Raw genomic sequence first — 90,195 nt, forward strand, 5'->3', positions numbered from 1 at the left:
CCAGTTATCAGGTTGATTTAAATGATGAGCTGACCCAGAGAATAACCGGAGTTGAGCTTGCTTTTGATAATCTGGCAACTTTCAGTGCTTCCTATAAACTATTGGATCCGTCGGATCTGGAGTCAAAACTAAAAGCACAGACTGCCTGGGATTTAGGACTGGGAGTTAATATAAATGAGAACTATGGTTTGAATCTTGGATATGAACTGATCCAGAATAAAGGTGAGGAAGAGGTTAGCGAAAGAAATATTAGCGCTTCTTTCGAAATAAATTTCTAAGGATGGTGTAGTTAATTTGTCATTAAAAATAAGAAACATTACAGTCTTGGTTATAGTATTTTCAATAATTTTAACACCGTTAATGCCCTTTTATCAGCTGCAGGCTGCCGGGATTATTCCCCTGGATGGACTGGCAGAAGCTGAAAAGCTTCTCTATGGCTCAGTCTCCAATGAACCTATCCTGGATCGGGTTGCTGCTGTGGAACAGAGTCTTTACCAGGCTAAACAGTCGGGTTCAATTGTTCAGAGAACAGAGAAAATAATTGCTGATCTTTTTGAAACAACTGAAAAATCTCCTTCTTTAGTTTTTCTTTTTAATACAGTCGAATGGGCTGTGAGTGGAGAAATTGGCAGTTCAAATCTGCTGCAGAGAATTAGCAACCTGGAGAAGATGGTCAGTGGGGAAGTAAATAAAGGTCCACTTAAAGAGCGGATCAAAAAAATTCACCAGTTAACAATTAGTGGTAAAGAGATGCCGGTTAAGCTGGTAGAAAGCAGGACTGATCAGCTAATTCGGATTGAATTACAGCAGGAAATTAATTCTGATACTGCCAGCAGAGGCGAAAAAATTTCTTATCAGGTAGTACAGGATGTAAAAATTGACAATGTTTTAATTATCCCTGCTGGAACTACTGGCGAACTTGAGGTTACGGAAATTAAGGAAGCCGGGAAAATGGGTCAGGATGGCGATATAAAAATTGGTTTTCCTGAATTGACAACGATTGATGGAACTTCGCTGGGAGTTGCCATTGAACAGGAGGCTCAGGAAGAAAATGAGTCACAGAAACTGGCTATTGGAGCCAGTGTTCTGGGAACTGCATTATTAGGTTTACCTGGAGTTGTTGTTGGCTATTTTGTTGAAGGTGAAGAAGAAACAATTCCTGCAGGTTCAGAACTGTATATTCAGGTTACTGAACGAAAAAAAGTCAGGGGTTTAGTTTTAGAATAAATTAGATCTAACCTGCCAGAAGGCGGGTTTTTTCGTATTTCAATAAATTATACTGGCAGAGATAAACTTTGAAGGAGTTAGTATTTTGCAGACTATCAAGAACAGCTTATTTCAGCTAAATAAATATGCAGTATTTATTCTGCTCTCTTTCTGCCTTCTTTTTGTTTTTAGTTTTAATGTAAAAGCAGCAGAATATACAGTTCGGGGAGAAGAAATAACCTTTATGCAGCAGTCCGGCCTGGTGATTTTTGAGGGTTCTCCTGTTTTTAAGACTGCTGATTTCACTCTGAGAGCTGATAAATTTGAGCTTGATACTCAAAAAAATGAGCTGAAGGCTTTTAATAAAGTAGTGATCGAGTCAGAAAAAGATGACCTGCGGGGAGAAAGACTGGTTTATAATTATGAGACAGAAACGGGAACTCTTTATGGGGCAGAGGGTAGTGTCGGGGAAATTAATTTTTCTGCTGCCAGACTTAATATTTTGTCAACCTCTCCCGCTGCAGGAACTATGCAGTCAGCGGTTATTACTCCCTGTATTCGCAGAGAGCCGCATTATCATCTTGAGGCAAAAGAAGTTCGAATCAATCCCGATAATACAATAACCTTTCACCATATTGTTCCTCATATAGCGGGGATTCCTGTTTTTTATCTTCCCTATTATTCAGTCACCTATGACCCAGATGGGGAAGATGGCGAAAAACTCCAGGATGCTTTTCCTGTCCCCCAGTTTGGCTATGATGAGCGGGGAATGACAGTTGAGTTTTCCTATCCCTATCAGATTGGCAGCAAAAACAGCGGCAAAATTTATTACTGGAAAGCAGGTTCCGGGGTAGAACGGGATGAAACCCGGGAATTTGTTAATAATCACCAAATTACTGCTGATTTGAGCTTCAAAAATCGTTATTATTACCTTTATGATTATGATTTTGAGGATGAGGAGTTAGATGATGAGGAGGAAGAGTTTAGTACTTCTCTGCTTTATACTCCCGGTAATTTGAGTCTGGAAACAGGACTGCTCAGGGATCTTTTGCCTGAGGAAGCTGTGGATAGATATTTTGTAGATGCAGATTACCGTTTTGATAATGGTTTAAAGACGGGAGTCCGGAAGGAATATGATCCTGAACTGAGGGATATTGTTAAAACAGTTTATACAGCTGGTTATACTTTTGAGACTGGAGTTAGAGCTTCTTTAAGACAGGAATATGATAGGGAAGAATTAATCAAAGAAAAATATAATTTAAGCCACAGTCAGACAGCGGTCAACTGGAATCTTAAATATGTAGATGGAGAAGATTACAATTACTATCCCTATCTTGATCTTTCTTTTCCGGCAGTTTATTCTTTTAAGGCCTCAGTTGGAACCGGTCGGGTAGAAAATGGTGGAGTAGAATTAAATAAACATAGATTCAATTTAAACTATAATAACAGCTGGCAGCTGCCGGCAGGATTTTCCTATCATTTGAGCTATAATTATCGTCTGGATCACTACCGCAGCGGCTATGATCAGAACTATCACTTCTCTGTTTTAAATACTGGATTTCGCTATCACAGGAATTTAAGTGATAAATTACTGCTGCAGTCCGGTCTTTTTTATAAAAAGGACACTGTTCGCGGTCAGTCACCATTACCCGATGATCGAGAAGAGGAAGAGCGGCTGCTCAATCCATCTCTCTCACTTTCTATTGCTGGGGATTATCCACAGTCGGTCTGGTCCATTGAAAGTGATGGCAGTTATGATTTAGAAAACGAAGAATGGGATGAGATTAATCTACGCCTGCGCAAAAAAGAGGACTGTTTTGATTTTTTTATAGGCTATGAGTTTGTAGATCAGAGTATCAATTTTGGTTTTTCAATTTAAACTGACTGTATTAATTCTGCTCAGGCAAAGGTTAATAGGATTGGATGAATTTTCATAAAATCGCAGAACTTTTTCCTTTTGTCATGATAAGATAAAAGAAAAAGGATGATTTTTGTGAAAAAGAGTACATCATTTATTTTAACTGTCTCTATTAATTTGACTCTGATCTATTTGATTATCCTCTTAATTATCTTCAGTCTTTTTTCGACTCCAGCTGCAGCTAAAAACTACCAGCCGGAAATCAGCGGCAGTTTTGAAAGCGGAGATAAGCTGTATACTGACCCCGGGATTTTGGAAGGCGATGAGGATCAAGTAGTGGACTATTACCGCTATGATAAGCAGTGGCTGCGCTATAGACAGCAGCTTGCGGTGGGCGAATATTATTATCTTAAAGTTCAGCGGCAGCAGAGGATTTATGAGCAGAGTGAAACCTATGACAATTTAAATTTAGAAACAGAAGCCAATTATACCTTTTATCTGAATGATAAACTGCGCAGCAGGTTTAAGCTGCTGCTGCGGGATAAGGACTATCTGGAAGCAGAAAGCAAGGATTATCAGCTGGCCAGACTGCAGTATACCTTACAGTATGAGTTAAACGAAAAACATGATTATGAGCTTATACTCCAGCGGCAGTGGACTGAATATGAGATTACACCCGAAGATGATTACCGTTTAAATCGCATTTCATTAAAATGGGGCTGGGATTTAAGTGAGAGACTTGACCTGGATACTAAAATCCAGTTTGACCAGCAGCTTAACGATCAGAACTCTGGCAGAACAGATAAGAGCGGCCGTAAAATTTCATTTAAATTTAGATATAAACTCTAATTTTTCTTAATTCTTTAAAAACTTTATAATAAAAATTATTTGTGATATAATATTTTCAATGAGTATAACAAATAATTTAGATCGTTTATCAACAAAGGAGTTGATCAATTTTGAGTTATATGTCCAGATATCGCGATTGGCTTGTAAGTGATTATTTTGATGAAGAAACTAAACAGGAACTGGAAGCCATTCAGGATGATGAAGCAGAAATTGAAGATCGTTTTTATAAAAATATGGATTTTGGTACAGGTGGTATGAGAGGTAAAATGGGTGCTGGAACCAATAGAATCAATAAATATGTGATTCGGAAAGCAACCCAGGGGCTGGCAAATTATATTATTAACTACAGTGATGATGGTCAGGAAAAAGGGGTAGTAATTGCCTATGATTCCAGACATAACTCACCAGAATTTTCACTGGAGGCAGCACTTGTACTGGCAGCAAATGGAATCAAGACTTATTTGTTTACCGGAATGAGAGCCACTCCGGAACTTTCGTATGCAGTTAGAGAACTAAATGCAATTGGGGGAATTGTTGTAACTGCAAGCCATAATCCACCGGAATATAATGGGTATAAAGTCTACTGGGAAGATGGTGGACAGGTAGTTCCCGGGCAGGCCAGAGATATTATTGCCGAAATTGAGGAAATCGATGATTTTTCCATTGTTAAAACAATGGATGAGATGGAGGCCGTAAATGAAGGACTGCTTAATTATATTGGGGCTGAGATTGACGAAAGTTATCAAAAAACTTTAATTGATATTTTACCAGATACAGAATTAGCATTAGAGAAGGGCAGCAATTTAGCAGTAGTTTATACTCCACTACATGGAACTGGAAGTACAATTGTCCCCCAGCTTTTAAGTGAACTGGGTTTTTCTAATTTACATGTTGTGCCGGAACAGGCAGATGGAGATCCTGATTTTTCTACTGTGGAGAGTCCTAATCCTGAAGACAGAGAAGCCTTTGAACTTGCTTTAAAACTGGCCGAAAAAAAAGACGCTGATTTAATTATCGCAACTGATCCTGATTGTGATCGGATGGCACCTGCAGTTAAAGATGCTGAGGGTAATTATCAGTTTTTAAATGGAAATGAAACTGGCGTCTTATTTGCTGATTTCCTTTTACGAGAGGCTAAAGCAGCAGGTAATCTACCGGATAATGGGGTAATTATAAAATCAATTGTGTCTACAGATATGGTTTTAGATATTGCAGCTGATTATGGGGTAGAGGTGCTTGATGTTTTAACAGGGTTTAAATTTATCGGAGAAAAAATTACTGAATTTGAAAAAACAGGTGAAAAAGAATTTATTCTGGGCTTTGAAGAAAGTCTTGGTTATTTAATTGGTAAACATGCTCGTGATAAAGATGCAGCTGCTGCAGCCGGACTTGCTGCGGTTATGGCCTTAAAATATAAGGAAGAAGGAGTAAATCTGCTTCAGCGTCTGGCAGAATTACGAGAAAAATATGGCTACTTCCTCGAAGATTTAGAATCAATTCGGCTGGAAGGTAAAGAGGGACAGGAAGTCATTACTAAAACCATTGCCAGCCTCAGGGAAGAAAGCCCCGAGAAAATTGCTGGTCGTCAGGTTAAGGTAGCTAAAGACTTCAAACTGGCTAAAACCACTTATTTAGAAGAAGATAGAGAGGAAGAAATTAAACTTCCCAAATCCAATGTCCTGCAGTATTTACTCGAAGGTGATGCTAAACTGACAATTAGACCTTCAGGTACTGAGCCAAAACTTAAATTTTATTTTGCGGTACGCGAAAAAGATCAGGCAGCTGCAGAATCTGAATTAGCAGAATTTAAAGAAAAACTGATGGCAGAAGTGGAAGAGATAATGGATGATTTTTAATTTAGTTATAGAACAATAGATTTAAGCTGGCTAATAAAATAACTGGCAGAATCGCAAAAAACAAAAGGGAGGCGCTGCCTCCCTTTACTGCATTATTGGTCTTTCCTGTAAAAATGAGGTGTTATTATGAAAAAACATTTTTTGATTTTAACATTATTTATTATTTTCACCACTGTTTTTGGCTGCAGCAGTTCTCTGGCGGCTGAAGTGACTCCACCTGCCGGAGCTGATGCTGTGAATTTAACAAATATTGCCTTTGATGGTGAGAGTTATCTGGTAGAAAACTATCAGGAATTCAAAAATAGAATAGAAAGTCAAAAACAGCCCACTGTAGCTCTTGCTTTATCTGGAGGAGGAGCCAGAGCAATTGCCAATCTGGGAGTAATTAAAGCTCTGGTAGAAAATGATATTCCAATTGATCTGATGACCGGAACCAGTATGGGAGCAATCATTGCTACACTTTACGGCAGTGGACTTTCTGTTTCTCAAATGGAAGAAATTGTGACAGATACTCCTTTTGCCAGTCTTTTTAATTTTGGTGGAGGGGCTTTACTCAACAGTGAAAAAGTAAATATTTTTCTGGAGGCGGTTGCACCTCGAAAACGTCTGGAGAATTTTCTGATTCCTACAGCTCAGCTTAGTTTTGATCTGGCTTCAGGGAAAAAATATCTGGCAACACAGGGAGAAATTTCAGAAGTGCTGCAGGCATCTTATTCTATTCCGGGATATTTTCCTATTCACTCTCGAGAGGGGCATTATTTTATGGATGCGGGTGTGCTGGAGTCGACTCCTGCTAAATCAGCAGCTTTACTGGGAGCAGATTTTGTGATTGCAACTCACACTCCAGAAGGCAGCAGTAATTATGATTATGGTAGTGCTTTTCAGTCAGCCAATCGGTTTTTAGAAATTATTCAGAGTAGATATTCCGGCCAGATTCTGGAAAGATACGCCGACTTTATTATTACCGCCGATGTAAAAAATTATTCTTTTATGGACTTTAATTATGCCACCAGACTTGTAGAAATCGGTTATCAGGAAACTATAAGCAGGATCCCCGAATTAAAAAGGGCACTGAAAAAAGAAAACATTTCTCTTCGTGACCCGGAAGCAAGAAAAAAATACAATCTTGATGATGAATTACGGGATCTGGAATATAACCGCTTAATTGTCAAGGAAAGTGAGATCAGTCCTTTGATTTATTATGGTCGTGATTTTTCGCCTTTTAATCAGGATTTATTCAGGACACCCCTCAATAAATTTCAATTTGGAGTAGAATTTCATCACAATAAACTGAGATTATCTTTTCTGGGGGCTGACAGCTGGTCAGAGGGTTATACAGCTGCTCTCAGAGTCAAAAAGCTGACAGATAGTATTGATTTTTATTTAAAATATAAAAATGACTATGATTCTGCTGCAGATGATGATTATGAGGCTGAACTCAAATATTTTGGCAGACGTTTTAACTTCTCTGGAGGTTACGGCAGCCGCAGCGGTAAAGAATATTATCTTTTAGGAAATGATTTTCGCTATTTAGGTGAAAATTTTCAGTGGCAGTCAGAAAATGATCTTTTCTTAACTAGAGAGGAAGGAAATCTGAATCTTTTGAGTTCCCAGCTAATCAATTATGATTTTACAAAAGCGTGGAGCATCGGAACTGAAGTGGTCTACAACAGCAGTGATTTTGTGGAATCTCCACTTATCTATCGCGGCCAGGAACTTGCAGAAAATACTGACCTACAGGCTTCGTTAAATTTTAATTATAATTATAATCTGCAGCTTCCTGTCCAGCTTTTAAACTTTCTGCAGCTGACTGATATCGGTGGTTATTTATTTGTTGATTACTATAATGATCAGGAGCAAAATCAGGAAGGGTTGGCTGTTGGTCCGGCTTTTAATTCCCGACTTTACCTGCTGGGACTTAAACCCGTAGAACTTGAGCTGTTTGCGGCCCATGATTTTGAGATTGAAGATCAGCGTTATGGACTGCAGTTTTCCTATAGTTTTTAACATTTATAAAATTTAATGTTATAATGTTAGTGAGGATAAATTTTTGCTTGATCAAAGGATATTATATGAGGAGTGATAATATGAAAATTAAAAAAGCGGTAATTCCAGCAGCCGGCTGGGGGACCAGGTTATTACCTGCAACCAAAGCTCAGCCCAAGGAAATGCTGCCCATTGTAGATAAGCCAGCTATTCAGTATATCGTTGAGGAAGCTGTTGCAGCAGGAATTGAAGATATTTTAATTATTACCTCCAAAGATAAACAGAGTATTGAAGATCACTTTGATATATCTCAGGCTCTGGAGGATGCTCTGGAAAAACAGGGTAAAACTGAGCTTTTAGAAATGGTACAGGATATCTCGGAGATGATTACCATTCACTCAGTCAGACAGAAAGAACAAAAAGGACTGGGTCATGCGATCTATTGTGCTAAAACTTTTGTCGGGGATGATCCATTTGCAGTTTTGCTGGGTGATGATATAATTCATTCCGAAAAACCTGTTATCCAGCAGATGATAGAGATCTATGAGGAAAAAGAAGCACCAATTTTGGGCTGTAAAACCGTACCCGAAAAGGATGTCAGTAAATATGGAATTGTTAATTACAGCCGCCGGGATGGAGATGTTTATAAAGTTGAAGATATGGTCGAGAAACCTTCTGCTGCAGAAGCCCCCTCCAACCTTGGGATTTTAGGCCGTTACATTATCACCCCGGAAATTTTTGATATTTTAGAAAACACCCCTCCGGGAAAAGGAGGAGAAATCCAGCTGACTGATGCCTTAAAAACTATGCTCGATCAAAGGGAAGTTTTTGGATATGATTTTGAGGGTAAGCGTTATGATGTTGGCAACAAAATGGGCTTTTTAAAGACTACAGTCGAGCTGGCTCTGGCCAGGGAAGACCTGGGACCTGAATTTAAACAGTACTTAAAAGATTTAACTGAAGATTTTTAGATAAGTTTAGAATTTGAAAAATTGAGCAAGAGTTTCCTGATCAAAATCTGGAGTCAGAAGGGTTTTCAATTCTTCTATATTTTCAGGTTTTTCCAGAATAAGTCGGGAGGCTCTTTTGCTTCCTATACCCGGTATGGCTTCCAGCTCTTTTTTGCTTAAATCGCTAAATTTCTGGGGCCATTTTAAGGCGGTGATGGAGCGGTAACCGTGATCCACAACTTTTGCTTTTTTAAAAAAGTCAGCTGGCTGGTCGATTACTGCAGTTAAAATAGGATAGGTTCCCAGCTGGCGGCAGTAGTTGAGACTTCCTTTTTTCTTTTCCGAATAAAGATCAGTTAAAATAACACCCCGGGGAAATACTTTTTTCAGCATCTGATGGTTGATTCTTTTATTTATTTTTTCTTTATATTTTTTAAATTCTCCCTGAGAGTATTTTACTTCGGGATAGCTGCCCAGGCGGACAACCTGACGGATATTGATCCTTCTGAGCAGCAGATCATCAGTAAGTAATTTTTTGAGAAATTGATAGTTGTGCTTTAGAGTTTTCTTGCTTTCCCCGATCAGTCCGTGCAGAAAGTTGAGGCCGGGCAGTAATTTGGGGATTCCATTTTCCCTTCTGCCCCCAATTTCGTTCATTAATTTGATGGCAAAATAATTTTCCTGGCTGCTGCTGTCTATATTGTTTTTCTTTAGAACCTCAGGGTCAGCAGATTCGAGGCCAAAGGCTGCAGTATCACCGGCAGTATTATATTTGCTAATTATTTCTATAATCTCAGCTGCTTTTTCGGGATGGCGGGCAATTTCGGCCGGATTCATATTATCCATATGCAGCACCTTTAGCCCGGGATCAGCCTGACGGATCCCCTGATAAAGTTCTCTAACTTGAGCCGGATTTAAGCTGAAGCTGCCATTGTCCTCTACAGCTCCATAGAGCAGGAGGTCAGTCTGACTGCCCAGGCGGAAGTGGTGGATTCCGGCTGCTGCCAGTGCTTTAACCTCAGCTGCTACTGCTTCCGGACTGCGGCTGTAGCTTAGTTTCTTTAATCGTTCACTGCAGAAAGCACAGTGACTTAAGCGGGGACAGCCTCTAAATGTTTCTAACTCAGCCACTATTTTTGGATAATTGGGATGTCTTGTGAGCAGAGATGCACCGCTTAAGGCAAATTGATTGATATATTTTTCGATTTGTGGGGGCGAAATTTCTATTTCATTTAGACGTTCAAAGATATCAACTGCAGCAATTTCTGCTGTCAGAATATCATAATCATCCTTAAATTTAGCTTTCATTTTTTCTATTAAAGTTATCGGACCCCCCAGAACCTTGGTTGGATAAAATACTTTTTGGCCGATTTCCTTAATTTCTGCGGCTGTGGCAGGCTGACCGCCGAGATAGTGACCGGGGACTGTGGTACCGGCTATCAAAATTACTATATCTTCAGCTTCCATTTTTTTGAGTTCATTTTCTTTATTGGCTCTAAAATTATCAATGCTTAAGTAACTAAGATTATCCGGGTTAATTCCTGATTCAAGTAAGGCTCCCCAGAGATAACGAATATGGGGTGAAACATAGGGAGGAACCCCCAGGCAGGAAGGTTCATCTAAATAGCCATCGATCACAGTAATTTTTAACTGGGTATTTTTCATGACAAATTCCTTTCTAAGATATTGATTTGCTGTTTTAAGTTCTCAAAAAGAATTTAAAAGAGCAGATTATTGTTCGATAATTGTTCTATAATTGGAGTTAAATAAGTATTTATTGTGATTTATAACTTTATTATAACATAAAGCTCAATTTTACGAAAAATACGGGGATAAATCAGAATTTAAAGCAGGATTTGGGAGATTGAGATAAAATATATATAAGTAGAGAAAAAAGTGGTGGTTAATGGATTTGAAAATACTGCTGGAGTAATTATTATTTGATTATTTATAACTATTTAAATGGAGATGAAAATTGTGCCTAAACTGAAAATGTTCATTCCAAAAATTTTATCTTTTGTTTTAGCTATTTTAATTTTGACTGCCCTACCGGTTTCAGCAGAATTTTATAAGCTGGGACTTGTTGATTTTGTCCAGGGAGAACATCAGATAACAGTGCCTATTTTTTCTCCAGCCAGAGAAATTCCTATCACAGCTGAGGCGGATACTATTTTAATGGCTGCCGGGGCTGAGGATTTTAAACTGGAAGCAGGTAAAGAATATTATATCACTCAGGGAGCTTTTAAAAAACAGCCGGAGCTAAAAAATTCTCAAGTTGAGGCAAAAAGCGGCTGGGGAGTTCAGATTATGGCCAGCTCTTCTGAGGAAAATGCCCTGGAGTATAAAAAGCAGGCAGCAGCAGATTTTAAGGAACAGATAGTTGTTAAAAAAGAGGCAGGGCTGTTTAAGGTTCTGGTCGGTGCTTTTAAAAAGCACAAAGAAGCCGGGAAACTGCAGCAGCGGCTGCAGGAAGCAGGTTATAAGGGCTGGGTGCGAGAATTTGAATTTCTGAGTGAAAAAACAGAGCTGGCTCCGGAGAAGGCTGAGGCGCCAGCTGCTTTCAGCCCCGAAAGTCAGGTAATTGGAGAAGGTCTTAACTTTTATAATTCTGAAGGTGAAAAATTAAGAGAGGCCCATGTTTTTAAAATAAAGGGGCAATTTGAAGCTGCCGGCAAAAAAATGCAGGGAGAATATCAGTTTGGACCGATCGGCAACTCGGTTTTATTTAGTTATAAAACTGATCTGGAGGACTTAACTGCTCATTTGCTGCAGAGTTCCTTTAATCCAGGTGCTCCCACAGCTGCTTTAAAAGCTCAGGCTGTGCTTTATAGAACCGAGCTTCTTTATCAACTGGAAACCCAGGGCGCCCGTCTGGAAAATATGAATGGTTTAAATTTTGGTAGATTGAGTCCTGTTTTTAAAGAAGCTGCAGCGGCAACAGAAGCTCAGGTCTTAATTAGAGATGATGAGTTTTATTATAATAATGATTTTTCTTTTAAGGAGATCAGCAGACCCCGGGTCGGGATTGTGCCTCTGGCTCAGGCAGATTATGATTACCGGGAAATTATTAGTTATTATTATGAGCGAGCAGAGCTGGCAGAACTGACTGAATTGGTGGATAGTGAGCTTAAATTTACTGCCAGAATTGAGAGAGGGCTGCAATTTAAAGAGATCAGGCAGATGAGCTGGTCAGGTCCCCGGGTAATAACCGTTATTGACTATGACCTTTCAGCTGACAAATTAAAACTGAAGCCGGTACTTGCCCGGGGTGTTGTGCCAGGGCGAGAAGATCTGGCAGAGATTATTCGAAATAATTCCGCTCTGGCTGGAGTTAACGGTGGTTATTTTCATTACAGTGGTAGGCCGCTGGGTTTACTCTACCTGAATGGTATGCTGGTCAGTGAGCCGCTCTATAATAGAACTTCACTTCTGATCCACCAGAACCAGAAAATCTCTTTTGCTCAGGTAGACTGGAAAGGTGAGTTTAAGGTTGCTGAGCTTGCGCGTTCTTTTAATATAAACGGAGTTAACAGACCAGTTGGAGCTGAGGAAACAGTAGTTTTTAACAGTTATTTTGGAGCCCGCATGCCTGCTCTCAAAAAAGGTTATTATGATATTGTGGTCCGCTCAGGCGAAATTCTGGGTGTAGAAACAGAAGCCGGAGTAAAAACTCCTATCCCACCTGATGGCTATCTTATTCGGGTTGGTTCTAAAGAAAGTGAATTGATTAATGTGATTCCGGAGTTGAAGGGAAAGACCGCTGAGCTAAAACATAATTTTTCACCGGATTTAGAGGCGAAAAATATTGTCCATGCAGTCGGTGGAGGTCCCAGGCTCCTGGCTGATGGAGAAATTAAGATTACAGGAAAAGAAGAGAAATTTCAGCCTGATATTCTAAACGGGAGAGCCCCAAGAACTGCCCTGGGTTTAACAGCAGATAATCATCTGCTGATGCTGACTATTGACGGCAGACAGGCAGATTTTAGTATTGGAATGACTCTCCAGGAAACTGCTGAGCTATTAAAAAATCTGGGTGCAGTGGAGGCCATGAATCTTGATGGTGGGGCTTCTGCCAGGATGGTAATCAGGGGTTTTACAATGAACAGCCCCAGCGCTGAGAGGCTTATTTCCAATGGAGTGATAGTCAATAATAGTGATATTGAATAAGAAAGAATAAAAAATTTAAGTTGCAATTTATTAAATAAGATACTAGATGAGGAGAGATAAAATGTATAAAAAAACAATTACACTGATGATCACAGCCGCAATTATTTTCGCATCCTTTTCGGCAGCCAGCGCAGTTGAGCTGCAGTCGGTTAATTATTTAATTTCTGGAGATTCGATGGAAATTGATACTCTGCAGTTGGAACCAAAATTTAGATTTAAGGGAGGACAGCAGGGTAAATTGAATTTAGCTTTTGATGGTGATCAATTCCATATTGGGGGCGATATAGGTTTAAATATGGTGGCCCAGAACGAGTTTAGAATGGATCTTCATTTAATGCTGACCGATGAAGTTGACAGCCAGAATTTCGGAAAAAGTGTGGGAATTTCAGCCGTAACTTTAAATTCTGATTTGAATTTTTTCTGGCAGACCTATTATTTTGTTGATGATAATCTGGATGATCATGCTTATTATCGTGGTGGAGCAAGATACAAGATTGGTCCCCGCAGTGATTTTGAACTAAGTATTGGTAATCAGTACTGGGATTTAAGCAATAAAGTAATAAATCTCGGAATCAGCTATCAGATGTAGGGGGAAGTCATGGAAAACTATCAGGCAGAGGAATTAGTAAAATATATTAAAAAATTTGCAGAAAAAAGAATAATGGTTCTGGGAGATTTAATTGCTGATAAATTTATTATCGCTGATCCGGAAAGACTGTCCCGGGAAGCTCCGGTTTTAATTTTAAAACATCAGCAGGAAAAAACTCTTCCCGGTGGGGGAGCAAATGCGGCGGCCAATATTGCCAGCCTGGGAGCTGAGGTAGATTTATTGGGTGTTGTCGGTGATGATCTGGCTGCAGAAGCTTTAAAAGAAGAGCTTAATCAGCGTCAGATTATTACTGCCGGGATTTTTAAAGATGCCAGCCGCCCTACTGCCGAAAAAACCAGAATTCTGGCCGGTGGAGATCAGATAGTCCGCCAGCAGGTAGTCAGGGTAGATAAGGTTAAAAGTTTTGACATCAGCAGCAGTCTGAGAGAAAAATTACTTTCCTATTTAAAAGAAAATATTGCTCAGAGTGATGCTGTTCTCTTTTCGGATTATGGGAATGGGATCTTTAATCAAAATACTACTACAGATTTTGTTCAGACTGCAGCTGCCGCTGACAAAAATTCGGCTGTGGACAGCCGCTATCAGCTGGGTCAGTTTAAGGGTGCTGTAATTGCAACTCCCAACCTGGAGGAAGCTTCTGCAATTTATGGAGAAGAATTAAGAAGCCAGGCTGAGGTAGAAAAAGCAGGACTGAAAATGAGAAAAGACCTGGAATTACAATATCTGCTGATAACTCAGGGTGGAGACGGGATGAGCCTTTTTGCTCCGGGAGATAAGATTGACCATATACCTGCTGCTAATTTTACAGAAGTTTTTGATGTGACAGGTGCCGGAGATACGGTTGTGGGTACGCTAATCCTGGCTCTGGCAGCAGGAGCACCGGTAGAGATTGCAATTAGAATTGCCAATTATGCGGCCGGAATTGTTGTCCGCAAAAGTGGTGTGGCTTCAGTTACAGCAGCAGAACTAATCAGGGAAGTGAATAAAAATGACAGCTAAGATAATGGATTTAGAAGCTTTGAAAAAAGAAATTGAAACTAAAAAAGAGGCAGGAGAGCTGATAGTTTTTACCAATGGCTGTTTTGATCTCCTGCATGTAGGACATATTCGCTATTTAAAAAAAGCCGCTTCTCTGGGGGACAGGCTGGTGCTGGCTGTAAACAGTGACAGTTCTGTTAAAGAACTGAAGGGAAAAGCGCGGCCCTTTGTGCCCGAAAATGAAAGGCTGGAGATGCTTGCTGCTTTAGAGATGGTTGATTATTTAATTCTATTTTCAGAAATTGACGCCAGACAGCTGCTGGAAGAAATCGAACCGCAGATTTATGTTAAGGGTGGAGATTACAGAATTGAAGACCTGCCTGAAGCAGAAACAGTTTACAACTACGGTGGGAAAATAGTATTGGTAACAGAAGTTAAAGGAAAATCAACAACAAATATAATCAAAAAGATAAGGCAGAGTAAAGATGAAAAATAGTCAGCTGCAAATTCTTATTCTGCTGACCCTCTTACTTTTAGGTGTGACAATGCTGGAATTAGGAATTTCATTTCAGGATTTGATGAGTTTTTGAGGGAAAACTGAGACCAGGATGGGGGGATATTCTTGTTTAAAGAGAAGGAAGAAGAAGAGATTATAGAGATGGCCCAGGCTGGAAATGACTTTGCAATAGAATATCTAATAGATCAAAATATGGACATAGTCTATGCCAAGGCCCGATTCTTTTTTATCAAAGGTCTGGACCGGGATGATGTGATTCAGGAAGGAAGAGTTGGTTTATATAAGGCAATCAGAGATTTCAAGGAAGATAAAGGAGCCTCATTTAGAGGTTTTTCTCAACTCTGTGTGCACAGACAGCTGGTATCGGCAATTAAAAAGGCAAATAGACAGAAGCATATGCCTTTAAATACCTCTGCTTCTCTGGATAAGAGTCTGGACTATGGAAATGAAACAGGAAGAACTTTTAATGAAATTTTACCTGATGAAGGAGAAAACCTGGAGAAAAAATTTATCTGTCAGGAAACTTTAACAACAATTATGGATGAGCTTTCGGAAGAATTAACAGATCTTGAGTGGAATGTGTTTATGCTTTATCTGGACAGCAAATCCTATCAGGAAATATCTGATGATCTCGATATTAATGTTAAAACTGTTGATAATGCTCTACAGCGGGCAAGAAAGAAGATTGATGATCTTAAAGAGCACTACAACCTCAAAGGAGTTGTTAATTAAAGTTGAAAGTACTGGATATTTTAAAAGATTTAGTTTATCCCGAAAAACCTGTCTGTCTTGCCTGTGGAAGAAGACATGATCATTCGGAAATTGAAGGGATTTGTGAACGCTGTCTGGCCCGGTTTTCTTTTATTACCGATGCCTGTCCTGTCTGTGGGAGAGAGGTCATTCCAGCAGCTCTGATTGAGGGTCAGCCCTGTCCGGAATGTCAGGAGGAGAGGCCTCCCTATAATTTTGCCCGCAGTGTATTTACCTATTCCGGCTATGCAAGAGAAGTGCTCTTAGAATACAAATATGGGCACCGGCCAGATCTGGCAGAACCATTTTCGCAGATGTTATTTCTCTACTATGATGAATATTTTAAAGATCAGGAGATTGATTATCTGATTCCGGTCCCGATGCACGGGGATCGAAAAACTTACCGCGGCTACAATCAGGCTGCAAGACTGGCTCAGGCACTTTCTAAAAAAATAAATATCGAATATAAAGATGTTCTTTTGAGAGTCAAAAATTCACTTCCCCTTTATACCTTAACTAAAAAGGCCAGAAAACTGGAGCTGGAGGGAGCTTTTGAGTTAAAAGAGGATGTTGATTCTTCTATTTTTACGGATAAGAATATTTTAATCATTGATGATATAATTACAACCGGTACAACTTCTTCCGAAATTTCTCATTTTGTTTTAAAGGAAATGGGAGCTGCTGGTGTTTATGTACTGACAACTGCCTCGGTGCCGGTGAAAACTGACTAACTTTTTTAACCCCGGCGAGAAAAATGACTCCGGCCTGGGAGAGGGTGTTCATCAGATTAAAAACAAATTAAGTTTTCTAATAATTAAATTTTTAAGCAGGAATTAATCTCACTTTGTAGAATAATATAATATACAGAGAAACATATAATAATAGATGTAAGAGAGGAGTGAGCTTCATGAAAATTATGACTTATGGTAAAAACATTGATATTACCCCAGCTTTAAAGGAGCACGCAGAGGAGAAGGTGCAGAAGAAGCTAGACAAGTATTTTGATGGAGAGCCGCTGGAAGTTCAGATCTCAATGGAAGTAGAAAAGGAAAGACATATTGTTGAAGTTACCGCTTTTATTAAAGGTTTAATTTTAAGAGGAGAAGAAGTTTCCGATGATATGTATACTTCTATCGATGGTGTGATGGATAAACTCGAGCATCAGATGAGAAAGTACAAATCTAAACTTCATAATAGATATATTGAGAGAAAACAGGAATACAAAGAAGAATATAAGAAAAAAAGGAAGGAACAGGTTTTAAATCATCAGCTGGGAAATGACGAAGAAAATGTGGAGACAGATGAGTTTGAGCCCCAGGTGGTTAGAACTAAAAGTTTCCCGATGAAACCAATGAAGGTAGAAGAAGCCTGTATGCAGATGGATCTTATCGGACACAGCTTCTTTGTTTTTTTAAATGCTGATACAGAAAAAACCAATGTAGTTTACAAACGGAATGATGGGAACTACGGTTTGATAGAACCAACCTTTGGTTAATAGCTGAGAAGTAATTTTAAGTTTGATCTTTTAAATATAATTTAGTTGAATAAGTTTGAATTCAGAGGGGTGCTCTTAACGGAGTGTCCCTTTTTTATTTATATTATGTTATATATTTCACTAGTATCAGATACAAAACGGCCGTTTGTATCTGATACCTAAGGTTTTTAATCTGCCTTTAATTGAGTTTTAAACCTTAAGATGATATAATTACTTTGATTGAGATAGTGAAAATGAAATAAATTAATAAAATGGCTGAAACTATTAAAATAAGATTAAAAATTATTAGGTCTTAAACCTTAGGGAGGAAGATAAATGTTTGAGTTCCTCAAGAACTTATTTAAAGATGCAAATGAAAAAGAACTGGAAAAATTAGAACCAATTGTAGAGCAAATTAATTCGCTGGAGCCTGAGATGCAGCTTTTAAGTGATCAGGAATTAAAGGCAAAAACAGAAGAATTTAAAAATAGACATCAAAATGGTGAGAGTCTGGACGATCTTTTAGTGGAGGCTTTTGCTGTCGTGCGGGAGGCTTCGCAGAGGGCAACAGAAGCTGGATTTCGGCATTATGATGTTCAGCTGATTGGGGGTATTGTACTTCATCAGGGCAAAATAGCAGAGATGAAAACCGGTGAAGGTAAAACTCTGGCCGCAACTCTGCCTGTTTATTTAAATGCCCTGACAGGTAAAGGTGTCCATGTAGTAACTGTTAACGACTATCTGGCCGAAAGAGATAGTGAATGGATGGGCCAGATTTATCGTTTTTTGGGAATGTCAGTCGGTGTAATTTTAAGCGGCATGACTCCTGCTGAGAGACGGGAGGCCTATAACTGTGATATTACCTATGGTACCAATAATGAGTTTGGATTTGATTATCTGCGGGATAACATGGCCTATAAGGAAGAAGATCTGGTGCAGCGGGAACACCACTACGCAATTTTAGATGAGGTTGACAGTATTTTAATTGATGAGGCCCGGACCCCCCTTATTATTTCGGGACCGGTCCAGGAAAAAAGTTCAGATTACCGCAAGTTTAATCGAGTAATTCCTGCTTTAAAACGGGAAGAAGATTATGAGATTGATGAGAAAAATAAGCTGGTAACTTTAACTGAAGCTGGAGTAGAAAAAGCAGAGAAAAAATTGAAGGTAGATAATCTGTATTCAGAAGAAAACTTTAAGCTCAATCATCAGTTAAATCAGGCCTTAAAAGCTCATACCTTAATGAAAAAAGACAGAGATTATATTGTTAAAGACGGAGCGGTAAAAATTGTGGATGAATTTACCGGCCGGGTAATGGAAGGCCGCCGCTACAGTGAGGGTCTGCATCAGGCTATTGAGGCTAAAGAAGGGGTAGAGGTCCAGAAAGGAAGTCAGACCTTTGCCAAAATCACCCTGCAGAACTTTTTTAGAATGTATGATAAACTGTCCGGAATGACTGGTACTGCCGAAACTGAAGAAGAAGAATTTATTAAAATTTACGATATGCCGGTTGTGGTTGTTCCGACAAATGAGCCGATGATTAGAGATGATCTGCCTGATCTGGTATTTACCAATAAAGAGGCTAAATATAAAAATGTGATTGGAGAAATTAAAAGATTATACGAAAAAGGTCAGCCGGTACTGGTCGGTACAGCTGATATAGAAAATTCCGAAATGCTGAGTCGGGAACTGAAAAGAGTAAGTGTACCACACGAAGTTCTAAATGCGAAAAACCATGAACGAGAAGCGGAAATCATAAAAGATGCCGGACAGAAAAAAAGTGTAACCATTGCGACCAACATGGCCGGTCGGGGTACCGACATTGTTTTAGGTGAAGGTGTTGTAGAACTCGGTGGTCTCCATGTTTTAGGTACTGAGCGGCACGAAAGTCGTCGGATTGACAATCAGCTGCGTGGTCGTGCTGGTCGTCAGGGAGATCCAGGGTCTTCACAGTTTTATGTATCACTAGAAGATGATCTTTTAAGGCTCTTTGGTTCCGATAAAATCAATGGTATTCTGGATAAACTGGGTGTGGATGAAGACCAGCCGGTTGAGCACAAGATGATATCTAATTCAATTGAGCGGGCCCAGCAGAAAGTCGAAAGCCGCAACTTTGATATCAGAAAAGCAATTTTAGAATATGATGATGTCTTAAATAAACAGCGGGAAGTTATTTATGGACAGCGTAAAACCCTGCTGACCACAGAAGAACTGGAAGAAAAGATTGCCGGGATGCTCGAACAGCTCCTGGGAGATGTAATGGAGATGTTTATTTCCGAAGATTTACACCCTGATGAATGGGATTTAGAGGGAATGCTCGAGTATTTACATGGAATTGGACTGGCCCGAGATGTCGAAACTGCTGAGATTAAAGGTCAGGAGCGGTCTGAGATCAAAGAAAAAATTACTCTCAGTTCTCTTGCTTCCTATCAATCCAAGCGGGAAAAGATTGATTCTGAGCGCTTTAATAAAATAATCAAATTCCTGGCACTAAGGGTAATTGACCGTAAGTGGATGACTCACCTTGATAATATGGATGAGCTGAGACAGGGAATTGGACTGAGAGCTGTTGGTCAAAAAGATCCGCTGACAGAGTATAAATTCGAATCTTTTGATATGTTTAACGAACTGACATCTTCCATCAGAGAAGATATTGTAGAAACCGCCTTTAAGGTTGAAGTTGAAGAAAGAGAAAATATGCCCAGCCAGCAGATTAATCAGCGTCAGCTGAATTATTCTTCGCCGGAGGCTGCTTTAGAAGGTCAGGCAAAAGGTAATGATAAAAGTAATGCTGGTGACGGCAGTATTGGTCAGGCAACTGTTGTTAAGGAAGAAGAACCCGGACGTAATGATCCCTGTCCCTGCGGCAGTGGTAAAAAATATAAAAAGTGTTGTGGGAGATGATTGTAGTGAATAATAATTTTAAAGAACATTTTTCAGAGTTAAAAGATAGATTTCAGGATTTGAGTGATTTACTTTGACCGGGAAAGACTGCTGCAGAACAAAAAAGAGATAGAAGCAGAGATGGCAGCGGGTGGATTCTGGGATGATAAGGAAAATGCACGTCATAAATCACAGAAGCTGGATCGGATCAAAAAACGCATGCAGGTTATCAATCAGCTGGAAGAAAAATTTGAAGAAGCTGAAGTTTATTTTGAGCTGGCAGCAGAGGAAGATGAAAGCTTAGCCAGTGAACTTAGAGTGACTTTAACTGAGCTGGAAAAAGAGCTCGAAAAACTTGAGCTTAAGCTGCGCCTGAATGAACCCTATGATGATCATAATGCAATTCTTTCTATTCATCCCGGGGCCGGAGGTACTGAATCTCAGGACTGGGCTCAGATGCTGCTTCGAATGTACAGCCGCTGGGCAGAGTCAAATGGATATCAACTGCAGACTCTAGATTTTAATCCGGGAGAAGAAGCCGGAATTAAAAGTGTGACCCTGATGATCAGTGGGGATTATGCCTATGGTTATTTAAAAGGAGAAAAAGGGGTGCACCGTCTGGTTAGAATCTCTCCTTTTGATTCCTCAGGCCGGAGACATACTTCTTTTGCTTCGGTTGATGTCATGCCGGAGATTGATGATGATATAGAGGTTGATATTGATGAAAGCGACTTAAAAATAGATACCTATCGGGCAAGTGGGGCCGGAGGTCAGCATGTAAATAAAACTGATTCCGCAGTCCGGATTACCCACCAACCGACCGGGGTTGTGGTTCAGTGTCAGAATGAACGTTCACAGCATAAAAACAAGGCAACTGCAATGAAAATCTTAACTTCCAAACTGCTGGAGCTGAAAGAAGAAGCTCAGGCCGAAAAGATTGATGAATTAGGTGGAGAGCACAAAGAAATTGCCTGGGGAAGCCAGATTCGCTCCTATGTTTTTCATCCTTATAATCTGATTAAAGATCACCGGACTGATTTTGAAGAGGGTAATATTGATAAGGTGATGGATGGTTATCTGGATGAATTTATAGAAGCCTATTTAAAATATAAAAGTTCAAGGCAATAATTATTATATAGAGGAAAAGGTGAATTGGTTGAAGAAAATACTAATCGGAATTATTTTAATAACCTTTATTGCTGCCGCCTGGACTCTGACTGCAAGAATAGATCAGGTTGATCAGAGCTCAGGGGTAGAAATAGTAATTGATGGAGAAGCTTATTTAGAGCTGAAATCTCTTGCTCCAGAGATTAATCTGCAGAAATTAAAGAAAAACGGAGTTACTGCACTGGCAGTTTATCAGCAGAGCTTAGAAGATTTTCTGGATAGTGGGGCTCTAAAAAGAGTTGAAGCTCTGGATCTAATTTTAGCAGGAAATGAACTGCAGACAGAGCTTGAAAATAATGAGATAAATATTGGTCAGCTCGAAAATTCAGCGTTATTTGCAGTTTTCAGTGATTCTTTAAGAAAACAGCTTAATAATTTAGCATCTGGACTGGCTGCCGAATACTCAGCTAAATTTTTTGAGACAGCTGAGTATGATTTTATTTATTTTCCCAAATGGCATGAGCAGCTTAAAGATTTAAACCTGGGTTTTAATGCCGATCAGGTGCGGGAAGCCAGGGAGTTGGGTCTAAAGGTTGTCTATCGCAGTAATAATAAGTTAAATGCTCTTTCTGCCCTGAAAAATAACCTGGAATTATTAAGTCCGGAGTATTTGATTTTTGATGGGGAGGAAATAACTGGTTATCCAGGTAGAATTGAAGAAACTGCAGCCTTAATGCAGGAGCATAATTTGATTTTTGGAAAGATAGAAGCCTTTATTGCTGCTCAGGCTGGAGCAGATAAATTAGCTAAATTGAATGATTACCAGCTGCTGCGAACTCACAGCATGCAGCAGGAAGAAGTAGAACAGGCTGACAGCCAGGAAATTATTAATCGTTATTTACTTTCTGTTAGAGAAAGAAGTGTCAGAGTTCTTTATCATAAACCCTATCTTGAGGGCAATCAGCTGGCAGAGAGGAATCTGGAGCTGCTTGCTGCTTTAAGTTCCCGCCTGGAAGCTGAAGGTTATCAGCCCGGAAGTGCAGAACCAGTATCATATTTTAGTAATTCCAGCTGGCATCTGCTGGCGATTCTGTTGGGAGTAACAGCTGCCGGTATTTTACTTCTAAATTATTTTACAGCTTTTAAATATTCTGGAATAATGAATTTCTTCTTTCTGGCTGCAGCTGTAGCGGGAATTTTTCTTCTGCAGTCCGGTAGAGAAATTTTATTAAGGCAGATCACTGCACTTGGTTCAGCGGTTATTTTTCCTTCCCTGGCAGTAATTATTTTTCTGCTGGAAAAAGATAGAGGAGGAGAAAAACTGGAGGGTGGATTCAGTCTGGCTTTTGTTTTCTTCAATTTCACTGCCGCTGTTATCACAGCTCTGATTGGTGGAGTTTTTGTAAGTGCTGCTTTAAACAGCAGTGAATTTATTTTTAAAATTAATTCTTTTAGAGGAGTAAAACTTGCCTTTCTGCTGCCCCTGATTATAATTTCTCTTTATTATTTATTTCAGCCCGGAAGCAAAAATTTGAGGCAGGAGATTCCACGCCTGCTGGAAAAAGTTATTAAAGTAAAGCATATTATTCTGGCCGGTGTACTGGCCCTGATTGCAGTTATCTATATCGGGAGGACCGGGAACTTTCCGCTGCTGCCGGTTCCAGCCTGGGAATTAACTATTCGCAGTCTGCTGGAAAAAGTCCTGTATGTCAGGCCGCGTTTTAAAGAATTTTTAATTGGACATCCACTTTTTATCTTTGCCCTTTATCTGGGTGCGAAAAAGAGAAAAGAATTATACTTTTATCCCCTGCTGATGCTTGCTTCAGTAGGAGTGATTACAACTGTTAATACCTTTTCTCATCTCCATACACCGGTGATGATTTCACTGCTCAGGACTTTTCATGCTTACTGGTTGAGTTTTGGAGTGGCTCTAGTTTTAATTGGTTTTTATAAATTATTTAATTATCTTTATCAAAAATATTATTTTACCGGGGTTAAATAATGAAAAAAATTGTAATTTCAGGTTATTATGGTTTTAACAATCTTGGGGACGAGGCTGTTTTAGCGGGGATAAGCTCACTTTTAAAAAACAATAAAGAAGAACTTAAAATAACTGTTCTTTCAGCCAGTCCGCAAAACACAGCTGAACTCTACAATCTTAATGCTGTCAGTCGGACTTCTCTGATTCAGATTGCGGCTGCTCTGGCTGAGGCCGATCTTTTTATCAGTGGAGGGGGCAGCCTGCTGCAGGACGTTACCGGCAGTTTTTCTGTTCCCTATTATCTGGGGCTTGCCTGGCTGGCAAAAATTCAGGGTACTAAAATAGTTTTTTATGCTCAGGGTGTCGGTCCGCTCAATAAATGGTGGAGCCAGAAATTAACTGCTCTGACACTAAATAGATTTGAACTGCTGGGAGTGAGAGATCAAAGTTCAAAGAAGCTTCTGGAGGAGATTGGTGTCAAAAAAGAAATTGAGCTGACAGTTGATCCTGTTTTTGCTCTTTATGATCCTCTAAATAATATGAGGCAGCAGATTAAGGGGAAAATAGAAGTTGGAATTTCGGTCAGACCCTGGCCAGTTGATTATATCTCAGAGCTTGCTGCAGGTTTAAATCATTTTGCCAGGGACAAAAATGTTAAATTTATTTTGTTTCCGATGCACCAGGGCTCAGATGAAAAAATTTCGAGACAGTTAAAAAACAGCTTGAAGGCTGAAGCTGAGATTTGTGAGCTTCCATCAGGTCCGGAAGAAGCGTTAGAAGAATTTTCTCAGCTTGATCTATTTGTTGGAGTACGGCTGCACAGCCTGATTTTTGCTCTGCTAAATCAAATTCCACTGCTGGCCTTAAGCTATGATCCTAAAATTGAAGGATTGATGGCCGGGCTTGATTATCTGCCCCTGATCAGACTGGAAGACTTAGAGGCAGAAAAAGCAGCAGCTGAGCTGGAAGCTGTTTTTGCAGAAAGGTACAGTCTGCGCAAAAAAATAAAAGAATTTTTAGAGCAGAAAAAGGAAGAAGCTGAAAACTTTGCGGAACTGGTTTTAGAGGAGGTTGACTCTTGCGAAAGCTGATAAAAATACTGGATGTAGATATTGACAGGGTCAACCTTGAGCAGGCAGTAGAGAGAGTTAGAGAGTTAATTGTTGATCACAATCGCCCTTCGTTAGTGGTAACTCCAAATTCGGAAATGCTGGCCCTGGCTGCTGAGGACAGGGAGCTGGCACGGATTTTGAATTCGGCTGATCTGGCAACTGCAGATGGAATTGGAGTGGTTATTGCTTCTAAAATTATGAGAGAACCGCTGCAGGAAAGAGTTGCTGGATTTGACTTGATCAGTCTGCTGTTTCAGGAAATGGCGGAAGCTGATATTAATTTTTATTTTCTGGGTGGAAAGCCCGGGATTGTTGATCAGGCAGCTGCAAATTTGAAAGAAAAGTATCCTGCTTTAAATATTTCAGGTTATCACCATGGTTATTTAGATCAGGAAAAGCAGGAAAAGGTGATTTCCGAAATAAATGAGAAGAATATTGATCTGCTGCTGGTGGGAATGGGAGTCCCCCTGCAGGAAAAATTTCTGGATAATAATTTAGAGAAATTAAATGTGGGAGCTGCAGTTACAGTTGGCGGCAGTTTTGATGTGCTGGCCGGAGAGGTAAAGCGAGCACCACTCTGGATGCAAAAAGCTGCTCTAGAATGGTTTTACAGACTGCTGCAGGAACCATCTCGTTTTGGCAGAATATTATCTCTGCCTAAATTTATATTTTTAGTAATCAAATCGGAATATTTTAGTTAAGATTATTTTTGAACAGGGAGAGAAGTTTATAAGGGGGAAGATAATTTGAAAAAAAGAACAATTATCGATTATCTGGGAATCACAGTTGGTTCTTTTTTGATTGCCCTGGCTTTAACTGTGTTTCTGGTTCCAAATAAAATTGCTGCTGGTGGAGTCAGCGGTCTGGCAACTGTTATTTATTATATAACATCATTTCCCATCGGGATTACAATGCTGATTATCAATATACCGCTTTTTTTGGCCGGGCTTAAAATCATGGGAACCAGCTTTGGAATGCGGACAATTTATGGTATAATCACTCTTTCAGTATTTACGGATCTGCTGCAGCCGCATATGTCAGCTCTGACTGATGATCTGCTTCTGGCTTCAATCTATGGGGGAGTAGTCGGTGGAATTGGACTGGGAATAGTTTTTCGTTCCCGGGGAACTACCGGTGGCACAGATATGATTGCCTCACTGATTAATTATTTTACCGGGATTACTGTGGGGGAGGGACTTTTAATTGCTGATGGAGTTGTGGTAACCCTTGCCGGAGTCTTTTTCAATCTGGAAGTGGCACTTTATGCGGCAGTTACTATTTTTATCACTTCTCAAACTATAGATGTTGTCCAGGAAGGCTTGAATTTCAAAAAAGGAGTGCTGATTATCTCTGATCAGGCGGATCAGATTAGACAGATGGTAGTTAATGATTTAAACCGCGGGATCACCGAATTTGAGGCAAAAGGTGGTTATACAGGTAACAGAAAACAGGTGCTGCTCTGTATTATTTCTCGTTCAGAAGTATCAGAACTAAAAAAAGCAGTTTCGAAAATAGATAAGGATGCCTTTGTAATTATCAGTGATGTTCACGAAGTACTTGGAGAAGGATTTACGGAAATAGCACATTAATTGACTTTTTGAATTGGAGACAGTGCAGGAGATTTTTAGGTTCAGGATTTATCAATTTTATTATTAGAAATTAAGAAAGCAGGTGGCGTAGTTAATGAAAAAAATAAGACAAAAATTAAACAATAAATTTTGGTTAATAGCTCTAGCGTTTTTACTTCTATTTACATTTGCAGTTTCTGCTCAGGATGATGGTGCAGCAGAGCAGCTGCCGCAAAAGCAGCAGCAGGAAGAAAATTATACTAAGGCAGATGCATTTCAGGATGTTATGTTTTTGCTGCAGAATTATTATGTTGAAGATGTAAAATTTGAAACTCTGATTGAAGGTGCCATAGATGGAATGTTAAATAAAGTGGACCGTTATTCTTATTTTATGTCTGCTTCTGAATATCAAGAAATGCAGCAGGAATATGAAGGTCATTACGGTGGAATTGGAATTGTAATTACTATGAGAGATAATAAGCTGACAATTGTATCTCCAATTAAAAATACTCCTGGCGAAAGAGCTGGATTGAGAGCAGGAGATATAATTACTGCAATTAACGGCAAGAAAACTGCTGAGATGTCACAGATGAAAGCAGTAGATCTGATGCGCGGGAAAGAAGGTACAGATGTAACACTGACCATTTCCCGGGGAGATGAAGAACCATTTGATGTTAAAATTACTCGCGAAGATATAGAGGTTCCTTATGTAGAAAAAGAAATGAAAACTGAGAAAATTGGTTATATCAGTCTGGCTCAGTTTATTGAAAATGTGGGAACAAAGGTTGAAACTGCAGTTTCTGATTTGAAAGAGCAGGGTGCCCAGGGTATTATTCTTGACTTAAGAAACAATCCAGGCGGTCTCTTAAATGAAGCAGTTAATGTTGCTTCAGTATTTTTAGAGGAAGGGGTTGTAGTTTCGGTCAGGCAAAAGGATAAGACTGAAAGAATTTTAAAAGTTAATCAGGAGATTGAGTCACATCCAGAAATCCCATTAATTATTTTGATTAATAAAGGTTCTGCCAGTGCTTCGGAAATTGTGGCAGGTGCTGTAAAAGATTATGATCGAGGTAAGTTAATTGGGACCACTACTTTTGGTAAAGGAGTTGTACAATCTGTAATCCCACTTAAGGACGGTTCTGCAGTTAGTTTAACTACTGCCCGTTATTATACTCCTGATGGAAATTATATTCATGAAAAGGGAATTAAGCCCGATACAAAAGTGGAATTAGATATGGAAGCTGTACAAAAAGACGGCAGTGATAATCAGCTGCAGAAGGCCATAGACGAAATGGAGAACATGATTTTTGTACGTGAGTTTCAGGATAAAAAGGCAGCAGGTCAATAAAGATCTGGAAAGACCATTAATATTTAGGAGCTGAATAAAATGAGTATTTTTGAGATAATGGGACCGGCCATGATCGGTCCTTCCAGTTCTCATACTGCTGGTGCTGCCAGAATTGGGAGAATGGCCAGACTCTTATTTGCGGATAAAATTGATCGAGCAGTTGTTAAACTGCATGGATCCTTTGCAGATACTGCGGTTGGACATGGAACTGATAGAGCAATTATTGGTGGTTTGCTGGGATTTTTACCTGATGATCAGCGGCTGCGCAGTTCTTTTGAGCTGGCAAAAAATAAAGGGATGGAATTCTCTTTAGAAGAGGTAAAATTAAGAGAGGTCCACCCCAATACAGCTCAGATTATACTGTATAATAAGGAAAAAGCTAAAAACTTAGAACTTGTTGCTTCTTCAATTGGCGGTGGGAGAATTAAAGTTACAGAAATAAACGGCAGTACTGTCGAATTAACAGGTAGAATGCCCACTCTCTGGATTCTACACCAGGATCGTCCGGGCGAGGTTGGAATTATAACTTCTATTCTGGGCAGTTATAAAATCAATATTGCTTTTATGCAGGTTTATAGAAATCGAAAAGGTGATATTGGATCCTGTATTATAGAGATGGATGATCAGCCCAATCAAGATGTGATTAAAGACCTGGAGAAATCTGAAGATATTTTTCAGGTTCGGTATTTACCCCGGATTTGAGGTGGAATATATGGAATATGCTACAATAAAGGAGCTCGTCTCACTGGCTGCAGCTGCTGAGACTTCTATCTGGCAAATTGTACTTCAGGTTGAAGCTGAAGAGGAAGAAGTGACTGAGTCAGATGTAAGAAAATCAATGCTTACAAATTTAGAAGTGATGAAAGAGGCAGTTGATTATGGGCGCCAGAATAATATTCAGACCGGTGGTGGTCTGGTTGGAGATGAAGCTCTTAAGCTTGAAAAATACTTTGCTTCTACATCAGAAGCGGAACAGAATAATATTTACAACAAAATAATAACTTATGCTCTGGCCACTGCAGAGGTTAATGCTGGCATGGGTAAGATTGTTGCCGGTCCGACTGCCGGGGCCAGCGGAATAGTCCCTGCTGTAGTCCTCTCAATTGGTGAATACAATAATTTGAGTGATCAGAAGCTGGTAGAGGCGCTGTTTACTGCCGCTGGACTGGGTTATGTTGTTTCCAAAAAAGCAACTCTGGCTGGTGCAGCCGGGGGGTGTCAGGCTGAATGTGGAGTCGGAGCTGCAATGGCTGCTGGAGCGGCTGTAGAACTCAGGGGCGGCAGCCCCCAGATGGCAGCTGATGCTTTTGCCATGGCTTTAAAAAACCTGCTGGGTTTAGTTTGTGACCCGGTGGCTGGACTGGTAGAAGTACCCTGTGTAAAACGAAATGCCTTTGCTGCTGCTCATGCCTATACAGCTTCGACAATGGCCCTGGCTGGAATTGAAAGTGTGATTCCGGCAGATGAGGTCATTATGGCAATGACAGAAATCGGGGATCAGATGCCGACCTGTCTTAAGGAAACCTCCCGTGGGGGACTGGCAGTAACTCCTACTGCCTTAAAGATTAAGGCAGATCTGCAGTAGAGGTGGAACAGACGGAAACATTTTAAAAAGTTGAATTATAAAGATTGAGTTAAAATAATTATAGTAACTAAATTTAACTTATAAATTATTAAGGGACAGCATTAAATAATGCTGTCCCTTAAATAGTTAGTTTAGTTTTTGACTTATAACTCCTCTTTCAATTCAGCCACACTTTCAAAAACATAATCATAATACTTTTGATCAGCATTCAGATCTTTTAAATCATCTCTTTTACTTTCACCACTCAAAACTAAAATCCCTGTAATTCCTGCCTCATGAGCCATTCTCATATCAGTATATAAGCGATCTCCTACCATAGCCAGCTCCGATTTTTTTAAATTAAATCTTTTTAAAATATATTCAACAGTAAGATTGGATGGTTTGCCCACAATTAAAGGTCTTTTACCTGTGGTGGCTGCCAGCAGTTCGATCATTGCACCTGTATCTGGTTGAGTTTTACCCCCACTTAAGGGACAGACCAGATCCGGATGAGTGGCTACATAATCAACACCGGAGAGTATCAGCTCATGAGCATCCCAGAGTTTTTGATAGGTTAAGGTTTTATCAAAACCCAGGACTACATAGTCTACACTTTCTGCTTTTTCTTTAATCTTTTCTTCTCCATTGACGATTTGATGGCCAAAACGTTCCATTTCTTTCCTTAAAGACTCTGTTCCTAAAAGATAAATTCTTTTCCCTTTCTTATCTCCCTCTTCTGCCAGATAAGAGGCAGTAATCTCACCGGAGTTAATAATTTTTTCAGCAGCAGCATCAATCTGCATTTGAGCCAGTTTTTGTTGATAATCAGCTCTATTTTTAGAAGAATTATTGGTTAAAAATATGTAATCCCTGTTTGTCTTTTCAAGTTTTTTTAGAAAATCAAGACTTCCCTCCAGTCTATCATTTTCCAGATAAATTGTCCCATCCATATCCAGCATAAAAAATTTAATTTTTTTTAGATCAATTAAATCACTCATTTGGATCCCCTTTCAAAATTTAATTTTATATTAATTGTCTCAAAAAATAAATATTTACCTTCTAAATTCTAGTATTAATTGATGTTAGTATTAATTTATCAGTACTTTTAAATAAATTCAAGTATTAAAGCAAAACCCGCCTGCAAAATGCAGCCGGGTTTTATTAAAAAGTCTATTTGCTTTGCTTGAACTTAATTATCAAATAACTCAGTATAGTCCTGAAGCACTTTATCAGCCTGACTGTCAGCCTTGTTTAGAGCTTCTTCGGCGGAAGAAACGCCAGTAAACGCTTCTTCTACAGCTGTATCAACAATATCTCTAATTTCAACAAAATTACCCAGGAGTACACCATTAGCTGCTGGGGACTGAACTCCACTTAATACCTGCAGGAAGGCGGTCAGGTAGTTGGGATTATCACTAAACCAGCGGTTATCCATTAGAGTTTTAACGGCTGCATTTGTAGCCGGGAAATATCCTGTATCTTTGTGCCACTGGATTGTTACATCAGTTGAGCTCAGATAGTCAAAGAATTCTACTACTGCAGCATATTCCTGATCACTGTGACCCTGCATTACCCAGAGGGATGCACCACCGATAACTGAATTACCAATTCCATAACCTTCAAAACGAGGAAGGAAGGTAGTTCCAACTTCAAAATCAGCAGTTTCCATAATTGAGCTTAGAGAAGAAGTTGACTGAATTAACATGGCAACTTCACCTGCCAGAAAATCCTGGTTGGCAGAGTATTCACGGCCGCCATAGGCGATAACACCTTTTTCTACCATGTCTGTCCAGCTGCTTAAAACCATTTTTGCAAAATCTCGATTGAGATAAACTTCAGTTGCTCTACCGCTGCGTCCATTATTATTGTTTGCATAAGGCTGATTATGATAAGCATGCATCTGTTCTAAAATCCAGGCAGGCCAGCCAAAAGAGAGACCATGGTTAGCTGCACCACTGTCGATTATCTGCATTCCCATTTTTTCGATATCGGCCCAGGTATCCGGAGCTTCCTTAATTCCGGCTGCTTCAAAAGCATCTTTGTTATAGTAGAGCATAGCTGTTGAGGAGTTAAAGGGCATAGAATAAAGCTTACCATCAATACTATAGTAGTTTAAAATAGGTTGAATAACACTGCCAAAATCAATTTTACCTTCTGCGATTTCATAAACGGGCACAATGGCTTCACTATCTAACATTGTCTGGGTACCTACTTCGTAAACCTGAATAATGTGGGGAGGATTACCCGAACGGACAGCAGAGATTCCCTGAGTTAGAGTTTCGGCATAACTGCCGGTAAATTGTGCTGTTACATTGATATTTGGGTGTTCTGCGTTAAATCCATCAACAATTTTCTGGACCGCTGCAGTCCGGCCGCCGCTCATCGCATGCCAGAATTCGAGTTCAATTGTTTGGGCAGAGACCATTCCTGCACTGAGAGCAAAGAGAGTAACTAAAATTAAAATAGTAATTGTTTTTTTTAACATAAGTTTTCTTCACTTATTTGAATAAGTGAAGATTACACCTCCTTATTTTGATGAAAAATGAAGCTAAGTTAGATAACTAATTTTGTAATTGTTATTCAGCTTCCTGATTTAATTATTCTAGTCTCACCTCCAGCTATAAAGTGTTTTTTAAGTTCACCTTATTGATCCCTCCTTTGATAGAAAGCAATTTTAACTCTAGTTATTTATCCTGCTGCATGGCAAAACCTTCGACCAGACTTTTCTGCAGAGTTAAATAAACTAATAATGGTGGGATAACCCCCATTATTAGTGCTGCCATAATTACATTCCACTCCGGTTGGGCATCAGATGGGATCAGCATTTTAAGTCCAATCTGGACCACCCGCACCCGGGCACTGTTGGTAGTTACCAGCGGCCAGAGATATTGATTCCAGACCCAGATGAATTCGATAGTAAACAGGGCAACTATGTTACTTTTAGAAAGAGGAATTAAAATTGACCAGAGAAATCTTAGTGGAGTAATACCATCCATCAGGCTGGCTTCCAGCAGTGATTCGGGAACTGTCATATAGAACTGTTTAAATAGCAAAACTCCAGTTGCACTGGCGAAAAATGGAATAGTCAGCGCATAATAGGTATCCAGCCAGCCTAAATTGTCCATTAATTGATAGGTGGGAACAATTCTGATCGGCAGCGGCAGCATGTGCGTAATCAAGATCATGATAAAAAGAATATTTTTGCCCGGGAAATTTCCGAAATAGACAAAGGCAAAGGCTGCCGAAAGTGAAAGTATAATTTTCCCAACTGCTGTGGTAATTGAAATAAAAGCACTGTTAAAAAGTAATTTGCCCATATTGGAACGCTGCCAGGCCTCCCGATAATTATTGAGCATATTGTCTCCAAACTGTAATTTTGGCGGAGAAGAATAAACTTCATCTATATTTAAGGTACTGACCATTAAGGCATAAATTATTGGAAATGAAACTAAAAATACAGAAATTATTAAAAATAGATGGATAAAAAGTGTTGTCGACTTTTTGCGCTTCATTCTGAATTCTCTCCTTTACTGATAGAATACTTTTTCGCCTGCATATTTAAACTGAATTACGGTGATTACTGCCACAAAAACAAAAAGAATAATTGACTGAGCCGAGGCATAACCGGTCCTCATACTTAAAAAAGCATCCCTAAATAATTTATAAGTGACTATATCTGTGGCCCGGGCCGGTCCCCCCTGAGTCAGCACATCTACAACTCCAAAAGTTAAAAAGAAGACCTGCAGAGTATTCATAATTAGCAGAAAAAATGTGATCGGCGAAATCAAAGGAAAAGTAATTCGCCAGAATTTTGTAAAAGGACTGGCTCCATCAATATCGGCAGCTTCCAGTAAGGTTGGAGAAACATTCTGCAGAGCAGCAATAAAAAAGATAAAATTGTAGCCGAGCATCCGCCAGCTGGAAGCAATAATAATCAGGGTGAAAGCTGCTGTCCCATTATTAATCCAGTTAAACTCAAGGGTGGTTATTAATTGTATATAATAGGACATAAGACCTACATTGGGATGCATTAAAACTCCCCAGATGATTCCGGAGAAGGCAAAAGAAAAAGCAAAAGGCCAGATCAATAAACTCTTATAAATCTTTGCTCCTCTAATTTTTTTGTTGGTCACTACAGCCAAAATCAGGGCAGAAGCAATAGAAATAAAGACAGTGACTGCTGTAAAAACAATTGAGCGGATTAAACTGTTCCAGTAGGCAGGTGAGGTTAAAAGCCGCTGGAAGTTTTCAAAACCAACATACATTTGTCTGTTGCCAAAGGGTGTGGAGCGAAAAAAGCTTAAGTAAAGTGACTCCAGGGAAGGATAGATCAAAAAGAGTGTAACTATTGTTATTGATGGTGCAATTAAAAGGTAGGCTAGATATCGATATTTTTTAGCGAACTTACTGTTCAATCTGATTACCCCCTAAAAGTAATAATATTATGAATTTTTAAAACAGAAAAAATAAATAGCAAACTCTAACTTTATATTTCTCTGTTAAAATTAAAAACCCTGCTTTCAAATAATAAGATTTAAATAAAATTTAATTTTTAAAGTGGAGTTAAAGCAGTTGGAAAAGAATTTTTTAAAATAATCAAACTATTTTCAAAATAACTCTTGCAAAAAGATTAACAATCAGGTATAATAAAAACAACAATCAAATGAAGATAAAAACAAATAAACCAAAAGTAAAGCATTTGGTTTTATTTTTTAAACTTGATTAAGCGCTTTAGCAAGATTCATATATTTTTTTAAATTTGCTTAAGCGCTTAATCGGATGTGATCCAGCTGGATTGGGGAATAAAGAGAGTTATTTGAGTTATTTTTTAAAACCCGGCTGACTGGAGTTATTTTTAAGGAGGTGACAGATGAAGAAAGGAAAAGTTTATAATTCAAAATTAAACAAAAGCAGAGACAAAGATACAGATGTTGAAGTTATTCGTTTAAATCATAAAGAGGGTAATACTGTGCGTCCCTATTTTACTCAACCTTTATTTTCGAATGATGGAGCATATCTTCTCACAGCTTCTGATCGAACTGGATCCTGGCAGCTCTATAATCTTGAAATAAAAACAGGTAAAATGACTCAGTTAACTGAGGAGAGTGATCTAAGTCCACTCACTGCCTGTCTGGATGGCCAAAAAATGAAAGCTTATTACTGGCAGGATAGAAGCCTAAAATCGGTTGATCTTTCTAATCTGAAGATAGAAGAAATATATCAGGTCCCTCAGGGTTTTCAGCCTTCCATACTTTCTTTGAGTTCTGATGGTAAATATCTTGATTTTTCTTATTCGGAAAAATTAAATCTGAGTACCGTTTCTGGTAGAATTTATTCTGGGATGGAGGAGACATTTTATCAGCATCCAACCAGTGTAGTGATGAGAGTTGATACAGAAGAAAAATCAGCCCGGGCCATCTGGGGAGAGAGGAACTGGATTTCGCATGTGATTACCTCTCCTGTGGATAGTGATATTATAGTTTTCTGTCATGAAGGTCCCTGGCATCTGGTGCAGAGATTGTGGGTTGTAAATGCAGTTACTCATCAGGTGCATCCACTTTTAGAACAGCAGAAACATTTTGAAAGAGCAGGTCATGAAATTTTTACTGCAAAAGGTAGAGTAGTAGCTCAATATGGAAAACGATCTCAGCTGGAAGAAGACTGGAATAATGCGGATCTATTTATTAAGCCTGATGGCAGTTGTAAAGAAAAGTTTTCTTATCCCGGCCCCAAGCCAATGCATGTTCAGGTGAGTTCTGACGAAAAGTATGGGGTTGGGGATGGAGCTTATCTGAATCAGGACTTTAAAGCAGGAGATAAGTATATGTCTTTAATCAAGTATGAAGCCGGTCAGGCTAAGATGAAGCTTCTCTGTCGCCATGACAATTCCTGGGAGAGTCAGATTTCGCATCCTCATCCAGTATTTACCCCGGATGATCAAAATGTAGTTTTTAATTCAGATCGGGAAGGAAATGTTAATATTTATCTTGCTCCTGCTGATTGGTAAGCACTGGCTTAATTGCTAGTGGAGTCAGGAAACTTTTTTTGGAGTTTAAGCTCAATTAACTGAGGAGAATATAGGGAGGTGAGAATATCGGAGGTGATAATTTGTGAAGAAGATAATGAAATGTTTTCCGGATGGTAAACATAAAGTTTTAACCTTAAGTTATGATGATGGTAAAAAAGCAGATAAAAAATTAGTTAATATTTTAAATAAATTTAATATTAAGGCAACTTTTCATTTGAATTCTGGCTTAATGGACCAGGACCAGCAGCGAATACAGCCAGAAGAAATTAAAAATCTTTATCAGGGACATGAGGTAGCAGCTCATACAGCCACCCATCCAACTCTGGCCAGATGTCCGGGAGAAAAAATAGTGGCAGAAGTGATGGGAGATCGCAGACAGCTGGAAAAAATTGTGGAATACAGTGTGCGCGGCTTTTCCTATCCTAATGGTTCTTATAATCAGAAGATTAAAAAACTGCTGCCTGAACTGGGTCTTGAATATGCCCGGATAGTGGGAAACAGCAATAACTTTTCTTTACCAGAAGACTTGTATTCCTGGCAGGCTACCTGTCACCACAATCATAATTTAATGGAATTCGCAGAAAAATTTTCAGCTTTAAAAAAGGAACAGTACTTATATATGATGTATGTCTGGGGACACAGTTATGAATTTGACCGGGATCAGAACTGGGAGTTAATAGAAAAGTTCTGCCGCTATATTTCTGATAGAGATGATATCTGGTATGCAGCAAACATAGAAATTGTTGATTATTTAAAAGCTCTGGATAACCTGATTTTTGCTGCTGACTGCAGCTTTGTTTACAATCCTTCGGTACTGCCTGTCTGGCTTAATGTTGAAGGTGAGAAAATAAAAATAGATGGTGGAGCAAAGAAAAAAATTAACTAAATATTTTGCAATTAAAATAAGATTATTTGAAAGGGGGAAGATGATAAATCTTGAATAAGATTTATCAAAAAATATGGCAAGCTTTATTCTTAAAAGAATGCTTAATGTAATACCTTTGTTGATTTTGATTACAATTATCTCTTTTGCAATTATTCAGCTGCCGCCCGGGGACTTTATCAGCTCTTATATTGCAAGATTACAGCAGATGGGAGAAATGGTGGGACCTGAGCAGGCTGAACAGCTAAGAGACAGATATGGACTTGATCAACCAATTTATGTTCAATATTTTAAATGGATGAGTGGGGTTTTAAGGGGTGATTTTGGTTATTCATTTGACTGGCAGCAGCCGGTAAGTAAAGTTATTGGTGAGCGGCTGGCATTAACACTTGTTTTGACTTTAAGCACCACCCTTTTTGTCTGGATAGTTGGATTTTTGATCGGCCTTTATTCGGCCACCCATCAATATTCAATTGGAGATTACATAGTAACTTTTTTTGGTTTTATTGGCCTGGCCACACCTAATTTTATGCTGGCCCTGATTTTGATGTGGATTGCCTATGCCTATTTCGGTCAAAATGTGGGAGGCTTATTTTCGCCAGAGTTCCTCAGTGCTCCCTGGAGTATTGCCCGGGTTATTGATATGCTTAAACATCTCTGGATACCGGTTATTATAACTGGAACTGCAGGTACAGCTGGACTGATCAGAATTTTTAGAGCTAATCTGCTGGATGAGCTGGGCAAACCATATGTGGCAACTGCCAGAGCCAAGGGACTTTCGGAATTTAAATTAATCTTTAAGTATCCGGTAAGAATTGCTTTAATACCTTTTGTAGCTACTGTGGGCTGGACATTACCGAAACTGATTTCCAGCGCAACTATTACCTCTGTAGTTTTGAGTCTGCCGACAGCGGGTCCTGTGTTGTTAAAAGCTCTGCAGAATCAGGATATGTTTCTGGCGGGAAGTTTTATTCTGCTGTTAAGTGTTTTAACAGTAGTCGGTACTTTAATCTCGGATATTTTACTGGCCTGGGTTGATCCCAGAATAAGTTATAATTAAGGAGGACAGCCACATTGTTGAATAAAAATAAAAGTGATAAAAAAAATAAACAGCAAAAAGAAATTGATATTTATAGTGCCTCACATAGTGAATTAATCTGGATGAATTTTAAAAAACACCGGCTGGCCATGACTGCTCTGGGGATATTGATTGTAATTTATATAGTCTCCATTTTTTGTGGCTTCTTTTCTCCAATGGATCCCCAGGCCTACAGTCAGAGAAGAACATATCAGCCTCCACAGCGAATCAGATTTTTTGATGAAGAGGGCTTTAATTTACGGCCTTTTGTTTATGGGTATCAAGGTTCACGAGATATGGAAACTTTAAGAAGAGTTTATAAGGTTGATAAAAGTCAAAAATACCCGATTCAATTTTTTACTCATGGTTATCAATATAAGCTGCTGGGTCTTTTTGAAACTGATATTCACCTTTTTGGAACTGAAGACGGATATATTCACCTGCTGGGAACTGATTCGATGGGGAGAGATGTTTTATCTAGAATTTTATATGGTGGTCGGATTTCAACTTCCATTGGGTTTATTGGAGTTATTATCAGTTTTGTCCTGGGCATAACTATTGGTGGGATTGCCGGACTTTATGGAGGAATAATTGATAATATAATTCAGAGAATAATTGAGTTGATTAGAAGTATACCCAAAATACCGTTATGGATGGGCTTGAGTGCAGCTTTACCATCGACCTGGTCTCCTCTTAAGGTGTATGCAGGTATAGTTGCTATTCTGGCTCTTATTGCCTGGACAGGGCTGGCCCGTATAGTACGCAGTAAATTTTTATCATTAAAAAATGAAGATTTTGTTGTTCTGGCAAGATTATCAGGAGCTTCAGAAAGTAGAATTATTATTAAACATATGGTACCAGCATTTTTAAGTCATATAATTGCATCTTTAACTCTTAACATTCCACAGATGATTATTTCTGAGACTTCTTTAAGTTTTCTTGGCATCGGTCTCCGACCTCCTGTGGTAAGCTGGGGAGTTTTACTGCAATCAGCTCAGAGTATTAACACAGTAGCTCTTGCACCCTGGTTATTATTTCCAGGAGTTGCAGTTATTATTACAGTTTTAGCCTTTAATTTTGTTGGTGATGGTTTGAGAGATGCTGCTGATCTATATGGTGGGAGGTAATGAAGATGAAAGATAATTTGCTGGAAGTTAAGAACTTAAAAACATATTTCAGCTCAGATTTTGGACCCGTAAAAGCGGTTAATGGAATAGATTTAAATATTGAAAGAGGAAAAATCCACGGTATTGTAGGAGAAAGCGGCTGTGGAAAAAGTGTAACTGCCAGATCGATTTTGCGCATACTGGCTCCAGCCGGACAGATTATGGATGGAGAAATTCTCTTTTATAAAGATGGTTCGGACAGGGATCCGATAGATCTTGCCGACTATGAACAAAAATCAAAAACGCTTAGGAAAATACGAGGTAAGGATATTTCTATGATTTTTCAGGAGCCGATGACGGCCTTTAGTCCTGTTTATACGGTCGGTAATCAGATTATGGAAGCTATACTGCTTCATCAGGAAACTACCAAAGATGAGGCAAGAGCAGAGGCGATTAATCTGCTGCGGAAGGTGGGAATTTCAAAACCGGAACAACGGGTAGACGAATATCCTCATCAGTTAAGTGGTGGTATGCGTCAGCGAGCCATGATAGCAATGGCTTTATCCTGTAATCCGAAACTTTTGATTGCTGATGAGCCAACAACCGCTCTGGATGTAACAATTCAGGCCCAGATTTTAAAATTAATGCTGGATTTACAGCAGGAATTCAATATGTCAATTATGATTATTACCCATGACCTGGGGATTATTGCTGAGATGGCGGATTTTGTTTCTGTAATGTATCTGGGAAAAATAGTAGAACAGGCTCCAGTAAAAAAGCTTTTTCAGAATCCTTCTCATCCCTATACCCGCTCATTACTGAAATCGATACCTAAAATTGAAGATAAAAAGAAAAGCAAACTGGCTACAATTGAGGGTTCTGTACCTGATCTTTATAATGTGCCTCCAGGCTGCAGTTTTCATCCCCGCTGTCCGAAGTTTGTGGAGGGTAAATGTGATGTTGAAGAACCAGAATTAAAAGAAATAAGGGCAGAACACAAAGCTAGCTGTTTTTTTGCTGAAGAGGTGATTGCAGATGAATAAAGATGCATTATTAGAAGTTAAAAATTTAAAAAAATATTTTCCGATTACTGGTGGATTCTTTAATAAAGTTGAAGGTTATGTCAAAGCAGTTGACGATCTATCTTTTGAGATTATCAAAGGAGAGGTATTTGGGTTGGTAGGAGAAAGCGGCTGTGGGAAAAGTACAACAGCCCGCTCAATCTTAAGAGCTCTTGATCCTACTTCCGGTGAGGTTAACTTTTATAATTCTAAAACTGAAGAGGTATATAATCTGGCCTCAATGGATAAGGCCCAGTTAAGAGGTGTAAGACAGTATATTCAGACTGTTTTTCAGGATCCCTATTCTTCTTTAAATCCGCGGATGACAATTAAAGAAATAGTTGCCGAGCCAGTTCTGATCAATAAATTGGCTCCCAAAAGTGAATTTGATGAGATTGTGGCTGACCGGCTGGAAAGAGTAGGACTAAAAGCCAATTATATGAGCCGCTATCCCCATGCTTTTAGTGGGGGACAGCGTCAGCGGGTAGCAATTGCCAGAGCTTTAAGTATTAATCCTCAGTTTCTGGTCTGTGATGAAATTGTTTCCGCCCTGGATGTTTCTGTTCAGGCTCAAATTTTAAACCTGCTGGAAGAACTAAAACAGGAATTTGAACTGACCCTGCTTTTTATAGCCCATGATTTAAGTGTTATTAAACATATCTGTGACCGGGTAGCGGTAATGTATGTTGGCAAAATTGTAGAGATAGCAAAAACTGAAGATCTCTTTGCCAATCCAGCTCATCCTTATACAGAATCACTGCTGGCAGCAGTACCAAAAACTGATCCCGAAAGTGGCAGGGAAATCTTAAGTCTGGAAGGTGAGGTGCCTGACCCATCCAATCCACCCTCAGGCTGTTATTTCCATACCCGCTGTAAATATGCAGAAGAAATTTGTAAAAAAGAATTTCCCGAGCTAAGAGAGGTAAAGGGAAATAAGGTTGCCTGTCATTTTGCAAAAGAGCTTGAATTAAATGGAATTGCTGAAATTTAAATAAATTTTTCGTTTTAAAACTAATGAGTATAAGTAATTTAAGACAGGAGGAGTTCCTTAATAATAGCTCTAAACCAGGTGGTGATATTTAAACAGATAATTACTTACCTTTGTTTAACTACCAGATATTTGAGTTAAAAAATCAAGTTATTAGGAGGAGAAAAATTTTGAAGAAAAAACTATTAGTTAGCTTATTTGTTTTATCAATGATGGTGGCTCTCTTTTCTCTGAGTGCGGCAGCGGCCGATGGAATGTGGAAACTTTATAATACATCTACCGACTTTGAAGAAGAAACAGGAAAGACACTACCGGAATTTAAGCAGGCACCACAGCTAAGTGAACAGGTTAGTAACGGTGAACTTCCAGCTGTAGGGGAAAGACTTCCGGAAGAGCCAGTAGTTGTGGAACCAGCTAATAAAATTGGTCAGTATGGAGGTACCTGGGTTAGAGCCTGGAAAGGTCTTTCTGATCAATGGGCAATTAACAAACCGGTCGGAGAAAGATTTTTAACCTTTGATGAAGAAGGAAAAGTAGTACCTAACATTGCTAAAAGCTGGGAAATAGTTGATGAGGGGAAGGGTATAATTTTCCATCTGCGAAAAGGTATGAAGTGGTCAGATGGCCATCCCTTAACAGCAGATGATGTTCTTTTCTGGTTTAATGATATTAAATTATATGAAAAATTAGCTACTGTTGAGCCTGGCCCCTGGGATACTTTAAAATATGGGGACAAAGAAGCAGAAATCAAAAAGATTGATGACTATACATTTAAAGTTTCTTTTGCGGTTGATGTAGCAGAAAAATTTCTGGATGAAAGAGCTGGCTGGGGACCAACTACCATGATTGCTCCCAGGCATTATCTCAAACAGTTCCACGATAAATACGTAGCGGAAGAAAAATTAAATGCAAAAGCTGTAGAAGCAGGTTATGACAGCTGGATTGAATATTTTGGGGAAAAAGTTGATTATCTCAGAAACCCTGATCTTCCTGTTATTTTTGCCTGGCAGGTAGTTAATGATTACAGCAGTTCCGAGTTGAAGCTGAAAAGAAACCCTTATTATTGGAAAGTCGATACTGCAGGTAATCAGCTTCCCTATATGGATGATATCAGTGCCCTGAGAATTGATGATAATCAGGTCATGGTTATGCAGGCAATTAGTGGAAATATCAATCTTCAGAATAGACATATAACTATTGACAATTATCCCCTGCTGAGAGAACAGGAAGATAAAGGAAACTATACTGTTTACCTTTATCCCCGTGCTGATGGTGCTAATAATGCACTTTATTTTAATCATACACTCGAAGATCCAGTTAAGAGAAAGCTCTATAATAATCCTACCTTTAAAAAGGCTGTATCTCTGGCTCTCAACAGATCAGAGATTAATGAAATGTTCTATCTGGGAATTGGTAAACCAAGACAGGCAAGTTTTGTAACTAATTCTCCCTTCTTTGATAAAGAATGGACTAATGCCTATACAGAATATAATCCAGAAAAAGCCAATCAGATGCTGGATGAACTGGGTATGGAACGCGGTGAGGATGGTTATCGACTTTCACCTGATGGTAAACCATTTGAAATTGAAATCACTATTCAGAGTATGAGTGGTGGTGGAGGCGGATCTGCTTCTCAGATGGCTGAGGTTTATAAACATTATTTTGACGAAATCGGCCTCAAAAGCAGTATTGAAACTCTGGAACGTTCTCTAATGGAAGAAAGAATGGCAACCAATCAGGTTGATACCCGTTTATCAAATCTTGGTGATATGTTAAGACCTGATAAACATCTATTTAATCGACTGGTTCCTATGGTTCCCTCTCATGCTTACTGGGCACCAGCCTGGGCTAAATATTATCAATCTGAGGGCGAGTCGGGACAGGTACCGCCAGCTGATGTTAAAAGATTGCAGGAAATAGCGGAAGCAATTGAAACAGGTCCAAGCTGGGAAAAGCGAAAAGAGTTAATGGCTGAATTGGCAGATATTTTCAAAGAACATTTATATATCATTGGGACAGTTGGAGAAGTTCCAACCCCTTATGTGGCTGCTGACTATATGAAAAATATGCCTGAGGAAATCCTGGATACCGGAAGTTACAGAAATATAGCCCGGGTGCTTCCAATTCAGATTTATATTGATAAGTCAGCTGAATAAATAATTTAAGGCTGATAAGTAAATAACAAATCCCCTATTCTGGTAAGTACCGGGATAGGGGTTTAATTAAAATTTAAAAGGCGAAAACTTATCTTTTACAATAAGAAGCTGAAGTAATTTTGATTTGGAGGCGATAAAAGTGTCAATTCCTACAGGGTTTTATCCCTTCTGGTTCTGGAATGATGAACTGGATAAAGAAGAAATAAAGTGGCAGATTAAAGAGATGGCTGCTCAGGGAATCAAAGGGTTTTATATTCATTCACGTCAGGGCCTTAAACAACCATACATGTCAGAATCATTTTTAGAAATGGTGGATCTGGCAGTAGAAGAAGCAGAAAAACAGGGGCTGGCAGCAAATTTATATGATGAGTATCCTTATCCCAGTGGAATTGCTGGGGGAGAGGTGGTGCTGGGTAAGCCGGAGTATTATGCCACTGAATTAATTAATGATCAGCAGATAGTAGACGGAGGTCAGCTGAGAATAGAATATCCTGCCGGTGCAGTAATTTCTGCTAAAGCATATCCCTATCAGGAGGGAAAAGTTAACTGGAAGCAGGAAATAGATTTGAAGAAGTACATAGGACTGGTCCTGGTGGAAGATTCTTATATTGAAACCGGACTGACCAATTACAATCAGAAACGTTATTTTGGAAGTGATCCCCGGCCGGTGCTGGATCTAAAGTTACCGGATGGTAAATATAAAATTTTTGTCAGCCTTCAGCGGGAAGTAAAAAAGTATAAATACTGGGATAAATATATTGATGTTTTAAATGAAGATGTAATTGATCGCTTTCTTGAGCTAACTCATAAAAAATATGCTGAACGTTACAACAGTAAATTTGGGGAGAAAGTATATTCGATTTTTACTGATGAAATTCATCCTACCTGGTCAGATAAAATTCCGACTGAGTTTGAGCAGGAATATGGCTATAATCTGGAGGATTATTTGCCTGCCCTAATGGATGAAACTCATCCCGAACATTCAAATGTTATTTTTGATCTCCATCAGTTGAAATATAAACTTTTCTGTCAGAGTTATGAAAAGAAGATAAGCAGCTGGTGTCAGGAAAATAAGATACTTTATGCGGGAGAAAAACCATCTTTAAGACTGGAGCAACTGCAGTATATGGACATCCCTGGCTGTGATGCCGGGCATAAAAAAGTGGGTTCTGAGCAGCCGGCCTTTGCTGGTGATATCAGAGCTAATGCTCGAGCCACTGCTTCTGCTGCCTATTTTTATGATAAAGAACATGCCCTCTGTGAGTGTTATCACAGTCTGGGCTGGAGCGGGACTCTGCAGGATGCTAAGTTCAATGCAGAAGAGCTGCTGGCCCTGGGAATAGATTTTCTGGTACCCCACGGATTTTTCTACAGCACCCATGGGCTGAAAAAACATGATGCACCACCATCTTTTTTCTTTCAGATGCCTTTCTGGCCTTTGTTCGGTAAATTTTCAGCCAGAATTGATGCAGTCCAGAAAGAAATCGAAGGAGGTTATCTGGATGCAGATCTGCTGGTAGTGGATCCGGGATCAGGTGCTCCAACAGAAGCCAATCTAAAAGAGTATGAGAAACTTCTTTCCTTTTTGCTGGCAGAACATCTTGATTATTTAATTACAGATACAAATATCCTGCAGGCAGCTAAAATTAAGGAGGGACTGCTGCAGATTAAAGAGATTACTGTTGATCGAATTGTAGTGCCTCCAATGCGTAAAATAGAAAGTGAACTTAAAGAATGTCTGAATAAATTTAAAAAAGCGGGCATTAAAGTTATTTATCAGCAGAATAAGCTGGCAGAAGTCAGTTCAGAAATAACCGAAGGGCTGCCTGTCCAGTTAAGTTTGAAGGCAGAAAACCAGGAAATAGAAGAGCTGCTGGTCAGCAGGAGGATTATAGAGGGAAAAAAAGTCTGGTTTGTAGTCAATAGTTCTCAAAAAAAATTCCGGGCAGAAATCAGGACAGCTGCTGGTCATGAACTGAGAGAAGCCGAAATGGACAAAAAATATACTCTTTTACAGCAAAAAAATGAAGATCTGTATGAGAGAGAAATTTTTCCCTTCGAGTCTTTTGTTTTAAAAGAAGTAAGTCTGAAGGATGAACCTGGAGAGTTAAGAACAGAAAAGCAGAAAAATATTCTGGCAGCTGCTAAAGACCAGAAAAAGATAGAAGTTAAAGTTCAGGTAGATCAAGTTGATAAAATAAAAGTCCAGAATAAAAATTTATTGCGGATGCATAACTGGCAGCTTTCTCTGCGAAATGAAAAAAATAACTGTCTGCAGACAGCAGAAGTAGAGGCAGTACCGCTGAGTAATCAGCTGAACAAATCCGCTCTGGCCTTTAGCCCTGATTTTAGAGAATATTTTGGCCACCGTCCGGAAATTGATTTTCCGGAACTACAGTTAAATTATCAGTATCAGTTTAAGAACGATTATCAGGGTCGGGTTGAACTGCTGATGGAACCGGAAACTATAAGAGGGGATTATCTAATAAATATAAATGGAAAAGGAAAAATAAAGGAAGAAGATTTTAGCCCGACTCAGGCTCATGTCCGGGGCAGTAAATCTATTGATATCAGTGACTTTCTCAGAGAGGGAGATAATCTAATTGAAATCAAGTTAAAAGCAGCTCAGCCCAGCCAGGGTTTAATTAATCCTCTTTATCTGGCCGGAGATTTTGGAGTTGATCTGGCAGCAGATAGACTGACCGAACAGCCCAAAAATGGTCTTTTTGAAGACTATTTATCCAATAAACTTCCTTATTATGCCGGTGTAATTGAGTATCAAAATGAGTTTAGACTGGAGGAAGTCCCCGAAACCGGGTCAGTATTATTAAAAATTGACTATCAGGATTATTTTCACGAAGCTGCAGAAGTAGCTATTAATGATAGTGATTACTATGATCTTTTATGGGAACCCCGCTGTATTGTGGTTGACAGTTCTGAGCTTAAAAAAGGTAAAAACATTATCCAGACAAAAGTCTATACTACTCTAATTCGCTCTTTTGAAGGTAAAGAATTTGACTATGAGGACCATAAATATAAGTCATTAAAAAATTTATTGTCATAAAAATATAACTTAAAAAGTGAGGTACAGATAATGAAGGGACTAGATAAAAAACCAAATATTTTATTCATTCTTGCTGATGATCTGGGCTGGGGAGATGTAAGCTATCATGGTTCTGAAATAGAAACTCCGACTATTGATCGTTTAACAGCAAGAGGAGTAGAACTGGATCAGCATTATGTCTGCCCCCTCTGCACTCCCAGCAGAACCTCTCTTTTAACCGGGGAATATCCCGGACGCTTTGGTCGTCATGCTACAGTGCCCAGCAGCCAGCCTGTGCTGCCGGATAATTATCCTACCCTGGCTTCAATTTTAAAGGAAAATGGATATAGTACTGCATTATTTGGTAAATGGCATCTGGGCTCTGATCCAGAATTTTTTCCGGGGAAATATGGTTTTGATTACAGTTATGGCAGTCTGGCTGGAGGGGTAGATCCCTATACACACAGATATAAAAGTGGTCCTTATTCTCATACCTGGCACCGGAATGGTGAACTAATCGAAGAAAAAGGACATGCCACTGATTTAATTACCGCTGAAGTAATTAGCTGGATAAAAAGTAGAGACGAGGATCAGCCCTGGTTCTGTTATCTGCCCTATACTGCAGTTCACACCCCGATTCGGGCACCCGAAAAATGGCAGAATAAGTACTGGCTGAGGAACTATGATATCGATCCAGCCAGAGATAGTTCTTTTAAAAGCTATGCTGCCTATGTCAGTCACCTGGATTCTGCAGTAGGAAAAATAGTTGAATCTTTAAAACATCTTTCTCTGCTGGAAAATACAATTATTGTTTTTACTTCAGATAATGGAGCTGTTACCTATAATCCCTCTCAGGATACGATAAAATATCCAGGCAAATATTATGATACTCCAAGGTTGGGCAGCAATTATCCTCTGCGGGGACATAAAGCCCAGCTTTATGAAGGAGGAATCAGAACACCGGCTGCAATTTTCTGGCAGCATCAGCTTCAGCCGACTAAAATTGAAACTCCACTTTATATTGCTGACTGGCTGCCGACATTTGTTTCTCTGCTTGATTTAGATTATAATGAAGAGGAGAAGTGGGATGGAATAGATATTTCTTCTCTGCTCTTTGCTTCCCAAATGAAATTAGAGGAGCGCAGTATTTACTGGAATTTGAAAGAAGAAGAATATGCCTATCGGCAGGGAAAATGGAAGTTAATCCTGGATCAGAATAAAAATAGGGAGCTCTATAATTTAGATGCTGATCCTGAAGAAGAGCAGAACCTGGCCTCCAATCATCCCGAGATCGTTGATAACTTATTTCAAAAAATACTGTCAGAACAAAAACAGGATAATCGTTCTGTGCGTTCAGATATTGATAAAATATAAAGAGAAAAATATTCTAGAGAAATAGAGAGAAGAGAGGGAGGTTCTTTAATTATGGGGAATGTTACCATGAAGACAATCGCCGATAAAGCCGGGGTTTCAGTCAGCACTGTTTCCTTCTGTCTCAATAATTCGGGGAGAGTTGGAGAAGATACCAAAAAAGAGGTTTTAAGAATTGCAGAAGAATTAAATTATACTCCTAATCTTTCCGCCCGGGAATTAGCAGGCAAAAAATCGACAACTATCGGAGTTATAATTCCTGACTGTGCTGATTTAAAAAATGCACCTCTGTTAAAAGGGATAGATAATTCTCTGGAAGCAAATAATTATTTTAATCTGGTCTGTTTTACCCATAATAAAGTAGAAAGAGAGCGGGCTTATATTAATCTACTCAGAGGTAAAAATGTTGATGGTCTAATAATTTTTCCGTATGTAGATAGAAAAAGAACACAGAATTCAGCTCAGCTCAATGATCTGGTTAAGCAGGGGGTCCCGGTAGTTTTTGTTGATACATACTTAAATCAAGTTGATGCTTCCTGGGTGATTACTGATAATTATCAGGCTGCCTACGAAGGAACAAAGTTTTTGCTGGATCACGGTCATCGAAAAATTGCTTATATTGGAGGTCTGTATCATATTGTAGGCCAGGAAAGGCTGCGCGGTTATACAGAAGCTATGCAGGAAGCCGATCTCTATGATAAAAACTGGATTTATTCTGAGTGTCAGTTCGGGGATTCAGTGGAGGATATTTCCGACTCAGTTAAAACAATTCTGGCAGCAGAAAGACCAGAGGCTATAATGGCTTTTAATTATAACTCAACTCTGGCTGTGATTAATACGGTCAAAGAAAATCCATATCTTAAAAAAGAAGATCCAGAGATAATAGGTTTTGATTACTTAATGCCAGTACAGGAATATGATCTTGCAATTTATACCTATAATCAGCCGCATTTTGAGATGGGGAAAAAGGCGGTTGAAATTTTAATGGAAGATATAAAAAATAATAAAAGAGATAAAGCAAGAAATCAAATAAAATTAACTGCTTCTTTAGAAGCAGTTTCGGTCAAAGCGGCAGCAAGAATAAAAGATAACAAGAATAAAAGATAACAAGAATAAAAGATAATTAGAATAAAGATAATTAGCTGTGAATTTAACTTTCTTAAAATATTAAAAAAACTCCCTTCTGATAAAGCCAGCCAGCTTTATAGAGAAGGGAATTTTTTATTTATGATATTCAATTCTGTGCAGCAGATAAAAATAACTGAGTCCGGCGATAAAAGAAACTGCACTTCCTACAGCATACATTGCAGCACCACCAGCTCCATCATAAATCATTCCTCCAATCAGACTGCTGGCAACAGTACTGACGCTGATAATTGAAGCATAGAGATTCTGCCCGGTAGAGCGAAATTTTTCTCCAACCAGTTTCGAAATATAGCCAACCGCTGTGACATGGAATAAAGCATAGGTTAAGCCATGGAAAATTTGAGTTAAAAGTAAAAGCACCGGTGAGGACCAGATAGCAATTAAAAACCAGCGCAGCCCAAAAGTCATGGCTGCTAATAATAAAACTTTTTTGAGTTTAAATTTTTTCAAAAAAATATCAGCCTTCTGAAAAATAACCAGCTCACTGCCGGCAGCAATAAACATACCCAGTCCCAGCAGTGTTTCTCCACCTCCAATTGATTTGAAATAGATGGGAAAATAAACAAAATTAGCAGTTAAAGGTGCCTGAATGAAAAAGGTAAAGATCAAAAAATATAATAGATCTTTATTTTTAAAGAGAAGTTTAAAACTGCTTAAACTTGTAACTTTGATAGTTCTGTCACTCTTTGGTAACTTATAAGCAAAAAATAAAGATAAAAAGAGGCCGGAAGCAGCTAATATAAAAGTGCTTTCTGATTGAGTCTGTTCAATGACCCAGCCAAAAGGCATAATTCCGAGCATATAACCAAGTGAGCCCCAGACTCTAAATTGTCCGTACTGTTCAGCTCTGTCTCCCAGATAATTGAGCAGTAAAGAATCAGAAAGAGGTACAATTGAGCTGCTGAAAATTACGAAAAAACTGTAGAGTATAAAAATTATAAAAAAACTTTCACTCAATAAAAAACTGAGGGAGAAAATAAGAGTCCCCGAGATTGTAAAGAGAAGTATTTTCTTATTAGCCTCAAAATAATCAGACATCATTCCCCAGATTGGCAGAGCCATAATGGCAGCCGTTTTGGCAGCAGAAGTCATCATTCCTATTTGAGTTGCCGAAAGGCCGATTTCTTCCATGTGAATATTAATATAGGTGGTAGCTGCTATGTAGATATAGTAAATAAAATAGTATGATTTAAATAAAATTGGGTATTCATCCTTTCTAAATATGTATTTATCCTAGTATAATCATTCTGACTTTCTTTTGCAAGGGTTTTCAGAAATAAATTTAACTATTAAATTAAGTTAATTTACAAAAGTTTAACTTTTTAGAAATCTAGCTTTAACTTATCTTCTGTATAGTAATAAACAAGGTGACAATTTTAAAATTTTTGCCATAAATTTTCAAAAAATAAAGAATAAGAATTAATATTCTGAATTGACAAACAAATCAATTAAATATATAATTAACTTGCAGAAGAATCAAAATTTGTAAATTTTTTATAGAACAAGGTTGTAAGGAGTTCTAAAATATTTTTCAAAGGGGGGGCAAGATAAAAGGTTGTTTAAACTATTAATTAAAAGGGGAGTGAATTATTCAATGAGAAAATTTAGTTTCTTAATGGTAATTGTATTTGTTTTTTTGCTGACTTTCTCTGCTGTTGCTCAGGAACCAGTTACTATTGAATTCTGGCATGCTATGGGAGGCTTTAATGGGGAGATTGTAAACACACTTGTTGAGAGATTTAATGAAAGTCATGATAATATTCAAGTTGAGGCTCAAAATACAGGCAGTTATAACGATACTTTAACTAAAACTCAGGCAGCAGTTCAAAGTGGTTCAGCCCCTCATATTGTTCAAATATATGAGATTGGGACACAGGTAATGCTTGATAGCGGGATTATCATACCTGTAGAGGAATTAGGTAGAGAAGTCGCGCAAGATAATAATTTTGATTGGGGTAAATTTTTAATACCAGTTTCTAATTATTACAATGTAAATGGCCAATTGAATTCTATGCCCTTTAATTCATCTACACCTATTCTATATTACAATAAAGATGCCTTTAGAGAAGCGGGTCTTGATCCAAACAGGCCACCGCAAACTTTTGAAGAATTAAAAGAATATGCACGTAAACTAACAATTCGTGGAGAAGATGGAAATGTAGAACGATATGGTTTTACTCTTGGAATAGTAGGCTGGTTTGTTGAGCAGATGGTTGCCAATCAGGATGCTTTACTTGTAAATAATGAGAATGGCCGCAGTGCTAGAGCTACTGAATCTTATTTAGATCAGGAGCCAGCCGTAAGATTTATTAGATTGTGGAAAGAAATGGTTGATGAAGGTATCATGCTAAATCCTGGTCGCGGCTGGGATGGAGCTAAACAGGCTTTTCTTTCTGGGAGAGCTGCAATGATGATTGAGTCAACTGCACAGGTTACTAACTTTACAGAAAATGCTAAAAATGATGGCTATGAATTAGGTACCGCTTTCTTGCCTCGTCCAGAAGGCGTAGATCGTGGCGGAGTTGTAATTGGTGGTGCAAGTCTCTGGGCAGTAAGAGATCACCCGGAAGAAGAACTTAAAGCTGCCTGGGAATTTCTAAGCTTTCTCACGGAGATGGAACAGCAAGTATATTGGTTTGAAAACACAGGCTATTTCCCAGTAACAAAAGCAGCTGTAGAGCATGAAATGAACGGGCAATTTTTCGCTAAAAATCCAAATCATTTAACTGCTTTCCTACAGTTATTATTAAGTAAGAGATCCCCTGCAACTCAAGGTGCATTAATTGGTACCTTCCCTGAAGTCAGACAGATAGTTGAAGAAGCAGTTGAAAAAACATTACAGGGAGATCTGACTCCTCAGGAAGCAATGGATGAAGCAGCTGCCAGAGTTGACAGATCATTAGAACAATATAATTCACTATATGAGTAAAAGCTGCAAGAAATTTTTATAGTTCTGAAAGTATTGTTTCCCCTTCCTCATTTACTGGGGAGGGGGTTATTTTTCTAATAAGCATCAATTCAGTTAATATTTTGGAGGGGGTTGAAATAAATTGAAAGAACAGGATTATGATTCTCATTTCTCTGTCCCATATTTATTAATTTTACCTTCAATGATTATTTTGACATTTTTCTTATACTGGCCTACAGTTCAATCTGTGATCTTAAGCCTTTACCGTACGGCACCTTTTGGATCTCGCAAGATTTATTCTGGTTTTGATAATTATATTAATTTATTTACTGATCCAACATACAGGGCAAGTTTAGTTAGGACTTCTGTTTTTGTACTGGTAACAATTTTTGGTGGGTTAGCAATATCATTAATTCTTTCGGTACTTGTCAACCAGAAATTAAAGGGAATTAAAATTTATCGGACCATATTTTTTATACCGTATGCTATTTCTCCTACAGTGTCCGGTTCTCTCTGGGTATTTCTTTTAAATCCAGTGGCCGGACATATTAATTATTTTTTAGATCTTTTATTTAATATACAAATTCCCTGGCTGACTAATGGTTTTTTTGCTTTTATTGCTATTATAATAGCAACTATCTGGAAAAACATGGGCTTTAATATTATTTTTTTTCTGGCCGGGCTGCAGTCTATACCAGATAGTGTTTATGAGTCTGCCAGGATTGATGGAGCTAATTCATTTCAGATTTTCAGGAAGATTACGGTTCCCTTATTGTCTCCTACCACTTTTTATTTGATAATAATGAATATTATTTTTACAGTTTTTCAGTCTTTTGGTATTGTAGATATTATGACTCAGGGGGGGCCTGCAGATGCAACCAATATTTTGATATATCAGTTGTACAGAGATATGTTCGTTAATTTTCGGCTGGGATTGGCTGCTGCACAATCTGTAATTTTACTTATCTTAGTTCTAATTGTTACCTTTTTTCACTTTAAATTTGTAAGTAAAGGGGTCCATTACCAGTAAACTTTTAATTTGGAATGATTGAAAGTATTTATTAAATCTGGTTTATATAAATTTCTTAAAGGAGTGGCTTAAGATGCGGAAATCTCGAAAAGATTTTTTAAATAAATTATTTATCCATTTACTTTTAATTGTAATTAGCTTTATAGTATTGATGCCCATTTTACTTGCTCTGAGTGTGAGCTTCCAACCTAGAGATCAGATTTTCTCCTACCCACCGTCATTAATACCAGAGAGACTTTATTTTGATAATTATATAAACGCCTGGAACTTAGTCAATCTGGATAGGCTTTTGTTAAATAGTCTTTTTGCTTCTATAATTGTAATGTTTGGGAAATTAGCTCTTGGAGTTTTAAGTGGATATGCTTTTTCTCACTTTGAATTTAAATACAAAAAAACACTGTTTTTTGCTATTTTATTTACTTTAATGCTGCCCATGCAGGTAAGGGTGGTTCCATTATTTGTATTTGTAAGCAATCTCGGCTTAGCCAATACTTATTCGGGTTTAGTTCTTCCCTTTTTAGCAAGTGCTACAACCACATTTTTAATGAGACAGCATTTTTTAACTATTCCAAAATCCCTTATGGAATCTGCTCAACTTGACGGCTGTGGTCCTTTTCGGTTTTTATTTCAAATCTTGATTCCCTTATCTGGGCCAGCGCTGGCTGGTCTGGCAACTGTAAATTTTTTAGTGATGTGGAATGCTTACCTCTGGCCTTTAATTATCTTAAACTCTGATGAAATGAAGGTTGCTCAGCAGGGAGTAAAAATGTTATTTACGAGTGCATCGGAGCGTGACTGGGGATTAATAATGGCCGGGACAATAATAGTAGTTATACCAACAATAATAGTATTCTTATTGGCTCAGAAATTTTTTGTCAAAGGAATTGCAACTCAGGGGATAAAAGAATAAGTAGGGTAAAAATCATGATAAAATAGTATTTAATTGAACTATAATTATTAAGATTATTCAATCTGATTTGCAGCTTTTTATAAAAAGTTATATTATTAAACTATCAAAACAAAATGTTTTTAAAGATAGATAAAGGGAAGTGAGTTTAATGAAGACAAAAATTATTGGACACCGGGGTGGAGCAGCGGGTTATCCGGAAAACACTCTGATAGCCTTCCAAAAAGCAGTAGAACTGGGAGCTGATGGGGTAGAATTTGATGTACAGCTTACAAAAGATGGAGAGGTTGTAGTGATTCATGATGAATTAATTGATAGAACAATGACCGGTAGTGGTCTGGTTGGAGATCATACTCTGCAGGAATTAAAAGAGATGAGTGCGGGAGAGTTTTATAGTGCAGATTTTAAGAAAGAAAAAATCCCCACCTTAAGGGAGGTACTGGAAGTTGTAAAAGAGTTAGAAATTATTAATATTGAGCTAAAAAATTATTTACCTTACCCTAAATTGGAAGAAAGGGTACTGGAGCTGGTGGATGAATTTGAAATTAGAGAGAAAGTTATTATTTCTTCTTTCAATCACTATAGTCTGCAGAAAGTTAAAAGGATGCAGCCGGAAATTAAAACTGGAGCTTTACTGATGGCAAAAATGATAAACCCATCTGATTATGCATTTAAAAGAGGTTTTGATGCTTTACACCTTCATTTTTTGACCGCTGACCAGGAAATAGTTGATAAGACACATTTTATGGGGCTGCAGGTTAATGTTTATACTGTTAATTTTCCGGAATCAGTGGTAGAATTATTAGCAAAAAAAGTGGATATGATTATTACTGATGAGCTTGAGATGGCTCTGGACTTAAGAGATGAATAAATTGGATTCAAGTTTCTTGATTTATATTAGTTAAGAAATTTACTTCAATCAAGGTTTTATTATATCAGAAAGTTGATTTTCAAAAATTTGTATATTATAATTATGATATAAGAATACAAATTTAGTATAAATTGACCAATCTTATATTTGGACAAAAATTTAAGAGAGGTGAGAATTTATGTTAAGAAAAATGAAAGATCTTAAAGGGTATACTCTTCATGGTAAAGAAGAAGATCTTGGAGAAGTAGAAGATTTTTATTTTGATCAGGAGCGCTTTGTAATGAGGTATGTAGTTATTGATACTGGTAACTGGCTCAAGCACGAGCAAACTTTGATTTCTCCAGAGGCATTTGAAGAAATAAATTATAAAACTGAAGAAATTTTTGTTAATCTAAATTCTGAAGAATTAAAAGAGGGTCCAAGTATCAAAAAAAATAAGCCTGTTTCCAGAGAAATTGAGGAAAAACTTGTCAATCATTTTGAATGGCCAATTTACTGGACAAGCCCCTATCCTTCCAGCGGTCCTGCAGTTCAGCCGGGTAGTATGATTAGAGATAAGATATTCAATTATGCAGAATCTACAGCAGAGCAAAAACAGACTGGAAAAGAGGATCTAGAATCAAACCTGCGCAGTTTTAATGAGGTTACTGGATACCACATTCAGGCAGAGGACGAAGAATTTGGTCATGTAGAAGATTTATTTGTTGATGAGGAAAATTGGGTAATTCGTTACCTTTTAGTAGACACCCGAAATATTTTACCTGGTAAGGATGTTTTAATTGCACCTGAGTGGCTAGAGAATATAAGCTGGAATGATGAAAAAATATTTGTAAATAAAACCAAAGAAGAGATAAAGAGTGCCCCCGAATATCAAGAAGAAAAGTCCGATTATTTAGTGGACCGGGATTATGAAGAAAAACTTTATGATCACTATGATGAATTGAAATACTGGCAGCAGTAAAGTTGGTTATCAATTTAGGATTATGGAAGCTATTAAGAGACAGGTGGTGAATTTAATTGGAGCAGGATTTTCTTGATAGTATGAGGCAGATTATAAAAGAAGAAATTTCTCCCCTGGAAGAGAAACTGGACAAAAACACAGAGGCGATATCCTCTATAGAAGTCAAGCTGGATGAGAACACGGAGGCAATAGCTTCTATAGAAACCAAGGTAGATAAGAACACGGAGGCAATAGCCTCTATAGGAACTAAGGTAGATGAGAACACAGAGGCAATAGCTTCTATAGAAACCAAGGTAGATGAAAATACCGGTGGATTAAATTCTGTGAGTCGACAGCTTGAAGAAAATACTCTTATTTTAAAAGCATTAGAAGAAAATAAGGACTATAGGAATAATCAAATGGACAAATTGATTAATGATGTGGCTGAAATTCAGGGAAGTATTAAACATCTTGAAGAATCATTTAATAATCACAGCCATGAAGTAAAAACTGAAATTGGCAAAGTTAAAGTAAGTTAAAACACATGAGCCCTTAGTTGGGCTCTTTTTTTTATACGTATATCTCCTAAGACAAAATAATGCTAATTGATTTTAAATTTAACTTTAATTCAGTAATGATTATTGCTATAATAGAAGAACAACACCTAAACATATATTCACTTTTTTGAAAAATGTCATAAATTTTACTGAAATTATTTTTAAATAAGAGTATAATAAATGTAATTATGAAAATAAAGAATAGTAAAGATTTTTAGGATTCGGCTTAATTCTCAATTAATAAATTTGGAGGGGATAGTTAGTGAAGGATGGACAGTTTAAATTAAAGGCCCCTTTTGAACCAAAAGGTGATCAGCCTGAGGCAATAGAAAAATTGGCTGAAGGAATAAGAAAAGGCCACCGACACCAGACATTACTTGGTGCGACGGGGACAGGAAAGACTTTTACTATGGCTAAACTGGTAGAAGAGGTTAACAAACCCACTCTGGTTATTGCCCATAATAAAACTCTGGCAGCTCAGCTGACCAGTGAATTTAAGGAGTTTTTTCCGGATAATGCAGTAGAATATTTTGTCAGTTATTATGATTATTATCAGCCTGAAGCCTATGTACCTCAGACTGATACCTATATAGAGAAAGATTCATCTGTTAATGATGAAATTGAAAAATTAAGACTTTCGGCAACAACTTCACTTTTTGAAAGGAGAGATGTGCTGATTGTAGCCAGTGTATCCTGTATTTACGGTCTGGGTTCTCCGGATGACTATTTGAATTTATCTCTGGATTTAAAAGTTGGTAAGATTATGGACCGCAAGGAGATTACCAGAAGTCTGATCTTTATGCAGTACAGCCGTAATGATATGGATACATCCCGCGGCCATTTTAGAGTTAAGGGAGATGTAATAGATATTTTTCCTGCTTATAGAGATATTGCAATCAGGGTCGAACTTTTTGGAGATGAGATTGATAGAGTTACCCGGATCAATACTGTAACCGGTGAGGTTGAAGCTGAAATAGATGAGATGACTATTTATCCGGCCAGCCACTTTGTTACTCCAGAAGATAAAGTGGAAAGAGCAATTAAAACTATTAAGGATGAGCTGGAGGAGCGTTTAAAAGAACTGCGGGCAGAAAACCGTCTGGTTGAAGCCCAGAGACTGGAACAGCGGACCCGTTATGACTTAGAGATGCTGGAGCAGATGGGATTTTGTTCTGGAATTGAAAACTATGCCCGTCATCTGGCAGGACGTGAACCGGGTTCCAGACCAATGGCTCTTTTAGATTATTTTCCAGATGATTTTATGGTGATTATAGATGAGTCACATATGACAGTTCCCCAGATTGGTGGAATGTTTGCCGGGGACCGTTCTCGCAAGGAAAAGCTGGTGGAGTATGGTTTTCGACTTCCCTCTGCCCTGGATAACAGGCCGCTGAATTTTGAAGAATTTGAACAGGTCGTACCTCAGGCAGTTTATGTTTCTGCAACTCCTGGTCCTTATGAGCGGGAGCACAGTCAGCAGATAGTTGAGCAGATTATCCGTCCGACCGGACTTGTTGATCCGGAAATTGATGTCCGGCCGACAAAGAGTCAGATTGATGATCTGCTGGAAGAAATTAGGCAGGTTGTAGGAGATGATGAGCGAGTTCTGGTTACAACTCTGACTAAAAAGATGTCAGAGGATCTGACCGAATATCTGGCTGAAGCTGGAATTAGAGTTCGCTACCTTCATTCTGATATTGATACAATTGAACGTTCAGAAATTATTCGTGATCTCCGACTGGGAGAATTTGATGTCCTGGTAGGAATTAATCTATTACGAGAGGGTCTTGATTTACCCGAGGTTTCCCGGGTCGCAATTTTAGATGCTGATAAGGAAGGCTTTCTGCGTTCACAGCGAGCATTGATTCAGACTATTGGACGTGCTGCTCGTAATGTAGGTGGCAAGGTAATTATGTATGCCGATAAAATTACTGATTCAATGAAAACTGCAATTGATGAAACTGAAAGAAGAAGGGAAATTCAGATTCAGCATAATAAGGACAACAATATTACTCCGGAGACAATTATCAAACCGGTAAGAGATGTTGTTAAACCAGTTGAGATGGTAGTTTCCGAAGATAAAAGCCGCTATTATGATAAAAGTCAGGATAATGAAGATGCTGATGATAATACTCAAAATTATGATAATATGACACGCAAAGAAATTCAGCATTTAATTATAGATTTAGAGGATGAAATGGAGTCTGCAGCTGATAACTTAGAGTTCGAAATAGCTGCTCAGATTAGAGACGAAATAGAAGAATTAGAAAAAAAATTATAATCGGTACCGGGTACTTGTCAAAATTTACCAAATATCAATAGTGAAAAAAGGAATAAAAAGGCAGATTTTGACAAGTACCCGGTACCCTAAAAGAGGTGTGATTTTAATGGGATTAGAACGTTTAATAGTAAAAGGTGCTGAAGAGCACAATCTTAAAAAAATAGATATAGATATACCGCGAGATAAACTGATTGTAATTACAGGTTTAAGTGGTTCCGGTAAGTCTTCACTGGCATTTGATACCATTTATGCAGAGGGACAGCGCCGGTATGTAGAATCACTTTCTGCTTATGCCCGCCAGTTTTTGGGGCAGATGGAAAAACCGAAAGTGGAATATATCGAAGGGCTTTCTCCTGCAATTTCAATTGATCAGAAAACAACCAGCCGTAATCCGCGTTCAACTGTAGGTACAGTAACTGAGATTCATGACTATCTGCGCCTGCTCTATGCCAGAGTAGGGATTCCGCACTGTCCTATCTGTGGTAAGGAAATTAAATCTCAGACAGTTGATGAGATTGTTGATCAGGTACTGGAGCTGCCGGAGCGGACTAAGATTCAGATACTGGCTCCGATTGTTCGCGGTCGCAAAGGTGAACACGAGCGTACTTTTCTGCAGGCTCAGAGAGATGGTTTTGTTAGAGCCCGGGTCGATGGTGAGACAATTCTTTTAGAAGAAGCGGAAAAGCTAGATAAGAATTTTAAACATGATATAGAAATTATTGTTGACCGGCTGGTAGTTAAGGATGGTATTAGAGAGCGTCTGGCTGATTCAGTAGAAACTGCTCTTGAATATGCTGAAGGTCTGGTAATGATTGACCAGATTGATGGTGAAACTACAACTTACAGTGAGAAATTTGCCTGTCCGGAGCATAATATTAGTCTGGAAGAAATGTCTCCCCGGATGTTTTCTTTTAATTCACCCTATGGAGCCTGTGATAACTGTGATGGGCTGGGAGTAAAGAAAGAGTTTGATCCGGATTTAATTCTGGATAAAGAAAAATCGATAGCTGATGGAGGAATTATTCCCTGGGCCAGCTCTTCCAGCCGCTACTATCCAGCTCTTTTAGAGGCAATGGCTGATGAGTATAATTTTAGCCTGGAGACTAAAATTGAAAAGCTGGATGATGAAATTTTAGATAAACTATTATATGGAGATAACAAAAAAATAACCTTTCCTTATACAAATCGCTATGGTAAAACAAGAGATCATACCACCAGGTTTAAGGGAATAACGGGATATCTAAAAGAGAGAATGGATAAATCTGACAGCCCGGGAACCCATAAGAGAATGGAAAGATATATGAATGAAATTCCCTGTCATGTCTGCCATGGTCAGCGTCTCAAACCAGAAGTGTTGGCAGTAACTGTTGGCGGGATTTCTATAGCAAAATTCAGCTCCTTTACAATCAAAGAAGCCCACGAATTTATAGAAGGGGTAGAACTGGATGACCGCCGGGCCAGGATTGGTAAGGAAATTTTGAAAGAAGTGAGAGAAAGACTGCGCTTTTTACTGGATGTTGGACTTGATTATTTAAGCCTGGATCGTTCTGCCGGTACACTTTCTGGTGGTGAGGCTCAGCGGATAAGACTGGCAACTCAGATTGGATCAGGTTTAATGGGAGTATTATACATCCTTGATGAACCGAGTATTGGCCTGCATCAGAGAGATAACAACCGTCTGATCAGCACCTTAGAGCATATCCGAGATTTAGGAAACACTGTAATTGTGGTTGAACATGATGAAGATACAATTAGGTCTGCTGATTATATTATTGATATGGGACCTGGAGCCGGAAAACACGGTGGTGAAATTGTTGCCGAGGGATCTCTGGATGATATTATAGAGGAAGAGCGTTCACTTACCGGCCAGTATTTGTCCGGCAAAAAGAAGATTAATGTACCTGAAGAAAGGTATCAGACTGGAGAAAAGTGGCTCAGTATCAAAGGGGCCAGACAGCATAATTTAAAAAGTATAGATGTCGATTTTCCACTGGGAACCTTTACCTGTGTGACTGGAGTTTCTGGTTCTGGTAAAAGTACTTTAATTAATAACACACTTAAGAGAAAAATGATGCGGGAGCTTCACGATTCAACTCTGCATCCGGGAGAACACGATAAAGTCGAAGGGATGGATCAGATTGATAAAGTGATTAATATTGATCAGTCACCAATTGGCAGGACCCCCCGCTCTAATGCTGTAACTTATACAAAGGTCTTTAATTATATCAGAGATGTTTTTGCCAGCACCCCGGAGGCCAAACAGCGGGGATATGAAATTGGTCGCTTCAGCTTCAATGTTAAGGGCGGCCGCTGTGAAGCCTGTAAGGGACAGGGAATCGAAGAAATAGAGATGCATTTTTTACCTGATGTTTATGTCCCCTGTGATGTTTGTAATGGTAAACGCTATAACCGCGAAACCTTAGAAATTAAATACAAAGGTAAAACAATTGCTGATGTACTTGATATGACAGTGGAAGAGGCTGTCGAGTTTTTTGAAAATATTGAACCAATTCGACGTCGGCTGCAGACACTTTATGATGTTGGCCTCGGTTATATCAGACTCGGTCAGCCGGCTACTACATTTTCTGGTGGTGAAGCACAGCGGATTAAAATTTCCAAAGAGCTTGGAAAAAGAAGTACAGGAGAAACACTCTATTTACTTGATGAGCCGACAACAGGACTCCATTTTGCTGATATCAAAAAACTGCTGGAGGTTCTGCACCGCCTGCGTGAGGACGGTAATACAGTAATTGTGATTGAGCATAATCTGGATGTAATTAAATCAGCAGATTATCTAATTGATTTAGGACCAGAAGGTGGAGAAAAAGGTGGAGAAGTTGTAGCCGTCGGTACTCCGGAAGAAGTAGCTCAAAATGAAAATTCATATACAGGTAAGTTTTTAAAAGAAGTGCTTTAAAGTACCGGGTACTTGGATATCATTTCCAATTTTAATTAAATTATTTTCTTTTTATGTAAAAATATGGTATAATTATCACATTCTAATAAAGAAAAGAGGATAATTTATGCCAAAAAAGAAAAGGATCTGGTATCCAGGTGCAATGTATCATATAATGAGTAGAGGGAACCGAAAAAAGGAATTGTTCAGAAACAAAATTGATTACCAGTATTACTTGAATATTTTAAAATCGATAAAAAGTGATTATCCTTTTAGTCTTAGCTCATACTGTTTAATGAAAAATCATGTTCATTTACAGATCAAAACAAAAGGGATTGAGATCTGGAAGATCATGAGACAAATAAATCTTTATTACGCTAAGTATTTTAATAAAAAATATGACTTAGTGGGCCATGTATTTCAAGGAAGATATAAATCTAAACTTATAGTTGATGCTGCTTATGATATTGGATTAAGCCGTTATATTCACTTAAATCCTGTTAAGGCAAAAATAGTTTCAACGCCAGAACATTACAATTGGAGCAGTTACAACATTTATTTAGGAGAAAAGAAAGATAATTTAGTTGATGTTGATAATATTTTTTCTTACTATTTCTGTAAAAATCCAGTAAGTAGATATAAAAAATATTGTGAGTCAGGTATAGTAAATGGTGATAATGATGAATTTGATAATTGGTAAAATTTTCTAAGTACCCGGTACCCAAATGGAGGTGCAGAAATTGGAGAAATCTGACAGACTCAAAGAAATATTTCAATCTAAAGCTGCTGCATTTATTCTGGCTGCAGCCATAATTTTGATTGCCTTACTGGCCAGGCTGGAAGTTATAGAACCACTTATTATTTTATTTGTAATCTACTGCAGCTTGAGTTTTGCAAAAAAAGGTGCAGTTTATTCAACTATTTTTGCAATTTCTGTACTTGCTCTTCAGGATTTATATAACTTACATATAGATCTTTCGCAGTATTTAATTGAAGTATCTGTAATTATTATTGCAGCCTTGTATATTTATAAAAGCACCTCCAGTGTCAAAACATTAAACTTTGAACTCAGAGAACGGGTTAAAGAGCTGACAGGGCTTTATAGAATTTCCGAAGCAGCTGAAAATTTAAATACTGATCTTGATCAATTGTTGAATGAAGTTGTTCAGGGAATTCCACCATCTTATCAGTTTCCCGGAGACTGTGAGGCCAGAATTATCTATCAGGGAAATGAATATCAAACTCCTAACTTTAGGCAAACAGAATGGTATCAGCAAAAGCCGCTGGAAATTAATAATAAAGAGGTAGGAAGGGTTGAGGTTGTTTATTTAAATCAGCACCCAATTCAGCATCAGGGAACAGTCTTTTTAGAAGAAGAGTTTGATTTACTTAATTCAATCACAGCTAAAATCACCAATATTCTTAAAAACTTAGAGCAGGAAAAAGAAATAAATGAACAGCGCCGCTTTCTTTCTATCACTCTTAATTCTATTGGTGATGGGTTAATCGTAACAGATAAAGAAGGTCGGGTTAAAAGATTGAACAGTATTGCTGAAGATTTAACCGGCTGGACTATAGCTGAGGCAAAAAATAGAGATATTAGAGAAATCTTTAATATTGTTAACTCAAAGACTGGAATTGAAGTCAAAAATCCGGTTGATAAAGTTTTAAAACACGGCAAGATTGTCGGGCTGGCGAACCATACAAAATTGATAGCCAGAGACGGCAGTGAATACCATATTGCAGATAGTGCTGCTCCCATTAAAACTGATGAGGGTAATATTTATGGAACTGTGATGGTTTTTAGGGATGTCAGTAAAAATTATAAAATGAGAGAAGAAATTAAACAGAGAGAAAAAATGTTCTCTACTGCGATCAGTGAGTCACCATTTCCGATTATGGTTCACGCTGAAGATGGAGAGGTTATAACTGTCAACAGCACCTGGGAAAATATCAGTGGTTATACAGAGGAAGAAATACCTGATATAAAAAGCTGGATAAATAAGGCTTATCAGGGAGAAAATGCGGAAGCTGAAAAAAATATTAAAGAGTCTTTTACTCGTCAGAAAGGAAAAGCTGGTGAGTTCGAGATTACAACTAAAAGTGGTGAAAAAAGAATCTGGGAATTCAGCACAGCTCCCCTGGGGATAGGGGAAGATGGACGTAAGTTAGTGATCAGCACTGCTGTAGATATTACCCGCCGCAAAAAAGCAGAAGCTGAGTTGAGAAAATTAAATAAAATTTATAGAACCTTAAGTATGGTTAATCAGCTGATTGTCAGAGAAAATTCGATCAGTAAACTTATAGAGGAGGCAGCAAAGATAACCTCTGAGTATGGTAAATATCAAAATATCTGGATTGGAAAAATTAATTCTAGTAATGAAAAAATTAAGATACTGACAACTATCGAAAATAACTGCAGCTATATCAAAAGTGGGGAGAGCCATGATTTAAAGCTGGAAAATCAATTTTTGAATTTCAAAGAAGAATTAATTGAGCAGGAAAAAGATAGTTTAGTTATCAACAGCTGCAAAAATTCAAATAAACTGGACACTCTGCCGGAAAATCACTGCGGCTCAAGAGCTTTTTTTCTACTCAGAGCACTTGGTAAACCCTGGGGTATTTTTTCTTTCTGTACAGCGGAAGAAAATCATTTTGATCAAATGGAAATTGAATTATTAAAGGAACTGACCGGTGATATTTCACTGGGGATTGAAAAGATTATAAGTGAGCAGAGACGGCAGGAGTCGGAAAGAAAATTAAAAATAAGTGAAAAGAGATACAGACAGCTATTTGAAAACTCTCCGGTTGGAATTTTCAAAACTACCTCTGATGGTAGAGTGCAGATGATAAATCCGCATCTTGCTAAAATTTTGGGATTTGATTCAGTTGAGGAAACTATAATGCATTTTAATCATCTGGGCCAGGAATTATATGTAAATCCAGAACGGCGCCAACAATTTATCAGCCAGATAAAAGAAACAGGAATGGTCAATAATTTTGTCTATCAGGCCTATGATAAAAACAATAATATATTGTGGCTGGAAATGAATGCCCGGGTCAGCAAGGAAAAGAAAGATGGAAGCTTTGTGATTGAAGGATTCTGCTGGGATATTACAAAACGCAGAGAAAGTGAAGAAAAAATTAAATATCTTGGATTTCATGACAAATTAACTGGATTATATAATCGAGCTTTTCTGGAAGAGGAAATAAAAAGGGTGGACACTCCCCGCCAGCAGCCAATCAGTATAATTATGGGAGATTTAAATAATTTAAAACTGATCAATGATACCTATGGACATCAGACGGGAGATCAGCTGATTAAAAGTGCGGCCGAGATGATCGATAATTCGTGCCGGGATGAAGATATAATTGCCCGCTGGGGTGGAGATGAATTTGTGGTACTGCTTCCTCAGACTAATGTAAAAGAAAGTGAAGTAATTATTAAAAGAATTAATCAGCAGATAGAGCAGGAAGAGGGAGAGCTTGCAGTTTCGATTTCCCTGGGAACAGCTTCCAAAACAGATGCAGAGCAGGATTTAATGGCTGTCTTAAGTAAGGCTGAGGATAGAATGTATAAAAATAAAATTGCCAGTCGAAAAAGTGCCCGCAGCAGTGTTCTTTCAGCCTTTTTAACTTCTTTAAAAGAGAAAAGTTCAGAAACTGAAGAACATGTGCAGCGGATGAGTAAAATGGCAAAAAGATTTGGCCAAAAAGTTGGACTATCGAATTCAGAACAGGATAGGCTCTATCTTCTGACCCAGATGCATGATATCGGTAAAATTGCAGTTTCTGAAGAAATTTTAAATAAACCTGGTAAATTAAATGAAGAAGAATGGGAAATAATTAAAAAACATACCGAAACTGGTTTTAGAATTACTTCTAATCTCGAAGATTTTGCTCATATCTCACATGAAATTTTGCATCACCATGAGCGCTGGGATGGTACTGGTTATCCAGAAAGTCTGGCTGGAGAGGAGATACCACTTCTCTCCCGGATGTTGACCATTATCGATTCCTATGATGTAATGATCAGCGGCCGCCCCTATAAAGAGGCAATGACTGAAAAGGAAGCGGAAGCAGAACTTAAAGTCTGTGCAGATAGTCAGTTTGATCCGGAGTTGGTGGATAAATTTATTGATAGTTTGTAAAATCTCTACGGCCTGGATTGAAATTAATTTAAAGCAATCATAATTAAAATGTGAGGAGGGCAGCTGGATGACAAAAAAATAATTGAGGAAGATGCTGAAGTGCTTCTTCTACCTAGACCCAGGCGTTTTGGGAAGAGTTTAAACCTTTCAATGCTGCGCTATTTCTTTGAAAAAAATGAAGATGATAACTCGAATTTATTTAGTGATTTGAAAATAGCGAATACTGGATCCAGATATCTAGAGAAAATGGGACAGTTTCCAGTGATCAATTTAGATTTCAAAGGTTCTAGAGCTAATAACTGGGAGCTTGCCCTGCAGAGGCTAAAACGAACAATTTCTGTAGAATTTCAGCGACATAGTTATCTTCTGGAAAGTGATAATCTTTTAGATTATGAAAAGGAAGAGTACAAAAATATAATGGCTTTAAAAGCTGAGCAGACTGCTTATGAGTTTGCTTTAGAAAATCTTTCGCGTTATTTAAAAGAATATTATCAGCAAAATGTTATTATTTTAATAGATGAATATGATGAAGCGGTTCAAGCTGCTTATTTGAATAATTACTATGATCAGATGCTGATGTGAAGGGTCAATTTGAAGATTTACTAAAGAATAAATCTTTTAAAACCAGAATAGATGAAAATATTGTCTTTACAGATATTAGAACTAAAAGCAGTTCTCTCTGGAGTTTTCTCTTATACAGTGGTTATTTAAAAGCAAGAAGTAAACAGCGTAGACAGGGCAGACTTTATTGTGAACTTGAGCTTCCAAACCAGGAAATTAAATATATTTATGAGGAAATAATTATTGACTGGCTGGAAGAAAGTATAAGTAGCAATAAATTGATTCAAATGCTGACAGCCCTGACTACTGGTAATATAGATGAATTTAACCTGATTTTTAAAGATTTTGTTTTAAACAGTATGAGTACTTTTGATTCAGTGGGAAACGAAGCAGAAAAAGTTTATCATGCATTCGTTCTAGGATTATTATTAAATTTAAACGATAATTATGAGATCACTTCAAATCGTGAAAGTGGATATGGCCGCTATGATATTATGATTATTCCTGATAAAAATGATAAGTTGGGGATAATAATTGAATTTAAAAAAGCTGGTAATGATGAAAATCTGGATGCAGCAGTTAAAGCTGCTCTGGAACAAATAAAGCAGAGAAAATATCAGCAGGAATTAGAAAAAAGAGGTATAACTAAGGTGCTGCAGTTAGGAATTGCTTTTTCAGGCAAAAAAGTTAAAATTAAAGCTGCTGAATAATTAGACACCAATAATTTTGGACCTGGTACAAAAGAAATAAATCACAAAATAAAAGGTGATAGAAAATGACTGAAAATGAAAATAGAAAAGAACACATCGAAGCTCAGCTGAAGGAGTTACCCCGTCAGCCCGGAGTTTATCTGATGAAAGATGAAACTGGAATGATTATTTATGTTGGTAAGGCAAAATCTCTCCGCAGTCGGGTAAGATCATATTTTCGTAAAAATGATCAGACATATAAAACCAGAATGCTGGTCCAGTATATTGATGATTTTGATTATATAATGACTGATACAGAGGTAGAAGCCTATATTTTAGAGGCTAATTTGATAAAAAAACATCAGCCAAAATTTAATATTCGGCTGAAGGATGATAAATCTTATCCTTATATTAAAGTTACAAAAAATGTTGATTTTCCCAGAGTTTTTAAAACCAGGATTGCAAAAAATGATGGAGCAAAATATTTTGGCCCTTTTGCTGATGTTGATGCGATTTATAAAACACTTGATGTAATTAAGGATATTTTTAAATTAAGAAGCTGTAAAAAAGAAATAAAGGCAGGCGAGCCTGCGGACCGCCCCTGTCTAAATTACTATATTGATAAATGTCTGGGACCATGTATTGGAGCAGTCAGCAAAGAGGATTATCACGAATTAATTGATCAGGTTTGTTTATTCCTTTCTGGACGTCAGGTAGAATTAAAAAAACAGGTAGAAGAGAGAATGAAAGAAGCTGCAGCAGAAAGAAATTTTGAAAAAGCTGCCCGTTTTCGTGATGCGCTGGAAGCTTTTGAAAAGCTTAGTGAGAGCCAGAAAGTAATGACCGATAAAAATATTGATCAGGATGTTGTTGCTTTAGTTCAGGGGGAGGAAGATACAGCCTGTGCTCAGCTGCTGCTGGTTCGTAATGGCCGCCTGATTGGACAGGAATATTTTATTCTGCAGGGAACAGAAGAAGAGAGTGCAGCAAAAACAATGGCCTCGTTCTTACAGCAGTATTATGAGCAGGCAGCTGGCATCCCGGATGAACTGCTTTTAAATACAAAAATTAATTATCAGCAGCTGCTTTCCGAAAGACTGGCTGACATGAAAGGTAAAAAAGTAAGTATCCAGTATCCCAAAAAGGGAGATAAAAAGAAGATGCTGGAGATGGCTGAGCGGAATGCAGAGCAGAATCTCAAAAAAGAAAATATCCGCAGCAAATATGAAGAACAGCGGACTTCGGGAGCAGTGGAAAAACTGGGAGAAATTCTGGAGATGGAAAATGATCCCTATCATATTGAAGGATTTGATATTTCCAATATTCAGGGTACGGATACTGTTGCTTCAATGGTGGTTTTCAAAAATGGACGTCCTTCCAAACAGGATTACCGCCGTTTTAAGATTAAAACTGTAGAGGGACCTGATGATTTTTCCAGTATGAAGGAAGTTGTTGAGCGCCGCTATGCCCGTCTGCTGCGTGAAGATAGAAAACTGCCGGATTTAATTTTGATTGATGGTGGTAAAGGACAGCTTAGCGCTGCTTATGAAATTTTAGAGCTGTTAGGAATAGAAGATCTGCCGATTATCGGTCTCGCCAAAAAAGAAGAAGAAATTTTTCGCCCGGGAGAAAGCGAGCCAATTAAACTTCCTCACCACACTCCAACTCTGCAGCTGCTGCAGCGGGTTAGAGATGAGGCTCACCGTTTTGCAGTTAGTTATCACCGTAAGCTGAGATCTCGCAGATTAACTCATTCAATGCTGGATGAGATTCCTGGAGTGGGAGAAACCCGCAGAAACGCACTGCTGCAGCACTTTGGTTCTCTGGCCAGGATTAGAGAAGCTAAAATCTGGCAGCTAAAAGAAGTTGATGGAGTCAGCGGTAAAACAGCCCGCAAGATTTATGATTATTTAAGAGAAAATATGAGGGCCTATTAACTTGTAACTGAATTGAGGTGAAGATAATGGTTTTGAATGGAAACAAAAAAACTGAGAGTGAAAAAAATAAGCTGATTAAAAAAATTAAAGCAGAAATTAAACAATTAAATTTCTTTGAAGAGCTTCAACTTGTTATTTTATTTGGTTCCCGGGCCAGAGAAGAAGAAAAAGCCGATAGTGATTTAGATTTAGCCTTTTTATTAAATTCAGGATTTTTCAAACAAATAAATGTTATTGATTTTAGAATTAATTTAATTAATTATTTTTCTGAATTAACTGGAATCGAAAGTGATATAATATTTCTGAATTCTGCTAAACCATTATTGAAATTCCAGGTTTTAAAATACGGAGAATTAATATATGTAAATGATGATTTTGATTATGCAGGCTATTTTTCTAAGAGTCTAAGGGAGTATTTTGATTTTAAATACTTTAAAGAATACCATTATCAAAAAATGAGAGAGAGATTATCAAAATCAACTTAATAACCCCTGTCTTTAACAAGTAAAGGATGGTGAAATTAATGGTAGATAGAGATGTGGTTTTAAATAGGATTAAACATCTAGAAGATAACATTAATTATCTAAAAAAAATTGAAAATTTTGATCAGAAAACTTTTAGCAGTGATCAGGATGTCTATTACCGATTTGAAAGAGCCCTTCATCTTGCAGTTGAAGCTGTTTTAGATCTGGGAAATCGCTTAATTGCTGATCAAAATCTTGGCACACCTGATTCTAATCGAGATATTTTTAGGGTTTTATTTAAAAATAAGGTTATAAATGAGGATTTAAAGGAAAGTTTAGTTAAGATGGCTGGTTTTAGAAATATACTTGTTCATGACTATTTAGAATTAGATCGGGAGCTCGAATATGAAATAATAAAAAACAATATAGATGATATTAAAGAATTTATGCAGGTTATTTTAAAATATTTGTAATTTTTTGCAGGAGATTTGCTCTTAGTCTTTAAATTATAATATAGAGCATCTGATATATCACAGAAAATTAGGAAGTGTTATGATGGTTATCAATAAAAAAAGCTTGACAGATCAGGTATATACAATGTTAAAAGAAAAAATATTAAATAGAGATGTTGAGCTTGGGGAACAGTTAAACACCCGGGAAATTGCAGAAGAACAGGGGATTAGTCTGATGCCGGTTCGGGATGCTCTTCGCCAGCTGGCGAATGAGGATTTAGTAGAAAATAAACCTAGAGTTGGTTTTTTTGTTAAGAATTTCTCTGAATCAGAAATAAATGATATTTTAGAAGTTCGTAAAATGCACGAGCTTTATTGTCTAGATAATTATTTTGCTGAAATAGATAAAGAAGTAATTTCTGATTTAAAAGATAAATTTGAAAATGAATATCAGGAATATTTTAGTAACTATGATACCAAATTACATAAAGAAATTGTATTTGCTTCTCATAATAATTATTTAATTGACAAGTATCTTAAATTAATTAATCATTATATTATGTTATTTAGCTATTTAAATTATAAACGTTCTGAAACTTCTCGCCAGGAACATATGGAATTGATTGATTGCATTTTGAAAAATAATAAGAAAAAAGCGAAAAATATTTTATATAAACATCTGGATAGAGTTGAAATTTCAAAGGATGTAGATATAGAAGAGGCGAGAATATAAGTTTTTTTAAAAATCTGAAAATTACCCTTGAAATCTAAAACAATATATCATATACTAAAATCAATCAGAAATTTTGTTTAAGAAATCTAATATATTACATATCAGAAAGATTAAATTTTGGAGTTGGAAAATACAAAAATATTTATAGTAGGAAGGGTTACTATGAAAAAAAATAACAAAAAAACTATAAATAAAAAGAGCCTTACAGAGCAAATATATTCAATTTTAAAGGAACAGATTTTAAATAAAGAAATTGAGTTTGGAGAAAAAATAAACACTAGAAAAATAGCTGATAAATATGAAGTAAGCCTGATGCCTGTAAGAGATGCGTTGAGAAGGTTAGCAAATGAAGGTATTGTTGAGAAACGCCCCCGAGTTGGTTTTTTTGCCAAAGATTTTAGTAAAAAAGAAATTAAGGAAATTAAAGAATTAAGAAGAATGTATGAATTATATTGTCTTGGTAATTATTTTCAGAATATAGACAAAGAAAAGGTAGCAAAATTAAGAGAAGAATTTGTGAAAAGTGATCAAAAGTATTTTGATAAAATTGATATAAAACTACATAAAGCTATTGTAAATGCATCAGAAAACAATTATCTAATTAAACGGTACAACCATCTTGTAAAAAACTTCATTTCACTTTTTAGTTTTACTACTTATAAACGATTTGAAGATTCAAAAAAAGAACACATTCAGTTAATAGACGCTATTTTAGATGACAACTTAAAAAAAGCAAAAGAGATTATCTTAAAACATTTAGGTTAATATTTTATTATTTTGTGATTGATATATTAGATATCAAGACCAAACATCGCATAGTAAAATTATTAGATGAATGTTTTTTTATAATTCAAAATATTCAGAAGGGTGAAATAAATGAAAATTACAAAACTGGAATTATTTAAAGTTCCACCTCGCTGGTTATTTCTTAAAATCTCTACAGATGAAGGGATTAGTGGCTGGGGTGAACCTGTAGTAGAAGGAAAAGCAGCTACTGTTGAGGCAGCAGTTAAAGAAATGGAAAGTTATTTAATTAATAAAAACCCTATGCAGATTGAGGATATCTGGCAGACACTCTATCGAGGAGCTTTTTACCGGGGAGGACCGGTTTTAATGAGTGCCATTGCTGGAATAGATCAGGCACTCTGGGATATCAAAGGTAAATATTTAAAACAGCCGGTTTATGAACTCTTAGGTGGTAAAGTCCGGAATAAAGTAAGAGTTTATTCCTGGATTGGCGGTGATCGACCAGCTAATGTTGCTGAAGAAGCAAAAAAAAGAAAAGAGGCTGGTTTTACTGCAGTTAAAATGAATGGAACATCAGAACTGCATTATATAGATAGTTATAAGAAGGTTGATCAAGCTGTAGCAAGGGTTGCAGCCATTAGAGAAAAGGTCGGAGATGATTTTGGGATAGCTGTTGATTTTCATGGTAGAGTTCATAAAGGTATGGCTAGAATCTTGTTTAAAGAGTTGTCTCCTTATCGGTTGATGTTCGTTGAAGAACCGGTGCTTTCAGAAAATTTAGAAGCTTTAGAAACATTGGATACATTTGGAATTCCAGTTGCTCTGGGGGAGAGATTATTTAGTCGCTGGGATTATAAAAAAGTTTTTGAACTTAATAAAGTAGATATTATACAGCCAGATTTATCACATGCAGGTGGAATATCTGAAGCACGAAAAATCGCTGCAATGGCTGAAGCTTATGATACTGCTGTAGCTCCACATTCACCTCTGGGGCCAATCAATTTAGCTGCCAGTATTCAGCTGGATGCGGCAACTCCCAACGTATTTATTCAGGAACAGAGTTTAGGAATACATTATAATAAAGATAATGATATTCTTGATTATTTAAAGGATAAAGATGTTTTTAAATACAAAGATGGTTATGCAGAAATTCCAACTGCTCCTGGTTTAGGAATAGAAATAGATGAAGATTTGGTTAGAGAAAAAGCTCAAGAAACTCATAATTGGAAAAATCCAGTTTGGAGGAATGAAGATGGGACCATAGCTGAGTGGTAAAGAAATATTTCTAATATTATTTAATGGGAGGAGATCAACTTGGAAAATGAGTTATCCAATAAAAAAGGTTATTTAAATCAAAAAGAAATAACTAATTATTTATTAGAAATTAGCGAAGATATAGAAAATATAGATAATCTTTTAATAATTCCTCCAGATTATACCCGCAAATTTTCTGGTTCAGGTAAAATTGTTTCAGAATTATATAAAATATTAGAAGATAAAGTAAGTCATATAGATATTCTAATTGCTTCTGGAACTCATGAGTCGATGTCTAAAAAAATGATTAAGGACATGTTTGGTCAAAATATACCTCTGGAAAATTTTAATTTCCATAATTGGCGAGAAGATATAAAGAAAATAGGCATTATACCGGCTGATTTAATTAATAAATTGTCAAAAGGCTATATGAAAGAAGAAATTCCACTAAAAATAAATAAAAGAATAGTTGAACCTAAATATGATTTGGTTCTTTCTGTGGGACAGGTCTTACCTCATGAAGTCGTTGGAATGGCAAATTATACGAAAAATATTGTTGTAGGTTGTGGGGGGCAAGAAATCATAAATAAATCTCATTATTTGGGAGCAATATCTGGGATAGAAAATGTTCTGGGAAGAGATTATTCTCCAGTTAGAAAATTATATGATTATGCTGAAAATAATTTACTGCAAAAGATACCTTTAAAATATATACTTACTGTTTGTTCAACTAATTTAGATACCGAGACTGATAATACAAAGGTAAAAGGCATTTTTTATGGGAGAGATAGAGAGATTTTTGAAAAAGCAGTAAAACTAAGTCAGCAGGAAAATATAATAGAACTTGATCATAAATATGACAAAATAATTGTTTATCTTGATCCCGAGGAATTTCAGAGTACCTGGCTGGGTAATAAGGCAGTTTATAGAAGCAGACTTGCTGTTGCCGATAAGGGAGAGATAATTATTGCTGCTCCAGGTATAAATAAATTTGGCGAGGATAAAGAAATAGATACTTTAATTAGAAAATATGGTCACTTAAAAAGCAGCAAGATTACTAGATTAGTTGAAGAAAATAAAGATTTACAAAATAATCTTTCAGCAGCTGCACATTTAATGCATGGTTCTAGTGAAGGTAGATTTAAAATAACCTTAGCTGCTCCAAATTTGAGTAAAAAGGAAATAGAGAATGTTAATTATAATTATCTGGACATGGATAAACTTAAAAGAAAGTATAAATTAGAGTCTCTTAAATCCGGTAAAAATGTGATAGAAATAAATGGTAAAAAGGAAGAAGTATATTATATTGACAACCCTGCAACAGGTCTCTGGAAAGCTTAGTTTGTTATTAATGGACTAAAATTATATAAGCTTATGAGACTATTAATTAATATTAGAAGTGGGAGGTGATAATGTTTTTGCTCCTGAGTTCTAGATCTACCAATAATTTTTTAAAAAAATTAAGGAGGAATTAATCAATGAGAAAATCAACAATAATTATTCTGGCGGTTTCTTTATTAGTATTATTTAGTGGAGCAGCAGTGGCCCAGGATTATGCAGACGAGATTACTGTTTATAATTCAGGTGACTTAGAACATGATCCAGCTACAGCATATGATATTAAGAGATTTGAAGAAGAATATGGTGTCAAAGTAAATGTAGTAGAAGTTCCATGGCAGTATCAGATTGATAAGCTTACAACAGTTTTCTCTTCAAAATCTGATAAAGTAGATGCCTTTGTTGGTTCATATTTTATGCTTAACAACTTTGCAATGCCTGGTTGGTTAGAGCCAATAGGATTTACAGAAAAAGGAAAAGAGAAATTCAGTCCTGGAGTAATAAAAGCAAGTACCTATCAGGGTACCACTTATGGTGCTCCCTTAATGTTAAAGGATACAGAACTTTATTATCGCAAAGATTTACTGGAAGCAGAAGGTCTTGAAGTTCCCAAAACATGGGATGAACTTGTAAATGTTGCTAAAAAATTAACAAAAGATAAAGATGGAGACGGAAACATTGATCAATACGGATTTGCTTATTTAGGTGCTGATAAGTTAGGATTTACTTTTAGGACATTCCTCTATCAATCAGGAGGAGAAATGTTTGATGAAAATTTAAACCCTGTATTTAACTCATCTGCAGGTGTAAAAGCTCTAACCTTTATGAGTGATTTAATTAATAAGCATCAAGTAACACCTAAAGGAATTATCAGTATGGGTGAAGGAAATGTTGGTGACTTATTTATTAGTGGTAAAGTAGCTATGGTGGAAAGTGTACCTCCTCTTCACGAAAGAATAATGAATTCAGACCTTTCTGGAAAAGCTTCTTTAGCATTAGCTCCTGAAGGTAGTGCTGGAAATACAACTTATCTTGATGGTAATGTTATTTATGTAAGCAGTTTTTCTAAAAAGAAAGAAACAGCCAAAGCTTTTGCTAAGTTCATGTCCAGTTATGAATCTTCACTCCATGAACTAGTTAGAGAAGGTAACAACTCTCCGAACCCTAGTGTATTTAATGATCCTAGAGTTAAAGAAAAATTTCCTGAAAAATGGGTAAATGTAATGCAGGAAAGTGTAAGCGATGTTAAAGCTGAACCTTATCCTTTATATTTACAGGTTGAACAGACATTGAGACAGGAAATTCAAAAAGCTCTTAATGGTTCTAAAGCACCTCAAAAAGCTTTAGACGATGCAGCAGCTCAAATAAAGGAGCTATACACAAATGTATTAGGTATTTAATTGTTTGGTTTAAGGAAGGGTCTGCCTAGGCAGACCCTTCCTTATAAATTAAGCAGGTGAAAGGAGTTTAGATAATGCTTAAAAAAATTTTCGATAAATATTTTCATTATTGGATGGTATTTCCAGCAATTTTATTATTAGCTTTTGTAGTTATATATCCAACTTTTAATCTTTTTTATACCAGTTTGTTTTTTAAAAATGGGCAATTAGGTGTAACTCGTTTTGTTGGACTCCAAAATTATAAGAAGTTATTTTTTGATGCCAATTTTTGGCAGTATCTTGGCCATACTTTTGTATATGTAGGCTCGGCAGTTACAATTAGTTTAATTTTAGGCTTAATCATTTCTAATATCTTAAATAAGTCAATCAAAGGTAGAAGTGCTTTGAGAACAATTATGCTTTTACCGTGGATGATTCCTCTTGTTTTAACAGGTATTACCTGGCGCTGGATTTTACAGGATATCTATGGAGCTTTTAATGCTTTGTTAATGCAGCTTGGTATTATTAATCAGTCAATTGCCTGGCTAACTGATGGAACTACTGCAATGATAGGAGTTATAACAGCTGATTTTTGGGCCAATACTCCTTTTGTCACCATTATTTTACTTGCTGGAATGCAGTCAATTCCAGATCAGCTCTATGAAGCTGCCGATGTTGATGGTGCTACCGGCTGGCAGAAGTTTTATAATATAACTCTTCCTTTAATTAAACCTTCTATCTTTGTAGCTCTAGTAATGAGAACTCTTTTTGCAATTAGAGCTCTAGATATAGTTTATGCCCTTACCGGCGGTGGACCTGGAGAAAGTACTGAAGTATTGGCAAGTTATATTTATAATTTAGGTCGTAGATGGCTGCGAATGGGTTATGGTTCTACTATAGGAGTTATTTTATTATTGATAACTATAGCTCTTGTGTTCTCATTTATGTTTATTTTAAAGCCAGGATCTGCAAGGGAGTGATTTAAATAATGAAGTTTTTCAAAAACAAGTTAAATTCAGGAGATAATATAAGTTTATGGCAGTATTTATTTTTGGGGGCATATATACTTTTTAGTCTTTTCCCAATATATTGGATAATTATTACTGCTTTCAAAAATCCTTCTGCTGTTTTAGAACTGCCGGTAAATTGGATTCCAGAAAATCCAACAATTGATAATTTTATTTATGTATTTAGAGAGAGACCATATTTAAGCTATACTATAAACTCAGTAGTTGCTGCTTTAAGTTCTACTCTTTTATGTGTAGTCTTAGGAACTCCTGCTGCTTATAGTTTTAGTCGTTATGATTTTAAAGGAAATAAGGTTATGTTTTTCTCAGTTTTAGTTAGTAGAATGATACCTCCAATAGCACTTATAGTTCCTTTTTATTCAATGATGCAGAATTTGGGACTTATTGATACCAAAATTGCTTTAATTATAACCTATTCATTTTTTAATTTGCCCTTTGTTATTTGGGTAATGAAAAGTTATTTTGATGAAATTCCAACCGGGTTAGATGAAGCAGCAAGAATTGATGGTGCAAGCAAATGGCAGATTTTTAAAGATGTAATACTGCCTGTTACTTTACCAGGTATTGCAGCTTCAGCAATGTTGGCCTTTATTTTTAGTTGGAATGAATTTGTATTTACTCTTGTATTAACTTTAACTCCAGCTGCCAAAACTTTACCAATAGGCTTGATGGACTTTATTGCCGATGATTTTATTGACTGGGCTCGACTCATGGCAGGAGGAGCACTCGCAGCGACACCGGCTATAATTTTCGGTCTCTTTTTCCAGAAATATATTGTTGGTGGTTTAACAAAAGGTGCAATAAAAGAATAATTTTTAGTTAGGAGTTGATTTTATTGCTTAGAAGTCAAAAAATAAGAAAACAGGGTGCAGAAATTGATGCCCTGCGAATGGGAATGGACTGGAAAGCAGAAGACTTAGATAAAATGCAGATTGTAATTGCCAATACATATGGTAATGGTCATCCAGGAAGTTTTCATTTAGATAAATATGTTACTTTGTTGAAAAAAGAATTAAAAGATATCGATGTAATGGGAAGCCGCATGACAACCTCAGATATCTGTGATGGAATTGCTCAGGGTCATGATGGTATGAATTATTCTCTAGTTTCCAGAGAAATGATTGCTAACATGGTTGAAATTCAGGCAATGGCAGCACCTTATGATGGGATTGCTCTTTTTTCCAGCTGTGATAAATCTGTACCCGCTCATTTGATGTCTATTATGCGTCTTGATTTACCGGCAGTTCATATTCCAGGTGGTTCAATGGCTCCCGGCCCGGATGGATTGACCCTGGAAATGGTGGGAACTTACTCTGCTCAGCTGCAGCGGGGTGAGATTACAGAAGCAGAATTTAAAGAATATCAGTACTCAGCCTGTCCCAGCTGTGGAGCCTGTCAGTTTATGGGGACAGCCTCTACAATGCAGCTGATGGCAGAGGCCCTTGGTTTAGCTTTACCGGGAGCGGCCTTAATTCCTTCAAGCAGTCCTGCTCTGGCAGAAATGACAAAAGAAGCTGGCCATTATTTAGTTGATTTAGTCAAAAAGGGTCTTAAACCTTCTGATTTAATTACCCGCAAATCATTTGAAAATGCAGTGATGATCCATGCAGCAATTGGTGGTTCAACAAATGCTCTGCTGCATATTCCAGCAATTGCCCACGAATTCGGGATTGAAATCGAGCTGGATGAGTTTGATCAGATCCACCGGAAAATACCATTTATTGCAAATGTTAAAACAAGTGGTGAGTATCCAACCCATTATTTCTGGTATGCAGGTGGACTGCCGGCAGTAATGAAAGAACTCAAGGATTATCTACATTTAGATCAGATGACTGTTACCGGCAAAACTCTGGCTGAGAATTTAGAAGAACTTGATAAATTTAGCTATTTAGAATATATGGAAAGTGAAGCTCCCGCTAATCTGCCCGATGATGTGATCTATCCAGCAGCTGAGCCAATTAATAATGAGGGTTCTCTGGCGGTACTGAGAGGTAATCTGGCTCCAATGGGAGCAGTAGTTAAACATTCTGCAGTTGAGCCGGAAATGCATCAGTTTAAAGGAAAGATTAAGGCTTATGATACCGAGGAAGAAGCGCTGGAAGCAGTACTCTCCGGTGATATTGTTTCCGGTGATGCAGTAATCATTCGTTATGAAGGACCAAAGGGAAGCGGGATGCCGGAGATGTTTTACACCAGTGAAGCAATTGCCTCAGATGAAATCTTAAATACTTCTACTGCCTTAATCACCGATGGACGCTACTCAGGAGCTACCCGCGGTCCGGCAATCGGCCATGTTTCACCAGAAGCAGTAGATGGAGGTCCAATTGCCCTGGTTGAAGATGGAGATCTCCTGGAAATTGATATTCCAGCTCGCAAACTGAATATTATCGGTATCAATGGAGTAGAAAAATCTGCAGCTGAAATAGATAAAATTCTGGCTGCAAGAAAAGAAAAGTGGGTCAAACCAGAACCTAAATTTAACAGTGGAACTCTGGGACTTTATGTGCGCCATGCTGTCCCTGCTGCTAAGGGCGCTTATATCGGTATGGATTAGTTTTTGATAATCAAATCTAGTATTATATTTTAAATAAAACCATTGAATTAATATTAAAGTCAGCTCGCGGGGCTGGCTTTAAATTATTTATCTGATATTTATAAATTTTAGTTTAAAAAAATTCTTAAATTTCTTGCAGGAATTTCTGCTCCGGTGTTGAACATGTAGTATAGAGCATCTGATATATCACAGAAAATTAGGAAGTGTTATTTATGGTTATCAATAAAAAAAGCCTGATATAAACGATCAGAATTATCAAGGCAGGAACATGTTGGTTTAATTGATGCTATTTTAAATGAAGAAAAAGATAAAGCCTATAAAATCCTATACAGTCATTTAGATAGTGTTCATATAAAAGAAGAGGTACAATAAAATAAAAACCTGTAAAATATAATTTGCAATCTTCGATCAGGTAATATAATATTTATAATAGACAGAAAATTATTTATAAATACTGATATATTAGATATTAAATATCTATTTAACTAATTTAATTTGGGATAAGCATATAAAATTACAAGCCCTTATATTTATATAAATTTTTGGAGGTGGTAAATTTTCAAAAAGTTTACGAATATATTAAACAATTTAAGTTTTCCAAAAAAACAGGAGGTAGAAAATATGTTAAAAAACAAACTATTAATTATGTTAGTTATGGTATTTCTATTATCAACTTTTTCAATGAATGTTTTAGCAGTTGAAGAATTAGAACTGGTTGCTGCTCATAATCAAACATCAAAAGAAAGCCCTTATCAGGTGGGTATGCTTGCTTTTAAGGATGCAGTAGAAGAACTTTCAGATGGTGCAATGACTGTTCAGGTCCATGCAGGTACTTTAGGTACAAGTGAAGCGGAATTAGTTCAGAAGCTAAAACTTGAAGCTGTTGATGTTGTTATAGCATCTCCAGGTTTCATGAGTAAAACTGGTATTCAGGAAATCCAATTGTTTGCTTTCCCATATTTATTCGAAAATTATGATCATTGGGAAACAGTAGTAGATGGAGAAGTAGGAAATAAGATGGCTGAAATCGTTAATGAAAAATCAAATAATGACTTTAAAATGTTAGGATACTGGGGTGCTGGTGTAAGACATTACTATGGTAAAAAACCTCTCAATAACATTTCTGATATTGAAGGAGTAAAAATCAGAACTCAGACTTCTGGTGTAGTTGCAGATTACTGGAGCAGTATCGGAGCAGTTCCAACATCTGTTGCCTGGGGCGAATTATATCAGGCATTACAGCAAGGTGTTGTAGATGCAGCTGAAAATGCTTATCCATTTTTTGTTCAGGAAAGTCATCACCAAACAAGAAATGGTAAATATACAACAGAAACTGGTCATGATTACACAACAAGATTTATGTTAACTAATGGAGAAATGTTTGATAGTCTTTCTGAGGAACAGCAGAATATCATTATGGAAGCAGCTAAAATGAGTGTAGAAGCTGAAAGAGAAGAAGTTATCAGACAAGAAGAAGAATATAAGCAAATACTTATAGACGAAGGTGGAGTAGTTAATCAGATTGATCGTGAGCCATTTATTGAAGCTGCAATACCTATTCAAAATGAATATGCAGAAGAGTATGGTGTAGAAGACTTATTAGAAACAGTGAGAAATCTCAAGTAAATATCATTAAATCAATATATAATTAACAGGCAGATTCTAAATATCTGCCTGTTAAAATGATTAATTAATAAGACTAATAATTATTCTTAATTTTAAAATTCATTAAAAGGAGGGCGAAAATGGTAAAAAAAATTGCTGATTTCCTTGAAAAAGTTCAATTGAAAATGGGGGTTTTCTTTCTTTCTTTATTCTTTTTTGTTATCGTCCTGCAAATGTTTGTTAGATATATTGGGGTTTCTTTAATTTGGACAGAGGAAGTTTCTACCTATTCTTTTATCTGGGCTGTATTTATGGGTGCTTCAGTAATGATTCACAGACGAGGCCATTTTAGATTTAGCCTGGTCTATGAAAAATTAACCGGAAAAAAGAAAAGATTTTTAGAAATGCTTATTGATTTTATTTTATTAATTTTTAGTCTTGCAATTTTATATTATGGTATTATAGCAACTGCAAATTTTTGGAATTACAATTGGTATTCCCTAACAGATTTTAAAATGGGATATATGTTCATCTCAATTCCAATTATGGGTTTAAGTATGTTTGTTTATGGTTTAGATCACTTAGTTGATAATTATAAAGAATTGAGGAGGGGAGAATAATGTTAGGGATATTTTTAGTTACCTTATTTTTAGTTTTAATGATTATTGGAGTTCCGATCGCTTTTGTAATAGCAATCATAGCTTTTGCAGGCATAACCGCTGCTCCTCATATTCCAATAGTTACTGTTGTAATGAAGATGTTTAATGGTCTTAATTCTTTTGTGCTGCTGGCAGTTCCTTTATTTATTTTAGCTGCTAATTTAATGAACAGCGGGAAGATTTCAAAAAAACTTATAGATTTTTCTATTGCCATTGTGGGACCTGTTAAAGGTGGACTTGCCCATGCTAATGTTTTAGTTTCAATGATCTTTGCAGGTATTTCTGGGGCTTCCCAGGCGGATACTGCTGGGATTGGAAAAGTTTTAATTCCTAATATGATAGATACAGGTTATGATAAGGAAACTGCTGTAGGTGTTACTGCAGCTTCTTCTACTATTGGAGTAATAATCCCTCCCAGTATTCCAATGATAATCTATGCAGGTCTTACTAGTACCTCCATCAGCTCACTTTTTTTAGCCGGAATGGTACCGGGTATTCTTTCTGGTTTGGGAATGATGATTGTAATTGCTATTTTAGCTAGAAAAAGGAATTATCCTTTATATGAAAAATCAAGTTTAAAGAAAATTTTAAAGCTGGGTCTGGAAGCATTCCCTGCTCTAATGACTCCAATAATTATTATTGGTGGTGTAATTACTGGCTGGTATACTGCGACTGAAGCGGCTGCTATTGCCTCTCTTTATACATTTGTTATAGGGATGTTTTATTATAAAACAATTAAGTTTAAAGATATTCCAGATATTTTGGTTGATACTTTAACTTTAAGTTCTTTATCTTTATTTGCTCTTTCTGCTGCCAGTGCATTAGGAGAATTATTAGGCTATTATCAGGTATCTACAATTGTAGAGCAGTTTTTTACTACATATATTGACTCGGCAAGCTTATTTATGGTTATTGTGATAGCATTCTTCCTATTTATTGGAACTTTTATGGATGCTATACCGGCCATGATACTATTTGTTCCAGTAATCTTACCGGTTTCTATGAAACTGGGTATTAGTCCTGTTTTATTAGGGATGGTGACAATTATTACTCTGGCTATTGGTCTGGTAACACCTCCATATGGGCTCTGCTTAATGATTGCTGCCAAAATTGGAAATATGTCAATTGAGAAATCATTTAGTGCTGTAATTATGTTCATTGGAGTTGTTTTTGCTGTTCTGCTATTTATTGCTTTTTTACCAGAAATAGCTTTTTATATTCCACTTAAATTTGATCCATATCTATTATTTTGATTAAGTCTATCTAATATTAATTATTTAATAAGGAGGAAAATTATGTCGAAAAAAGTTGCAATCACCTCAGAATTTTTTGGTAAGTTTTCTAAGGAAGCATTTAAAATTCTTGAAGAAAATGGACTAGCGGTAATACCAAATCGTTATGATAAATATTTAGATAAGGAAGAAGAAATTATTTCTTTAACAAAAGATGCAAATGCAGTTATCTGTGATTTAGAGAAAATCTCAAAAAACGTGATTGATCAGTCTCCTAATATAGAAATCATTGCCCGCCGTGGTGTGGGAACTGATTCTGTAGCTGTTGAATACGCAGAGGAAAAAGGTATAAAAGTGGCGAGAACATTAGGAGTAGTGGAAAAACCAGTAGCAGAACTGGTGATGTCATATATTTTAAATATTTCACGCCAGATTATGCCTTTAAATGAATCAATGCATCAGGGTAACTGGAATAAAATTTTAGCTCATAGTATAGATGGAAAAACATTAGGAATTGTTGGTATGGGAAATATAGGTAAGGAAATAACCCGAAAAGCTCAGGCCTTTGACATGGATATAATTTATTATGATGTAGAGCGAAAAAAATCTCTGGAAGATGAACTGGGAATTGAGTATCAGGAACTCGGGCAGTTATTTGAGAATGCAGATATAATAACTCTGCATGTACCCTTAAATGAACATACCGAAAATTTAATTGATTATGAGGCTATGTCAAAAATGAAAAAATCGCCTATTTTAATTAATACAGCTCGAGGTCCGGTTGTAAACAATGAAGATTTAAAAAGAGCTTTAGAAGAGGGTCTGGTTTCTTATGCCGCAGTAGATGTATTTGATGAAGAACCAAAAACAAATTCTGTCTTAAAAGATACTGATAATGTTATTCTCACACCGCATGTGGGAACATTTACCGAAGAAATATTCATTAAAATGGATGTATTAGCTGCTGAAAATGTTGTCAAATATTTTAAAAGATAGTTTTGTCAGCCGGGAAGTAGTTTTATAAATTACTTCTCTGGCTGTGATGATTTTGGAAATTTATTTAACCTAAGTTTTATTTGTGATATAATTACTCAAGAAAGTAATATAGAAGAATAATTAAAAAATAATTATTTTCTTGCAGGAGTTTCTGTTCCAGTGTTGAATATGTAATATAGAGCATCTGATATATCACAGAAAATTAGGAAGTGTTATTATGGTTATCAATAAAAAAAGTCTGACAGATCAGGTTTATACAATGTTAAAAGAAAAAATATTAAATAGAGATGTTGAGCTGGGGGAACAGTTAAACACCCGGGAAATTGCCGAAGAACATGGGATTTCTCTAATGCCGGTCCGGGACGCTCTGCGGCGCCTGGCAAATGAAGACCTGGTAGAAAACAAACCACGGGTAGGATTTTTTGTTAAAAAATTTTCGGAAGCAGAGGTTAATGAGATTTTAGAAGTTCGAAAAATGCATGAACTCTACTGTTTAGAAAATTACTTTGAAAATATAAATAGAGAAGTTATTGCTGATTTAAAAGATAAATTTGAAAATGGACATAAAAAGTATTTTACCAGTTATGATATGAAACTGCACAAGGAAATTATTTTAGCATCTGATAATGATTATTTAATTGATAGTTATTTAAAAATGATTAATCATTATACAATGCTTTTTAGTTATTTAAATTATAAACGTTCTGAAACTTCTCGTCAGGAACATATTGATTTAATTGATTGTATATTAAATGGAGAACAGGAAAAGGCAACAGAAATTTTATATCGTCATTTAGATAGAGTCCAAATTGCAGAAGATGCGGAAATTAAAAAAAGAGCTTAAAAATAAGTTAAAAAATTGCAAATAAAACTTGCAATCTACAGCAAGGTGTTGTAATATTAAAAATAGAAAGAAAATTAAAATACAATTAAGAATATTTATCAATAATGAGCGGCAGATCTTTATTTAACGAAGTAACAAATATTTTTTTGATTTATCTGATATATCACATATCAAATAGAAGATATACAATATCAGTAAAAATTATTAATAAGTTAATTAATTACTGATTAATAACTGTTTGATAGATTTTAGAAAAGAGAATTAAATTTATCATTTTAGTAGGAGCTGATAATCTTGAAGATAACTAAATTAGAATTATTTAAGCTTCCACCACGCTGGCTTTTTCTCAAAATATCAACTGACCAGGGACTTTCCGGCTGGGGAGAACCAGTAGTTGAGGGTAAAGCCGATACAGTTAAAGCAGCGGTCAAAGAAATGGAAGACTATTTGATCGGGAAAGATCCTCTGCAAATTGAGGATATCTGGCAGACACTTTATCGTGGAGCTTTTTACAGAGGTGGTCCGGTTTTAATGAGTGCTATTGCAGGTATTGATCAGGCACTCTGGGATATCAAAGGGAAATATCTGGAGCAGCCGGTTTATCAGCTGCTGGGTGGAAAAGTTAGAGACAGGGTTAGAGTCTACTCCTGGATTGGAGGAGACAGACCTGACAATGTAGCTCAGGCAGCTCAGGAAAAAAATGATGCAGGTTTTACTGCAGTTAAAATGAATGGAACTGAAGAATTACATTACATAGATAGTTATAAAAAAGTTGATCAGGCAGTGGCCAGAGTGGCAGCAATTAGAGACCAGATCGGTCCAGATTTTGGAATAGCAGTTGATTTTCACGGCCGGGTTCATAAAGGAATGGCCAGAATCTTATTTAAAGAACTGGAACCTTTTAGACTAATGTTTATCGAAGAGCCAATACTTTCTGAAAATATTGAAGCACTATCAACTATGGATACTTTTGGAATTCCAATTGCACTTGGCGAAAGATTGTTCAGCCGCTGGGATTACAAAAAGGTCTTTGAGTTAAATAAAGTAGATATTATTCAGCCTGATTTATCTCATGCAGGTGGAATCTCGGAGGTCAGGAAAATTGCAGCCATGGCAGAAGCCTATGATACTGCAGTTGCACCACATTCTCCACTGGGTCCCATCAATCTGGCTGCCAGTCTGCAGCTGGATGCAGTAACTCCTAATGTTTTTATTCAGGAGCAGAGCCTGGGGATTCATTATAATCAGGGTAATGATCTTTTAGATTACTTAGTTAATAAAGAAGTCTTTAAATATCAAGCTGGATATGCTGAAATTCCAGATTCACCCGGACTTGGAATCGAAATTGATGAGGAATTTGTGCGCTCAAAGGCTAAAGAATCACATAACTGGAAGAATCCGGTCTGGCGCAATCAGGATGGAACAATTGCCGAATGGTAGTAGATTCTTTATCCAGTATTAGTTTCGCTATACTTATAACAGGGAGCGAAAAAAATGAGAGAGATTAAATCCGAAATAACAACTCAGGACCAGTCTTTAACTGATGCCGAAATTGAAAATTATTTAAAAGAACTTGCAGCAGAAATTATCGAAAGTGGTGCAGAAAGTTTGCTTTTAATTCCACCGGATTATACTCGCAAATCCTCTGCTCTGGGAGTGATAACTGAAAAGCTGTATTTCAAATTGGAAGCAGAAATTAAAAACATAGATATTTTACCTGCCTCAGGAACTCACGACCCCATGGATGCTGAATGTCTGAAGTCAGTATTTGGGATGATTCCAATTGATAAATTTCTGGAGCACAACTGGAGAACTGAAACAATAAAAGTAGGGGAAATCCCGGCAGCTAAAATGAAGGAATTTTCAGAAGGAGAGTTAACTGAAGCACTACCTTTAGAAATCAACAAAAATATATTTTCTGATAAATATGATCTGATAATTTCTTTAGGACAGGTAATACCGCATGAAGTTGTGGGGATGGCCAATTACACCAAAAATATAGTTGTGGGCTGTGGAGGAAGTCAGATTATTAATAAGTCACATTTTTTAGGCGCTCTGGCAGGGATGGAAAAAATAATGGGCAGAGACCATTCACCAGTGAGAAAGCTTTATGATTACTGCCAGGAAGAATTTCTAGATCAGCTGCCTCTAATTTATTTGATGTCCGTTAACTCTCCGATTAGTGATAAAACAACAGGACTGACAGAGATTAAAGGTATTTTTACAGGCAGCAGCAGAGAAAGTTTCGAAAAAGCAGTTGCTTTAAGTCAAAAAGAAAACATTATATATGTAGAAAAGCCTTTAAAGAAAGTTGTAGTTTTTCTGAAAGAAGATAAATTTAGAAGCACCTGGATTGGCGGTAAGGCTATCTATAGAACAAGAATGGCCATTGCTGATGGAGGAGAATTAGTTATTATTGCTCCCGGTATTCATAAATTTGGAGAAGATCAGAATATAGATCAGCTGCTTCGCAAATATGGTTATCAGGGTACAGAAAACACACTCAAAAATCTTCATCAAAATCAGGATTTGCAGAAAGATTTATCAGCAGCAGCTCATTTAATTCATGGTTCTTCCGAAGGCAGGTTTAAGATTTCGCTGGCTTCACCAAAATTGAGCAGTCAGGAAGTTGAAGCTGTGAATTTTAATTATTTAGATTATCAGCAGACTATTGCAGAATATAAAATAGATGAATTGAAAAATGGATTCAACTGTGTAAATGGAGAAGAGATCTTTTATATCGATAATCCTGCTACAGGGTTATGGGTATATCAAGATAAATAAGTAAATCAGGAGCAAGTTTATAATCCTATAAGCCCTTAAAAAAATGTGCTGGAGGTGGTAGTAAAATCAAGGTTTAAGAATTTTGATTGTGTTTATTTTAAAGTCCTTTATTAGTTATTTCAAAAAATTAAATTAACCTTACAGGAGGAAATTATCTTGAATAAAAAATTAATTATTAACATATCACTTGCTCTTTTATTGGTCTTAACTTTTTCTGTAACATCCATGGCGGCTGAATATACTATCAATGCCGGGATCGGTCTTAATGACAAATCAGCTCAGTATAAATCTTTAGAGTTCTTTAAAAAATTAGTTGAAAAAAACAGTGATGGCCAGATCAAAGTAAATCTTTATCACTCCAGTCAGCTTGGGGATGACAGAGAAATGATGGAAGCTCTGCAGATGGGTGTCCAGGAAATGACTGCTCCTTCTACAGCTCCAATTGCACCATTTGTAAATGGATTTAAAGTATTTGACTTACCATTCTTATTCCCAACTCATGAAGCAGCAGACTATGTTCTTGATGGACCTGTCGGCCAGGGACTATTAAAAGAGTTAGAAGATATAGGTATTGTTGGTCTTGCATTCTGGGAAAATGGATACCGACAGTTAACAAATAGTGTTCGCGCTGTTAAAACTCCAGCAGATGTTGAAGGATTAAAAGTCAGAACTATGGAAAATCCAATGCACCTGGCAGCCTGGAGAGAAATGGGAGCTAACCCTACACCAATGGCTTTTGGTGAATTATTCTCAGCTATGCAGCAGGGTGTTGTAGATGGCCAGGAAAACCCATGGGGTACAATTTACCTTCAGAACTTCTATGAAGTACAGAAATTTACAACAAATACTGGACATGTATATTCTCCATTTGTGCTAATGATTTCCAAGCAGTTCTATGATAAATTACCTTCTGATTTACAGGATGTAGTTTATGAGGCAGCACAGGAAGCTAAAGTTCATAACAGAAAAACTAATAGAAAAATGAACGCTGAGTATTTAGAAAAGCTTAAAGATGTTATGAATGTCACTATTTTAACTCCTGAGCAAAAAGCAGCTTTCCAGGAAGCCGTTCAGCCGGTATATGACCAGTTTAAAGAAGAAATTGGAGCAGAACTGGTAGAAGAAGTACAGGCACAGGTTAAAGAATTTCAAGCACAGCAGTAATTAACAAAATAAATTAAAGCTACTGTAATTACTGGGGGAGTTTACTCCCCCTTTAATTTTATGCAAATTGTCGGGGAATTTATTATTTTATTCTGAAAGAGTTTTAAAGGGGTGTGGTTTATGAAGGATAAAAGTTTTGTTTCAATTTTTGCCGGTATTTATAAATATATTCTTATCTTATTAACACTGATTATGTTTGTTATTGTAGGCTCCAATGTTTTCGCCCGTTTTGTTTTAAATAGTTCTCTGGGATGGGCTGATGAACTGGCGCGATTTATTTTCATCTGGATTTCGTTTTTGGGAGCAGTTTATGCTTATACTACAGATGATCATGTAGGTTTAAATTTTGTTGTGGCAAAAATCAAATCTGCCAGGGTCCAGAATATTGTCAGCATAATTTCTGATCTCTTTATTTTACTGGTAGTAGGTTTTATAACATATTATGGATATATTGTGGCAGTTTCCGCAACAAATGTTTCACCGGCTCTCTATATACCAATGAGCTTAATTTATGCTGTGGTTCCAGTTAGTGGTTTGATGATGGTAGTTATTAATTTGATGAAGATCAAAAAACATATAGAGTTATATATAAAAGATGAAAAAGAAAAGTCTAATGTTATGAAAGATATTGGAGGTGCTGAATAATGCTCTGGCTCTTTTTAGGAACTCTTTTTACCTTTGTTTTAGCAGGGATTCCTGTCGTATTTAGCTTAGGGTTATCAAATATTGCAATTATGAATGCGATGGATCTACCATTTATGGTGCTTCCGTCAAAAATGATTTCTGGGATGAACAGTTTTCCACTTTTAGCAATCCCATTTTTTATGTTTGTAGGTGAGGTAATGAACCGAGGTGGAATTGCCAAGCGTCTGGTAGATTTTGCTGATGCAATAGTTGGTCATATCACCGGTGGGCTGGGCCATGTAAATATTCTAGCCAGTATGTTTTTTGGGGGAATTTCTGGTTCTGCTATTGCAGATACGGCAGCTATTGGAGGTCTATTGATCCCCCCGATGATTGAACAGGATTATCCGGCGGATTACTCAGCTGCAATTACTGCTTCTTCAGCGGTTATTGGAATTATTATTCCGCCGAGTATACCTTTTATTCTTTACGGAATTATTACCAATACATCAATAGCTAAACTCTTTTTAGCGGGCATTATACCGGGAATTATTGTTGGACTTTCTTTAATGATCACAACCTATTTTACAACCAAAAAGCACGGCTATGGACATATTGAAGGCTCAGAACAGGTGGCGGAGTTTAGCCTTAAGCGTTTATGGAAGACTTTCAAAAAAGCCTGGCTGGCCCTGACAATACCTCTTTTGGTTGTTGGCGGTATTTTAGGTGGTATTTTCACTGCAACTGAAGCTGGAGTTGTAGCAGCTTTTGTAGCTTTACTGCTTGGCTTATTTGCCTATAAAGAAATTACTATTAAAGATTTACCGACAATATTTTTAGCAACTGCTAAAACAACTGCAATTGTATTATTTTTGTGTGGGATGGCAATGGTAACCGCCTGGCTTTTAACAATGGCCAGAGTTCCGTTTGCTCTTGCTACTTTATTGACTTCTATTACCAGCAGTCCAATTGGAGTTTTATTGATTGCTAATGTTTTATTATTTCTGGTTGGTTTTGTAATGGACTTAACTCCGGCAATGTTAATTCTGGCACCTATTCTGCTGCCTGTAATGAAGTCAGTTGGTATTGATCCTGTATATTTTGGAGTAATCATGTCAATTAACTTGGGGATTGGTTTAATTACACCACCAGTTGGAACAGTGCTTTATGTAGCAACCGGGGTTGCTAATATTACTTTAGAAGAACTGGTTAAATCAATTTTACCGTTCTTATTTACCTTACTGGCAGTGCTGGCACTTTTAATTGCTTTTCCACAATTAGTGATGTTCATTCCAAATACTTTTGTTTAAATAAATTGTAACCTGTATTTTACTTAGATATTACCTTTATATTAGGAGTTGTTTATATGCTTAGAAGTCAAAAAATAAGAAAACAAGGTGCAGAAATTGATGCACTAAGGATGGGAATGGACTGGAAAGCTGAAGATTTAGATAAAATGCAGATTGTCATTGCCAATACTTATGGTAATGGTCATCCAGGAAGTTTCCATCTGGATAAATATGTTACCCTGCTAAAAAATGAATTAAAAGATAATGATGTGATGGGAAGCCGCATGACGACTTCAGATATCTGTGATGGAATTGCTCAGGGTCATGATGGTATGAATTATTCTCTAGTTTCCAGAGAAATGATTGCTAACATGGTTGAAATTCAGGCAATGGCAGCACCTTATGATGGGATTGCTCTTTTTTCCAGCTGTGATAAATCTGTACCGGCTCATCTGATGGCAATAATGCGCCTTGATTTACCGGCAGTTCATATTCCAGGTGGTTCAATGGCTCCCGGCCCGGATGGTTTAACCCTGGAAATGGTGGGAACTTACTCTGCTCAGCTGCAGCGGGGTGAGATTACAGAAGCAGAATTTAAAGAATATCAGTACTCAGCCTGTCCCAGCTGTGGAGCCTGTCAGTTTATGGGGACAGCCTCTACAATGCAGCTGATGGCAGAGGCCCTTGGTTTAGCTTTACCGGGAGCGGCCTTAATTCCTTCAAGCAGTCCTGCTCTGGCAGAAATGACAAAAGAAGCTGGTCATTATTTAGTTGATTTAGTCAAAAAAGGACTTAAACCTTCTGATATAGTGACCCGTAAATCATTTGAAAATGCAGTGATGATCCATGCAGCAATTGGTGGTTCAACAAATGCTCTGCTGCATATTCCAGCAATTGCCCACGAATTCGGGATTGAAATCGAGCTGGATGAGTTTGATCAGATCCACCGGAAAATACCATTTATTGCAAATGTTAAAACAAGTGGTGAGTATCCAACCCATTATTTCTGGTATGCAGGTGGACTGCCGGCAGTAATGAAAGAACTCAAGGATTATCTACATTTAGATCAGATGACTGTTACCGGCAAAACTCTGGCTGAGAATTTAGAAGAACTTGATAAATTTAGCTATTTAGAATATATGGAAAGTGAAGCTCCCGCTAATCTGCCCGATGATGTGATCTATCCAGCAGCTGAGCCAATTAATAATGAGGGTTCTCTGGCGGTACTGAGAGGTAATCTGGCTCCAATGGGAGCAGTAGTTAAACATTCTGCAGTTGAGCCGGAAATGCATCAGTTTAAAGGAAAGATTAAGGCTTATGATACAGAAGAAGAGGCTTTAGACGCCGTGTTATCCGGTGATATTGTTTCCGGTGATGCAGTAATCATTCGTTATGAAGGACCAAAGGGAAGCGGGATGCCGGAGATGTTTTACACCAGTGAAGCAATTGCCTCAGATGAAATCTTAAATACTTCTACTGCCTTAATCACCGATGGACGCTACTCAGGAGCTACCCGCGGTCCGGCTATCGGTCATGTTTCTCCAGAAGCAGTAGATGGAGGTCCAATTGCCCTGGTTGAAGATGGAGATCTCCTGGAAATTGATATTCCAGCTCGCAAACTGAATATTATCGGTATCAATGGAGTAGAAAAATCTGCAGCTGAAATAGATAAAATTCTGGCTGCAAGAAAAGAAAAA

General features: G+C 37.3%; 73 protein-coding genes (1 of these 73 cut by a window edge). 67 read left to right on the forward strand and 6 right to left on the reverse strand.

Going from position 1 to position 90,195, the window contains the following annotated elements; genetic code table 11:
- The 7 genes from DFR79_RS00585 to galU all read left to right on the forward strand — a co-directional run.
- Nucleotides 1-278 carry the end of a hypothetical protein gene (locus DFR79_RS00585; protein ID WP_133513556.1) on the forward strand. 709 nt of this gene lie to the left of the window's left edge, so 278 of the gene's 987 nt are visible here — the last part of the coding sequence; the start codon falls outside the window, past its left edge; its stop codon occupies nucleotides 276-278.
- Nucleotides 279-294: 16 nt separating this feature from the next.
- Nucleotides 295-1,227 (forward strand): hypothetical protein, encoded by a 933-nt coding sequence (locus DFR79_RS00590; RefSeq protein WP_133513557.1) that lies wholly within the window; start codon nucleotides 295-297, stop codon nucleotides 1,225-1,227.
- A gap of 85 nt (nucleotides 1,228-1,312) precedes the next feature.
- A complete protein-coding gene (locus DFR79_RS00595) occupies nucleotides 1,313-3,085 on the forward strand; it encodes an LPS-assembly protein LptD (RefSeq protein WP_243727670.1) in 1,773 nt (590 codons plus the stop codon).
- Between the two features lie 105 nt (nucleotides 3,086-3,190).
- Complete coding sequence (locus DFR79_RS00600) at nucleotides 3,191-3,913, forward strand: hypothetical protein (protein ID WP_432207087.1); 723 nt, start codon at nucleotides 3,191-3,193, stop codon at nucleotides 3,911-3,913.
- Between the two features lie 110 nt (nucleotides 3,914-4,023).
- Complete coding sequence (locus tag DFR79_RS00605) at nucleotides 4,024-5,769, forward strand: phospho-sugar mutase (protein ID WP_133513559.1); 1,746 nt, start codon at nucleotides 4,024-4,026, stop codon at nucleotides 5,767-5,769.
- Between the two features lie 126 nt (nucleotides 5,770-5,895).
- Entirely contained in the window at nucleotides 5,896-7,776 is a 1,881-nt protein-coding gene (locus tag DFR79_RS00610) for a patatin-like phospholipase family protein (RefSeq protein ID WP_133513560.1), read from the forward strand.
- Nucleotides 7,777-7,856: 80 nt separating this feature from the next.
- Entirely contained in the window at nucleotides 7,857-8,726 is an 870-nt protein-coding gene (galU, locus tag DFR79_RS00615; protein WP_133513561.1) for a UTP--glucose-1-phosphate uridylyltransferase GalU, read from the forward strand.
- A gap of 6 nt (nucleotides 8,727-8,732) precedes the next feature.
- Here galU and DFR79_RS00620 read toward each other — a convergent pair whose 3' ends face one another.
- The gene (locus DFR79_RS00620) at nucleotides 8,733-10,370 is read right to left on the reverse strand and encodes a radical SAM protein (protein WP_133513562.1); all 1,638 of its coding nucleotides are present in this window, start codon (nucleotides 10,368-10,370) and stop codon (nucleotides 8,733-8,735) included.
- Between the two features lie 312 nt (nucleotides 10,371-10,682).
- Between DFR79_RS00620 and DFR79_RS00625 the strand changes: the two genes are divergently transcribed.
- The 16 genes from DFR79_RS00625 to sdaAA all read left to right on the forward strand — a co-directional run bounded on the left by DFR79_RS00625 (nucleotide 10,683) and on the right by sdaAA (nucleotide 28,785).
- Complete coding sequence (locus DFR79_RS00625; protein WP_243727671.1) at nucleotides 10,683-12,872, forward strand: phosphodiester glycosidase family protein; 2,190 nt, start codon at nucleotides 10,683-10,685, stop codon at nucleotides 12,870-12,872.
- A 61-nt stretch (nucleotides 12,873-12,933) separates the two neighbouring features.
- Nucleotides 12,934-13,461: a hypothetical protein gene (locus DFR79_RS00630; RefSeq protein ID WP_133513563.1), complete on the forward strand. Its 528-nt coding sequence runs from the start codon at nucleotides 12,934-12,936 to the stop codon at nucleotides 13,459-13,461.
- 9 nt (nucleotides 13,462-13,470) lie between these two features.
- On the forward strand, nucleotides 13,471-14,481 hold the full coding sequence (locus DFR79_RS00635) for a bifunctional heptose 7-phosphate kinase/heptose 1-phosphate adenyltransferase (RefSeq protein ID WP_133513564.1): 1,011 nt from the start codon (nucleotides 13,471-13,473) through the stop codon (nucleotides 14,479-14,481).
- Nucleotides 14,471-14,956, forward strand: a complete 486-nt coding sequence (rfaE2, locus tag DFR79_RS00640) for a D-glycero-beta-D-manno-heptose 1-phosphate adenylyltransferase (RefSeq protein ID WP_133513565.1) — start codon at nucleotides 14,471-14,473, stop codon at nucleotides 14,954-14,956. The genes DFR79_RS00635 and rfaE2 overlap by 11 nt, the downstream gene beginning before the upstream one ends.
- A gap of 126 nt (nucleotides 14,957-15,082) precedes the next feature.
- The gene (gene sigH, locus DFR79_RS00645) at nucleotides 15,083-15,709 is read left to right on the forward strand and encodes an RNA polymerase sporulation sigma factor SigH (protein ID WP_133513566.1); all 627 of its coding nucleotides are present in this window, start codon (nucleotides 15,083-15,085) and stop codon (nucleotides 15,707-15,709) included.
- Between the two features lie 2 nt (nucleotides 15,710-15,711).
- On the forward strand, nucleotides 15,712-16,458 hold the full coding sequence (locus tag DFR79_RS00650) for a ComF family protein (RefSeq protein WP_133513567.1): 747 nt from the start codon (nucleotides 15,712-15,714) through the stop codon (nucleotides 16,456-16,458).
- 176 nt (nucleotides 16,459-16,634) lie between these two features.
- Complete coding sequence (gene hpf, locus DFR79_RS00655; protein ID WP_133513568.1) at nucleotides 16,635-17,222, forward strand: ribosome hibernation-promoting factor, HPF/YfiA family; 588 nt, start codon at nucleotides 16,635-16,637, stop codon at nucleotides 17,220-17,222.
- 315 nt (nucleotides 17,223-17,537) lie between these two features.
- The gene (gene secA, locus DFR79_RS00660) at nucleotides 17,538-20,105 is read left to right on the forward strand and encodes a preprotein translocase subunit SecA (RefSeq protein ID WP_133513569.1); all 2,568 of its coding nucleotides are present in this window, start codon (nucleotides 17,538-17,540) and stop codon (nucleotides 20,103-20,105) included.
- A protein-coding gene (gene prfB, locus DFR79_RS00665) for a peptide chain release factor 2 (protein WP_432207088.1) occupies nucleotides 20,102-21,212 on the forward strand; the annotation gives its coding sequence in 2 pieces (ribosomal slippage) (nucleotides 20,102-20,170 and nucleotides 20,172-21,212; 1,110 coding nt in all). The genes secA and prfB overlap by 4 nt, the downstream gene beginning before the upstream one ends.
- Nucleotides 21,213-21,231: 19 nt before the next feature.
- Nucleotides 21,232-23,193, forward strand: coding sequence for a DUF5693 family protein (locus DFR79_RS00670; RefSeq protein ID WP_243727673.1), 1,962 nt, complete (start codon nucleotides 21,232-21,234; stop codon nucleotides 23,191-23,193).
- Nucleotides 23,193-24,263: a polysaccharide pyruvyl transferase CsaB gene (gene csaB, locus DFR79_RS00675; RefSeq protein ID WP_133513572.1), complete on the forward strand. Its 1,071-nt coding sequence runs from the start codon at nucleotides 23,193-23,195 to the stop codon at nucleotides 24,261-24,263. The genes DFR79_RS00670 and csaB overlap by 1 nt, the downstream gene beginning before the upstream one ends.
- Nucleotides 24,251-24,985, forward strand: coding sequence for a WecB/TagA/CpsF family glycosyltransferase (locus DFR79_RS00680; protein ID WP_133513573.1), 735 nt, complete (start codon nucleotides 24,251-24,253; stop codon nucleotides 24,983-24,985). Before csaB ends, DFR79_RS00680 begins: the two co-directional genes overlap by 13 nt.
- 45 nt (nucleotides 24,986-25,030) lie before the next feature.
- Nucleotides 25,031-25,873: a YitT family protein gene (locus tag DFR79_RS00685; RefSeq protein WP_133513574.1), complete on the forward strand. Its 843-nt coding sequence runs from the start codon at nucleotides 25,031-25,033 to the stop codon at nucleotides 25,871-25,873.
- Nucleotides 25,874-25,967: 94 nt separating this feature from the next.
- Nucleotides 25,968-27,200 carry a S41 family peptidase gene (locus DFR79_RS00690; RefSeq protein ID WP_133513575.1) on the forward strand — a complete coding sequence of 411 codons (1,233 nt, stop codon included), beginning with the start codon at nucleotides 25,968-25,970 and terminating at the stop codon, nucleotides 27,198-27,200.
- A 39-nt stretch (nucleotides 27,201-27,239) separates the two neighbouring features.
- On the forward strand, nucleotides 27,240-27,902 hold the full coding sequence (gene sdaAB, locus DFR79_RS00695) for an L-serine ammonia-lyase, iron-sulfur-dependent subunit beta (protein WP_133513576.1): 663 nt from the start codon (nucleotides 27,240-27,242) through the stop codon (nucleotides 27,900-27,902).
- 10 nt (nucleotides 27,903-27,912) lie between these two features.
- Nucleotides 27,913-28,785 carry an L-serine ammonia-lyase, iron-sulfur-dependent, subunit alpha gene (gene sdaAA / locus DFR79_RS00700; protein ID WP_133513577.1) on the forward strand — a complete coding sequence of 291 codons (873 nt, stop codon included), beginning with the start codon at nucleotides 27,913-27,915 and terminating at the stop codon, nucleotides 28,783-28,785.
- A gap of 143 nt (nucleotides 28,786-28,928) precedes the next feature.
- Here the strand turns inward: sdaAA and DFR79_RS00705 are convergent, their stop codons facing one another.
- The 4 genes from DFR79_RS00705 to DFR79_RS00720 form a co-directional block, all read right to left on the reverse strand.
- Nucleotides 28,929-29,762 carry an HAD-IIA family hydrolase gene (locus tag DFR79_RS00705; protein WP_133513578.1) on the reverse strand — a complete coding sequence of 278 codons (834 nt, stop codon included), beginning with the start codon at nucleotides 29,760-29,762 and terminating at the stop codon, nucleotides 28,929-28,931.
- A 191-nt stretch (nucleotides 29,763-29,953) separates the two neighbouring features.
- The gene (locus DFR79_RS00710; RefSeq protein WP_133513579.1) at nucleotides 29,954-31,249 is read right to left on the reverse strand and encodes an ABC transporter substrate-binding protein; all 1,296 of its coding nucleotides are present in this window, start codon (nucleotides 31,247-31,249) and stop codon (nucleotides 29,954-29,956) included.
- Between the two features lie 199 nt (nucleotides 31,250-31,448).
- The gene (locus tag DFR79_RS00715) at nucleotides 31,449-32,276 is read right to left on the reverse strand and encodes a carbohydrate ABC transporter permease (RefSeq protein ID WP_133513580.1); all 828 of its coding nucleotides are present in this window, start codon (nucleotides 32,274-32,276) and stop codon (nucleotides 31,449-31,451) included.
- Nucleotides 32,277-32,291: 15 nt separating this feature from the next.
- Nucleotides 32,292-33,179, reverse strand: a complete 888-nt coding sequence (locus DFR79_RS00720; protein ID WP_133513581.1) for a carbohydrate ABC transporter permease — start codon at nucleotides 33,177-33,179, stop codon at nucleotides 32,292-32,294.
- 455 nt (nucleotides 33,180-33,634) lie between these two features.
- On the opposite strand from DFR79_RS00720, the gene DFR79_RS00725 reads away from it, so the two are divergent.
- From DFR79_RS00725 to DFR79_RS00770, 10 genes are all read left to right on the forward strand, one after another.
- Entirely contained in the window at nucleotides 33,635-34,771 is a 1,137-nt protein-coding gene (locus tag DFR79_RS00725) for an oligogalacturonate lyase family protein (protein WP_133513582.1), read from the forward strand.
- A 103-nt stretch (nucleotides 34,772-34,874) separates the two neighbouring features.
- On the forward strand, nucleotides 34,875-35,678 hold the full coding sequence (locus DFR79_RS00730) for a polysaccharide deacetylase family protein (RefSeq protein WP_133513583.1): 804 nt from the start codon (nucleotides 34,875-34,877) through the stop codon (nucleotides 35,676-35,678).
- Nucleotides 35,679-35,751: 73 nt separating this feature from the next.
- Entirely contained in the window at nucleotides 35,752-36,735 is a 984-nt protein-coding gene (locus DFR79_RS00735) for an ABC transporter permease (RefSeq protein ID WP_133513584.1), read from the forward strand.
- Nucleotides 36,736-36,836: 101 nt separating this feature from the next.
- The gene (locus DFR79_RS00740) at nucleotides 36,837-37,880 is read left to right on the forward strand and encodes an ABC transporter permease subunit (RefSeq protein ID WP_133513721.1); all 1,044 of its coding nucleotides are present in this window, start codon (nucleotides 36,837-36,839) and stop codon (nucleotides 37,878-37,880) included.
- 5 nt (nucleotides 37,881-37,885) lie between these two features.
- The gene (locus DFR79_RS00745; protein ID WP_133513585.1) at nucleotides 37,886-38,902 is read left to right on the forward strand and encodes an ABC transporter ATP-binding protein; all 1,017 of its coding nucleotides are present in this window, start codon (nucleotides 37,886-37,888) and stop codon (nucleotides 38,900-38,902) included.
- On the forward strand, nucleotides 38,895-39,911 hold the full coding sequence (locus DFR79_RS00750; RefSeq protein ID WP_133513586.1) for an ABC transporter ATP-binding protein: 1,017 nt from the start codon (nucleotides 38,895-38,897) through the stop codon (nucleotides 39,909-39,911). The genes DFR79_RS00745 and DFR79_RS00750 overlap by 8 nt, the downstream gene beginning before the upstream one ends.
- Nucleotides 39,912-40,078: 167 nt before the next feature.
- The gene (locus tag DFR79_RS00755) at nucleotides 40,079-42,064 is read left to right on the forward strand and encodes an ABC transporter substrate-binding protein (RefSeq protein ID WP_133513587.1); all 1,986 of its coding nucleotides are present in this window, start codon (nucleotides 40,079-40,081) and stop codon (nucleotides 42,062-42,064) included.
- A 139-nt stretch (nucleotides 42,065-42,203) separates the two neighbouring features.
- Complete coding sequence (locus DFR79_RS00760) at nucleotides 42,204-45,128, forward strand: glycosyl hydrolase (RefSeq protein WP_133513588.1); 2,925 nt, start codon at nucleotides 42,204-42,206, stop codon at nucleotides 45,126-45,128.
- A gap of 30 nt (nucleotides 45,129-45,158) precedes the next feature.
- Complete coding sequence (locus DFR79_RS00765) at nucleotides 45,159-46,481, forward strand: sulfatase-like hydrolase/transferase (RefSeq protein ID WP_133513589.1); 1,323 nt, start codon at nucleotides 45,159-45,161, stop codon at nucleotides 46,479-46,481.
- Nucleotides 46,482-46,532: 51 nt separating this feature from the next.
- The gene (locus tag DFR79_RS00770; protein ID WP_133513590.1) at nucleotides 46,533-47,585 is read left to right on the forward strand and encodes a LacI family DNA-binding transcriptional regulator; all 1,053 of its coding nucleotides are present in this window, start codon (nucleotides 46,533-46,535) and stop codon (nucleotides 47,583-47,585) included.
- 114 nt (nucleotides 47,586-47,699) lie between these two features.
- On the opposite strand, the gene DFR79_RS00775 is transcribed toward DFR79_RS00770, so the two are convergent.
- On the reverse strand, nucleotides 47,700-48,848 hold the full coding sequence (locus DFR79_RS00775) for an MFS transporter (RefSeq protein ID WP_133513591.1): 1,149 nt from the start codon (nucleotides 48,846-48,848) through the stop codon (nucleotides 47,700-47,702).
- Between the two features lie 370 nt (nucleotides 48,849-49,218).
- Between DFR79_RS00775 and DFR79_RS00780 the strand changes: the two genes are divergently transcribed.
- The 34 genes from DFR79_RS00780 to ilvD (DFR79_RS00945) form a co-directional block, all read left to right on the forward strand.
- Nucleotides 49,219-50,553 carry an ABC transporter substrate-binding protein gene (locus DFR79_RS00780; protein ID WP_133513592.1) on the forward strand — a complete coding sequence of 445 codons (1,335 nt, stop codon included), beginning with the start codon at nucleotides 49,219-49,221 and terminating at the stop codon, nucleotides 50,551-50,553.
- Between the two features lie 121 nt (nucleotides 50,554-50,674).
- Complete coding sequence (locus DFR79_RS00785; RefSeq protein WP_133513593.1) at nucleotides 50,675-51,562, forward strand: carbohydrate ABC transporter permease; 888 nt, start codon at nucleotides 50,675-50,677, stop codon at nucleotides 51,560-51,562.
- Nucleotides 51,563-51,635: 73 nt separating this feature from the next.
- Complete coding sequence (locus tag DFR79_RS00790; protein ID WP_133513594.1) at nucleotides 51,636-52,472, forward strand: carbohydrate ABC transporter permease; 837 nt, start codon at nucleotides 51,636-51,638, stop codon at nucleotides 52,470-52,472.
- 148 nt (nucleotides 52,473-52,620) lie between these two features.
- Nucleotides 52,621-53,340 (forward strand): glycerophosphodiester phosphodiesterase, encoded by a 720-nt coding sequence (locus DFR79_RS00795; protein ID WP_133513595.1) that lies wholly within the window; start codon nucleotides 52,621-52,623, stop codon nucleotides 53,338-53,340.
- 178 nt (nucleotides 53,341-53,518) lie between these two features.
- Nucleotides 53,519-54,301 (forward strand): PRC-barrel domain-containing protein, encoded by a 783-nt coding sequence (locus tag DFR79_RS00800; RefSeq protein ID WP_133513596.1) that lies wholly within the window; start codon nucleotides 53,519-53,521, stop codon nucleotides 54,299-54,301.
- Nucleotides 54,302-54,357: 56 nt separating this feature from the next.
- The gene (locus DFR79_RS00805; protein ID WP_133513597.1) at nucleotides 54,358-54,819 is read left to right on the forward strand and encodes a hypothetical protein; all 462 of its coding nucleotides are present in this window, start codon (nucleotides 54,358-54,360) and stop codon (nucleotides 54,817-54,819) included.
- A 280-nt stretch (nucleotides 54,820-55,099) separates the two neighbouring features.
- Nucleotides 55,100-57,118, forward strand: a complete 2,019-nt coding sequence (gene uvrB / locus DFR79_RS00810) for an excinuclease ABC subunit UvrB (protein WP_133513598.1) — start codon at nucleotides 55,100-55,102, stop codon at nucleotides 57,116-57,118.
- Nucleotides 57,119-57,224: 106 nt separating this feature from the next.
- Entirely contained in the window at nucleotides 57,225-60,035 is a 2,811-nt protein-coding gene (gene uvrA / locus DFR79_RS00815) for an excinuclease ABC subunit UvrA (protein ID WP_133513599.1), read from the forward strand.
- Between the two features lie 106 nt (nucleotides 60,036-60,141).
- Nucleotides 60,142-60,714 (forward strand): transposase, encoded by a 573-nt coding sequence (locus DFR79_RS00820; protein WP_133513600.1) that lies wholly within the window; start codon nucleotides 60,142-60,144, stop codon nucleotides 60,712-60,714.
- 31 nt (nucleotides 60,715-60,745) lie between these two features.
- A complete protein-coding gene (locus tag DFR79_RS00825) occupies nucleotides 60,746-64,165 on the forward strand; it encodes a PAS domain S-box protein (protein ID WP_432207089.1) in 3,420 nt (1,139 codons plus the stop codon).
- Nucleotides 64,166-64,246: 81 nt separating this feature from the next.
- Nucleotides 64,247-64,747 (forward strand): AAA family ATPase, encoded by a 501-nt coding sequence (locus DFR79_RS00830; protein ID WP_279512857.1) that lies wholly within the window; start codon nucleotides 64,247-64,249, stop codon nucleotides 64,745-64,747.
- Nucleotides 64,744-65,436 (forward strand): PD-(D/E)XK nuclease domain-containing protein, encoded by a 693-nt coding sequence (locus tag DFR79_RS00835; protein ID WP_133513603.1) that lies wholly within the window; start codon nucleotides 64,744-64,746, stop codon nucleotides 65,434-65,436. The genes DFR79_RS00830 and DFR79_RS00835 overlap by 4 nt, the downstream gene beginning before the upstream one ends.
- 65 nt (nucleotides 65,437-65,501) lie before the next feature.
- Nucleotides 65,502-67,352 (forward strand): excinuclease ABC subunit UvrC, encoded by a 1,851-nt coding sequence (gene uvrC, locus DFR79_RS00840; protein WP_133513604.1) that lies wholly within the window; start codon nucleotides 65,502-65,504, stop codon nucleotides 67,350-67,352.
- Between the two features lie 26 nt (nucleotides 67,353-67,378).
- Entirely contained in the window at nucleotides 67,379-67,837 is a 459-nt protein-coding gene (mntA, locus tag DFR79_RS00845; RefSeq protein WP_133513605.1) for a type VII toxin-antitoxin system MntA family adenylyltransferase antitoxin, read from the forward strand.
- 38 nt (nucleotides 67,838-67,875) lie between these two features.
- Nucleotides 67,876-68,289 (forward strand): type VII toxin-antitoxin system HepT family RNase toxin, encoded by a 414-nt coding sequence (hepT, locus tag DFR79_RS00850; protein ID WP_166637924.1) that lies wholly within the window; start codon nucleotides 67,876-67,878, stop codon nucleotides 68,287-68,289.
- Between the two features lie 82 nt (nucleotides 68,290-68,371).
- On the forward strand, nucleotides 68,372-69,001 hold the full coding sequence (locus DFR79_RS00855) for a GntR family transcriptional regulator (protein ID WP_166637925.1): 630 nt from the start codon (nucleotides 68,372-68,374) through the stop codon (nucleotides 68,999-69,001).
- Nucleotides 69,002-69,163: 162 nt separating this feature from the next.
- Nucleotides 69,164-69,766: a GntR family transcriptional regulator gene (locus DFR79_RS00860; RefSeq protein ID WP_133513608.1), complete on the forward strand. Its 603-nt coding sequence runs from the start codon at nucleotides 69,164-69,166 to the stop codon at nucleotides 69,764-69,766.
- Nucleotides 69,767-69,877: 111 nt separating this feature from the next.
- Nucleotides 69,878-71,023 carry a galactonate dehydratase gene (gene dgoD, locus DFR79_RS00865; protein ID WP_133513609.1) on the forward strand — a complete coding sequence of 382 codons (1,146 nt, stop codon included), beginning with the start codon at nucleotides 69,878-69,880 and terminating at the stop codon, nucleotides 71,021-71,023.
- Nucleotides 71,024-71,062: 39 nt separating this feature from the next.
- Nucleotides 71,063-72,343, forward strand: a complete 1,281-nt coding sequence (locus DFR79_RS00870) for a lactate racemase domain-containing protein (RefSeq protein WP_133513610.1) — start codon at nucleotides 71,063-71,065, stop codon at nucleotides 72,341-72,343.
- Between the two features lie 137 nt (nucleotides 72,344-72,480).
- Nucleotides 72,481-73,740 carry an ABC transporter substrate-binding protein gene (locus tag DFR79_RS00875; protein WP_133513611.1) on the forward strand — a complete coding sequence of 420 codons (1,260 nt, stop codon included), beginning with the start codon at nucleotides 72,481-72,483 and terminating at the stop codon, nucleotides 73,738-73,740.
- A gap of 74 nt (nucleotides 73,741-73,814) precedes the next feature.
- Nucleotides 73,815-74,699 (forward strand): carbohydrate ABC transporter permease, encoded by an 885-nt coding sequence (locus DFR79_RS00880; protein WP_133513612.1) that lies wholly within the window; start codon nucleotides 73,815-73,817, stop codon nucleotides 74,697-74,699.
- A gap of 8 nt (nucleotides 74,700-74,707) precedes the next feature.
- Nucleotides 74,708-75,559 (forward strand): carbohydrate ABC transporter permease, encoded by an 852-nt coding sequence (locus tag DFR79_RS00885; RefSeq protein ID WP_133513613.1) that lies wholly within the window; start codon nucleotides 74,708-74,710, stop codon nucleotides 75,557-75,559.
- 23 nt (nucleotides 75,560-75,582) lie between these two features.
- Nucleotides 75,583-77,301, forward strand: coding sequence for a dihydroxy-acid dehydratase (gene ilvD / locus DFR79_RS00890; protein WP_133513614.1), 1,719 nt, complete (start codon nucleotides 75,583-75,585; stop codon nucleotides 77,299-77,301).
- A gap of 621 nt (nucleotides 77,302-77,922) precedes the next feature.
- Nucleotides 77,923-78,927 carry a TRAP transporter substrate-binding protein gene (locus DFR79_RS00895; protein WP_133513615.1) on the forward strand — a complete coding sequence of 335 codons (1,005 nt, stop codon included), beginning with the start codon at nucleotides 77,923-77,925 and terminating at the stop codon, nucleotides 78,925-78,927.
- A gap of 119 nt (nucleotides 78,928-79,046) precedes the next feature.
- Complete coding sequence (locus DFR79_RS00900; protein WP_208107468.1) at nucleotides 79,047-79,526, forward strand: TRAP transporter small permease; 480 nt, start codon at nucleotides 79,047-79,049, stop codon at nucleotides 79,524-79,526.
- A complete protein-coding gene (locus DFR79_RS00905) occupies nucleotides 79,526-80,818 on the forward strand; it encodes a TRAP transporter large permease (protein WP_133513616.1) in 1,293 nt (430 codons plus the stop codon). The genes DFR79_RS00900 and DFR79_RS00905 overlap by 1 nt, the downstream gene beginning before the upstream one ends.
- Before the next feature lie 42 nt (nucleotides 80,819-80,860).
- On the forward strand, nucleotides 80,861-81,793 hold the full coding sequence (locus DFR79_RS00910; RefSeq protein WP_133513617.1) for a phosphoglycerate dehydrogenase: 933 nt from the start codon (nucleotides 80,861-80,863) through the stop codon (nucleotides 81,791-81,793).
- 217 nt (nucleotides 81,794-82,010) lie between these two features.
- Nucleotides 82,011-82,637 carry a GntR family transcriptional regulator gene (locus DFR79_RS00915; protein WP_133513618.1) on the forward strand — a complete coding sequence of 209 codons (627 nt, stop codon included), beginning with the start codon at nucleotides 82,011-82,013 and terminating at the stop codon, nucleotides 82,635-82,637.
- 294 nt (nucleotides 82,638-82,931) lie between these two features.
- Complete coding sequence (gene dgoD / locus DFR79_RS00920; protein WP_133513619.1) at nucleotides 82,932-84,077, forward strand: galactonate dehydratase; 1,146 nt, start codon at nucleotides 82,932-82,934, stop codon at nucleotides 84,075-84,077.
- Nucleotides 84,078-84,131: 54 nt separating this feature from the next.
- Entirely contained in the window at nucleotides 84,132-85,421 is a 1,290-nt protein-coding gene (locus DFR79_RS00925; protein WP_133513620.1) for a lactate racemase domain-containing protein, read from the forward strand.
- A 156-nt stretch (nucleotides 85,422-85,577) separates the two neighbouring features.
- Nucleotides 85,578-86,585, forward strand: a complete 1,008-nt coding sequence (locus DFR79_RS00930; RefSeq protein WP_243727674.1) for a TRAP transporter substrate-binding protein — start codon at nucleotides 85,578-85,580, stop codon at nucleotides 86,583-86,585.
- A 120-nt stretch (nucleotides 86,586-86,705) separates the two neighbouring features.
- Nucleotides 86,706-87,230: a TRAP transporter small permease gene (locus tag DFR79_RS00935; protein ID WP_133513622.1), complete on the forward strand. Its 525-nt coding sequence runs from the start codon at nucleotides 86,706-86,708 to the stop codon at nucleotides 87,228-87,230.
- Nucleotides 87,230-88,519, forward strand: coding sequence for a TRAP transporter large permease (locus DFR79_RS00940; RefSeq protein ID WP_133513623.1), 1,290 nt, complete (start codon nucleotides 87,230-87,232; stop codon nucleotides 88,517-88,519). Before DFR79_RS00935 ends, DFR79_RS00940 begins: the two co-directional genes overlap by 1 nt.
- 56 nt (nucleotides 88,520-88,575) lie before the next feature.
- Nucleotides 88,576-90,195: dihydroxy-acid dehydratase (gene ilvD / locus DFR79_RS00945; protein ID WP_133513723.1), on the forward strand; the 1,620-nt coding region annotated here is incomplete at its 3' end.

Source organism: Halanaerobium saccharolyticum (assembly GCF_004362045.1).
In the GTDB taxonomy this organism is placed as follows: domain Bacteria; phylum Bacillota; class Halanaerobiia; order Halanaerobiales; family Halanaerobiaceae; genus Halanaerobium; species Halanaerobium saccharolyticum_C.

Excerpts from the sequence above, each read along its gene's own strand:
- DFR79_RS00600 (WP_432207087.1), top strand. The coding sequence starts at position 3,191 with ATGATTTTTGTGAAAAAGAGTACATCATTTATTTTAACTGTCTCTATT.
- DFR79_RS00610 (WP_133513560.1), top strand. The coding sequence starts at position 5,896 with ATGAAAAAACATTTTTTGATTTTAACATTATTTATTATTTTCACCACT.
- galU (WP_133513561.1), top strand. The coding sequence starts at position 7,857 with ATGAAAATTAAAAAAGCGGTAATTCCAGCAGCCGGCTGGGGGACCAGG.
- DFR79_RS00620 (WP_133513562.1), bottom strand. The coding sequence starts at position 10,370 with ATGAAAAATACCCAGTTAAAAATTACTGTGATCGATGGCTATTTAGAT.
- DFR79_RS00630 (WP_133513563.1), top strand. The coding sequence starts at position 12,934 with ATGTATAAAAAAACAATTACACTGATGATCACAGCCGCAATTATTTTC.
- DFR79_RS00635 (WP_133513564.1), top strand. The coding sequence starts at position 13,471 with ATGGAAAACTATCAGGCAGAGGAATTAGTAAAATATATTAAAAAATTT.
- rfaE2 (WP_133513565.1), top strand. The coding sequence starts at position 14,471 with ATGACAGCTAAGATAATGGATTTAGAAGCTTTGAAAAAAGAAATTGAA.
- hpf (WP_133513568.1), top strand. The coding sequence starts at position 16,635 with ATGAAAATTATGACTTATGGTAAAAACATTGATATTACCCCAGCTTTA.
- secA (WP_133513569.1), top strand. The coding sequence starts at position 17,538 with ATGTTTGAGTTCCTCAAGAACTTATTTAAAGATGCAAATGAAAAAGAA.
- csaB (WP_133513572.1), top strand. The coding sequence starts at position 23,193 with ATGAAAAAAATTGTAATTTCAGGTTATTATGGTTTTAACAATCTTGGG.
- DFR79_RS00690 (WP_133513575.1), top strand. The coding sequence starts at position 25,968 with ATGAAAAAAATAAGACAAAAATTAAACAATAAATTTTGGTTAATAGCT.
- sdaAB (WP_133513576.1), top strand. The coding sequence starts at position 27,240 with ATGAGTATTTTTGAGATAATGGGACCGGCCATGATCGGTCCTTCCAGT.
- sdaAA (WP_133513577.1), top strand. The coding sequence starts at position 27,913 with ATGGAATATGCTACAATAAAGGAGCTCGTCTCACTGGCTGCAGCTGCT.
- DFR79_RS00705 (WP_133513578.1), bottom strand. The coding sequence starts at position 29,762 with ATGAGTGATTTAATTGATCTAAAAAAAATTAAATTTTTTATGCTGGAT.
- DFR79_RS00710 (WP_133513579.1), bottom strand. The coding sequence starts at position 31,249 with ATGTTAAAAAAAACAATTACTATTTTAATTTTAGTTACTCTCTTTGCT.
- DFR79_RS00715 (WP_133513580.1), bottom strand. The coding sequence starts at position 32,276 with ATGAAGCGCAAAAAGTCGACAACACTTTTTATCCATCTATTTTTAATA.
- DFR79_RS00725 (WP_133513582.1), top strand. The coding sequence starts at position 33,635 with ATGAAGAAAGGAAAAGTTTATAATTCAAAATTAAACAAAAGCAGAGAC.
- DFR79_RS00735 (WP_133513584.1), top strand. The coding sequence starts at position 35,752 with ATGGCAAGCTTTATTCTTAAAAGAATGCTTAATGTAATACCTTTGTTG.
- DFR79_RS00740 (WP_133513721.1), top strand. The coding sequence starts at position 36,837 with ATGAATTTTAAAAAACACCGGCTGGCCATGACTGCTCTGGGGATATTG.
- DFR79_RS00745 (WP_133513585.1), top strand. The coding sequence starts at position 37,886 with ATGAAAGATAATTTGCTGGAAGTTAAGAACTTAAAAACATATTTCAGC.
- DFR79_RS00750 (WP_133513586.1), top strand. The coding sequence starts at position 38,895 with ATGAATAAAGATGCATTATTAGAAGTTAAAAATTTAAAAAAATATTTT.
- DFR79_RS00765 (WP_133513589.1), top strand. The coding sequence starts at position 45,159 with ATGAAGGGACTAGATAAAAAACCAAATATTTTATTCATTCTTGCTGAT.
- DFR79_RS00770 (WP_133513590.1), top strand. The coding sequence starts at position 46,533 with ATGGGGAATGTTACCATGAAGACAATCGCCGATAAAGCCGGGGTTTCA.
- DFR79_RS00780 (WP_133513592.1), top strand. The coding sequence starts at position 49,219 with ATGAGAAAATTTAGTTTCTTAATGGTAATTGTATTTGTTTTTTTGCTG.
- DFR79_RS00790 (WP_133513594.1), top strand. The coding sequence starts at position 51,636 with ATGCGGAAATCTCGAAAAGATTTTTTAAATAAATTATTTATCCATTTA.
- DFR79_RS00795 (WP_133513595.1), top strand. The coding sequence starts at position 52,621 with ATGAAGACAAAAATTATTGGACACCGGGGTGGAGCAGCGGGTTATCCG.
- DFR79_RS00800 (WP_133513596.1), top strand. The coding sequence starts at position 53,519 with ATGTTAAGAAAAATGAAAGATCTTAAAGGGTATACTCTTCATGGTAAA.
- uvrA (WP_133513599.1), top strand. The coding sequence starts at position 57,225 with ATGGGATTAGAACGTTTAATAGTAAAAGGTGCTGAAGAGCACAATCTT.
- DFR79_RS00820 (WP_133513600.1), top strand. The coding sequence starts at position 60,142 with ATGCCAAAAAAGAAAAGGATCTGGTATCCAGGTGCAATGTATCATATA.
- uvrC (WP_133513604.1), top strand. The coding sequence starts at position 65,502 with ATGACTGAAAATGAAAATAGAAAAGAACACATCGAAGCTCAGCTGAAG.
- mntA (WP_133513605.1), top strand. The coding sequence starts at position 67,379 with ATGGTTTTGAATGGAAACAAAAAAACTGAGAGTGAAAAAAATAAGCTG.
- hepT (WP_166637924.1), top strand. The coding sequence starts at position 67,876 with ATGGTAGATAGAGATGTGGTTTTAAATAGGATTAAACATCTAGAAGAT.
- DFR79_RS00855 (WP_166637925.1), top strand. The coding sequence starts at position 68,372 with ATGGTTATCAATAAAAAAAGCTTGACAGATCAGGTATATACAATGTTA.
- DFR79_RS00860 (WP_133513608.1), top strand. The coding sequence starts at position 69,164 with ATGAAAAAAAATAACAAAAAAACTATAAATAAAAAGAGCCTTACAGAG.
- dgoD (WP_133513609.1), top strand. The coding sequence starts at position 69,878 with ATGAAAATTACAAAACTGGAATTATTTAAAGTTCCACCTCGCTGGTTA.
- DFR79_RS00875 (WP_133513611.1), top strand. The coding sequence starts at position 72,481 with ATGAGAAAATCAACAATAATTATTCTGGCGGTTTCTTTATTAGTATTA.
- DFR79_RS00880 (WP_133513612.1), top strand. The coding sequence starts at position 73,815 with ATGCTTAAAAAAATTTTCGATAAATATTTTCATTATTGGATGGTATTT.
- DFR79_RS00885 (WP_133513613.1), top strand. The coding sequence starts at position 74,708 with ATGAAGTTTTTCAAAAACAAGTTAAATTCAGGAGATAATATAAGTTTA.
- DFR79_RS00895 (WP_133513615.1), top strand. The coding sequence starts at position 77,923 with ATGTTAAAAAACAAACTATTAATTATGTTAGTTATGGTATTTCTATTA.
- DFR79_RS00900 (WP_208107468.1), top strand. The coding sequence starts at position 79,047 with ATGGTAAAAAAAATTGCTGATTTCCTTGAAAAAGTTCAATTGAAAATG.
- DFR79_RS00905 (WP_133513616.1), top strand. The coding sequence starts at position 79,526 with ATGTTAGGGATATTTTTAGTTACCTTATTTTTAGTTTTAATGATTATT.
- DFR79_RS00910 (WP_133513617.1), top strand. The coding sequence starts at position 80,861 with ATGTCGAAAAAAGTTGCAATCACCTCAGAATTTTTTGGTAAGTTTTCT.
- DFR79_RS00915 (WP_133513618.1), top strand. The coding sequence starts at position 82,011 with ATGGTTATCAATAAAAAAAGTCTGACAGATCAGGTTTATACAATGTTA.
- DFR79_RS00925 (WP_133513620.1), top strand. The coding sequence starts at position 84,132 with ATGAGAGAGATTAAATCCGAAATAACAACTCAGGACCAGTCTTTAACT.
- DFR79_RS00935 (WP_133513622.1), top strand. The coding sequence starts at position 86,706 with ATGAAGGATAAAAGTTTTGTTTCAATTTTTGCCGGTATTTATAAATAT.
- DFR79_RS00940 (WP_133513623.1), top strand. The coding sequence starts at position 87,230 with ATGCTCTGGCTCTTTTTAGGAACTCTTTTTACCTTTGTTTTAGCAGGG.